At 69.5% G+C, this 109,101-nt stretch carries 100 protein-coding genes, 1 tRNA gene and 1 pseudogene (1 of these 102 only partly in view); 22 read left to right on the top strand and 80 right to left on the bottom strand.

Translation table 11 applies throughout. From position 1 onward, the window contains the following. The 3 genes and pseudogenes from CVH10_RS11210 to efp all read right to left on the bottom strand — a co-directional run. Positions 1–86 (bottom strand): annotated as a pseudogene (locus tag CVH10_RS11210) (type VI secretion system tube protein Hcp); the annotation flags it as partial. A gap of 196 nt (positions 87–282) precedes the next feature. Next, a complete protein-coding gene (gene epmA / locus CVH10_RS11205) occupies positions 283–1,257 on the bottom strand; it encodes an EF-P lysine aminoacylase EpmA (RefSeq protein WP_106488728.1) in 975 nt (324 codons plus the stop codon). Between the two features lie 200 nt (positions 1,258–1,457). Beyond that, positions 1,458–2,024: an elongation factor P gene (efp, locus tag CVH10_RS11200; protein WP_046079178.1), complete on the bottom strand. Its 567-nt coding sequence runs from the start codon at positions 2,022–2,024 to the stop codon at positions 1,458–1,460. A gap of 108 nt (positions 2,025–2,132) precedes the next feature. Between efp and epmB the strand changes: the two genes are divergently transcribed. Beyond that, positions 2,133–3,158: an EF-P beta-lysylation protein EpmB gene (gene epmB / locus CVH10_RS11195; RefSeq protein WP_106488727.1), complete on the top strand. Its 1,026-nt coding sequence runs from the start codon at positions 2,133–2,135 to the stop codon at positions 3,156–3,158. Between the two features lie 21 nt (positions 3,159–3,179). On the opposite strand, the gene CVH10_RS11190 is transcribed toward epmB, so the two are convergent. Beyond that, on the bottom strand, positions 3,180–4,124 hold the full coding sequence (locus tag CVH10_RS11190; RefSeq protein ID WP_181244392.1) for an alpha/beta hydrolase-fold protein: 945 nt from the start codon (positions 4,122–4,124) through the stop codon (positions 3,180–3,182). A gap of 13 nt (positions 4,125–4,137) precedes the next feature. After that, positions 4,138–6,297, bottom strand: a complete 2,160-nt coding sequence (locus CVH10_RS11185; RefSeq protein ID WP_106488726.1) for a TonB-dependent siderophore receptor — start codon at positions 6,295–6,297, stop codon at positions 4,138–4,140. 196 nt (positions 6,298–6,493) lie between these two features. Between CVH10_RS11185 and CVH10_RS11180 the strand changes: the two genes are divergently transcribed. Beyond that, positions 6,494–7,489, top strand: a complete 996-nt coding sequence (locus tag CVH10_RS11180; RefSeq protein WP_106488725.1) for an AraC family transcriptional regulator — start codon at positions 6,494–6,496, stop codon at positions 7,487–7,489. A gap of 93 nt (positions 7,490–7,582) precedes the next feature. Here the strand turns inward: CVH10_RS11180 and leuA are convergent, their stop codons facing one another. From leuA to pgi, 7 genes are all read right to left on the bottom strand, one after another. Then, positions 7,583–9,289 carry a 2-isopropylmalate synthase gene (leuA, locus tag CVH10_RS11175; RefSeq protein ID WP_106488724.1) on the bottom strand — a complete coding sequence of 569 codons (1,707 nt, stop codon included), beginning with the start codon at positions 9,287–9,289 and terminating at the stop codon, positions 7,583–7,585. A 361-nt stretch (positions 9,290–9,650) separates the two neighbouring features. Then, positions 9,651–9,908, bottom strand: a complete 258-nt coding sequence (locus CVH10_RS11170) for a TIGR02647 family protein (protein ID WP_035594254.1) — start codon at positions 9,906–9,908, stop codon at positions 9,651–9,653. A 76-nt stretch (positions 9,909–9,984) separates the two neighbouring features. Beyond that, entirely contained in the window at positions 9,985–11,208 is a 1,224-nt protein-coding gene (serB, locus tag CVH10_RS11165) for a phosphoserine phosphatase SerB (RefSeq protein WP_106488723.1), read from the bottom strand. Positions 11,209–11,278: 70 nt separating this feature from the next. Continuing rightward, positions 11,279–13,537: a DNA topoisomerase IV subunit A gene (gene parC, locus CVH10_RS11160; RefSeq protein ID WP_106488722.1), complete on the bottom strand. Its 2,259-nt coding sequence runs from the start codon at positions 13,535–13,537 to the stop codon at positions 11,279–11,281. A gap of 151 nt (positions 13,538–13,688) precedes the next feature. Further along, entirely contained in the window at positions 13,689–15,569 is a 1,881-nt protein-coding gene (gene parE, locus CVH10_RS11155) for a DNA topoisomerase IV subunit B (RefSeq protein ID WP_106488721.1), read from the bottom strand. Positions 15,570–15,608: 39 nt separating this feature from the next. After that, positions 15,609–16,235, bottom strand: coding sequence for a YqiA/YcfP family alpha/beta fold hydrolase (locus tag CVH10_RS11150; protein WP_106488720.1), 627 nt, complete (start codon positions 16,233–16,235; stop codon positions 15,609–15,611). Positions 16,236–16,290: 55 nt separating this feature from the next. After that, positions 16,291–17,982, bottom strand: a complete 1,692-nt coding sequence (pgi, locus tag CVH10_RS11145) for a glucose-6-phosphate isomerase (protein ID WP_106488719.1) — start codon at positions 17,980–17,982, stop codon at positions 16,291–16,293. An 82-nt stretch (positions 17,983–18,064) separates the two neighbouring features. Here pgi and cmoA point away from each other — a divergent pair, with 82 nt between their 5' ends. Both cmoA and cmoB read left to right on the top strand, forming a co-directional pair. Continuing rightward, positions 18,065–18,808 (top strand): carboxy-S-adenosyl-L-methionine synthase CmoA, encoded by a 744-nt coding sequence (gene cmoA, locus CVH10_RS11140; RefSeq protein ID WP_035594280.1) that lies wholly within the window; start codon positions 18,065–18,067, stop codon positions 18,806–18,808. Between the two features lies 1 nt (position 18,809). After that, positions 18,810–19,802, top strand: a complete 993-nt coding sequence (gene cmoB / locus CVH10_RS11135) for a tRNA 5-methoxyuridine(34)/uridine 5-oxyacetic acid(34) synthase CmoB (protein WP_106488718.1) — start codon at positions 18,810–18,812, stop codon at positions 19,800–19,802. Between the two features lie 193 nt (positions 19,803–19,995). Here the strand turns inward: cmoB and cysN are convergent, their stop codons facing one another. The 6 genes from cysN to CVH10_RS11105 form a co-directional block, all read right to left on the bottom strand. After that, positions 19,996–21,423 (bottom strand): sulfate adenylyltransferase subunit CysN, encoded by a 1,428-nt coding sequence (cysN, locus tag CVH10_RS11130; RefSeq protein WP_035594241.1) that lies wholly within the window; start codon positions 21,421–21,423, stop codon positions 19,996–19,998. Between the two features lie 2 nt (positions 21,424–21,425). After that, on the bottom strand, positions 21,426–22,403 hold the full coding sequence (cysD, locus tag CVH10_RS11125) for a sulfate adenylyltransferase subunit CysD (RefSeq protein WP_081945790.1): 978 nt from the start codon (positions 22,401–22,403) through the stop codon (positions 21,426–21,428). 128 nt (positions 22,404–22,531) lie between these two features. Beyond that, positions 22,532–23,266, bottom strand: a complete 735-nt coding sequence (locus tag CVH10_RS11120) for a phosphodiesterase (protein ID WP_106488717.1) — start codon at positions 23,264–23,266, stop codon at positions 22,532–22,534. A 58-nt stretch (positions 23,267–23,324) separates the two neighbouring features. Then, positions 23,325–23,771, bottom strand: coding sequence for a DUF1249 domain-containing protein (locus CVH10_RS11115; RefSeq protein WP_035594237.1), 447 nt, complete (start codon positions 23,769–23,771; stop codon positions 23,325–23,327). Between the two features lies 1 nt (position 23,772). Next, the gene (locus tag CVH10_RS11110) at positions 23,773–24,420 is read right to left on the bottom strand and encodes an NUDIX domain-containing protein (RefSeq protein WP_369335785.1); all 648 of its coding nucleotides are present in this window, start codon (positions 24,418–24,420) and stop codon (positions 23,773–23,775) included. Positions 24,421–24,498: 78 nt separating this feature from the next. Then, positions 24,499–25,140, bottom strand: a complete 642-nt coding sequence (locus CVH10_RS11105) for a hypothetical protein (protein WP_106488715.1) — start codon at positions 25,138–25,140, stop codon at positions 24,499–24,501. Between the two features lie 150 nt (positions 25,141–25,290). Here CVH10_RS11105 and greB point away from each other — a divergent pair, with 150 nt between their 5' ends. Continuing rightward, the gene (greB, locus tag CVH10_RS11100; protein ID WP_081945789.1) at positions 25,291–25,824 is read left to right on the top strand and encodes a transcription elongation factor GreB; all 534 of its coding nucleotides are present in this window, start codon (positions 25,291–25,293) and stop codon (positions 25,822–25,824) included. 278 nt (positions 25,825–26,102) lie between these two features. Then, positions 26,103–26,561, top strand: coding sequence for an EF-hand domain-containing protein (locus tag CVH10_RS11095; RefSeq protein ID WP_052052396.1), 459 nt, complete (start codon positions 26,103–26,105; stop codon positions 26,559–26,561). An 86-nt stretch (positions 26,562–26,647) separates the two neighbouring features. Here the strand turns inward: CVH10_RS11095 and CVH10_RS11090 are convergent, their stop codons facing one another. Both CVH10_RS11090 and CVH10_RS11085 read right to left on the bottom strand, forming a co-directional pair. Beyond that, positions 26,648–27,646, bottom strand: a complete 999-nt coding sequence (locus tag CVH10_RS11090; RefSeq protein ID WP_106488714.1) for a class I SAM-dependent methyltransferase — start codon at positions 27,644–27,646, stop codon at positions 26,648–26,650. Then, the gene (locus CVH10_RS11085; RefSeq protein WP_106488713.1) at positions 27,643–28,434 is read right to left on the bottom strand and encodes a methyltransferase domain-containing protein; all 792 of its coding nucleotides are present in this window, start codon (positions 28,432–28,434) and stop codon (positions 27,643–27,645) included. Before CVH10_RS11085 ends, CVH10_RS11090 begins: the two co-directional genes overlap by 4 nt. A gap of 112 nt (positions 28,435–28,546) precedes the next feature. Here CVH10_RS11085 and CVH10_RS11080 point away from each other — a divergent pair. Next, positions 28,547–28,623: transfer RNA gene (locus tag CVH10_RS11080), tRNA-Arg, on the top strand. Between the two features lie 147 nt (positions 28,624–28,770). Here CVH10_RS11080 and CVH10_RS11075 read toward each other — a convergent pair. From CVH10_RS11075 to CVH10_RS11035, 9 genes are all read right to left on the bottom strand, one after another. Beyond that, positions 28,771–29,898: an alkene reductase gene (locus CVH10_RS11075; protein WP_106488712.1), complete on the bottom strand. Its 1,128-nt coding sequence runs from the start codon at positions 29,896–29,898 to the stop codon at positions 28,771–28,773. Between the two features lie 147 nt (positions 29,899–30,045). Next, positions 30,046–32,055: a diguanylate cyclase gene (locus CVH10_RS11070; RefSeq protein WP_106488711.1), complete on the bottom strand. Its 2,010-nt coding sequence runs from the start codon at positions 32,053–32,055 to the stop codon at positions 30,046–30,048. A gap of 429 nt (positions 32,056–32,484) precedes the next feature. Next, positions 32,485–33,501: a hypothetical protein gene (locus tag CVH10_RS11065; protein ID WP_106488710.1), complete on the bottom strand. Its 1,017-nt coding sequence runs from the start codon at positions 33,499–33,501 to the stop codon at positions 32,485–32,487. Between the two features lie 102 nt (positions 33,502–33,603). Continuing rightward, positions 33,604–34,761 carry a porin gene (locus tag CVH10_RS11060; RefSeq protein ID WP_106488709.1) on the bottom strand — a complete coding sequence of 386 codons (1,158 nt, stop codon included), beginning with the start codon at positions 34,759–34,761 and terminating at the stop codon, positions 33,604–33,606. 475 nt (positions 34,762–35,236) lie between these two features. Then, positions 35,237–36,268 (bottom strand): ProQ/FINO family protein, encoded by a 1,032-nt coding sequence (locus CVH10_RS27240; RefSeq protein WP_369335784.1) that lies wholly within the window; start codon positions 36,266–36,268, stop codon positions 35,237–35,239. 89 nt (positions 36,269–36,357) lie between these two features. Continuing rightward, positions 36,358–36,897 carry a dihydrofolate reductase gene (locus CVH10_RS11050; protein ID WP_106488708.1) on the bottom strand — a complete coding sequence of 180 codons (540 nt, stop codon included), beginning with the start codon at positions 36,895–36,897 and terminating at the stop codon, positions 36,358–36,360. Beyond that, positions 36,894–37,721: a thymidylate synthase gene (locus CVH10_RS11045; RefSeq protein WP_106488707.1), complete on the bottom strand. Its 828-nt coding sequence runs from the start codon at positions 37,719–37,721 to the stop codon at positions 36,894–36,896. Before CVH10_RS11045 ends, CVH10_RS11050 begins: the two co-directional genes overlap by 4 nt. Positions 37,722–37,799: 78 nt before the next feature. Next, on the bottom strand, positions 37,800–38,600 hold the full coding sequence (gene lgt / locus CVH10_RS11040; RefSeq protein WP_106488706.1) for a prolipoprotein diacylglyceryl transferase: 801 nt from the start codon (positions 38,598–38,600) through the stop codon (positions 37,800–37,802). A 145-nt stretch (positions 38,601–38,745) separates the two neighbouring features. Further along, entirely contained in the window at positions 38,746–39,897 is a 1,152-nt protein-coding gene (locus CVH10_RS11035) for a response regulator (protein ID WP_052052395.1), read from the bottom strand. Between the two features lie 102 nt (positions 39,898–39,999). On the opposite strand from CVH10_RS11035, the gene CVH10_RS11030 reads away from it, so the two are divergent. Next, positions 40,000–40,794: an NRDE family protein gene (locus CVH10_RS11030; protein ID WP_106488705.1), complete on the top strand. Its 795-nt coding sequence runs from the start codon at positions 40,000–40,002 to the stop codon at positions 40,792–40,794. Positions 40,795–40,801: 7 nt separating this feature from the next. Here the strand turns inward: CVH10_RS11030 and ptsP are convergent, their stop codons facing one another. Together ptsP and CVH10_RS11020 are read right to left on the bottom strand one after the other, a co-directional pair. Continuing rightward, a complete protein-coding gene (ptsP, locus tag CVH10_RS11025; protein ID WP_106488704.1) occupies positions 40,802–43,066 on the bottom strand; it encodes a phosphoenolpyruvate--protein phosphotransferase in 2,265 nt (754 codons plus the stop codon). Positions 43,067–43,141: 75 nt separating this feature from the next. Continuing rightward, positions 43,142–43,636, bottom strand: coding sequence for an RNA pyrophosphohydrolase (locus tag CVH10_RS11020; RefSeq protein WP_035594262.1), 495 nt, complete (start codon positions 43,634–43,636; stop codon positions 43,142–43,144). 183 nt (positions 43,637–43,819) lie between these two features. Here CVH10_RS11020 and CVH10_RS11015 point away from each other — a divergent pair, with 183 nt between their 5' ends. Beyond that, complete coding sequence (locus tag CVH10_RS11015; protein WP_035594203.1) at positions 43,820–44,476, top strand: HAD family phosphatase; 657 nt, start codon at positions 43,820–43,822, stop codon at positions 44,474–44,476. A gap of 140 nt (positions 44,477–44,616) precedes the next feature. On the opposite strand, the gene CVH10_RS11010 is transcribed toward CVH10_RS11015, so the two are convergent. From CVH10_RS11010 to yrfG, 10 genes are all read right to left on the bottom strand, one after another. Next, positions 44,617–45,591 carry a malate dehydrogenase gene (locus CVH10_RS11010; RefSeq protein WP_046079203.1) on the bottom strand — a complete coding sequence of 325 codons (975 nt, stop codon included), beginning with the start codon at positions 45,589–45,591 and terminating at the stop codon, positions 44,617–44,619. Between the two features lie 138 nt (positions 45,592–45,729). Beyond that, the gene (rsd, locus tag CVH10_RS11005; protein ID WP_106488703.1) at positions 45,730–46,221 is read right to left on the bottom strand and encodes a sigma D regulator; all 492 of its coding nucleotides are present in this window, start codon (positions 46,219–46,221) and stop codon (positions 45,730–45,732) included. A gap of 83 nt (positions 46,222–46,304) precedes the next feature. Then, on the bottom strand, positions 46,305–46,856 hold the full coding sequence (locus CVH10_RS11000; RefSeq protein WP_106488702.1) for a disulfide bond formation protein B: 552 nt from the start codon (positions 46,854–46,856) through the stop codon (positions 46,305–46,307). Continuing rightward, a complete protein-coding gene (gene gshA, locus CVH10_RS10995; protein WP_035594194.1) occupies positions 46,853–48,484 on the bottom strand; it encodes a glutamate--cysteine ligase in 1,632 nt (543 codons plus the stop codon). Before gshA ends, CVH10_RS11000 begins: the two co-directional genes overlap by 4 nt. Positions 48,485–48,611: 127 nt before the next feature. Next, the gene (locus CVH10_RS10990) at positions 48,612–50,996 is read right to left on the bottom strand and encodes a Tex family protein (RefSeq protein WP_035594191.1); all 2,385 of its coding nucleotides are present in this window, start codon (positions 50,994–50,996) and stop codon (positions 48,612–48,614) included. 86 nt (positions 50,997–51,082) lie between these two features. Continuing rightward, entirely contained in the window at positions 51,083–51,589 is a 507-nt protein-coding gene (gene msrB, locus CVH10_RS10985; RefSeq protein ID WP_106488701.1) for a peptide-methionine (R)-S-oxide reductase MsrB, read from the bottom strand. A gap of 212 nt (positions 51,590–51,801) precedes the next feature. Continuing rightward, complete coding sequence (locus CVH10_RS10980; RefSeq protein ID WP_035594185.1) at positions 51,802–53,355, bottom strand: phosphoenolpyruvate carboxykinase; 1,554 nt, start codon at positions 53,353–53,355, stop codon at positions 51,802–51,804. A 217-nt stretch (positions 53,356–53,572) separates the two neighbouring features. Then, positions 53,573–54,448, bottom strand: a complete 876-nt coding sequence (gene hslO, locus CVH10_RS10975; RefSeq protein ID WP_035594182.1) for an Hsp33 family molecular chaperone HslO — start codon at positions 54,446–54,448, stop codon at positions 53,573–53,575. A gap of 111 nt (positions 54,449–54,559) precedes the next feature. Further along, the gene (gene hslR / locus CVH10_RS10970) at positions 54,560–54,940 is read right to left on the bottom strand and encodes a ribosome-associated heat shock protein Hsp15 (RefSeq protein ID WP_106488700.1); all 381 of its coding nucleotides are present in this window, start codon (positions 54,938–54,940) and stop codon (positions 54,560–54,562) included. Beyond that, complete coding sequence (yrfG, locus tag CVH10_RS10965; protein WP_035594176.1) at positions 54,937–55,614, bottom strand: GMP/IMP nucleotidase; 678 nt, start codon at positions 55,612–55,614, stop codon at positions 54,937–54,939. The genes hslR and yrfG overlap by 4 nt, the downstream gene beginning before the upstream one ends. A gap of 211 nt (positions 55,615–55,825) precedes the next feature. Here yrfG and nudE point away from each other — a divergent pair, with 211 nt between their 5' ends. Continuing rightward, positions 55,826–56,413, top strand: a complete 588-nt coding sequence (gene nudE / locus CVH10_RS10960; RefSeq protein WP_035594173.1) for an ADP compounds hydrolase NudE — start codon at positions 55,826–55,828, stop codon at positions 56,411–56,413. A gap of 81 nt (positions 56,414–56,494) precedes the next feature. On the opposite strand, the gene CVH10_RS10955 is transcribed toward nudE, so the two are convergent. Continuing rightward, positions 56,495–57,586, bottom strand: coding sequence for an oxidoreductase (locus tag CVH10_RS10955; RefSeq protein WP_052052394.1), 1,092 nt, complete (start codon positions 57,584–57,586; stop codon positions 56,495–56,497). Positions 57,587–57,677: 91 nt separating this feature from the next. Further along, positions 57,678–59,522, bottom strand: a complete 1,845-nt coding sequence (gene ilvD / locus CVH10_RS10950) for a dihydroxy-acid dehydratase (protein ID WP_035594170.1) — start codon at positions 59,520–59,522, stop codon at positions 57,678–57,680. A 210-nt stretch (positions 59,523–59,732) separates the two neighbouring features. Here ilvD and CVH10_RS10945 point away from each other — a divergent pair, with 210 nt between their 5' ends. Further along, entirely contained in the window at positions 59,733–60,137 is a 405-nt protein-coding gene (locus CVH10_RS10945; protein ID WP_106488699.1) for a nucleotidyltransferase domain-containing protein, read from the top strand. Then, positions 60,130–60,558, top strand: a complete 429-nt coding sequence (locus tag CVH10_RS10940) for a DUF86 domain-containing protein (RefSeq protein ID WP_106488698.1) — start codon at positions 60,130–60,132, stop codon at positions 60,556–60,558. Before CVH10_RS10945 ends, CVH10_RS10940 begins: the two co-directional genes overlap by 8 nt. Here the strand turns inward: CVH10_RS10940 and CVH10_RS10935 are convergent. The 12 genes from CVH10_RS10935 to nrdR all read right to left on the bottom strand — a co-directional run bounded on the left by CVH10_RS10935 (position 60,536) and on the right by nrdR (position 73,507). Next, complete coding sequence (locus CVH10_RS10935; RefSeq protein WP_106488697.1) at positions 60,536–61,204, bottom strand: ATP-binding cassette domain-containing protein; 669 nt, start codon at positions 61,202–61,204, stop codon at positions 60,536–60,538. The genes CVH10_RS10940 and CVH10_RS10935 overlap by 23 nt on opposite strands. Next, positions 61,188–62,909 carry a thiamine/thiamine pyrophosphate ABC transporter permease gene (gene thiP / locus CVH10_RS10930; protein WP_219924699.1) on the bottom strand — a complete coding sequence of 574 codons (1,722 nt, stop codon included), beginning with the start codon at positions 62,907–62,909 and terminating at the stop codon, positions 61,188–61,190. The genes CVH10_RS10935 and thiP overlap by 17 nt, the downstream gene beginning before the upstream one ends. Further along, positions 62,885–63,889, bottom strand: coding sequence for a thiamine ABC transporter substrate binding subunit (gene thiB, locus CVH10_RS10925; RefSeq protein WP_219924698.1), 1,005 nt, complete (start codon positions 63,887–63,889; stop codon positions 62,885–62,887). The genes thiP and thiB overlap by 25 nt, the downstream gene beginning before the upstream one ends. Positions 63,890–64,223: 334 nt before the next feature. Beyond that, positions 64,224–66,653, bottom strand: a complete 2,430-nt coding sequence (gene lon, locus CVH10_RS10920; protein ID WP_106488696.1) for an endopeptidase La — start codon at positions 66,651–66,653, stop codon at positions 64,224–64,226. Between the two features lie 78 nt (positions 66,654–66,731). After that, entirely contained in the window at positions 66,732–67,973 is a 1,242-nt protein-coding gene (locus tag CVH10_RS10915) for a DUF945 family protein (RefSeq protein WP_035597761.1), read from the bottom strand. A 50-nt stretch (positions 67,974–68,023) separates the two neighbouring features. Further along, positions 68,024–68,497, bottom strand: a complete 474-nt coding sequence (locus CVH10_RS10910) for a phosphatidylglycerophosphatase A (RefSeq protein WP_035597758.1) — start codon at positions 68,495–68,497, stop codon at positions 68,024–68,026. Then, positions 68,494–69,447, bottom strand: coding sequence for a thiamine-phosphate kinase (gene thiL, locus CVH10_RS10905; protein ID WP_106488695.1), 954 nt, complete (start codon positions 69,445–69,447; stop codon positions 68,494–68,496). The genes CVH10_RS10910 and thiL overlap by 4 nt, the downstream gene beginning before the upstream one ends. Before the next feature lie 13 nt (positions 69,448–69,460). Then, complete coding sequence (gene nusB / locus CVH10_RS10900; RefSeq protein WP_035597752.1) at positions 69,461–69,961, bottom strand: transcription antitermination factor NusB; 501 nt, start codon at positions 69,959–69,961, stop codon at positions 69,461–69,463. Continuing rightward, the gene (gene ribE / locus CVH10_RS10895; RefSeq protein ID WP_106488694.1) at positions 69,958–70,449 is read right to left on the bottom strand and encodes a 6,7-dimethyl-8-ribityllumazine synthase; all 492 of its coding nucleotides are present in this window, start codon (positions 70,447–70,449) and stop codon (positions 69,958–69,960) included. Before ribE ends, nusB begins: the two co-directional genes overlap by 4 nt. 85 nt (positions 70,450–70,534) lie before the next feature. Next, positions 70,535–71,701 (bottom strand): bifunctional 3,4-dihydroxy-2-butanone-4-phosphate synthase/GTP cyclohydrolase II, encoded by a 1,167-nt coding sequence (gene ribBA / locus CVH10_RS10890; RefSeq protein ID WP_106488693.1) that lies wholly within the window; start codon positions 71,699–71,701, stop codon positions 70,535–70,537. A gap of 193 nt (positions 71,702–71,894) precedes the next feature. After that, positions 71,895–73,025, bottom strand: coding sequence for a bifunctional diaminohydroxyphosphoribosylaminopyrimidine deaminase/5-amino-6-(5-phosphoribosylamino)uracil reductase RibD (ribD, locus tag CVH10_RS10885; protein ID WP_035597742.1), 1,131 nt, complete (start codon positions 73,023–73,025; stop codon positions 71,895–71,897). Further along, the gene (gene nrdR, locus CVH10_RS10880) at positions 73,022–73,507 is read right to left on the bottom strand and encodes a transcriptional regulator NrdR (RefSeq protein ID WP_016856619.1); all 486 of its coding nucleotides are present in this window, start codon (positions 73,505–73,507) and stop codon (positions 73,022–73,024) included. Before nrdR ends, ribD begins: the two co-directional genes overlap by 4 nt. A gap of 122 nt (positions 73,508–73,629) precedes the next feature. Here nrdR and dsbG point away from each other — a divergent pair, with 122 nt between their 5' ends. Then, on the top strand, positions 73,630–74,394 hold the full coding sequence (gene dsbG / locus CVH10_RS10875) for a thiol:disulfide interchange protein DsbG (RefSeq protein ID WP_106488692.1): 765 nt from the start codon (positions 73,630–73,632) through the stop codon (positions 74,392–74,394). A 24-nt stretch (positions 74,395–74,418) separates the two neighbouring features. Here dsbG and CVH10_RS10870 read toward each other — a convergent pair whose 3' ends face one another. From CVH10_RS10870 to CVH10_RS10850, 5 genes are all read right to left on the bottom strand, one after another. Next, positions 74,419–74,820, bottom strand: coding sequence for a DUF6691 family protein (locus CVH10_RS10870; protein WP_181244391.1), 402 nt, complete (start codon positions 74,818–74,820; stop codon positions 74,419–74,421). Then, a complete protein-coding gene (locus CVH10_RS10865) occupies positions 74,817–75,278 on the bottom strand; it encodes a YeeE/YedE family protein (protein WP_106488690.1) in 462 nt (153 codons plus the stop codon). The genes CVH10_RS10870 and CVH10_RS10865 overlap by 4 nt, the downstream gene beginning before the upstream one ends. A 2-nt stretch (positions 75,279–75,280) precedes the next feature. Further along, positions 75,281–77,041 carry a SulP family inorganic anion transporter gene (locus tag CVH10_RS10860; protein ID WP_106488689.1) on the bottom strand — a complete coding sequence of 587 codons (1,761 nt, stop codon included), beginning with the start codon at positions 77,039–77,041 and terminating at the stop codon, positions 75,281–75,283. Between the two features lie 34 nt (positions 77,042–77,075). Beyond that, the gene (locus CVH10_RS10855) at positions 77,076–77,945 is read right to left on the bottom strand and encodes an MBL fold metallo-hydrolase (RefSeq protein WP_106488688.1); all 870 of its coding nucleotides are present in this window, start codon (positions 77,943–77,945) and stop codon (positions 77,076–77,078) included. Between the two features lie 218 nt (positions 77,946–78,163). Beyond that, positions 78,164–79,573, bottom strand: coding sequence for an MBL fold metallo-hydrolase RNA specificity domain-containing protein (locus CVH10_RS10850; RefSeq protein ID WP_106488687.1), 1,410 nt, complete (start codon positions 79,571–79,573; stop codon positions 78,164–78,166). Positions 79,574–79,720: 147 nt separating this feature from the next. On the opposite strand from CVH10_RS10850, the gene CVH10_RS10845 reads away from it, so the two are divergent. Both CVH10_RS10845 and CVH10_RS10840 read left to right on the top strand, forming a co-directional pair. Then, positions 79,721–80,428, top strand: a complete 708-nt coding sequence (locus CVH10_RS10845) for a hypothetical protein (protein WP_369335783.1) — start codon at positions 79,721–79,723, stop codon at positions 80,426–80,428. Between the two features lie 8 nt (positions 80,429–80,436). After that, positions 80,437–80,988: a FlgO family outer membrane protein gene (locus tag CVH10_RS10840; RefSeq protein ID WP_369335782.1), complete on the top strand. Its 552-nt coding sequence runs from the start codon at positions 80,437–80,439 to the stop codon at positions 80,986–80,988. 36 nt (positions 80,989–81,024) lie between these two features. On the opposite strand, the gene CVH10_RS10835 is transcribed toward CVH10_RS10840, so the two are convergent. The 6 genes from CVH10_RS10835 to CVH10_RS10810 form a co-directional block, all read right to left on the bottom strand. Further along, the gene (locus tag CVH10_RS10835; protein WP_106488686.1) at positions 81,025–82,023 is read right to left on the bottom strand and encodes a flagellar motor protein MotB; all 999 of its coding nucleotides are present in this window, start codon (positions 82,021–82,023) and stop codon (positions 81,025–81,027) included. Between the two features lie 192 nt (positions 82,024–82,215). Then, complete coding sequence (glyA, locus tag CVH10_RS10830; RefSeq protein WP_106488685.1) at positions 82,216–83,481, bottom strand: serine hydroxymethyltransferase; 1,266 nt, start codon at positions 83,479–83,481, stop codon at positions 82,216–82,218. Between the two features lie 147 nt (positions 83,482–83,628). After that, entirely contained in the window at positions 83,629–85,089 is a 1,461-nt protein-coding gene (locus CVH10_RS10825; RefSeq protein WP_052052541.1) for a hypothetical protein, read from the bottom strand. A gap of 36 nt (positions 85,090–85,125) precedes the next feature. After that, positions 85,126–86,550, bottom strand: coding sequence for a polyphosphate:AMP phosphotransferase (locus tag CVH10_RS10820; protein WP_106488684.1), 1,425 nt, complete (start codon positions 86,548–86,550; stop codon positions 85,126–85,128). A gap of 10 nt (positions 86,551–86,560) precedes the next feature. Next, a complete protein-coding gene (locus CVH10_RS10815; protein ID WP_106488683.1) occupies positions 86,561–89,101 on the bottom strand; it encodes an ABC transporter permease in 2,541 nt (846 codons plus the stop codon). Further along, positions 89,098–89,814 (bottom strand): ATP-binding cassette domain-containing protein, encoded by a 717-nt coding sequence (locus tag CVH10_RS10810; protein WP_181244393.1) that lies wholly within the window; start codon positions 89,812–89,814, stop codon positions 89,098–89,100. The genes CVH10_RS10815 and CVH10_RS10810 overlap by 4 nt, the downstream gene beginning before the upstream one ends. A gap of 10 nt (positions 89,815–89,824) precedes the next feature. Here CVH10_RS10810 and CVH10_RS10805 point away from each other — a divergent pair, with 10 nt between their 5' ends. Beyond that, positions 89,825–90,499: an arylesterase gene (locus tag CVH10_RS10805; RefSeq protein WP_181244390.1), complete on the top strand. Its 675-nt coding sequence runs from the start codon at positions 89,825–89,827 to the stop codon at positions 90,497–90,499. Here the strand turns inward: CVH10_RS10805 and CVH10_RS10800 are convergent. Together CVH10_RS10800 and CVH10_RS10795 are read right to left on the bottom strand one after the other, a co-directional pair. Continuing rightward, entirely contained in the window at positions 90,496–91,386 is an 891-nt protein-coding gene (locus CVH10_RS10800; RefSeq protein ID WP_106488680.1) for a DMT family transporter, read from the bottom strand. The two genes, CVH10_RS10805 and CVH10_RS10800, sit on opposite strands and share 4 nt — an antisense overlap. A gap of 40 nt (positions 91,387–91,426) precedes the next feature. Further along, positions 91,427–91,696, bottom strand: a complete 270-nt coding sequence (locus CVH10_RS10795; protein ID WP_035598998.1) for a SelT/SelW/SelH family protein — start codon at positions 91,694–91,696, stop codon at positions 91,427–91,429. Between the two features lie 54 nt (positions 91,697–91,750). Between CVH10_RS10795 and CVH10_RS10790 the strand changes: the two genes are divergently transcribed. The 5 genes from CVH10_RS10790 (at position 91,751) to CVH10_RS10770 (ending at position 97,286) form a co-directional block, all read left to right on the top strand. Then, the gene (locus tag CVH10_RS10790) at positions 91,751–93,064 is read left to right on the top strand and encodes an MFS transporter (RefSeq protein WP_106488679.1); all 1,314 of its coding nucleotides are present in this window, start codon (positions 91,751–91,753) and stop codon (positions 93,062–93,064) included. Positions 93,065–93,167: 103 nt separating this feature from the next. Continuing rightward, positions 93,168–93,602 (top strand): PAS domain-containing protein, encoded by a 435-nt coding sequence (locus CVH10_RS10785; protein ID WP_106488678.1) that lies wholly within the window; start codon positions 93,168–93,170, stop codon positions 93,600–93,602. A gap of 188 nt (positions 93,603–93,790) precedes the next feature. Beyond that, complete coding sequence (locus tag CVH10_RS10780; RefSeq protein WP_035598990.1) at positions 93,791–94,003, top strand: PA3496 family putative envelope integrity protein; 213 nt, start codon at positions 93,791–93,793, stop codon at positions 94,001–94,003. Positions 94,004–94,119: 116 nt separating this feature from the next. Continuing rightward, entirely contained in the window at positions 94,120–95,781 is a 1,662-nt protein-coding gene (ettA, locus tag CVH10_RS10775) for an energy-dependent translational throttle protein EttA (RefSeq protein ID WP_106488677.1), read from the top strand. A gap of 167 nt (positions 95,782–95,948) precedes the next feature. Continuing rightward, the gene (locus CVH10_RS10770; protein ID WP_035598986.1) at positions 95,949–97,286 is read left to right on the top strand and encodes a DUF2254 domain-containing protein; all 1,338 of its coding nucleotides are present in this window, start codon (positions 95,949–95,951) and stop codon (positions 97,284–97,286) included. Here the strand turns inward: CVH10_RS10770 and lpxL are convergent. The 12 genes from lpxL to CVH10_RS10710 all read right to left on the bottom strand — a co-directional run bounded on the left by lpxL (position 97,280) and on the right by CVH10_RS10710 (position 108,100). Continuing rightward, on the bottom strand, positions 97,280–98,200 hold the full coding sequence (gene lpxL, locus CVH10_RS10765) for an LpxL/LpxP family Kdo(2)-lipid IV(A) lauroyl/palmitoleoyl acyltransferase (protein WP_035598984.1): 921 nt from the start codon (positions 98,198–98,200) through the stop codon (positions 97,280–97,282). The genes CVH10_RS10770 and lpxL overlap by 7 nt on opposite strands. Positions 98,201–98,219: 19 nt before the next feature. Beyond that, positions 98,220–99,320: an alanine racemase gene (gene alr, locus CVH10_RS10760; protein WP_106488676.1), complete on the bottom strand. Its 1,101-nt coding sequence runs from the start codon at positions 99,318–99,320 to the stop codon at positions 98,220–98,222. Between the two features lie 197 nt (positions 99,321–99,517). Next, complete coding sequence (gene rpoS / locus CVH10_RS10755; RefSeq protein WP_035598977.1) at positions 99,518–100,501, bottom strand: RNA polymerase sigma factor RpoS; 984 nt, start codon at positions 100,499–100,501, stop codon at positions 99,518–99,520. 117 nt (positions 100,502–100,618) lie between these two features. After that, a complete protein-coding gene (locus CVH10_RS10750; protein ID WP_106488675.1) occupies positions 100,619–101,719 on the bottom strand; it encodes a peptidoglycan DD-metalloendopeptidase family protein in 1,101 nt (366 codons plus the stop codon). Then, positions 101,712–102,650, bottom strand: coding sequence for a DUF368 domain-containing protein (locus tag CVH10_RS10745; protein ID WP_181244389.1), 939 nt, complete (start codon positions 102,648–102,650; stop codon positions 101,712–101,714). Before CVH10_RS10745 ends, CVH10_RS10750 begins: the two co-directional genes overlap by 8 nt. A gap of 159 nt (positions 102,651–102,809) precedes the next feature. Then, a complete protein-coding gene (locus CVH10_RS10740) occupies positions 102,810–103,502 on the bottom strand; it encodes a protein-L-isoaspartate(D-aspartate) O-methyltransferase (protein ID WP_035598969.1) in 693 nt (230 codons plus the stop codon). Further along, complete coding sequence (gene surE, locus CVH10_RS10735; RefSeq protein ID WP_035598966.1) at positions 103,489–104,235, bottom strand: 5'/3'-nucleotidase SurE; 747 nt, start codon at positions 104,233–104,235, stop codon at positions 103,489–103,491. The genes CVH10_RS10740 and surE overlap by 14 nt, the downstream gene beginning before the upstream one ends. After that, positions 104,210–105,364, bottom strand: coding sequence for a tRNA pseudouridine(13) synthase TruD (gene truD, locus CVH10_RS10730; RefSeq protein WP_106488673.1), 1,155 nt, complete (start codon positions 105,362–105,364; stop codon positions 104,210–104,212). Before truD ends, surE begins: the two co-directional genes overlap by 26 nt. Continuing rightward, positions 105,357–105,842 (bottom strand): 2-C-methyl-D-erythritol 2,4-cyclodiphosphate synthase, encoded by a 486-nt coding sequence (gene ispF / locus CVH10_RS10725; protein WP_106488732.1) that lies wholly within the window; start codon positions 105,840–105,842, stop codon positions 105,357–105,359. Before ispF ends, truD begins: the two co-directional genes overlap by 8 nt. Further along, positions 105,842–106,570, bottom strand: a complete 729-nt coding sequence (gene ispD, locus CVH10_RS10720) for a 2-C-methyl-D-erythritol 4-phosphate cytidylyltransferase (RefSeq protein WP_106488672.1) — start codon at positions 106,568–106,570, stop codon at positions 105,842–105,844. Before ispD ends, ispF begins: the two co-directional genes overlap by 1 nt. Further along, a complete protein-coding gene (gene ftsB, locus CVH10_RS10715) occupies positions 106,567–106,863 on the bottom strand; it encodes a cell division protein FtsB (RefSeq protein WP_035598959.1) in 297 nt (98 codons plus the stop codon). The genes ispD and ftsB overlap by 4 nt, the downstream gene beginning before the upstream one ends. 91 nt (positions 106,864–106,954) lie before the next feature. Beyond that, the gene (locus tag CVH10_RS10710; protein WP_106488671.1) at positions 106,955–108,100 is read right to left on the bottom strand and encodes a GNAT family N-acetyltransferase; all 1,146 of its coding nucleotides are present in this window, start codon (positions 108,098–108,100) and stop codon (positions 106,955–106,957) included. A 232-nt stretch (positions 108,101–108,332) separates the two neighbouring features. Here CVH10_RS10710 and edd point away from each other — a divergent pair, with 232 nt between their 5' ends. Then, a protein-coding gene (edd, locus tag CVH10_RS10705) for a phosphogluconate dehydratase (protein WP_035598952.1) crosses the window boundary here: on the top strand, positions 108,333–109,101 show its 5' portion. Its footprint extends 1,118 nt past the window's final position; 769 of the gene's 1,887 nt are visible here — the first part of the coding sequence; its start codon is at positions 108,333–108,335; its stop codon lies beyond the right edge, outside the window.

Genomic DNA, 109,101 nt, shown 5'->3' with positions numbered 1-109,101 from the left:
TTGCCGACGGACTCGGGGGTGAAGGCACCGGCGGTGATGTTGCCCTGGGTCTGGCCTTCGATGCTGATATAACACGGCGTGGGCATGTGTCTGCTCCTTGACGATGAATGACGGTGTCCGATGGACGTCTTAAAGGAGCATTTCCTGGGCCATGATGGACATATCTCATGCAAATCATCGTGTTATAAAAATCACGCCGCGCCAGGCTAAATACGTTTAGGCAAGATCTCGCCCAGATCGAGCAAGAAGTTGCCCAGCGGGCAAGATCTTGCCCGCTCTCCTTCAAGCTCGAGGCGTGGCGAAGGCCATCACCTCGGCCACGCCGTTCCGGCCCAACGCCAACTGGAACAGGCGATCGAGCCCCAGGGCCACGCCGCTGCCCGCCGGCATGCCGGCTTCGAGCGCGGCCAGCAGTCGCTCGTCCACGTCGACCTCGGCCAGGCCGGCGGCGCGACGGGCGGCGTTGTCCTCATCGAAGCGGGCGCGCTGCTCCGAGGCATCGGTGAGCTCGTCGTAGCCGTTGGCGAGCTCGAGGCCGTGCCGGTAGACCTCGAAGCGCGAGGCGACCCACTCGCCGTCCTCCGGGTCGCGATGTCGACGCGCCAGCGCCGCCTGGCTGGCCGGATAGTCCACCACCACGTCGATGCCATCGCGGCCCAGCTGCGGCTCGATGGCCAGGCTGATCAACAGATCGAGGCAGTCGTCCCGCGAGGCCGCGGCCATGTCGAGCCCGCCGGTCTCGGCGGCCCGGCGGCGCAGGGCATCGAGCGGTTCGCGGAAGGGATCGAGCCCGAGGTGTTCACGAAACAGCTCGCGGTAGCGGCGGCGGCGCAGCGGGCCGGGATCGGACGGCAGCACCCGGCGGATCAGCGCCTCGGTCTCGGCGATCAGGCCGTCCAGGTCGAGGCCCGGGCGGTACCACTCCAGCATGCTGAACTCGAGGTTGTGGCGCCCGCCCACCTCACCGTCGCGGAAGCTGCGGGCGATCTGGAAGATCGCCCCGCTGCCGGCGGCCAGCAGCCGCTTCATGTGGAATTCCGGCGAGGTCTGCAGCCACAGCCGCTCGCGGCCGGCCGGCGTCACGGCCTCGCAGGACAGCGACGCCAGATGCACGTCGGTGCTGCCGCCGTGGCCGAGCACCGGCGTCTCCACCTCCCACACGCCCCGCTCGGCGAAGAAGGCCCGCACCTCGGCCATCAGCCGCGCCCGCTCGCGCAGCGTCGCGATCTCGGCCGTGGGCCGCCAATCGATCGTCATCGATATGTCTCCTGAAACAACAGAAGGCCACACCCGAGAGAGTGTGGCCTTCTAAGGGCGAGGTTCGTCGCGCTAGCGCCCTCTCCGAGCGACGCTTAGGGAAGGCGGATCCCGGTGAGGCGGCGGAGTTTAGCAGCGCTAAATGAGCAAGCCGATCCGGGATTCAACGCCGCCTGAGCGAGCGCAGGAAGGGCCCGACATCAAGCGCGGGAGACGTACTCGCCGGTACGCGTATCGACTTTCAAGACTTCGCCCTGGTTGATGAACAGCGGCACGCGCACCACGGCGCCGGAGGACAGGGTCGCCGGCTTGGAGCCGCCCTGGGCGGTGTCGCCCTTGAGGCCGGGGTCGGTCTCGGTGACCTCGAGCTCGATGAAGTTCGGCGGGGTCACGGCGATGGCGTTGTCGTTCCACAGGGTCACGGTGTAGACCACCTGCTCCTTGAGCCACTTGTCGGTCTCGCCCAGCGCCTTCTTCTCGACGGCGTACTGTTCGAAGGAACCGTCGGTCTTCATGAAGTGCCACATGTCGCCGTCGGTGTAGACGTACTCCATGTCCAGCTCGAGCACGTCGGCGCCTTCCAGTGACTCGCCGGACTTGAAGGTGCGCTCCCAGACGCGACCGGTCATCAGGTTGCGCAGCTTGACGCGGTTGAAGGCCTGGCCCTTGCCCGGCTTGACGTAGTCGTTCTCGAGGATGGCGCAGGGGTCGCCATCCAGCATGACCTTCAGACCGCCCTTGAATTCGTTGGTAGAATAGTTCGCCATGATGATCGTTCCATATTCCAGCGCGCCGGCGGCCGAAGCCGCGGGCGCGAGCAAGCAAATGACAGTGGCCGAGGGACAAGCCCTCGCTCGCCTCGAAGTGTGCCCCGCATGATAACCCGAAGCCCGATTCCTTTGCAGTGCCGGCCCGCCACGCCTGCGCCCGGCGCCTGGCAGGCGCAGCTGGCCGGCGCGATCCGCGACCCGCACGAACTGTGCCGCCGCCTGGGCCTCGCCCCGGAGTGGGCGCCCGGCGCCGAGGCCGGCCATGCGCTGTTCGAGGTGCGGGTGCCGGAGGCCTATCTCGCCCGCATCCGCCCCGGCGACCCGAGCGACCCGCTGCTGCGCCAGGTGCTGCCGCTCGGCGAGGAGGCCGAGGCCGCCCCCGGTTTCGTCGCCGACCCGCTCGAGGAGGCCGACCATAGCCCTCGGCGCGGGCTGATCCACAAGTACGCCGGCCGGGTGCTCTTGATCGCGAGTCCCGCCTGCGCGGTGAACTGCCGCTACTGCTTCCGCCGCCACTTCCCCTACGAAGAGAACGCGCCCTCGCGGGCCCAGTGGGAGGAGACGCTCTCCTACCTGCGCGATGACGCCTCCATTCACGAGGCGATTCTCTCCGGCGGCGACCCGCTGGCGGCCAGCGACCGCCAGCTTTCCTGGCTGGTCGAACGGCTGGAGACCATCCCGCACCTTCGGCGGCTGCGGATCCACACCCGGCTGCCGGTGGTGATCCCCGACCGCATCGACGACGCCCTGCTCGACTGGCTCGGCGGCACACGGCTGCAGAAGGTCATGGTGCTGCACATCAACCACGCCCGGGAGATCGACGAGGCGGTGGTCGAGGCCTGTCGGCGGCTGCAGGTCGCGGGCGTGACCCTGCTCAACCAGAGCGTGCTGCTGCAAGGCGTCAACGACGACGTCGCCTCGCTGGCCGCGCTCTCCGAGCGGCTGTTCGAGGCCGGGATCCTGCCCTACTACCTGCACGTGCTGGACCCGGTGGCCGGCGCCGCCCACTTCGACGTGACCGACGAGGCGGCCCGCGCGCTGGTCGCCGAGCTGCGCCGGCACCTGCCCGGCTTCCTGATGCCGACGCTGGTCCGCGAGGTACCCGGCGAGGCCAGCAAGACGCCGCTGTAAGCCTGGCAGCGGCCACGGCGATCAGGGCGAGTGCAGGAAGGCCAGCGCCGCCCGGGTCGCCGGCCACATCACGCTGCCATGATCCTCGCCCGGAAACACCGAGAAGCCGACGCGCCAGCCCGGCCGATGCGCGGCCAGCCAGTCGGCGAAACGCCGGGCGTTGTCGACCATGGCCCGCTCGCGCAGCCGCTCGGCCCGCGGTGTGCCGAGTTCGCCCTCGCGCGGCGTCTGCTCGTCCCCGCCGACGCCGATCATCACCCGCGGCGCCTCGCCGTCCTCGCGCTCCGACACGCCGAGCGCCGCCAGATGCGCCAGCGGCGCCTCGCCATACCACCACAGCGACGGGCTGATGGCGATATAGCGCGCGAAGCTCGTCGGTCGCGTCATCAGCGCATGCACCGTCAGCAGTCCGCCGTAGGAGTGTCCAAACAGCGCCTCGCACTCGGTATCGACCGGGAAGCGCGCAGCGATGGCCGGCTTGAGCCGGGTCTCGATGAAGTCCAGAAAGGCCTCCGCGCCACCGTGCCTTTCATCGCTCTCGTCACGCTCTGCCACCGTCGGCGTGTAGTCGACGGCGCGCCGCTCGCGGGCGAAGCGCTCGACTCCGGGGTAGCCGATGGCGACGATCAGCCACGGGCTGCCATCCGCCTCGGGGCCGCGCCGGGTCAGGGTGTCCCGCGCGGCCTGCACCAGCGGCAGACGCGCGTTGCCGTCGAGCAGATAGAGCACCGGGTAGCCTCCTGCCGGCGGCGGCGCGTCGGGCAGCGCCACCTGGATCAGGTAGTCGCCACCGGTGTCGGCGGAGGCCAGGGTGAACTCACGCGACTCCGACAGCGTCACGCCCGGCGGCATCGCTCCCTGGGCCATGCTGGCCACCGCCCAGCACAGCGCCAGCAGCCCCGTCCTCAGAGCCGCTCGCAGGGGGACCGGGCACCACGGCATGCCGTGGTGCCCGGCGGCGAACACCGACCGGCTCGACTCAGAAGTCATAGCGCAGCGAGGCGACGACGCTGGCGGGCGCCCCGGGCATGTTGAAGGTGTTCACCCCGCCCACGCGCTGGTAGTAATCACGGTCCAGCAGATTGTGGACGTTGAGCTGGCCACTCAGGTTGGCGCCGAAGTCGTAGCCGACCATGGCGTCGACCACCGCATGGCCCGGCGCCTCGACGCCGTTGCTGGAGGCGAAGTCGCTCATCGCGGTGACGCCCCCGCCGAGGCTCAGGCCGTCCAGCGCGCCACCCTCGAAGCCGTACTGGGTCCACAGGTTGACGACGCTGTGCGGCATCAGCAGGAAGACCCCGTCGTCACGGTTGGTGGACGCCTGCTTCACCTCGGTATCCAGATAGGTATAGCCGGCGATCACATCCCACTGCTCGGTCAGACTGCCCGTCACCTCGAACTCGGCGCCCTGGATGCGCATCTTGCCCACCCCGACGACATAGTCGGCGCCCGGATCGTCCGGCGTGGCCGCCCGATTCTCGTCCTCTAGCCGGAAGGCGCTGACCCGGGCGTTAAGCGCACCGCCGAGGTAGCTGCCCTTGATGCCGACTTCGAACTGTTCGCCCTCACGCGGCTCGAGCAGGTCGCCATCGGCATCATGGGAGGTCTGCGGCTTGAACACCCGGGAGTAGCTGGCATACAGCGAGTGGTCGGCATCGAGGTCGTAGACCAGGCCGGCATAGGGCGTGAACTCACCCTCGCTGCGGCTCTGGCTGTCGTCCGCCACGCGATCCGTCAGGTCGACGTCGTAGTGGCTCAGCCGGCCGCCGGCGATCAGCGCCAGCGATGCCACGGGGCGCAGGGTCAGCTTGCCGTAGACGCCGCTCTCCTCGAGCGTGGTCTCGCTGTCGCTGTACCCCCGCCCGCGGGTCCACGCGCTATCGAGCACGTCGACGAAGGCCAGCTCATTGAGCTCGTCGAGGGTCACGCGCCCACCGGCCAGGCTACGCGATCGACCAGACCGGGTATCGGTCTCGTAGCGCTTGTGGTCGGCGCCGACCACGAACTCGCTGACGTTGCCGAATGCCGAGAACGGTTGGCTATAGCTGGCATCCAGCGACAGCGCCTGCTGGTCGACCTCGCTGCCGATGCCCGCCACGGCCAGCGTCTCGTTCGCATCGAGGGCGCTGCCGCCGAAGGCGTAGTTGTAGTCGGCCCGGCGGTCGGAATAGCGTGCGGCGAGGCGCCCGACGCCGCCACCCTCGAAGCGGTGGCTCAGCTCGGCGATCCAGTCGTCGGAGCGACTCTCGAAGTCGTTCCAGTCGGCACCGTAGAAGGCCGAGCGATCGCCGTAGAGCAGCTCGCCGTCGCTGCCCACCGGCTGGCCGTTATCGACCACGATGTCCTTGCGGTTGTGCAGGAAGCCGAGCCCCAGGGTGGTCGCCTCGTCGAGATCGATGTCCAGCGCCGCATAGAGATCATCCTGATCGTTGTCGTTGCGGTCGACGAAACGGGCGTGTTCGGTGTGATCGACGACCAGCCGGCCGCGGATACGCCCGGCGGCATCGATCGGTCCCGCGACATCGACCTGGGCACCCAGGCGATCATCGGTGCCGGCGCTGCCGGTGACGTGCCCCTGGAACTCGCGGGTCGGACGCTTGCGCACCAGGTTGACGATGCCGCCCATCTCGCTGGTGCTGTTGAACAGCCCCGACGGCCCGCGCATGACCTCGACCCGGTCGAAGGCCGCCAGCGACGGCACCGAGCCGGTGATGCTCGACATCGGGGCCGGCAGGCCGTCGATGCTGTAGGCGTCGTACTCGTAGCCACGGGCATAGATCGACGAGCGGCCGTTGTCGTTGGAGAGCACCCGCATGCCCGGCGTGCGCCGCCCCAGCTCGTCCAGGGTGGCGAAGCCCTGGTCCTCGATGGCGTCGCGCGTCACCACGCTCACCGACTGCGGAATGTCGCGCAGTGCGGCCGGCGTCTTGGTGCCCACGGTGGCGGCATCGATGCCGTAGCCGCCGGTCGTCTCGGAGGGCAGCATCTCGTAGAGCCGGTTCCCCTCGACCGTGATGGTGTCGAGGCGCGCGGCATCCTCGATCGACTGAGCCAGCGCGGTCTGGGCAATCCCCATCAGGGCCAGCGTGCCGCCCAGCAGCGCCGTGGAGCGGAAGGTGTAGCCTTCTCGTATGATCATGTCGCGTTCCCTTGTCGTACCTTCGAGCCGCTCGCACGCCACCCATAAATGAGAATGCGTTACACTAGCGACGGAAGCGCATTATGTCAGCGGTTCCTGGCCACCGCCTTTGCGCCTCGGGCGAATGGCTTTGCAAACGCGGCGAACCGACACCTCGGCGATACGCCCGCGACACCTGTCGACGAGAGAAAACCCCATGGGAGAACCCGCCTTCAATCACGGCATCGACGCCAGGCAGCTGCGCGACCTGTCCGCGCCGCTGGTGCGCCATCAGCGCCTCGACGCCCCGGACTGGGATCGGCGAACCGCCCTGCTCGACGGCCATATGCGCGTCGCCGAGCTACAGCCGGGCATGCGGCTGCGGCTGGCCGAGGTCCGCGACCGCTTCGGCCTTACCAGTCGGGCGGAACTACCGGCCGGTCTCAAGATCGCCCTGGTGATCGATGGCGCGGCCCGGGTGCGCTACGGCACCCATGAGGTCTTCCTGGGGCCCGGGGGGAACGCGACCGGCCTGGTGGCCGCCCTGCCCCGGGCCACGACCTTCGCCCGCCTGGGACAGGCCGGCGGCTTCGAGCGCACCCTGACGCTCGGCCTGTCGCCGCACTGGCTGGCACGTCACGGCCACTCGGGACTGCTTCAAGGCGCCATGCCTCACCTGAGCCAATGGACACCGTCACCGGGCCTGCTCGCCCTGGCGGCACAGCTGTTCACGCCGGAACGGCTGACGCGAGACGATGCCGCCCATCATCTGCAGCTGAGCGGCTTTGCCATGGCGCTGGCCGGCGAGGCGCTGGCCGTGGCGCGCCCGCCGACGCCGCTTCCTCAGCGGCTCGAGGCATCGCACAGCGCCCCCGTCGACCGCCGCCTGGCACGGCTGATGGCACTGGTCGACGACGGCCAGGCCCGGGGCGCCACCCAGGACGACCTGGCCCGGCGACTGGGCATGAGCCTGAGCAACCTTCAGCGCCGCTTCCGCGCTCAGCAGGGCGAATCCCTCGGGCGCTTCCTGCGCCGCCATCACCTGACGCTGGCCCGCGATGCCCTGACCCGCGAGGGTGCCAGCGTCGAGGCGGCCGCCGCACTGGCCGGCTATACCCGCGCCCCCAACTTCGCGACCGCCTTCAAGCGCGAGTTCGGCCTCACGCCCAGCGAATGCCGGGCCGCACGGGCCGGTGCGAGCGCCTCGGCCTGATCGCGCCGATGGGTGAGGCCACGAAAAAACCCCGCCGAGCGAACTCGACGGGGTGGGCGATGACGCGATGCCGGCTCGGCGAGCCGGGGGGGATCAGGCCAGCGTTTCGGCGGTCACGTTGGCCGCCGGCTCCTCGGTGGAGTGCTTGCGGTTGATCGCGCTCAGCACGCCCTTGATCGAGGCGCTGGTGATGCTCTCGTCGGTGCCGACGCCGAACACCGCCTCGCCGTTGACGCGTACCTCCACGTAGGCAATCGCCTCGGCGTCGGCGCCCTGGCCGCGGGAGTGCTCGTGGTAGTCGATGATCTCGACGTCATGGCCCTCGCCGGCCAGCGCCTTGACGAAGGCCGCCAGCGGACCGTTGCCCTGGCCCTGGATAACGCGGCGCTCGCCGCCTTCCTCGACGGTCGCGTCGAGGGTCACGGTGGGGCTGTCCGGCTCGGAGGACATGCGATGGCTGATCAGGGCGAAGGGCTCGCGCTGCTCAAGGTACTCGTCGACGAAGGCCTGGTAGATCATCTCGGAGGTGATCTCCTTGCCCAGGCGATCGGCCACTTCCTGCACCACCTGGCTGAACTCGATCGACAGGCGGCGCGGCAGCTCGATGCCGTGCTCCTGCTCGAGCAGATAGGAGACGCCGCCCTTGCCGGACTGGCTGTTGACGCGGATCACCGCCTCGTAGCTGCGGCCCACGTCGAGCGGATCGATCGGCAGATAGGGCACCGCCCAGACGGCGTCGGGGTGCTCACGACGCTCGGCCATGCCCTTCTTGATCGCATCCTGGTGGGAGCCGGAAAAGGCGGTGAACACCAGATCGCCGACATAGGGATGGCGCGGGTGCACGGGCAGCTGGTTGCAGTACTCCACCTCGCGCATGATCGGCGTGATGTTGGAGAAGTCGAGGCCCGGGTGCACGCCCTGGGTGTAGAGGTTCATGGCCAGGGTGACGAGGTCGACGTTGCCGGTACGCTCGCCGTTGCCGAACAGGCAGCCCTCGACGCGGTCGGCGCCGGCCATCACCGCGAGCTCGGCGGCGGCCACGCCGGTGCCGCGGTCGTTGTGCGGATGCACGCTGACGATCAGATGATCGCGCTTGGCGACGTGGCGGCAGAACCACTCCACCTGGTCGGCGTAGTTGTTCGGCGTGGCGCACTCCACGGTGGCCGGCAGATTGACGATCATCGGCTTGTCGGCGCTGGCGCCGAAGGTGGCCTCCACGGCATCGACGATCTCCACCGCGAAGTCCATCTCGGTGGTGGAGAACAGCTCGGGCGAATATTGGAAGGTCCAGTGGGTCTCCGGGGCCGCCATCATGTGCTCGCGGATGCGGGTGGTGGCGTCCACCGCGATCTGGATGCACTCGGGCTTGCTGACGTTGAACACCACGCGGCGGAACACCGGATCGGTGGCGTTATAGACGTGGACGACAGCATTTCTCGCCCCCTTGAGCGCCTCGAAGGTACGATCGATCAGGTGCGGGCGCGCCTGGGTGAGCACCTGGATGGTGACGTCTTCCGGCACCTTGTCGTCCTCGATCAGCGAGCGCACGAAGTCGAAGTCGGTCTGGGAGGCCGAGGGGAAGCCCACCTCGATCTGCTTGAAGCCGATCTTCACCAGCAGGTCGAAGAAGCGCTGCTTGCGCTCCTGGTCCATGGGATCGATCAGCGCCTGGTTGCCGTCGCGCAGGTCGACGGCGCACCACTGGGGCGGCGTCTCGATGCGCTGGCTCGGCCACTGGCGGTCGGGCAGGTCGACGGCCACGAAGGGACGGTACTTGGCGGAGGGGTTATCGAGCATCATGGCGGCGTTCTCCCGGGGCGTTTATCGGATTCAGAAACGGCGACGCCCCGACTGCCGTAAGGCAGTCGGGGCGTCGTCGAAGTGTTCGGTCATGACCATCGCGACCCCACGGACCGGTCGGGCGGCGCGTACGACACAGACAGGGGCAATGTTCATGGGAATGACGGTAGCGGTGCGGGACATGTGACAACCTCGAATTCGACCTGGACAAATGGGCGATGCAGACGGCATCGCCCGGCGCGCTCAGCGGCGGGCTAGTAGTCGTAGGTCGAGGACGAGGCTGTACGATGTCATGTTCATGCTCTCTAGAAAATCAGCCCGCGGACGCCTTGTCAACTCTCGCCGGCCGACGGGTCGTCATTCAGGTCGTGGCATCTGCCGTGCCGAGCAGGGTCAGCAGGTCGCGGGCATGCTCGGCGGCCTCCTGGCCGGTGGCGGTGAGATAGCCGCCATCGTCCTGAGTCACCAGGCCCTTGCGATGCAGACGCTGTGCGGCCTCGATCATCGCCGGCTCGGCGCTGGAGTGCACCTTGATGCCCTCCTGATGATTGTTCGGATTGAACAGACCAAGCATCTTGAGTTCGTCTAGCAGTTCCGGCGTGTAGCTGGGCTGAGGCATGGCGCATTCCTTGTCATTGTCGTGAGCGTCCTTCGACGCTACCCCGAGTGAGCCGACGACGCCAGCGAAAACCGCCTCAACGCTCCTCCAGGTCGCCCTGTCGATAGCCGATCAGGTACAGCACCGCGTCCAGCCCCAGGGTCGAGAGCGAGTGACGAGCCTGCTGACGGACCAGCGGCTTGGCACGGAAGGCGATGCCGAGGCCGGCCGCGGCCAGCATCTTCAGATCGTTGGCACCGTCGCCCACGGCGATGGTCTGCTCCATGGAGAGCCCTTCGCGCTCGGCGAGCTGACACAGCAGCTCGGCCTTGCGGTCGGCGTCGACGATCGGCTCGCGCACCTCGCCGGTCACCTTGCCGTCCTCGATCACCAGCTCGTTGGCGTGAACTTCGTCGAAACCAAGGCGATCCTTGAGGTAATGGGCGAAGTAGGTGAAGCCGCCGGAGAGGATGGCGGTGCGATAGCCGAGCCGCTTGAGCTGGCTCATCAGCCGCTCCAGCCCGTCCATCAGCGGCAGTGCCTCGGCGATCTCGGCCAGCACCGACTCGTCGAGGCCGCGGAGCTTCGCCATGCGCTCGCGGAAGCTCTGCTGGAAGTCCAGCTCGCCGCGCATGGCCCGCTCGGTGACCTCGGCCACCTCCTCAAAGACGCCGTGGCGGCGCGCCAGCTCGTCGATCACCTCGGCCTGGATCAGGGTCGAATCCATGTCGAAGCACACCAGCCGGCGATGGCGGCGCCAGATGGAATCCTCCTGCAGGGCGATGTCGACGCCGTGGGCCGCGCCGAGCGCCAGCGCCTTCTCGCGCAGGGCCTCGAGATCGACGTTGTCGCCGCGCAGCCAGCACTCCACGCAGGCGCCCTGGATGGCGTCATGCTCGCCGGGCACGCCGCCGTCCAGCGGCTCACGGCCGGAGAGCCGGTGGATCAGCTCCACGGTCAGGCCCTGCTCGGCGGTCAGGGCGCCGACCTCGGCCAGGATGCCGGCCGGCAGGTGCGGCGCCAGCAGGGTCAGGATCAGCCGCGGCTGGCTGGCCTGCACGCTCCAGCGGTGATAGTCCTCGGCGCCGACCTGGATCGCCTGGACGTCGAGCCCCAGCCGATCGCCGGCGGCGGACAGCGCGCCTTCCAGGTCGCTGTCGTGGTCGAGCCCCACCAGGGCCTCCAGCGACACGATGCCGAAGGTCACGCTCTGGTTGATGTCCAGCAGCCGCGCGCCGCTCTGGGCCAGGGCGCGGCCCAGCCCGGCCAGCTGGCCGGGCTGGGCGGCGCCGGTGGCGCGGATCAGGAGTCGTCTCGTCATGTCATCCTCGATGCTTGTGCAGCCGGTCGGCCGGGCGAGCCCCGAAGGCATCGTGGCTCGCCCCTCCGCCCTATTTCTTTTCTTCTGTCTCGAGCCGGTCGACCTTCTGCAGGCCCCGGGGCAGCTTGCTGCCGCGCCGGCCGCGCTCGCCTCGATAGTAGTCGAGATCGTCGGCCTTGAGCGTCAGCTTGCGCTTGCCGGCGTGCACCACCAGGGTATCGCCGGGTGCCAGCAGCGTCAGGTCGCGCAGGAACTCCTCGCGCCGCGCGGCCCGGGCGCCGGGGATGTCGAGCATCTTGTTGCCCTTGCCCTTGGCCATCTCCGGCAGCTGGTCGAGCGGGAACACCAGCAGCCGCCCCTCGTTGGAGACCGCCGCCACGCTGACGCCTTCCCCTTCCGGCACCGCCCGCGGCGCGACCACGTTGCAGCCCTGGGGCACGCTGAGCACCGCCTTGCCGGCCTTGTTCTTGGCGGTCAGCGCCTCGAGGTGGGCGACGAAGCCGTAACCACCGTCGGTGGCCAGCAGGTAGCGGGTGGTCGGCGGCGCCAGCAACACCCCGGCCATGTGGGCGCCGGCGGCCACGTTGACCCGGCCGGTGACCGGCTCGCCCTGGCTGCGCGCGCTGGGCAGGTTGTGGGCGCTCAACGTATAGGCGCGGCCGGTGTCGTCGAGCAGCACCAGCGGCTGGTTGGTCTTGCCGCGGGCGGCCAGGTGGAAGCGGTCGCCGGCCTTGTAGGAGAGGCCCTCGGGGTCGATCTCGTGGCCCTTGGCGGCGCGGATCCAGCCCTTCTCGGAGAGCACCACCGTGATCGGGTCGGCGCCGAGCAGCTCGACCTCGGACAGCGCCTTGGCCTCCTCGCGCTCGACCAGCGGCGAGCGACGCGCGTCGCCGTAGTCCGCGGCGGCCTGGCGCAGCTCTTCCTCGATCAGGTCGGTCAGCGCGGCCTCGGAGCCGAGCAGCTCCTCCAGGCGGGCGCGCTCGGCCTCGAGGTCGTCCTGCTCGCCGCGGATCTTCATCTCCTCGAGCTTGGCCAGGTGGCGCAGGCGCAGCTCGAGGATCGCCTCGGCCTGGCGCTCGCTGAGCCCGAAGGCCTCGATCAGCGCCGCCTTGGGCTCGTCCTCCTCGCGGATGATGCGGATCACCTCGTCGATGTTGAGGTAGGCCGTGAGCAGGCCCTCGAGGATGTGCAGGCGATCCTGGACCTTGCCCAGCCGATGCTCGAGACGACGACGCACGGTACTGCGGCGGAAGCGCAGCCACTCGCCGAGCAGGTCGGGCAGCGGCATGACCCGCGGCCGACCGTCGAGGCCGATCACGTTCATGTTGACGCGCACGTTCTTCTCGAGATCGGTGGTGGCGAACAGGTGCGCCATCAGCGCCTCGATGTCGACCCGGTTGGAGCGCGGCTCGATGACCAGCCGGGTGGGCTCCTCGTGGGTCGACTCGTCGCGCAGGTCGGCCACCATGGGCAGCTTCTTGGCCTGCATCTGGGCGGCGATCTGCTCCAGCACCTTGGCACCGCTGACCTGGTAGGGCAACGCGGAGATCACCACGCTGCCCTCCTCCAGGCCGTAGCGGGCGCGCATCTTCACCGAGCCGCGGCCGCTCTCGTAGATCTTGCGCAGCTCGCGGTGCGGGGTGATGACCTCGGCGGCGGTGGGGAAGTCCGGCCCCGGCAGGCGCTCCATCAGATCGACGGTGGTGGCCTCGGGATGGCGCAGCAGGTGGCAGGTGGCCTCGACCACCTCGCCCACGTTGTGCGGCGGGATATCGGTGGCCATGCCCACGGCGATGCCGGTGCCGCCGTTGAGCAGCACGTGGGGCAGCCGCGAGGGCAGCACCACCGGCTCCTGCATGGTGCCGTCGAAGTTGGCGGTCCAGTCCACGGTGCCCTGCCCCAGCTCGCTGAGCAGGGTCTCGCTGAACTTGGACAGCCGCGCCTCGGTGTAGCGCATGGCGGCGAAGGACTTGGGATCGTCGGGGCTGCCCCAGTTGCCCTGGCCGTCCACCAGCGGATAGCGATAGCTGAACGACTGCGCCATCAGCACCATGGCCTCGTAGCAGGCGCTGTCCCCGTGGGGATGGAACTTGCCGAGCACGTCGCCGACGGTGCGCGCCGACTTCTTGTACTTGGCGTTGGCGTTCAGCGCCAGCTCGCGCATGGCGTAGACGATACGCCGCTGGACCGGCTTCATGCCGTCGCCGATGTGCGGCAACGCCCGGTCGAGGATGACGTACATCGAATAGTCGAGGTACGCCTTCTCGGTGTACTCGCGGAGGGACAGGCGCTCGACGTCGCCCTCCGCCACCTGGATATCCATGGTCATGGGTTCGGGGCCCTATCTGCCATCATGGAAACTTCGCGGGCCGTGCCCGCACGATACGTTCTGGAAAAGCTCGAAGCTGAAAGCTTGAAGCTGGAAGTTGCCCCCGGAACATTGCGGGCTTTCTTCCAGCTTCCGGCTTCAAGCTTCCAGCTCACACCTCGATCTCGGCGAGGTTGCCGTAATCCTCGAGCCAGCTCTTGCGGTCGGAGGCGCGCTTGCGGGCCAGCAGCATGTCCATCATCTCGAGGGTGCCGTCGCCCTCCTCCCGGGTCAGCTGCACCAGCCGGCGGGTGTCGGCGGCCATGGTGGTCTCGCGCAGCTGTAGCGGGCTCATCTCGCCGAGGCCCTTGAAGCGCTGCACGTTGGGCGTGCCGCGCTTGCCTTCCAGGCGCTTGAGGATCGCCGCCTTCTCGCTCTCGTCCAGGGCGTAGAAGACCTCCTTGCCCAGGTCGATGCGGTACAGCGGCGGCATGGCGACGAAGACGTGGCCGGCGTCGACCAGCGCCGGGAAGTGGCGCACGAACAGCGCGCACAGCAGCGTGGCGATGTGCAGGCCGTCGGAGTCGGCGTCGGCGAGGATGCAGATCTTGTGGTAGCGCAGTTTGCCCAGATCGTCGCTGCCCGGGTCCATGCCGATCGCCACGGCGATGTCGTGGACTTCCTGGGAGCCGTAGATGTCGTGGGACTCCACCTCCCAGGTGTTCAGGATCTTGCCGCGCAGCGGCAGGATGGCCTGGGTATCGCGGTCGCGGGCCTGCTTGGCGCTGCCGCCGGCCGAGTCGCCCTCGACCAGGAACAGCTCGCTGGCCGCCGGGTCCTGCCCCGAGCAGTCGGCCAGCTTGCCGGGCAGCGCGGGGCCGGAGGTGACCTTCTTGCGCGCCACTTTCTTGGCGCTCTTCTGACGACGCTGGGCGGCACTGATGACGAGCTCGGCCAGCGCCTCGGCCTGGTCGACGTGGTGGTTGAGCCACAGCGAGAAGGCGTCCTTGACCACCCCGGAGACGAAGCCCGCCACGGTGCGCGACGACAGTCGCTCCTTGGTCTGGCCGGCGAACTGCGGGTCGAGCATCTTCACCGAGAGCACGAAGGAGACTCGCTCCCAGAGGTCTTCGGCGGTCAGCTTGACGCCGCGCGGCAGCAGGCTTCGGTAGTCGCAGAACTCGCGCAGCGCCTCGAGCAGCCCGGCACGCAGGCCGTTGACGTGGGTGCCGCCCTGGGGCGTGGGGATCAGGTTGACGTAGCTCTCGAGCAGCGGCTCGCCGCCCTCCGGCAGCCACTGCACGGCCCAATCGACGCCGTGCTCCTCGTCGGCGAAGTGGCCGACGAAGGGCGAGGCCGGCAGCACCTCATAGCCGTCGGTGGCCTGGGCCAGGTAGTCGCGCAGGCCGTCCTCGAACTGCCACACGCTCTGGGTGCCGTCGGCCTCGGTCAGCGAGACCTCGAGCCCCGGGCACAGCACCGCCTTGGCGCGCAGCAGGTGCTTGAGCCGCGACAGCGACAGCTTCGGCGAGTCGAAATAGCTCGCCTCCGGCCAGAAGCGCAGGATGGTACCGGTGGCACGCTTGGCGGCGCTGCCGATCACCTCCAGCGGCGAGGCCAGCTCGCCGTGCTCGAAGGCCATGCCGTGGCGCTCCCCGCCCTTGAGCACCTCGACCTCGAGGCGCTTGGAGAGCGCGTTGACCACCGAGACGCCGACCCCGTGCAGGCCGCCCGAAAAGCGGTAGCTCGAATTGGAGAACTTTCCGCCGGCGTGGAGCTTGGTCATGATCAGCTCGATGCCGGAGACGCCGTGCTCCGGGTGGATGTCGATGGGCATGCCACGCCCGTCGTCGCTGACCTCGACGCCGCCGTCCTCGAACAGCCGCACGCCGATCTTCCTGGCGTGGCCGGCCAGCGCCTCGTCGACGCTGTTGTCGATGACCTCCTGCACCAGATGGTTGGGGCGCGCGGTGTCGGTGTACATCCCGGGGCGCTTGCGCACCGGTTCGAGCCCGGCGAGCACCTCGATCGAGCTGGCACTGTATTGGGTCATGGCGTCGTCTGTGTCCTATGCATGTTCGAATCCGCACGCTCAGCCGCGGGGCGCCACCCGCCCGGCTTCCAGGGCATGGCCGCCCTGGGCGAAGATCGCCGGCAGGTAGTCGGCCAGCGTCGAGAAACCGTGATCGCCGCCGGGCTCGAGGATCGTCCGGGCGCCGCGATAGAGCGCGAAGGCGTCGGCGGCGTCCAGGGTCTCGTCGGCGGTGCCCAGCAGCAGCAGGTAGCGTGCCGGCGTGACCCGCTCGGGCGCCAGCGTCTCCAGCGCCCGCCGATGGGCGATGTCCACCGTGAAGCGCTGGCCGTGGTAGGGATTGACGAGTATCTCGCCGATCCAGGCCTCGACCAGCCGCGCCGGCGCCACCGCCGGATTGATCAGCGCCGCCGGCAGATCATGGCGCTCGGCAAGCACCGTGGCCAGAAAGCCACCCAGTGAACTGCCGACCACCAGCGGCCGGTCGCCCAGTTCAGCGAGCCGGGCCTCGGCCGCTTCCAGGGCCCGATCGGGGCGATGCGGCAGGTCCGGCGCGGCGCAGGGCAGGCCGAGCGTCTCGCAGGCCTCGCGCATCAGCGCCGCCTTGGGCGAGGCGGCGCCGCTGTTGAAGCCGTGCAGGTAGAGCACGCCGCTGGCCGGCTCGCGCGGCAGAGCGGCGCTCAGCATACCCGAACCCCTGTATAAATGGCCAGCCCAGCACGAGGAACGGGCACCATGACGCTCACGCGTCCGCCTGGGGCTCGGCCGCCCATACCGCCTCGATCAGGCCGCGGGTGGAGTCGTCCATGCCCTCGAGCCCGGCCTCGTGCTGGAGGATGCGCTGGGTCTCGCCGGCCATGGTCTTGCCCAGCTCCACGCCCCACTGGTCGAAGGGATTGATGTCCCAGATCGTCGCCTGCACGAACACCTTGTGCTCGTAGAGCGCCACCAGCGCGCCCAGTGTCCGGGGCGTGAGGCGATCCAGCAGCAGGGTGCTGGAGGGCTGGTTGCCGCGATAGCGACGGTGACCCGGGCGCGGGCCGTCCTCGTCATCGGCCACGGCGGCGTCGCCGAGCATCAGCGCCCGGGACTGGGCGAAGCAGTTGGCCAGCGTCAGCCGGTGCTGGCCCATCAGGTGGTCGCGGGTGGCCGGGTCCGGCACGTCATCGTAGCGCACCTTGGGCGCGATGAAGTCGCACTCCACGGCCTGGGTGCCCTGGTGCAGCAGCTGATAGAAGGCATGCTGGGCGTTGGGCCCGAGCTGGCCCCACAGCACCGGGCAGGTGGAGTAGCTCACGCTCTCACCGTCGTGGGTCACCGACTTGCCGTTGGACTCCATCTCCAGCTGCTCGAGGTAGGCGGCGAAATACTCGAGCCGGCCGTCGTAGGGCAGGATGGAGTGGGCGCGGATGTCGAGGAAGTTGACGTTCCAGATGCCGGCCAGCGCCAGCAGCACCGGCAGGTTGTCGGCAAGCTCCGCCTCGCGGAAGTGGCGGTCCATCTCGTGGGCGCCGGCCAGCAGGCCGCGGAAGTGCTCCATGCCGACCACCAGGGCGATGGGCAGGCCGATGGCGCCCCACAGCGAGTAGCGCCCGCCGACCCATTCCCAGAACTCCAGCTGGTGATCGTCGGCAATGCCCCATTCGCTCATCTTCTCGGGGCTGGCCGAGACGCCGATGAAGTGCTGGCGCATCAGCAGCGCCTCGTCGACGCCCTCCTGGCGAGCGCCGCCCAGCAGCCGCGACTTGAGCCAGTCCCGCGCGGTGCGCGCATTGGACAGGGTGTCGATGGTGGTGAAGGACTTCGACGACAGCACGAACAGCGTGGTCTCGGGATTCAGCCGCGCCAGGTAGTCGGCCAGCTGGGAGCCGTCCATGGTCGAGGCGAAGTGCACGTCGATGTGCTGCTCGACATCGGGGCGATAGTCGGCCAGGGCATGGGTGACCATCAGCGGCCCCAGATCGGAGCCGCCGACCCCGAGGTTGACCACGTCGCGGATCGGCTTGCCGGTGGCGCCGCGCCACTGGCCGTTGTGGAAGCGCTCGACCATGGCCTCCATGCGATCCAGGGTGGCGTGGACCGAGGCGACCAGATCCTGGCCCTCGACCTCGAGGCGGGCGTCGGCAGGCAGGCGCAGGGCGGTGTGCAGCGCCGGGCGGTCCTCGCTGCGATTGACGCGCTCGCCGGCCAGCAGGCCGCGGATCGCCTCGGGCACGTCGGCCTCGCGGGCCAGGTCGAGCAGCAGCTCGAGGGTCTGGTCGGTCCAACGCTGCTTGGAAAGGTCGAGGGTCAGACCCGCGGCGCTACGGCCGAAGGTCTCGTAGCGGCTCGGCTGCTCGTCGAAGAGATCGCGCAGGTGCCGGCGCCCCATGCCCGCGGCATGCTCGGCGAGGGCACACCAGGCCCTCTGCTGATCGATGGGGGTATGGCTCATGGAATTTCTCCTGGACATCCTGTCGTGTAGCCGACAACAGGGGAGTAGAATGTCGGGCTTCCAGCCCATGAATCCCTGCGATATGAGTGACGCATCTTACCGTGACGCCATCTTTTCCACACCCCTGGACCGGGTGGCGCGCTTTTCGTTCGACGAGCGGGTGGTCTCCTGCTTCCCCGACATGATCCGGCGCTCGGTGCCGGGCTATGGCCAGATACTGGCCATGCTCGGCCCGCTGGCCCGGCGACACCTGCGTCACGGCGGCCACGTCTATGACCTGGGCTGCTCGCTGGGCGCCTCCGGACTCGCCCTGGCCGGCCAGCTGCCGCCGGCGGCTTTCCGCTATACCGGGGTGGACCTGTCCCCGGCCATGGTCGAGCGCGCCCGCGAGACGCTGGCCACCGAGAGCCCGGATCACGACCTGACGGTGATCGAGGGCGATATCCGCGCCCTCGACTACGCGCCGTCGGGCATGATCCTGCTCAACTTCACCCTGCAGTTCCTGGCGCCGGAAGATCGCGACGCTGTGATCGCCCGGCTCTATGAGGCCCTGGAGCCCGGCGGCGTGCTGGTGCTCTCGGAGAAGATCAAGGCCGCCGACGAGCAGGAGAACGCCTGGCTGGTGGAGCGCTACCACGACTTCAAGCGCGCCAACGGCTACAGCGACCTGGAAATCAGCCAGAAGCGCACCGCGCTGGAGAACGTGCTGGTGCCGGACACCCTGGACGCGCACAGGGAGCGGCTGGCCCGCGCCGGCTTCTCGCGCTCGCTGGTGTGGTTCCAGTACCTGAACTTCGCCTCGCTGATCGCCTTCAAGGAAGACTGACGTGCCGATTCCCGATGCCCATCGCCCGCTCTATCGGGCCTTCCTCGATCAGGGGCTCGACACCTGGCTGGCCCGGCTGCCCGAGCAGCTGGCCCGCGGCCTCGACCGCTCGCGCTTCGGCGACCTGCCGGCCTGGGAGAAGGCGGTGGCCAAGCTGCCGCCGCTGCCGGCGGGCCGCGAGGTACGCCTCGACGCCGACCACGTCACGGTGGACGCCGAGCTGGACGCCTCGCGCCGCCGCCAGAGCGAGAGCCTGCTGCGCGTGCTGGCACCGTGGCGCAAGGGGCCGTACAAGCTCGGCGGTGTGACCATCGACACCGAATGGCGCTCCGACTGGAAATGGCAGCGGGTGGCCCCGCACCTGGCCCCGCTGGCCGGCCGGCGGGTGCTCGACGTGGGCGGCGGCAACGGCTATCACGCCTGGCGCATGGCCGGCGAGGGCGCCGGCTTCGTGCTGGTGATCGACCCCTCGCCGCGCTTCTACTGGCAGTTCCAGGCGGTGCGCCACTTCGTCGGCGACGCCGATGACGGTGCGGTTCACTTCCTGCCGGTGGGCATCGAGGACGTGCCGGAGGCGCTGGCCTTCTTCGACACCGTGTTCTCGATGGGCGTGCTCTACCACCGCCCCTCGCCGCTGGAGCATCTGGCCCAGCTCAAGGCCGCGCTGCGTCCCGGCGGCGAGCTGGTGCTGGAGACCCTGGTGGTCGAGGGTGATGCCACCACGGTGCTGCTGCCGGGCGACCGCTACGCCGCCATGCCCAACGTTTACTTCCTGCCCTCCTCCGCCGCGCTGTGCCAGTGGCTCGAGCGCGCCGGCTTCGACAACGTGCGGGTGGTCGACGAGGCCGACACCTCGCTGGACGAGCAGCGCGCCACCGAGTGGATGACCTTCCAGTCGCTGGCCGACTTCCTCGACCCCGACGATCCGACCAGGACCCGCGAGGGCCATCCGGCGCCGCGCCGCGCGGTGCTGGTCGCCAACCGGCCACGCTGATACCGCTTTCAGCTGCCGCCACGGGGTCAGACCCCCGCGGCGGCGATACGGCGGGCGAAGTGCACCATGACGGGCCTGGCGGCTTGGCCGGGGTCTGACCCCATACAAGCCCGTGCCTTCATGCCCTGAAAACAACGAGGCCCCGTCGCTTGCGCGACGGGGCCTCGTGTTACCCGCAGGGCGGATCAGGGCATCAGCGGCCGAGCAGCTGACTGATGTCCTTGGCCTCCCAGTGCGGGAAGTACTTGCGTACCAGGGCGTTGAGCTCGACCTCGAAGCCGGCCCAGTCGACCTCGCCCGCGGCCACGCTGCCGGCCTCGGCCGCGCCGCGGATCATGCCCGCGCCCACGGTGATGTTGGACAGCCGGTCGATGACGATGAAGCTGCCGGTGCCCGGGCTGCGGTCGTAGCTGTCGATCGGCACTTCGCCGGTCAGCGCCACGCGGCAGCGGGCGATGGCGTTGAGCTCCAGGCGCTCGGCCTGATGCTGCTCCAGGGTGTTGACGTCCACCTGGTAATGGATGGTGTCGACGTTGCCCGCCACCGAGCGGCCGGCGAGGCGGATGTCGACCTGGCGGCCCGGCTCGAGGGCCTGCTCGCTCATCCACACGATGTCGGCGTCGAAGGCCGCGGCCTCGGTCACCTCGGCATCGGCGGCCACGATCCAGTCGCCGCGAGAGATGTCGATCTCGTCGGCGAGGGTCACGGTGATCGCCTGCCCCGGGTAGGCGTCGTCCAGGTCGCCGTCGAAGGTGACGATGCGCTCGACCGTGGAGGTCTTGCCGGACGGCAGCACCTTGACCGCCTGGCCGGGACGCAGCACGCCCGCTTCCAGGGTGCCGGCGTAGCCGCGGAAGTCCAGGTTCGGGCGGTTCACGTACTGCACCGGCAGGCGCAGGTCGGTGAGGTTGTGATCGGCGCGGACCTCGACGCTCTCGAGCAGCTCGAGCAGCGCCGGGCCGTCGTACCAGCCCATGGTCTCGCTCTGGTTGACGACATTGTCGCCCTTGAGCGCGGAGAGCGGCACGAAGCGGATGTCGTCGGCGCCCAACTGCTCGGCGAAGGCGCGATACTCGGCGACGATCTCGTCGAAGCGCGCCTGGCTGTACTCGACCAGGTCCATCTTGTTGACCGCGATCACCAGGTGGCGGATGCCCACCAGGTCGGCGATGAAGCTGTGGCGCTTGGTCTGGGTCTGCACGCCGTAGCGGGCGTCGATCAGGATCACCGCCAGGCCGGCGGTGGACGCGCCGGTGGCCATGTTGCGGGTGTACTGCTCGTGGCCCGGGGTGTCGGCGATGATGAACTTGCGCTTGTCGGTGGAGAAGAAGCGATAGGCCACGTCGATGGTGATGCCCTGCTCCCGCTCGGACTGCAGGCCGTCGACCAGCAGCGCCAGATCCACCTCTTCACCGGTGGTGCCGCTCTTCTTGGACGCCTGGGTGATGGCCGCCAGCTGATCGTCGAAGATCATCTTGGAGTCGTGCAGCAGCCGGCCGATCAGGGTCGACTTGCCGTCGTCGACGCTGCCGCAGGTGATGAAGCGCAGCAGGTCCTTGTTCTCGTGCTCGTGCAGGTACTGCTCGATGTTGTCGGCGATGAGTTCGGACTGATGTGACATGTTTAGAAATACCCCTCGCGCTTCTTCTTCTCCATCGAGCCGGCCTGGTCGTGGTCGATGGCGCGGCCGCTGCGCTCGCTGGTGCGGGTCAGCAGCATTTCCTGGATGATCTCGGGCAGCGTGGTGGCGGTGGACTCCACCGCGCCGGTCAGCGGGTAGCAGCCGAGCGTGCGGAAACGCACCCACTTCTCTTCCGGCACCTCGCCCTCCTCGAGCGGCAGGCGGTCGTCGTCGACCATGATCTGCATGCCGTCGCGCTCGACCACCGGACGCGGCGCGGAGAAGTACAGCGGCACGATCGGGATCGACTCGAGGTAGATGTACTGCCAGATGTCCAGCTCGGTCCAGTTGGAGAGCGGGAAGGCGCGGATCGACTCGCCCTTGTTGACGCGGGCGTTGTAGAGGTTCCACAGCTCGGGACGCTGGTTCTTCGGGTCCCAGCGGTGGTGCTTGTCGCGGAAGGAGAACACGCGCTCCTTGGCGCGGCTGGCCTCTTCGTCGCGGCGCGCGCCGCCGAAGGCGGCATCGAAGCCGTACTTGTCCAGCGCCTGCTTGAGCGACTGGGTCTTCATCACGTCGGTGTAGCCGCTGGAGCCGTGATCGAAGGGGTTGATGCCCGCCTCGACGCCTTCCTGGTTGATGTGCTCGATCAGCTCCATGCCGGATTCCGCGGCCATGCGGTCGCGGAACTCGATCATCTCGCGGAACTTCCAGGTGGTGTTGACGTGCATCAGCGGGAACGGCGGCGGCCCGGGATAGAAGGCCTTGCGCGCCAGGTGCAGCATCACCGAGGAGTCCTTGCCGATGGAGTAGAGCATCACCGGGTTGGCGAACTCGGCCGCCACCTCGCGGATGATGTGGATGGACTCGGCTTCCAGCTGCTGCAGATGCGTCAGCCGCCGCGGCGTCAGACCGGCAGCGGCACTGCTGCCTTCGGCCGTGACGGCACTCTCGCGTGTCGGTGCATGAAGACTGTTCATGGCCCGGCTACCTCGCATGACATGGGCGGAAAAGGGATCATGCGCCGCAGGTTACCGCCTAAGCAATAATAACGTAAAAGAATTAATATCTATCTTTTTAGACGCAAAAGCGCTATTGGCCTTTCCCCTCAGAGGTCGACGCGCTCGACCCAGGTGGAGAGGCCTTCCCGCGTCAGATCGATGACCCGGAAGCCGGGGCGCGAAGCCTCGTCCACGGCGAAGTCCTCGGCGCCGGGCAGGAACTGGTCGCTGGACGAGGGGCAACCGTAGACGGGCACGCCGCCGGCGCTCTCGGGGCCACGGCCGACGAAGGCCTGATGGATATGCCCGCAGATCACCGCCTCGACGTGCGCATGACCGGCCACGACGTCCCAGAAGGCGTCGGCGTCGGTCAGGCCGAGCGCGTCCATCCAGGCGGAGCCCACCGCCACCGGCGGATGATGCATGGCCACGAGCGTCGGCCGATCGTCCTCGGCGAGGCGCTCCGCCAGGGCCGTCAGCCGGGCCTCGCCGAGCTCGCCGGCCTCCTGGCCGATGCGCTGGGTGTCGAGCAGCAGCAGGCGGCGCTGGCCCAGGTCCAGGGTCTCGTGGAAGGGCCGGCAGTCGGCCATCAGGCCCGGCTCGTCGTGATTGCCGGGCAGCCAGAACCAGGGGCACGCCAGCGGCGCCAGCAGCCGCTCTGCCTCGGCGTAGGAGGCGGCGGTGCGATCCTCGCTGATGTCGCCGGTCATCAGCACCATGTCGGGCCGCAGGCCGGCGGCGGCGGCCACCACGCGCTCGAGCTGGCGATGGGGCAGGCCGGTGCGCGAGCGCGCCTGGGGATCGGCGTGGAGATGACAGTCGGTGATCTGGATCAGTCGCATCGAGCCGGGGCGTCCTTGATGACGGCCCTCTGGCGGGGCCTTGGGAGTGGCAGAAGGTTCACGGAAGTTCGGGCAGGTCCATGGAGTGACCGTGGGCCAGGCCGTGGTCGAGCCATTCGCCCAGGAAACGATTGAGCTGCAGCTTCTCGTCGGGCTGGTGCATGCGCGCGTTGGGATAGCGATAGCGGCCATCGAAGTGGCGCTGGCGCTGGAAGTCGTTGACCTCGGCCATGCGCACGTCGTGATAGAGGTGCACGCGCATGCGCGGCGATTCGAGCACGCCGTCGAGCACGCCCCGCTGGGAGACCCGCACGATGCTGGTGTAGGGCGCTCGCTCGAGGAGCTCCAGGCACAGCGCGCCGACGCGGCGCCCATGGCTGACCAGCTCCACCTCGCGCGTCTCGCCGACCTCCATGTCGCCCAGCAGACGGGTCAGCCGCACGTAGTTGGCGGTGCACTCGCCCTGCAGGGTCTTCAGGTCAGTCACATAGGCGTTTCTCGACACGCTACCTCCTCGCTCGCAATGAGGCCCGCTCCGCCGCCAGCCAGTGGAAGGCGATCAGGCACATGGCATTGTCGAGTCTTCCGGCCAGCATGAGTTCCCAGGCCCTGGCGAAGGGCATCACCTGCACGCGGATGTCCTCGTGCTCCTCGTCGAGGCCGTGAATGCCGCCCAGGCCCTGGCTGTCGATGAGCCCGCAGAACAGGGTGACCCGCTCGTCGCAGGCGCCCGGGCTCGGGTAGTAGGTATGCAGCTCGATCAGCTCGCCCACCGGGCAGCCGGCCTCTTCCTCGGCCTCGCGGCGGGCAACGTCGGCGCGGCACTCGCCGCGCTCGACCAGCCCTGCCACGATTTCCAGCTTCCAGGGCGAGGCAGGGTCGTCCAGGGCACCGGCGCGGAACTGCTCCACCAGCGCCACGGCGTCCCGCTCCACATCGTAGAGCAGCACGCCCACGGCGTCATGCCGGCGATGCACCTCGCGCACCACCGGCGCGCTCCAACCGCCCTCGAAGAGGCGGTGCCGCAGGTGCAGCTCCTCGAGCCGGAAGAAGCCCTGATGCAGGCAGCGCCGCTTGATCAGCTCCACGTCGCCGGCGTCGAAGGGGGCGGCGTCGAGGGCATCGGCGGCCTGGTGTGGATCGTGTTGCGACATGAGCCCTCCGATGATCGCGAAAGCGCCCATTATCCCGGCGTGGCGACGGCGTGCCAACCTCGCCGCCGGCCTCGCGCCCTACTCTTCGAGTCGAGCGACCATGGCCCTGGCCTCGTCACGCAGCGCCGCATCGGAGGCCTCACGCCCCTCGCGCAGGGGGCCATCGACGGCCCGCCGGGCATGCGCCAGCGCCTCGGCTTCCCGTCCCTCACCCTCGAGGAAGGCGGCGTAGTAGAGGTGGACGTCGATGCCCTCGGGGCGGATCGCCTCGGCGCGCCGGAACATCCGCTCGGCGGTTTCCTCGTCGCCGAAGGCCATCGGCCAGCCCGGCGCACGATCGTAGAGCGCCCCGAGCGTCACATAGGCCGACCCCTGGAGCCCGCCGGGGGCCCGCTCGAGGGCCGACTCCAGCACCCGACGCGCCTCCTTGGCCGCCCCCAGGGCGTCGAGGCCGCTGCTTTCCCGGGCCAGGGATGCCAGGATGATGCCGCGCCACACGCTCGCCTCCGCCCTCTCGGGATGAGACTCGGCCAGGGTCTTCGCCTCCGCGGCGAGGGCCTCGAGAGCGTCGACGCGACGCGTCTCCGACATGGCGGTGGTGGTGTGCTCCCAGCGGCTGCGCAGCGAGAACAGGTCGTCCTGCGGCGTCTGGGCCTGGAGCAGCGGGGCGAACGCGAGCCCCATCCCGAGAACGACGGTCGGCAGGCGGCGTGCAGACATGGCGCTTTCCTCATGCATTGTGGTTGTGATGGTCGAGGCGACACCACGAAAATGTAACGAACGTTTGAATCAGCCGCCAGTCTGGCCTCGACCGTGCCCTCGCCTCACAATGAAGGCCTTTGCTTCGCATCCCACAGGAGGGCGCTGCCGATGAAAGGCCGCAACATGACTCGCTGGCGCGATCCCGCCAAGGACCCGCGCCAGGAGCCCAAGAGCAACCTGATCACCGCCGAGGGCGCCGAGCGCCTGCGCGGCATCCTGGATCACCTGTCGCGGGTCAAGCGTCCCGCCCTCTCGACCAAGGTCGGCGAAGCCGCTGCCCTGGGCGATCGCAGCGAGAACGCCGACTACACCTACAACAAGAAGGAGCTCAACCGGGTGATCGCCCGAATCCGCTACCTGACCAAGCGGCTCGACGAACTCACGGTGGTGGACCGGCTGCCCGAGGACACCGAGCGGGTGTTCTTCGGCGCCTTCGTGACCCTGGAGGACGAGGACGGCGAGGAGATGCGCCTGCGCATCGTCGGACACGACGAGACCGATACCGGCAAGCACTGGATCAGCGTCGACGCGCCGCTGGCCAAGGCCCTGCTCGGCCGCCCGCTGGACGACGAGGTGACGGTGGCCGCACCGGGCGGCGAGACCACCTACATCATCACCGAGATCGCCTACCGCCAGCCTTAGCGGTAAGGCCGTCAAGCGCCCCGCGACGCGCCATGGCGACAGAAATAACATCTTGAAATTCAGTGACCTGCATTTATGGCACTTGCGGCATCGTCGCCACACGCCAACGCCTTGCGTCGCCCGAAGCGCGGCAGACACCCGACACGGCCCCATGCCATGAAACACAACCTCATGTTATGCAAGAAGAAATTTCATCAATGGCATGAGACTGGCTTGAGAGGAAGCAGACGAGCCCATCGGCTCGTGGTACGCCAAGCACGCATTCCAGGAGGATTCCCATGAAGACGCTGCTGAAGACGACCCTGCTCCCCCTCGCCCTGCTCGGTGCCGGCGCCGCCGTCGCCAACCCGCCTTCCTTCGATCGGCTGGATCTCAACGGCGACGGCATGCTGAGCGCCGAGGAAGCCCTCGCCGTGGACGGCATCGACCTCGAAACCGCGGATACCAACGGCGACGGCGCCCTCAGCCGCGAGGAATACGAGGCGGCGCGCCAGTCGCTGCCCGGCGGTGCCGACGGCAGCATGAACGGCTCGAGCGAGATGGGCGGTTCGGCCGGCATGGGCACCGGCGGTGACGCGAGCGGTACCGGCGGCATGAGCGGCTCCGGAAACATGTCCGGCTCCGGAAACATGTCCGGCTCGGGTGACATGAGCGGTTCCGGGAACATGAGCGGCACCGGCGAGATGGGCGGCTCCACGGAAATGAGCGGCTCCGCCGGTCAGTCCACCGCCCAGTAGGCCGCACGCCCGGCCCTCGGACCCGTTCGACCCACGCCCGCCGGGGACGCCCGGCGGGCGTGGGCGGTATCGGGCACGAGCCACGATCAGACCCGAGCCGAATAGACCTTGAAGCGGCGGTCATCGGCGAGCACCTCGAAGCCGCCGAAGGCCCGCTCGAGCAGGTCGGGATAGGGCAGGAAGGCGTTCGCCACCAGCACCAGACGCCCGCCCGGGCGCAGATGCCTGGGCGCCTCGGCGATCAGTCGCCCCGCCGGCCCGTAGTCGATAGCCCGCTCCTGATGGAAGGGCGGGTTACTGACGATGGCATCGAAACGGCGCTCGCCCAGGCCGTCGAAGACATCGCCGGCCAGCACCTCGCCGCCTAGCCCGTTGGCGGCCAGGGTGCGCCGCGTAGCCTCGACCGCGAAGCCGTTGACGTCGACGGCGGTCACCCCGTGGCCGCGATGCGCCAGCCAGGCGGCGAGAATGCCGTCGCCGCAGCCCAGGTCCAGCACCTCGCCCGTCGCCGGCAATGCCGCGGGCAGCTGCTCGAGCAACAGCCGGGTGCCGTCGTCCAGCTTGCCGTGGCCGAACACGCCGGGATGGCTGGCCAGCGTCAGGCGCTCGCTGCCGATTTCCGCCTCGAACGAGGTCCAGGCCGCATCGGGTTCGAGGGCGACGCGGTCGAGGCTGGAGGCGAACAGGGTGCAGCGTCGCGCGCTGTCGACCTTGCGGCATCCCAGGCCCAGCGCCGCCAGCACCTTGAGCACCCGCTTGATACCGCCCTGATTCTCCCCGACCACCTGCAGCGGCGTGCCCGCCGGCAGCCGCGCGCACAGCCACAGCAGCCACCACTCGCCCAGAGCGTGGGCCTTGGGCCAGAACAGCACCACGCCGGGCGGTGCCGGGGCGTCGTCGTCGAAGGGCGAGAGCGCCGGGCGACCGCGCTGGCGCCAGGCCGCCAGCACCGCCTGATCGGCGGCCAGCAGGACGCCCTCGCCGCCTTCCAGCCAGGCATCGCGGGGCGGCGCCACCCACAGCCAGCCGCGGTAGTCGGCGTCCTGGCGCTGCAGCAGCTGGCAGACGGGGGTCTCGGCATTCATCGCACGGGCTCCTCGGGGCGAATCAGGGTATAGAGCAGATAGCGGCCCAGCCGCCAGTGGGGATCGACGCGGCAGTACTGCCATTCCAGCGCCAGCAGGTCGCGACGCTCGGCCTCGGTCTGCGGCGGCTGGCGCAGGTAGTCGTGGAAGACGCGCACGCCGGCCGTGGCGTGCACCTCGAGACCCAGCTCCGCGGCCCAGGTCACGATCTGGTCGTGGGTCAGCGGCGAGATGGGCGTCAGGCGCTTGCGCTGCCCCTTGCCTTCCAGGCGGTCGGCCAGGGCCTTCTCGAGGTTGCCCTTGACCACGTTGGAGAGCCTGAGCGCATCACGATTGAAGACCATCAGCGACAGCTGGCCACCGGGGGCCAGCAGGCCGGCCAGGGTGGCCAGCGCCGCCCGCGGGTCGCCCAGCCACTCCAGCACCGCGTGACAGGTGATCAGCGGCCAGGGGCCCGGGGCCGCCTCCGGCAGCGACTGCAGCGGCGCCTCGACGAAACGCACCGGACGACCGGCCAGCGCCTCCCGGGCACGCTCGCGCATCTCGGCGGCGGGCTCGCACAGGGTCACGTCATGGCCGCGCTCGGCGAGCCAGCCGGCCAGCTGACCGAGCCCGCCGCCGACCTCCAGCGCCGGCTGGCCGTGCAGATCGAGCATCTCGGGCAGCAGGCGGTCGAGCAGCGCCAGGCGCAGCTCGCCGCGCAGGCCACCGTAGAGGCTGGCAGCGAACTTGTCGGCCAGGCCATCGAAGTGGCGGTCTCCCGCCGGGGAAAGAAAAGGCTCGGGCATGCCACGTCATCCGCATGAGTGATGCCGGCATTCTACCCGGGAAGGCGCCGCCACGGCACCGCTGCGACGGGTTTATCTCGCCCGCTCAGGCGCTTATACTAGCGCTCGTTTCGCCCCTATAGCTCAGCTGGATAGAGCGTCCCCCTCCTAAGGGGAAGGTCTCAGGTTCGAATCCTGATGGGGGCGCCACGCCTTCCTCCCCTCTGCATTTCTCTCGACACGTCCTGCTATCGACAAGATGCGCGTGCTGCTCGTCGGTAAAACCGTGCGCTTCTCGACAGTCACGCCGATGATCTCGACCGCCGACGCCACAGCGCCGACGGCCGGCAAGACGATTCAGCCCTCGCGGCCCAGACGGTCGTGGCCGTTGTCGAGGAACGGATAGTCCGTATAGCCCTCCAGGCCCCCGCCGTAGAAGGTGTCGGGATTGGGCGCGTTCCAGGCCGCTCCGGTACGGATGCGCTCGACCAGGTCGGGGTTGGCGATATAAGGCCGGCCGATGGCCACGGCGTCGGCGATGCCCGCCTCGATCAGGCGCTCGGCGCGCTCGGCGTCGTAGTGGCCGCAGAAGATCAGGCTGCCGGAGAAGCGCTCGCGCATGCTGCGGCGGAAGTCGTCGGTGAACTGGATCTCGCCGCCGGCCCAGTCGGGCTCGTTGAGGTGCAGGTAGGCGATGCCGCGCGCGGACAGCTGCTCGGCCAGATAGTGCGCCATGGCCTCGGACTCGTCATCGGTGAGGCCGAACAGTTCGATGAAGGGCGTCAGGCGCACGCCGACGCGCTGCGGACCGACTTCCTCGGCCACGGCGTCGATGACTTCCAGCGGGAAGCGTGCCCGGTTCTCGAGCGGGCCACCGTAGCGGTCAGTGCGGTGGTTGGTGCCGGTGGCCAGGAACTGGTTGAGCAGGTAGGCGTTGGCCGCATGCACCTCGACCATGTCGAAGCCGGCGCGATCGGCGCGTCGCGCCGCCTGGCGATAGTCCTCGACGATGCCCGGCAGCTCGTCGGTCTCGAGCGCCCGGGGCGTGCTGGTGGGATGGCGGCCGGCGCTGCCGTCCGGGAACTCGACGAAACACTGCGCGCCTTCAGCGTCGAGCGCGCTGGGTGCCACCGGGGACTGGCCGTTCGGCTGCACCCATTCGTGGGAGACCCGGCCGACGTGCCACAGCTGCAGCGCGATGCGCCCACCCTTGGCATGCACCGCCTGGACGACGCCCTTCCAGCCGGCTTCCTGCTCATCGGTCCAGATGCCCGGCGTGTAGACGTAGCCGCGCGCCGTGGGTGAGATATTGGTCGCCTCGCTGATGATCATCCCGGCCCCGGCACGCTGGCCATAGTAGGCCTGCTGCGCCTCGCCGGGCACGCTGTCCGGCGTGCGGGCGCGGGTCAGCGGCGCCATGAGGATACGATTGGGCATCGTCAGCCCGCCGAGGCGGTGCGGGGTCAACAGGGTATCGACGGACATGTCGCGTCTCCTTGCACAGAATCTGGTGATCTGAGCGATCTCTCATCGGCATGCAGATCGAGAGCCGCATCAGCCTGACGAGAGATATGGAGACGATGCACCTGCTGGACAACCCCTTCGCTTTCTATCATTTAGCGCGAGAATATCCTAGCCGTCGTCGCTCTCGGCGGACACCTCGCAGGTGACGGCACGATTGCGCCCTTGCCGCTTGGCCCGGTAAGCGGCAGCATCGGCGCGCTCGATGACCGTGGCGATACGCTCGTCCCCTTCCTGAAAGCTGGTCAGGCCGAGGCTCAGCGTGACACGGAAATCACGCCCGCCCTGGGAGACCTCGACCTCGCCGACCGCCTCGACCAGCGACTGGGCCAGCTGCTCGGCATGGGCCACCGTGCAGCTGGGCAGCAGGACCGCGAACTCGTCGCCGCCCTGGCGCGCCACGTGATCGCTGCGACGCACTTTCCACGCCACCACCTGGGCGATACGCCTGAGCATCTCGTCACCCAGGGCATGCCCGCCTTCGTCGTTGATCGGCTTGAAGTGATCCAGGTCGAAGAGAATCAGGGAAGCCGGATTGCCGGTCTTGCGCCAGTCCGCCAGGGCTTCCTCGAGGCGTCGCTCGAAGCCGCGGCGGTTGAGCAGTCCGGTCAGGGGATCATGCTCGGCCTCCCACTGACGAAGCGCCTCCACCTCGCGCCGCTCGGTGATGTCCTTCACCGTGCCGACGAATCCCAGCACACGATCCTCCGCCATCGCGGGGCGAGTATGCACCTCGAGCCAAAGCGGCTCGCCGCTTCGACGGTAATAGCGAAACTGCTGCAGGAAGTCCTCGCCGCTCGCCATGCTGTGATGCCAGAGTTCCAGCACCGTGGCGCTATCGTCAGGATGGATATGGCGCATCCACTCGTGACGCGCCTCCTGGTACACCTTGAAGCCGGTCAGCTCGACGAGGGCCTGGTTCATGTAGGTCAGGGCGCCTTCGGTGTCGGTCACGAACATGCCGACCGGCGAGCTGGCGAGCACCGCATCCAGAAAGGCCTGGCGACCTTCCAGGCTGGCCAGCGCCTGACTGCGCTCCACCTCGACGTGATTGAAGGTATCGGCCACCTGCTGGAGCTCGTGCATGCGCGTATCGAGCGACACCCGTTGCCGATGCCCTCTCCCGACCTCCTGCATCTGGCGCTTCAGCCGTAACAGAGGGCTCAACAGCCGCCACAGCAGCCAGCCAATGAGCGGCAACAGCAGGCCGGCGACCAACACGAACCACCCCCCCAAGCGCTTCAGCCATCCTTCCAGCGGCGCCATCACCTGGTCGCGCGGCAGCGTCACGCTGACGATCCAGCCCGCCGGCCAGATCTGACGATAGGCCTTGTAACCCGCCCTTTCGCCCGACAGCAGCTCGCTCGCCTCGCCTTCCCAGCCGATCAGGGCCAGCTCCTGCCAGTCCGTCCGCTCCTCCTCGGGCAGCGTGTGCAACACCTTGTCGTCCCGGGGGTGGTAGAGGTAGGTTCCGTTGTCGCTCATCACGCTAGCATAGCCCTGTTCGCCCAGCCGAAGGCGATCCAGTCGCTGGAAGAGCCCGCCCCCCTGCCTGCCCCCGTTCAGCTGCAACGCACCGCCGACCATGCCCTGGAAACGTCCAAGCTCGTCCCGTCTCGGCACGGCGAACACGACCATCGGGATGTCACTCAGCAACGAGTGAAAAGGCTCGCTGACGTAGGGGCGACGAAAGGCACGAACGTGCTGGAAGTAGTCGCGAAACGACAGATCGACCCCCTGCATATCCGGATTTTCCGGCCAAAGCGCCGAGACCCTTCCCTCGGCATCGGTGACCACGAGCCAGTCGAACCACTCGAGCAGTGCCTCGCTATGACGAAGTCCGTGCTGTGGCGACGGAACGCGATCCACGTCGAGCCGATTCGCCAGACGCTCCAGCGAACGGAGACGCGACGCCACCTGGCTCGTCAGGTCATCGGCGATCAGCCGAGCCTCATAGCGCAGATGCGTGTTGCTGGAGGATTCGAGCAGCCTGTCGCCGGTTCGCCATCCAAAGGTGAGCAACAGGGCCATGACGACGATCCAGGTCGCCAGCAGGCCCAGCATCAGACGGCCCTTCAGCGACTGGGCATGGCGCCAGTAGGTCGAGAGTCGGAACGGCACGGATCACCTCCATATGACGGGGCCGTCACTACTGTATCAGACTAAGCTAAATTGGCTGACCTCCCCTTTTGTCGGCACCTGACACAAGCCACCGACTGATCCCCGCCCCAGGCGGAAACGGCAAAGCAAGGGCAAGGGAAGCCGGCATGGCAAGGATGCCCGACAGGGAAAGATTCGCCGCCTGCGCACGTTACGCAAACGCGGGGCCCCGTGAACATCACCATACGCACCGATAATCGGCACTGCACGCCATGTCCGGGTGCTCGGAAGACCGCAGAGGAAAGCCGGACGAGAAGCCCAACAGCAGAAGCCTATAACGCCGAGCAACGCATCGAAGCGCCGCAGCACGGATGAGGTGACTCCACCGGCAGGCCGGCAGGATGATGGAAAACACAAGAAGGCGGGACGACCGGTCGCCCCGCCTGCCACTCAGCGTTTTTCGACGCGAAGCTCGTAGTTGTTGACGCCACTGTGAGCGGAACCGAACTTCTGGCCCTGCACCCGAATGCGATACTGTCCCGGCGCCAGGTCGGTGGTCAGGTCGACATCGCCGTCGAAACCCTGCCCGGCGCCTTCGGCCACCACCCGGCCCGCATCATCGAGCACCTCGAGTTCGATCCGATAGGTGTCCTCATAGCCGCTGGGGTAGGTCGACGTCGTGATGGCAACGCTGCCCTGCTCGGCCACGTTGAAGGTCAGCACCTCGCCACGGGCGCGGATCTTGACGTCGGTGACGATGGTCTCGAAGCCGGAGCGTTGAACGGGTTCGTCTTCTTGCGCACTTCGCGCGGCCGGCTCCTCCTCCGCGGCAACACCACCTGTCGCGTCGGACGAGGCCTCGGTATCAGTTTGAGCCGCAGCGGCACCACCGCCGAGCGTCGCCACGGCACTGTCGCCACGCACGAACACCGAGTCGCCGCCCTGCCGGTTCGTGCCGGTGAAGAAGATGTCCTCGCCGTCACTGATCCCGTCCTCGATGACACGCCCCTGATCGTCCAGGCCGGCCACATTGACCGAGTAGCCGTCCCCGGCGCGGCCACGGGTGCCGAAGCGATGCGCCTCGACGCGCAGCACGTAGTCGCCCGGGGCCAGCTGCTGGCGTAACTCCAGGCCACCGTTCTGGCCCAGCGCCTCGCTGCGGGCGATCACGTCACCGCTCTGGTCTTCCAGCACCGCGGCGATGCGATAGTCCTCGGAGTGCCCCGCCGTCACCTGGCTGGTGAAGCGATAGCGGCCCGCCTCTTTCACCGAGAAGGCATGCTCGTTGACGCCACCGAACAGGAAGCTGCGGCTATGGGCATCGGTATTGGCGTTGAAAACCCCCGTGAGGTCCATTCCTTTGCCTTGCTCACGGAAGCGCTCCTCCATCTCGCTGGCCAGCGCCGGCGCGGCGGAGAGCGCCACGCCCAGCGCCAGCAGGCCTGCGGACACGATCGGTCGTTTCATAACACCTCGCTTACTCGCTTGTCGCCCTCAACAAAAAAGCCGATCCCAGAGGATCGGCTTTCGGTATTCCACCCTGTGGCAGGTTAGGCCTGCCCGGAGGGATTAGAACAGGTAGACGGCACCCACGGCCACACCGTCACCGACGTCTTCGTCGCGATCATACCAAGCGGCCTCAACGAAGGTATACATGGCATCTGAGACGTTATACGTCGCGCCAAGCATGATCTCGTTGTAGCTCTCGTCTTCGCGCTCGTTCGGCCAGTCGCCGCTGGTCAGCGCATCGTCGGCGGTATCGATCAGGTCACCACCGCCCACGTCGACGTACTGGTAGGCGCCGTAGATGTCACCATTGCCGTAGCCGTAGCGGGCACCAAGGCCGTAGAAGTTGGTATCGGCGACGAAGTCGTTGTCGGACTTGAAGCGCTCGACCTTGGCGGCGACACGCAGGGTGTCCCAGGTGTACTGGGCGGTGATGCCGTACTGCTCGCCGGCATCGAAGTCGCCGCTGATGACGTTGCCATCACCATCGACACCATCGTAACGGCCATCATTGTTGTCCAGGTTATCGTAGACCGCGGCGATGGAGAAGGCGCCGGCGGTATACTTCACGCCACCGAAGAAGGAGGCGTTGCTGTCACGCTTCTCGCTGACCGTCAGGTTGGCACCGTTAGTCCCGGAAATAGAAGCAGTATTTGATGCATCGTACTCGGCATCGCCTTCGTACTGGGTACCCACGGCGAACTGGAAGCCGCTGAAGGACGGCGACATGTACTGCAGCTTGTTGCCTTCGCGAGAATCCTCGACACCCACAATACGGCTGCTGGAATCGGAAACGTCGAAGTACTCGTTATTGGTGATCGGATCCTGAATCCAGTCATCGATCAGCGGGTCCCAGGAACCCAGGCGAGCGTCACCGAAGTTGCCCTTCAGACCGAAGTAGGCCTGGTCGCCAGAGTTCAGACCACCCTGATCCTTGGCTTCGTCGGCATTGCCTTCAAACTCGTACTTGAAGTAGCCGGTAAGGCCATCGTAGATAACGTGCTCACCGGCCACACCCAGGGTAGAACCGTTATCAAAGATATCGTCGCGACTCTCTACATCACCAGTGCTTTCATCTGCAGTCTCGATGGAGCGATAGGCAATCTGCAGGTTGCCGTAGATGTCGAGCTTGGTGCCGTCCTGGTTGTAGACGGTGGCGGCCTGGGCGCCGGAGGCAGCCATGGCACCGGCGATGGCAGTCGCTAACAGTGTCTTTTTCATTGCGATAATCCTTTTGACTAGCTTGCTGTTTCGATCGATGGCCGCGCGCTCTTTTCGAGTCTTTGCGGCGGGTTTGCCGGTCTTGGTGCCGGTTCTCGTTGTTGCTCGCCTCCTCTCGGGAAGCGGCAGCAGCGAGCCAGACCACGGCGAAACCTTGTTATAGTCCAATGCTCGCAGAAGGAACTCTATACCGGGATTTGCAGGAGCGCAACAAGAAAAAAACACTGTTTTCCTTCGTCACATCCCCCGATCACCGTCAGTTCCCACCACGATCGAGGCCGAGTCGCCTCACGGCGCCTCTCCGCCGCTACCGTTCGTCAAGCGCGGCAGGGCAACGGCACCTTGCCACGCTTCACCGTGTCCTAAAACAGCGTTCGGCAGCGATGAGCGGACTCATCATGCCCCGGGGATATGACGGTTTCAAGTCAGACGAACGATGGAACAAGGCCCACCGTCAACGCTGGCGGCCCCCTCTTCAACGCCCGTTATGGCGTGCCATCAGCTCACCGAGCTTGCGGTGAAGCCGGTCATCGGCGGGCTCGTCCTGGGGGGAAGGCTCGGCCGTCGCCCGAGCGGCGGCAGGCGAGGCAGCATCGGGCGCCCCGCTGGCTTCCTTCGGCTGTGAGGAAGGCTCGTCGGTACGCGACTGGCGAGGCTTGCGGGCCTTCGCCGGCTTGCCCTTGCGCTGACGCTCGGCCTGCAGGCGTTCCAGCTTCCGGTGAGCATGCTCGGCGGCACCGCGATCCACCACCCCCGCCGGCGCCCCCTCGAGGTCGATGCGCTCGGCACCCTCACGCACCGATTTCAGGTAGCGCGGCAGGTTGACGTAGCAGGCCAGGGCGCGGCGTACCAGCTTCTCGGGCCAGGGCTCCAGGGCGCTCAGATCTTCGTGGATGCCGACCTTGAGCGGCCGGGTATGGCCCTTGAAGAAGGCGTCGCCGTAACGCTGATACCATTGGGCGAGCAGGGCCTGGGGAGAAGGCGCCTCCTCGACGGGCAGCGCGGCCTGCTGTGGGGCATCGGACGAGGCGGAAACGGCGGCAGTCTCTTCGGCATCCGCCTCATCGGCCGCCGGCGCCGCGGCACGATGATGCCCCATCAGGGCGGAGAGCCCGAGGCCCTGGCGGTGCGTCGAAACGGGCGGCTCCGCCACGGTCTCGTCGAGCCGGGCCTGGAGCCGCTGGGCATGCGCCTCGAGTTCACGGCCCTGCTCATCGAGCTCGCGGTTCTCCTCGACGAGTTCCAGCCGCGCCGCCTCGGACTCGGCCAGCGTCGCCTCCAGCGCCTTGATGCGCCGCGCCAGCTCATCGCGCTGCCCCTGGGCCGCCTCGGCTCGCGCCTGCAGCTCGGCGTTGCGCGCTTCCAGGGCCTGACGGTTCTGCTCCAGCTCGCTCAGCCGGTTCTGCAGGGCCTGATGCTGCACCCGACCCTCGACGCGCGCCTCGAGCAATGCCTCGACGCGAGATTCCAGGGTCGCCATGAGATGACGGGGGCGTTCATCGATCAACTCCGGATCCTCCATGCATGCCCGGGGTAAGACGACTGGGTTCCATATGACGTCGCCTCAGGGCCGGCGGCGCCAGTCGTCAGTCTGTGTCACTCCGCGGCGTCTGGCAAACCCCGGCGCCGGTATTGCACGAAGTCATAGGCCGGCTGCCCCTCGGCGGGCTGGCCCGGCACGCGCTGCCGCTCTTCCCACTCGGCCTCGTCCAGTTCGGGGAAGCGGGTATCGCCCTCCACCTCGACGCCCACCTCGGTGAGATAGAGCCGGCTCGCCTTCGGCAGCGCCTGGGCGTAGATCTGGCCGCCGCCCATCACCATGATCTCGTCGACGCCGTCGATGGTGGCCTGCCGGTCGGCCAGCGTCAGCGCTTCATCGAGGTCGCGGCAGACCCGCACGCCCTCGGGCTGGAAACCGGGATCACGCGTGACGACGATGTTGAGCCGCCCGGGCAGCGGCCGGCCGATGGACTCGAACGTCTTGCGCCCCATGACCAGCGGCTTGGCCTGGGTCATGCGTTTGAAGAACTTCAGGTCCTCGGGCAGGTACCAGGGCAGCTGGTTGTCCACGCCGATGACCCGGTTCGCGGACAGCGCGGCGATCATCGCCACCGGGACGAGCGTCTCGTCGTTCATACGGCCACCTCTGCCTTGATGTGGGGGTGCGGATCGTAGCCCTCGATGGCGATGTGCTCGAAGCGGAAGTCGAACAGATCGGTCACACTCGGGTCGAGCACCAGTCGCGGCGCCGGGCGCGGGTCACGCGACAGCTGCTCCCGGGCCTGGTCCAGGTGATTCAGATAGAGATGGGCGTCGCCCAGGGTGTGCACGAAGTCGCCGGGCTCGAGGCCTGCCACCTGGGCGATCATCTGCGTCAGCAGCGCGTAGCTGGCGATATTGAAGGGCACGCCGAGGAAGATGTCGGCGCTGCGCTGGTAGAGCTGGCAGGAGAGCTTGCCGTCGGCCACGTAGAACTGGAACAGGCAGTGGCACGGCGGCAGCGCCATCTCGTCGACCAGCGCCGGATTCCAGGCCGAGACGATCAACCGCCGCGAGCGCGGATTGGTCCGCAGCTGCTCCAGCAGATTGGCGATCTGGTCGACGTGCCCGCCGCGCGGGTCCGGCCAGCTGCGCCACTGATAGCCATAGACCGGGCCCAGCTCGCCGTTCTCGTCGGCCCACTCGTCCCAGATGCGCACCCCGTTGTCCTTGAGGTAGGCGATGTTGGTATCGCCGGCCAGGAACCACAGCAGCTCGTGGATGATCGAGCGCAGGTGCAGCTTCTTGGTGGTGACGAGCGGGAAACCGCGGGACAGGTCGAAGCGCATCTGGTGGCCGAACAGCGAGCGGGTGCCGACGCCGGTGCGGTCGTCGCGCTCCACGCCGTGATCGAGCACGGCGCGCATCAGGTCCAGATAGGGCTGTTCGAGGGCGGGAGGGGCGTTGGCGGTCACGGGCATGGTCGACGGCTGAAAATGGGCCACACATTCTACATGCCCGGGCGGTGGCCGCCCATAGCGGCCACCGCCCTGCTGCGCTCAGGCCGCAGCGTCGACCTTCGCATCCACCGGCCGGCCGCGGGACCAGGCCATCAGCGCCGCGCCGGCGATGATCATCGGCAGCGACAGCAGCATGCCCATGGTCAGCCAGTCGAAGGCGATGAAGCCGAGCTGCGGGTCCGGGCGACGCACGAACTCCACGCCGAAACGGAAGACGCCGTAGAGGGTCAGGAACAGCCCCGACACCAGACCACGACGGCGCGGCGTGGCCGAGACCCACCACAGCACCGCGAACAGCACCGCCCCTTCCAGCACCGCCTCGTACAGCGATGAAGGATGGCGCGGCTGGTTCCCCAGGCCGGGGAACACCAGCCCCCAGGGCAGATCGGTGACCCGGCCCGGCAGCTCGTGGTTGATGAAGTTGCCGATGCGCCCGGCCCCCAGGCCGATCGGCACCAGCGGCGCGACGAAGTCGGTGAGGGTGAAGAACGCCAGCCGCTTCTTGCGGGCAAAGTAGAGCGAGGCCAGCAGCACGCCGATCAGCCCGCCGTGGAAGCTCATGCCGCCGTCCCAGACGCGCAGGATCCACAGCGGGTCGGCCAGCCACTGGTCGAGGCCGTAGAACAGCGCATAGCCCAGCCGTCCGCCGAGCACCACGCCCAGGGCGGCATAGAAGATCAGGTCACCCACATCGTCGCCATTGAGGCCGATGCGAGCGGCGCGGCGGCGGCCCAGCCACCAGGCGGCGATGAAGCCGATGACGTACATCAGGCCATACCAGTGAACCTGGAGCGGACCAAGCGAGATGGCCACGGGGTCGATATCGGGATAGCGCAGCATGGGGGCCTCGAACGATGCGGGGAAGAAAGGTAAGGACAGGGGCAGACCGCGGTGGCGCCGCGGTCGGGATCATAGCAGCAAGCCGGGGGCGACCGTCACCGGCTGGCCGGCGAAGGAAAGGCAGCGCTGGCGAACCGCAGGCGGCTCATGCGTCTTCCTCCCCCATCAGGCGCCCGGGCAACCAGTGTTGCACGCGATCCAGCAGGTCCTGGGGACGATAAGGCTTGGCCAGGTAGTCATCCATGCCGGCCTCGCGGAAGCGGCGGCGATCGCTTTCGCCGGCATTGGCGGTCAAGGCCACCAGCACGCTGCGCCCCCGATCGCCACGCTCGGCTTCCCGGGTCCGCCAGGCACGGCAGGTCTCCACGCCGTCCAGGCCGGCCATGTAGATATCCAGGAAGACCATGTCGAAAGGCGACGCCTCCAGGCTGTCGAGGGCTTCCCGGCCGCTGGTGGCCGTGACCACCTCGAGCCCCCGCCCCTCCAGCACCTTGCGCGCCAGCATCAGGTTGACCGGGCCATCGTCGACGACCAGCACCCGGGCGGCGGACGCCGGCGGCAGCGCTGCCTCCGTCGGTTCCGGGTCGCCGAGGTTCTCCAGCAGCACCGCGGTCTCCGCCAGCCGCTCCCGCAGCCCCGCCAGAGCGTTGCGCTCGGCGTCCCCGTCCGGGCGCTGAAAACGCTCGCCCTGCAATACCTCGGACACGGAAGCCATCAGCGGCTGCAGCATCTGTTGCAGGTGGCTGAGATAGCCGGACTTGAGCCGCGACTCCTCTTGGGCGCGCACGCGCCCGGTCTCGAGCCGAGCCAGGCGGCCCTGCTGGGCCTGAAGATCATCATTGAGGCGACGCTCCACGCCGCGCACGGCCTCCAGCTCGGCCCGCCAGCGTGCGCCGAGGGCATCGCAGCTCTCCGCCACGGCCTCGAGGCGTCGCTCGAGCGGCAGGCCGGCATCCTGGAGCCGTCCCGCCCCGGGGGCATCGTCGCCACCGATGGCGACCAGCCGCTCGTTGAGCCGGCCGAAGGCCGCCTCGACCCGAGCTTCCTCGGCGCGGAGGCGCTGGCGCAGCAGCATCAGGAAGGCCGTCACGTTGAGGCCGCTGCCGACCGCCAGCACCAGCAGCCACCAGAACGTATCGCCCCAGGAGACCGGGGACAGCACCAGCCAGCGGCCGCTCAGTCCCACCGCCAGCCACAGCCCCACCAGCACCACCTGGAGGGCCAGCAATGGCCAGAGAATCGGCGTGACCAGGCGTGGCCAGGCTCGCTCCTTGCTTGTCTCGACACTCATCGTCATCCCTGTCTCGCGTCGATTGTCGTCGGCCGAGTGTACGATGCCGGGCCGACCCTGTCATGACGGGGCTTTGCGCGTGCCGACGAGCGGGGTAGTCTGGCAGCCATGTGCCTGATTGCCCTCGCCCACCGGCCCGACGCCTCCGTCGTGCTGCGCCTGGTGGCCAACCGTGACGAGTTCCACGCCCGCCCCACCGCGCCGCTGGCGGCGTGGGACGACGCTCCCGGCATCGTCGGCGGCCGCGACCTGCAGGCCGGCGGCGGCTGGCTCGCCGTGCACCGGCGCGGACGCTTCTCCGCCGTGACCAACGTCCGCGACCCGGCGCTTTCGGCCGCCGAAGACGCCCCCAGCCGCGGCGAGCTGGTGCGCTCGGCCCTGGAGGCCGACGATCTCGAAGGCTGGCTGGGCGCGCTCGCCGACGGCGACGCCCGACGCTACGCGGGTTTCAACCTGCTGGTCGGCGACGGCCGGCGACTGTGGTATCTCCATCGCGGCCGCGATCGTGTTCGGCTCGAGCGTCTCGCCCCCGGCCTGCACGGCCTCTCCAATGCCGAACGGGACACGCCCTGGCCGAAACTGATGGCCGCGCGCCGCGGGCTTGCCGACAGCCTGGGCAACGGACGCTGGCCGGATGACGCCCTGGCGCCGCTCGCCGACGCTCGCGAGGCAGAGGATGCACGGCTGCCGGATACCGGCGTGGGCCAGGCACTCGAACGCCGCCTCTCGGCGGCGTTCATCGTCGGTGAAGACTACGGTACCCGGGCCACCAGCTGGCTGGAATGGCGCGCCGACGGCCGACTGACCCTCGGCGAACGGCGCTTCGGTCCGAACGGCACCTCGCTCGGCGAGCACCGGCTGACGCTCGACACGCCACCGCCTGCCGGCGGCACTGGCGCCTGACCGAGCGTCAGGCGTCCTTGGGCGGCAGCAGGTGGGCGAGCTGCCAATCGCTCATGCTCGCCTCCAGGCAGCGCCTGACGCCCAGCGGCGAGGATTCGGCCAGGGCGTCTTCCACCAGCGTCTGCGCCGACGTCAGGCTGACGCGACGGATGGCGGCCCGCACCTTGGGCAGGCTCGGCGCGTTCATCGACAGCGCATCGAAGCCCATGCCCATCAGCAACAGCGCCCCGGCTGGGTCGGCCGCCAGCTCGCCGCACACCGAGATCGGCACCTTCAGCGCCGTCGCCTCCCGCGCCAGACGCGCCATGGCCGACAGCACCGCCGGATGACAGGCGTCGTAGAGATCCGCCACCCGGGGGTTGTTGCGATCCACCGCCAGCAGGTACTGGGTCAGGTCGTTGCTGCCCACCGAGAAGAAGTCCACCCGCTCGGCCAGCGTATCGAGCTGATAGAGGGTCGCCGGCACCTCGATCATCGCCCCGACCTGAGGCCTGGCCACCTCGACGCCGTCCTCGCCGAGCTCGCGAATGGCCCGTTCCAGCAGCCGCAGGGCGTCGTCGACCTCGTCGACGTTGGTGATCATCGGCAACAGGATCTGCAGGTTATCGAGCCCCTGTGACGCCCGCAGCATGGCCCGCAGCTGGACCATCAGCACCTCGGGATGATCCAGGGTGACGCGGATGCCGCGCCAGCCGAGGAAGGGGTTGGCCTCCTCGATGGGGAAGTACGGCAGGTCCTTGTCGCCGCCGATGTCCAGGGTGCGCATCACCACCGGCAGCGGGGCGAAGCCCTCCAGCTGCTCGCGGTAGAGTCGGGTCTGCTCCTGCTCCCCGGGGAAACGCTCGGTGATCATGAACGGCACTTCGGTGCGATACAGCCCCACCCCGCCGATCCGCGACTTGAGCGATGCCATGGCGTCCACCGCGAGGCCGGTGTTGACCAGCAGCCGCACGTCGTGACCGTCCGGCGTGCGACTCGGCAGATCCTGCTCGTGCTCGAGCAGCTCCGAGAGCGCCCGCTCCTCCTCGATCAGGCCTTCGTAGTGGCTCTCGATATCGGGGCTGGGACGCACGAACAGCCGCCCGCGGTGGCCGTCGAGCACCAGTCTGGCGCCGTTGAGCCTGGGCAGCGGCAGATCGACCATGCCCAGCACGGTGGGAATGCCCATGGCGCGGGCCACGATCGCCACGTGGGACGTGCTGGAGCCGCGCACCGAGACGATGCCCGCCAGCTTGTCCCGCGGCACCTCGCCGAGCATGGCCACGCTGATCTCGTCGCTGACCAGCACGGTACGCTCCGGATACACGTCGGGCGTGGCGGAGGTGTTTTCCTGCAGATGGGCCAGCACGCGCCGCCCCAGGTCGCGCACGTCCGCCGCCCGTTCGCGCAGATAGTCGTCGCTCACTCGCTCCAGGTACTGCACGTGGCGACGCACCACGTCGGCCAGCGCCCCGGGGGCCCACTGTCCCTCGCGGATGCGCTTGACCACCTCCTGGAACAGCGCCTCCTCGCCGAGCATCTGCTGATAGACGTCGAACAGCGCCAGTTCCTGGGCGGAAATGCGGTTGGCCAGGCGCTCGCCGGCGGCGCGTATCTCGTCGCGAACCCGACCGATCGCCTCGCTGAGCCGCTCGATCTCGTACTCTTCGTCGGTGGGGATGAGGTCGGGCACGCTGTCGAGGTCGGCGGGCGGCGCGATCACCACCGCCTCGCCGATGGCCATGCCCGGCGAGGCCGCGACCCCGGTGAAGGTGGCCTGACCGCCGGGCAGCGACGGCCGAGTCAGGCTGCCGGTGGCCAGCGCATGAGCCAGCACGCCGGCGAGCTGCGCGGCCATGGTGACCAGGAAGGCCTCGTCGGCCTCGTCGAAGCGACGCTTGTCGGCCTGCTGAACCACCAGCACGCCGAGCATGCGACGCTGATGGATGATCGGCACGCCGAGGAAGCTGGAATAGCGTTCCTCGCCGGTGGTCTCGAAGTAGCGGAAATAGGGATGGGCCCGGGCGTCCTCGAGATTGAGGGGTTCCTCGCGCTGGGCCACCAGCCCGACCAGGCCCTCGCCCACCGGCAGGCTCACATGGCCCACGGCCTGGGTGCGCAGGCCGATGGTCTCCATCAGCACCAGGCGGTCGAGCTGGGTATCGAAGAGGTAGAAGGAGCATACGTCGGTACGCATGGCCTTGCGGATGCGCCGCACCATGGTCGACAGGGCGGCCTCCAGATTGCGAGCCCCGTTGACCTCCAGGATGATGCGGCGCAGTACCTCGAGCATCGGCGTTTTACTGTCCATTGTCGTTATGCCTCGCTGAGGGTATAGCCGGGGCCGAGCCCGGCGCGTGTCGTGGCGTCAGCCATGCCCCAGCGCCAGGCGCTGGGCGCGCGGTGACAGCTCGCGCAGCGCGCGCCGGTAGACCTCGCGCTTGAAGGGCACCACCTGGCCCAGCGGGTACCAGTAGCTGACCCAGCGCCAGCCGTCGAACTCCGGTTTGGCCGCACCGCCATCCATGCTGATGCGGGTCTCGCCACAGCGGATCCTGAGCAGGAACCACTTCTGCTTCTGGCCGATGCACACCGGCCGGGAACGGGTTCTTACCATGCGGCGCGGTAGGCGGTAGCGCAACCAGCCTCGGGTACAGGCAAGCACCTCGACGTCATCGGCCGTCAGGCCGACCTCCTCGTAGAGTTCGCGAAACAGTGCCTGTTGCGGTGTCTCGTTCGCCTTGATGCCTCCCTGGGGAAACTGCCACGCATTCTGCCCTACCCGACGCGCCCATAGCAGTTGCCCTTCGTCGTTGGCGAGAATGATGCCAACGTTGGGGCGAAAGCCATCTGCGTCGATCACGGACTTCACCTTATGAATCCAGTCTTCACTGCATTCTTCCACAAGGCCGTGAAACGTATCAATACACCAATGGGGCCATGCTCGTAGGGGCCGGGCGGTTCTGCCATAATCCCGGGCTCGACGCGACAACGATACCGACGCGCCCCGACCCGCGACGCGCGCCCGACAACCAAGAGGAAAGCCGTGAGCCTCGCCATCTTCGACCTGGACAACACCCTGCTCTCCATCGACAGCGACCACGCCTGGGGGGAGTTCCTGCTCGAGCAGGGCGCCGTGGACCCGGTGGCCTACAAGGAAGCCAACGACCGCTTCATGGCCGACTACGAGGCCGGCACCCTGGACATGAACGAATTCCTGGCGGTGGCGCTCAAGCCACTGGCCGACAACTCGCCTGCACAGCTGGCGGCCTGGCACCAGCAGTTCATGGCCAGCAAGATCGAGCCGCACATCCTGCCCCGCGGCGAAGAGCTGATCGCCCGCCACCGGGCCAGCGGCGACACCCTGCTGATCGTTACCGCCACCAACCGCTTCATCACCGGCCCCATCGCCGAGCGCCTGGGCATCGACGAGCTGATCGCCGTGGAACCGGAGATGGTCGACGGGCGCTATACCGGCCGGGTCAGCGGCGTACCGAGCTTTCGTGAAGGCAAGGTGACGCGCCTGGAGCAGTGGCTCGAGCAGCGCGAGCTCTCCCTGCACGGCGCCTGGTTCTACAGCGATTCCCACAACGACCTGCCGCTGCTGGAGCTCGTCGACCACCCGGTGGCCGTGGACCCGGACGACTCGCTGCGCCAGGCCGCCGAGCAGCGCGACTGGCGGATCATCAGCCTGCGGGACTGAACCGGCTACGCCGGCTCAGAGCTGTAAGCTCGAAGCTGGAAGAGCGGCGCTTCGCGCCTGGAAGAAAGACAAAAAACCCCGCACAGGCCATACCGTGCGGGGTTTTCTTACAGCTTCAAGCTTCAAGCTTACGGCTGGCGTCAGCCCAGCAGATGCTCCACCGCGGCACGCTCTTCGCGCAGCTCGTTCTCGGTGGCGGTCATGCGCTCGCGGCTGAAGTCGTCGACCGCCAGGTCCTGCACGATCTCGTACTTGCCGTCCTTGCACACCACCGGGTAGGAATACATGATGCCCGGCTCGATGCCGTAGCTGCCGTCGGCCGGGATGCCCATGCTGACGATGCCGTCGCTGCCCAGCGCCCAGTCACGCATGTGGTCGATGGCCGCGGACGCCGCGGAGGCGGCGGAAGAGGCACCGCGGGCCTTGATGATGGCCGCGCCGCGCTGCTGCACGGTGGGGATGAAGTCGTTCTCGTACCAGTCGCGCTCGACCAGCTCCAGGGCCGGCTTGCCGTCGACCTTGCAGTGGGCCAGATCCGGATACTGGGTGGCGCTGTGGTTGCCCCACACGATCATCGACTCGACGTCGGTGCTGTGCTTGCCGGTCTTCTGGGCCAGCTGGGTCAGGGCGCGGTTGTGGTCCAGACGCATCATGGCGGTGAACTGGCCGGCATCGAGGTCCGGCGCGTTGCAGGACGCGATCAGGGCATTGGTATTGGCCGGGTTGCCCACCACCAGCACACGCACGTCGCGGCTGGCGACGTCGTTCAGGGCCTTGCCCTGGGCGGAGAAGATGGCGGCGTTGGCTTCCAGCAGGTCCTTGCGCTCCATGCCCGGACCGCGCGGACGGGCGCCGACCAGCAGGGCGAAATCGGCATCCTTGAAGGCGACGTTGGGGTCGTCGGAGGCGACGATGTCCTGCACCAGCGGGAAGGCGCAGTCGTTGAGTTCCATCACCACACCGTTGAGCGCGTCCATGGCCGGCGTGATCTCGAGCAGCTGCAGGATGACCGGCTGGTCCTTGCCGAGCATGTCGCCGGAGGCGATGCGGAACGCCAGGGAGTAGCTGATCTGGCCGGCAGCGCCGGTAATGGCAATACGGACGGGGTCTTTCATCGTGGCTCCTTCGGTTGTCGCCGTGAGGATCGGCCGGGGCGCCTGAGCGGCCCGGCCAGGATCAAAACCGAGGGAAATGGTATGCCTGCGCTGCACAAAACTCAATTCGACGTGCGACGCACTCGCAGGAGGCCAGGATCAGGCGCCGCTGGAGGCGCGAACCTCGGGGGCGTGTGCCGCGTGCAGTCGGGCGATCAGGCGGTCCTCCAGTGAGAAGCGCTCGCCGAGCCCCTTGGACAGGCGATCCAGCCAGGCCGGCAGCCGCGTCAGGTAGTGCTGGCAGCGTACCGGCGTGGCGTAGTCCTCGTCGAAGGCCAGCACCAGCTCGGTGGACATCTCGAGACGCTCGAGCAGGCGATCGGCGAGTTCGAGGGCGCCGCCGTCCTCGAAGGCCTCGGCCTCGGCCTTGAGCTGGGGATAGATCTCGAAGTGCCCGGCGCTGATGTAGTCCATCAGCAGCTCGCTGAAGGCATCGATGCGTGGCTTGGTGATCTCGTCCAGGTCGGCGTCACAGGCCGCCTTGAGCTCGTCGAAGTGCGCCAGCAGCGTGCGCCGCTCGCCGAGCCAGCGATCGATCAGCCTGTGAACGCCTCCCCAGCGCTCCTGCGCGCTCTTGCAGTCTTCCAGCATGGTGCTTCCCTCGCTCGATGAATCCGACCTCGGACACCCAACCGCCCGGTGGAGACTCAGAGTCCTCCCTGGGGCGGGCGCTGTCAATCCTGCGGCGCATCCTCCGACCAACGATAGCCGGTGCGCGGCCGGCAGGCACGCCACAGCAGCCCCAGCGGCACCACCGCCAGCATCGCGAAGCCGATCAGCGTCCAGCCCGGCAGCGACAGCCCCAGGAAGCGCGCGCTGATCTCGGCACACTCGCCGGAGGCGTTGAGCACCATGGACACCACCTGCTGCAGGGGCAGCACCTCCATCATGTAGTCGAGGCCGGGGCCGCAGCTCGGCACCTCGTCGGCGGGCAGCGACTGCAGCCACAGGTGACGCCAGGCCAGGCCGATGCCGGTGCCCACCGCCCCCAGCGACAGCAGCCCGTAGAGCGCCCCACCAAGGCGCCCTTTCGGGTCGTGCAGTGCCGCCACGGCGAACACCACACCGGCGGCGATCACCGCCACCCGCTGGAAGATGCACAGCGGGCAGGGCTCGAGCCCGCCGAGGTGCTCGAGGCCCAGGGCCACCGCCATCATCATCACGCAGAAGGCCAGGCCCACCAGGCTCCAGCCGCGCACGCGCGCCTCGCGCATCGCATCGATCATGCTGCACCTCCCGAACGCAGCGGGCTGAAGGCGCGAGACTCACGCGCCCGGGCGAAGTAGTCGGCCAGGAAGTCGGCGAAGGGTTCGACGTCGGCGGCCTCGATGTCGCCCTGCTGCTGATGGGAGGTCTCCACCAGCTGGTCGAACAGCGCCTCGCGGGCGCGCTCGATGGGCTCCTCCCGCAGGCGCTCGCCCTGCTCGACGGCCAGCGCCAGGATCGCCTCCACGAACTCCTCGCCGCCGGTTTCCAGGCGCTCGAGCAGCCGCCCGGACGGCGTCAGCGACGGATCCTCGAGGCGTGGCGCCAGCGCCGCCAGGGCGTCGGCGTGGGGCGCACCCTCCTCGAGACGATCCAGCAGCGCGGCGATCTCGCCGAGCCCCTTGAAGATATCGCCGCCCCAGTCGGCGATGGAGCGCTTGGCGCCGTGGTGATCGAGGCGCAGCTCGGGGTCGCGGCCGCGGGACACCACCAGGCGGCGGTTGAAGTCCAGGTGCTCGCACTCCTCGTCGGAGATCCAGGGGCTCTCGGTGAGCAGGCACCACAGCAGGAAGACGTCGACGAAACGGCTCTGGTGGGCATCGATGCCGAGCGGATCGAAGGGGTTGAGGTCGAGGCAGCGCACCTCGATGTACTCCACGCCGCGGGCCTCCAGCGCCTGGCTGGGCGTCTCGTCGTGGCGCGCCACCCGCTTGGGCCGGATGTCGCTGTAGTACTCGTTCTCGATCTGCAGGATGTTGGCATTGAGCTGGCGCCACTCGTCGTCCACGCGCACGCCGCGGGCCTCGTAGTCCGGCCAGGGCGTGAAGATGGCGTGGCGCAGGGTGTTGACGTAGTTGGACAGCGAGTTGAAGCAGATCTTGAGCTGTTCCTGCACCTTGTTCTGGTAGCCCAGGTCGGACATGCGCAGGCTGGTGGCGTAGCGCGAGACCAGTGTCTGGTCAGCGTGGGGCTCGAGCCCCTCCGGCACCCGACCGTCGGGCAGGAAGCTGCGGTCCACCGCCGGCGAGGCGCCGAACAGGTACAGCAGCAGCCAGCTGTGGCGGCGGAAGTTGCGGATCAGCGCGAAATAGCGCGCCGAGCGATAGTCCTGCATCGCCGTCTCGCCCTCGCCGTCGAGTTCGCGCAGCAGCGCGAACAGGTCGTCGGGCAGCGAGACGTTGTAGTGCACCCCGGCGATCGCCTGCATGATGCGCCCGTAGCGCACGTCCAGGCCGCGGCGATAGACGTGTTTCATGCGACCCACGTTGGAGTCGCCGTAGTCGGCGATCGGCACGCTGTCGTTGCCGTCGAGCCGGGCCGGCATGCTGGCCGGCCAGATCCGCTCCTCGCCCAGCTGGCGATAGCTGAAGCGATGCAGGTCGGCGAGGAAATCCAGGGCGTCTTCCGGGCGGCTGTAGACCGGGGTGATGTACTCCAGCAGCGCCTCGGAATAGTCGGTGGTGATGTGCGGATGGGTGAGCTTGGAGCCCAGCGCCCGGGGATGCGGACTCTGAGCAATGCGCCCCGCGCCGTCGACGCGCAGCCCTTCCTTCTCGATACCGCGGCGCAGACGACCGAAACGCCCCTGGTCGGCCAGCCGGCCGAGGCGCTCGATGTGGGGGGAAAGCGATTCGGACAAGGTGATCACCCCGTGTCGGGGACGCCGATGCCGGCGTCCCGGTGGACGTTTCGGGCGCCGCGGCACCCGCAAAGACCTCAGATTATGGTGCCGAAACTCGGCGATTCAAGGTAAGCCGGCTAATCGATCGCCCGACCTACTTATCCTTCCTGGCCTTGAGCAGCGCCGCGCCCAGGGCACCGAGCTGGCCGTCGTTCTGGCCGCCGCCCTGCTGGCCCTTGCCGCCCTGGGCCTTGCTACCCTGACCTTGGCCTCGACCGCCGCCCTTGCGTGGGGCCTTCTGGCCCTGGCGCTCGCCGCCGCGCCGGGTCGGCTGGCCGTCTTCACCGGGCTGGTCGTCGAGGCGCATGGAGAGCCCGACGCGGGCGCGCTCGAGATCCACGCTCATCACCTTGACCTTGACGATGTCGCCGGCCTTGACCACCGAGCGAGGATCCTCGACGAAGGTGTCGGACAGCGCCGAGATGTGCACCAGGCCGTCCTGGTGCACGCCGATGTCGACGAAGGCGCCGAAGTGGGTGACGTTGGTGACGCTGCCCTCGAGCACCATCCCGGGCTCCAGGTCCTTGAGCGTCTCGACGCCCTCGCGGAACTCGGCCGCCTTGAACTCGGGGCGCGGGTCGCGGCCCGGCTTGTCGAGCTCCTTGAGGATATCGCTGACGGTGGGCACGCCGAAGCGCTCGTCGGCGAAGTCGGCGGGCTTCAGGGCCTTGAGGGTCGCGCTGTCGCCGATCAGCCCGCCCAGCTCGCGCTGGCTCTGCTGGGCGATGCGCTCGACCAGCGGGTAGGCCTCGGGGTGCACGGCACTGGCATCCAGCGGATTGTCACCGCCCATGATGCGCAGGAAGCCGGCGCACTGCTCGAAGGTCTTCGGCCCCAGGCGGCTGACGTCGAGCAGCTGCTTGCGGCTGGCGAAGGCGCCCTCGGCGTCGCGACGGGCGACGATGTTCTCGGCCAGCCCCGCGTTGAGGCCGGCCACCCGCGACAGGAGCGCGCTGGAGGCGGTGTTCAGATCGACGCCCACGGCGTTGACGCAGTCCTCGATCACCGCCTCCAGGCTGCGCGACAGCTGCACCTGGGAGACGTCGTGCTGGTACTGGCCGACGCCGATCGACTTGGGCTCGATCTTGACCAGCTCGGCCAGCGGGTCCTGCAGCCGGCGGGCGATGGAGACCGCGCCGCGGATGGTCACGTCGAGCTCGGGCAGCTCCCGGGCGGCGTATTCCGAGGCCGAATAGACCGAGGCGCCGGCCTCGCTGACCATCACCTTGGACAGCCGCTGCTTGTCGGCCAGCGCCTTGACCAGATCGCCCGCCAGTTTGTCGGTCTCGCGGCTGGCGGTGCCGTTGCCCACCGCCACCAGGGCCACGTCGTGCTTGTTCACCAGCCGCGCCAGCACGGCCAGCGACTCGTCCCACTGATTGCGCGGCGCATGGGGGAAGATGGTGGCGTGCTCGAGGAAACGCCCGGTGGCGTCGACCACCGCGACCTTGCAGCCGGTACGCAGGCCCGGGTCGATGGCCAGCGTCGCCTTCTGCCCCGCCGGGGCGGCCAGCAGCAGATCCTTGAGGTTGGCGGCGAACACCTCGATGGCCGCGAGCTCGGCGCGCTCGCGCAGCCGGCCCATCAGCTCGGTCTCGAGATGGGTGTAGAGCTTGACGCGCCAGGTCCAGCGCACCACCTCGGCCAGCCAGCGATCGGCGGGACGGCCGCGGTCGGCTATCTCGAAGTGCTTGGCGATCGCCACCTGGGCCGGATGCAGCGGGGCCTCGTCCTCGCCGGGCAGGCGCAGGGTCAGCGCCAGCACGCCCTCGTTGCGGCCGCGGAACATCGCCAACGCCCGATGCGAGGGCACCTTGGCCAGCGGCTCGTCGTGCTCGAAGTAGTCGGAAAACTTGGCGCCCTCCTGCTCCTTGCCGGCGATCAGCCGCGAGGAGAGCTCGCCGTCGCTCCACAGCCGTTCGCGGAGACGGCCGACCAGCTCGGCCTCCTCGGCGAAGCGCTCCATCAGGATCTGCTTGGCGCCGTCCAGGGCGGCCTTGGCGTCCTCGATGGCCGGGATATCGCCGTCGGCGGCGCGAAGATAGTTCGCCGCCTCGGCCTCGGGGTCGCGCGTGGGATCGGCCAGCAGCGCATCCGCCAGCGGCTCGAGGCCGGCCTCGCGGGCGATCTGCGCCTTGGTGCGACGCTTCTTGCGATACGGCAGGTAGAGGTCTTCCAGACGCTGCTTGGTATCGGCGGCGCGAATGCTGGCGGTCAGCTCGGGCGTCAGCTTGCCCTGCTCGTCGATGCTGGCCAGCACCGCCTCGCGGCGCTCCTCAAGCTCGCGCAGGTAGCCCAGCCGCTCGTGCAGCTGGCGCAGCTGGCTGTCGTCGAGCCCGCCGGTGACTTCCTTGCGATAGCGGGCGATGAAGGGCACGGTGGCGCCGCCGTCGAGCAGTTCCACGGTGGCCGAAACCTGGGGCCCGCGAACGCCGAGTTCCTCGGCGAGACGATCGATGATCTTGGCTTGTGCGTCCATGTAATCCTTGGCAATCCGGGACAGACGATCGCGACAAGGTATCACACCCCCGGCGGCGCCGGGAGGCGCAGGCGCCTGTGGGCTGCCTAGCCGCTGGTGGCGGGCACGAAGCGCAGCGCCAGGCCGTTGTTGCACCAGCGCAGCCCGGTGGGCTCGGGACCGTCCTCGAACACGTGGCCCTGGTGGCCGCCGCAGCGGGCGCAGTGGTACTCGGTGCGCGGAATCAGCATCACCAGGTCGAGCTCGGTGAGCAGATGCCCTTCCACATGGGTGAAGAAGCTCGGCCAGCCGGTGCCGGAGTCGTACTTCATGTCGCTGGTGAACAGCAGCAGATCGCACCCGGCGCAGCGGTACTCGCCGTCACGGGTCTCCTTGTCCAGCGGGCTGGAGAAAGACGGCTCGGTGCCGCCTTCGCGCAGGATCTCGAAGCGCGCCTCGGACAGCCGCTCGCGCCACTCGGCCTCGCTGAGCGCGAGCGGCTCGAGGTCCGGAGCACGCGCGAGATCGAGCTTGGGCCGCGCCGAGACCAGCCCCGGCATCGCGCCGGCCAGGCCGCCGATCCCCAGCAGCCCGAGAAAGATGCGTCGTTTCATGATGCGCCTCCGTTGATGCGAGATGGACCTTGGTCGGCCCCATCACGACATCCTTACCCTCACGGCGGACTCTGTGCCGAAAAAACGCGAGGGAGCCGCCGGATGGCGCCTCCCTCTGGGACCCGACGCCGAGGCGCCGGTTCATCGAACGATCGGCCCGGGCCGCGCTCGGCCGGGCCGCGCTCGGCCGGGCCGCGTTCGGCCGGGCCGCGTCAGGCGGACCGCGGCCCGGCCTCGACGATCGCCGGGCTCACGCCCTCGAACTTGCGGAAGTTGTCCACGAACTTGGCGGCCAGCTCATCACGCTTGCGATCGTAGGCGGCCTTGTCGGCCCAGGTCTCGCGCGGGTCGAGCAGCGTGGCGTCCACGCCGGGCACGGCGGTGGGCACGTCGAGATTGAGACCCTCGAGTCGGCGGGTCTCCACGCCGCGCAGCGCCCCGCTCTGGATCGCCTCGACGATGGCCCGGGTGGTGGGAATCGAGAAGCGCTCGCCGCCCTCGCCGTAGGCGCCGCCGGTCCAGCCGGTGTTGACCAGATAGACCTGGGCCTCCTGTTCGGCCACGCGCTTGACCAGCAGGTCGGCGTAGACCCGGGCCGGCCGCGGGAAGAACGGCGCGCCGAAGCAGGTCGAGAAGGTCGCCTCCAGGCCCTCGGAGGCCCCCATCTCGGTGGAGCCCACCTTGGCGGTGTAGCCGGACAGGAAGTGGTAGGCCGCGGCCTCCTTGGAGAGCACCGAGACCGGCGGCAGCACGCCGCTCATGTCGCAGGTCAGAAAGACGATGGCGTTGGGCTCGCCGGCGCGGTTCTCGGCGACCCGCTTGTCGATGTGCTCGAGCGGATAGGCGGCGCGGGAGTTCTGGGTCAGGCGATCGTCGGTGTAGTCCGGCACGCGGTGCTCGTCGAGCACCACGTTCTCCAGCACGGTGCCGAAGCGGATGGCGTTCCAGATCACCGGCTCGTTCTTCGCCGAGAGGTCGATGCACTTGGCGTAGCAGCCGCCCTCGATGTTGAACACGGTGCCCGGTCCCCAGCCGTGCTCGTCGTCGCCGATCAGGTAGCGCGACGGGTCGGCGGAGAGGGTCGTCTTGCCGGTGCCGGAGAGGCCGAAGAACAGCGTGGTCTCGCCGTTCTCGCCGACGTTGGCACTGCAGTGCATGGGCAGCACGTCGGCCTCGGGCAGCAGGAAGTTCTGCACCGAGAACATGGCCTTCTTCATCTCGCCGGCGTAGCGCATGCCGGCGATCAGCACCCGCCGGCCGGCGAAGTCGAGAATCACGCAGCCTTCGGAGTTCGTGCCGTCCCGTGCCGGATCGCATTCAAAGCCAGGCGCATTGAGGATGCGCCACTCGGGCTTCGACGAGGGATTGAAGGCCTCTGGGCGCACGAACAGGGTACGGCCGAAGAGGTTGTGCCAGGCGGTCTCGGTGGTCACCCGGACCGGCTGGTAGTGGGCCGGATCACTGCCCACATGGAGCTCGGAGACGTAGCGCTCGCCGTCGGCCAGGAAGGCCTCGACGCGCGTCCACAGCGTCTCGAACCGCTCGGCGTCGAAGGGCCGGTTGACGCTGCCCCAGTCGATCTCGCCCCGGGTCGAGGGTTCGTCGACGATGAAGCGGTCACTGGGTGAACGTCCGGTGCGCGCGCCGGTATTGACCACCAGCGCCCCCTGGGCGGACAGGCGGCCCTCGCCGGCCGCCAGCGCCCGCTCGATCAGCTCGGCGCGGGACAGGTTGAGGTGGGTGGTCGCGTGTCGTGTCGTTGTCATGTGGCAGTTCCTGGGCCTCGAGGCCGTTCTCTCTCGTTTGCCGGGCGTCCGCGATGCGGTCTCGACCCATCCCCGGTGGCCGCATGCGGTTGACCGTCTTGTGAGGCGACGACCGGAACGCGGATGAGTCCGGGGAGTATGGCAAACAAGTCGAGCGGCAGGAAATGCCGTCAGATCAACGACTTTCTCGTAACTTTACTAGCGCACCGGCGCCGACTCAGTGGACGGTCGGAGGCGGACCCTCGGGGTCCTCGAGCATCGCCTCCACCTCGGCGAGGGTGAACTCGTAGCGGGTGTGGCAGAAGTGGCACTGGGTGGCGATGCCGCCCTGCTCGGCGAGGATGTCGCGCAGCTCGGCGCTGCCCAGCGACAGCAGGGCGCCGGCGATGCGTTCGCGGGAGCAGGTGCAGGCGAAACGCAGTGCCTTGGGGTCGAAGACCCGAACGGTCTCCTCGTGATAGAGGCGATGCAGCAGTTCGCGCTGCTCCACCTCGAGCAGCTCGGCGTCGGTGAGGGTCGAGGCCAGGTGAACGGTGCGCTCCCAGGCATCATCGTCCTGATTCTGCGCCTCGTCGGGCAGGCGCTGGAGCAGCAGTCCGGCGGCGCGCTGGCCGTCGTCGGCCAGCCACAGGCGAGTCGGCAGCTGCTCGGACTGGGCGAAGTAGTCCTCCAGGCAGCCGGCCAGGCTGTCGCGGGTCAGCGCCACGATGCCCTGGTAGCGATGGCCCTCGCGCGGGTCCAGGGTGATGGTCACCTTGCCCTCGCCGACCAGCTCGGTGAAGCTCGCGTCCTCGGCGGGGATCGCCGCGTCCTCGTCGAGCCGAGCGATGGCGCGCAGTTCGCCGCCCGGGTTGGACTCGGCCATCAGCAGCGACAGCGGGCCCTCGCCGCGCACCTCGATGCTCATGGTGCCGTCGAGCTTGACGGTCTCGGTGAGCAGGGCCACCGCGGCCAGCAGTTCGCCCAGCTGGCGGGTCACCGCCGGCGGATACTCGTGGCGCTCCATGACCTCGGCGTGCGCCTCCTGGAGGGTGACGATCTCGCCGCGGACATTGGTCTCCTCGAAGAGGAAACGCTGAATCTGATCACTCATGATGCTTGCCTGGTTGGAGATGAAGAGTGAGGAGTAAAGGGTAAAGAGTGAGGAGCAAGGGGATGCCACAGGCGCCTCACGCCTCAGGCCTTACCCCTCACTCCTCACGCTTCACTCACCCCGCATGAAGCGCTTGATCTCGCGTCGCTGCTTCTTGTCGGGGCGCTTGAGCGGATGCTGCATGGCCTGGTTGGCCTGGCGACGGCTCTCGGCTTCCTTGCTCCGGCGCGCCTGGCTCTCCGCGGTCTCCTGGTAGAGCTCGCGGGCCTCCGGGGCGCCGCGGCGCTGCTCGGACAGCGCCACCACCTCTACCTCCCAGGTGTCCCAGCCCTGGGGCACGCGGATCAGGGCGCCGACTTCCACGGTCTTGCTGGTCTTGGCGCGGCCGCCATTGTAGTGGACCTTGCCGCCCTCGATGGCCTTCTTGGCCAGCGCCCGGGTCTTGAAGAAGCGCGCCGCCCACAGCCACTTGTCGAGACGCACGCCGCTCATGCGTTCTCCTCGTCGCCGGGCCGCTCCTCGGGCAGGATGGCGGCAAAGCGGTCGAGGGCGATGAATTCCTCGAGCGCCTTCTCGGGTCGCCGGCTGTCGGGCTGCTTGATGCCCAGCAGGTGGCGGATGCCGTACTCGCGGGCGCTCTCCAGCACCGCCGCGTTGTCGTCGATGAACAGCGTGCGGGCCGGGTCGAAGGGCTCGACCTCCTGCAGCGAGAACCAGAACTCCTGGGCCTCCTTGGGCACGCCGAGATCGGCGGAGGAAACGATGGCGTCCAGGTAGTCCTCGAGCCCGGTCAGCGGCAGCTTCAGCGCCAGGCTCTCGCGGTCGGCGTTGGTGGCCAGCACCACGCGCGGATGGGCGCGCTTCAGCCAGCGCAGGAAGTCCAGGGCGTCGCTGCGCAGGCCGATCAGGTGCTGAACCTCGCGCTTGAGCGCCAGGATGTCGACGTCCAGCTCGCGGCTCCAGTAGGCCAGGCTGTACCAGTTGAGCGTGCCCTGTTCGCGCAGGATCCGCGCGCGGATCGCCTCCTGGCTCGCCTCGTCGAGCCGATGCAGCTCCACGTAGCGGCGCGGCAGGTGCTCCAGCCAGAAGTGGCTGTCGAAGTGCAGGTCCAGCAGGGTGCCGTCCATGTCGAGAAGGACGGTATCGATGGCACGCCAGTCGATCATGGGACTCCTTAGGGATGGACGCCTTTCGGGCGGGGCGGCGGCGGTGCGGTGACGTCCGCCAGGGGAAAGACGTGGTAGTGTACCCAAACGATGCCGAGGACGCATTCCAGCGCCCGGCCGCTCCGGGCTATCGCCCCGATTGGCGGGATTGATCGGACGCCCGCGACCGGCATCCCAAGGGCACGACAGACGCCGAACGACCGGAGATCCCATGACCGACGACCATGCCCCCCACAAGCCGCACGTCCTGGCCCGGCGCAGCGTCGCCCGCAGCCGGCTGTTCAACATCGAGGAGATGGAGCTGCGCTTTTCCAACGGCGCCGAGCGCACCTTCGAGCGGCTGGGCGGCACCGGACGCGGCGTCGGCGCGGTGATGATCGTGGCCATGCCCGATCCCGAGCACGTGCTGCTGATCCGCGAGTACGCCGCCGGCGTCGAGGACTACGCCCTGACCCTGCCCAAGGGGCTGGTGGATCCCGGCGAGGACATCGTCACTGCCGCCAATCGCGAGCTGATGGAGGAATGCGGCTTCGGCGCCCATCGCCTGGAGCCGCTGGTGGAACTGACCCTGGCGCCGAACTACATGCGTCACCGCATGCAGGTGATGCTGGCCACGGACCTCTACCCCAGGCGCCTGCCCGGCGACGAGCCGGAGCCGCTGATCGTCGAGACCCACGCCATCGACGAGATCGGCGCGCTGCTGACCCGGGAGGACTTCCACGAGGCCCGCGCCATCGCGGCCCTCTACATCGCCCGGGACAAGGTGCGCGCCGAGAACGCCAGCCCCTCGATCTGGTAGGCCCGACCGAAAAACGCCGCTTCCCCGACCCACGGGGAAGCGGCGAGCATGTGAGCCCTGGTCGTGTCAGCCCCTGGCGTCTCAGCCCTTGGCGTGCAGCCGGCGCGGCAGGCTGCCACCCTCCTTGAGCTTGACCCAGCGCCCCTGGCGATAGCTGTCCAGCCCCGCCTCGAGCAGACTCATCACGTCCAGCGCCTCGTCGACGCTCACCGGCGGCGGCGTGCCGCGCAGCAGGGTACGGGCGATGGCGTCGTAGTAGGCACGGTAATCGCCCGGCACGGCCTCGACCTCGTGATGGACGAGCTCGACCGCGTCGCCCTCCCCTGCGTTCAGCGTCAGCCGTCCCGGCGACGGATCGACGCCCCAGGCCGGCTGCGGAATCTCGCCGGCCTTGAGCCAGTCCTCCTGCGGGTCCAGGCCGTACTTCACGAAACTGCCACGGGTGCCGTTGACCCGCCAGCGCGGCGTGGGCTCGGCCACCAGGGCACTGGCCTTGAGGGTCACCCGCAGCCGGTCGTATTCGAGCACCGCCTGGAAGTCATCGTCGATCTCGGCGCCGTCGCGCAGGCTGGCGAGCTCCAGCAGGATGGCCCGAGGCATGCCGAACAGCGACCGGGCCTGGTCGAGCAGGTGCGGGCCCAGGTCGAACCAGATGCCGCTGCCGGGGCGATGCTGCTCGCGCCAGCGGTCGGGCACCGTCGGTCGGAAGCGGTCGAAGCGCGATTCCACCTCGACCACCCGGCCCAGGCGCTCTTCGTCGAGCAAGCCCTTGAGGGTCAGGAGGTCGCTGTCCCAGCGACGGTTGTGGAAGACGCTGAGCAGGCGCTCGGCGCCGTCGGCCAGGCTCTTGAGCTGACGCGCCTCGGCCAGCGACACGGCGAAGGGCTTGTCGAGCACCACGTGCTTGCCCTTGGCCAGCGCCGCCTTGGCCAGTGGAAAGTGGGTCTCGTTGGGCGTGGCGATGACCACCAGGTCGATGTCGGGATCGGCGAACAGCGAGGCCGACTTGGCATGCACCGCCACTTCGGGATAGACCGCCTGGACCCGTTCCGCGTCGCTGGAGACCACGGCGGTGAGCTCGAGGCCCGGTGCGGTCTGGATCAAGGGCGCATGGAAGGTGCGTCCGGCCATGCCGAAACCGATCAGGCCGACGTTGAGGGTCTGGGTCTTCATTGCAAGGCTTCCCTGCTGGATCGAATCGTTATCTGGGTGATGGTCGCGCGTGGAAGGGAAATCGGCCCCGGCCGATGCCGGGGCCTTCGGCTCAGTCGAGCTTGGTCAGGTCGCGCACCGCCCCCTTGTCGGCGGAGGTGGCCAGCAGCGCATAGGCCTTGAGCGCCGCCGAGACCTTGCGCACGCGCTGGATGCTCGGCTTCCAGGCATCGCGGCCGCGGGCTTCCTCGGCGCGGCGACGCTCGGCGAGCTCCTCATCGGAGAGCTTGACGTCGATGGTCCGGTTGGGAATGTCGATGCGGATGATATCGCCGCTCCGGACCAGACCGATGGCACCGCCGGCGGCGGCTTCCGGCGAGGCGTGGCCGATCGACAGGCCCGAGGTGCCGCCGGAAAAGCGGCCATCGGTGAGCAGCGCGCAGGCCTTGCCCAGGCCCTTGGACTTCAGGTAGGAGGTCGGGTAGAGCATCTCCTGCATGCCCGGGCCGCCCTTCGGCCCCTCGTAGCGGATCACCACCACGTCGCCTTCCTTCACCTTGTCGCCGAGGATGTGCTCCACCGCCTGGTCCTGGGATTCGACCACGTGGGCCGGCCCCTCGAAGACCAGGATCGACTCGTCGACGCCGGCGGACTTCACCACGCAGCCGTCGAGGGCGATATTGCCCTTGAGCACGGCCAGGCCGCCTTCACGGGAGAAGGCGTGTTCCAGGTCGCGGATGCAGCCGGTGGCGCGGTCGCCGTCGAGGCTCGGCCAGCGGGCGCTCTGGGAGAACGCGGTCTGGGTCGGGACGCCGCCGGGGCCGGCCTTGTAGAACTCCACGACCTCGGCACTCGGCGAACGCATGATGTCCCACTCCTCGAGGGCCTCGGCCAGGCTGTCGCCGTAGACGGTGGGCACCCGGGTATCCAGCACCCCGGCGCGGTCCAGCTCGCCGAGGATCGCCATGATGCCGCCGGCGCGATGCACGTCCTCGATGTGGTACTTCTGGGTGTTCGGCGCCACCTTGCACAGCTGCGGCACCTCGCGGGACAGGCGATCGATGTCGTCCATGTCGAAATCGATCTCCGCCTCCTGAGCCGCGGCCAGCAGGTGCAGGATGGTGTTGGTGGAACCGCCCATGGCGATGTCCAGCGTCATGGCGTTCTTGAACGCCGGCTTGGCGCCGATGGCGCGCGGCAGCAGATGCGCCTCGTCACCCTCGTAGTAGCGCTTGGCCAGCTCGACGATGCGATGGCCGGCGGTCTCGAACAGCCGGCGGCGGTCGCCGTGGGTGGCCAGCAGGGTGCCGTTGCCCGGCAGCGCCAGGCCCAGCGCCTCGGTCAGGCAGTTCATGGAGTTGGCGGTGAACATGCCGGAGCAGCTGCCGCAGGTCGGGCAGGCGCTGCGCTCGACCTCGCTCAGGGTCTCGTCGTCCACCGAGTCGTCGGCGGCCATGACCATGGCGTCGACCAGGTCCAGGCCGTGGTCGAGCAGCTTGGTCTTGCCGGCCTCCATGGGGCCGCCGGAGACGAAGATCACCGGGATGTTGAGGCGCATGGCGGCCATCAGCATCCCGGGGGTGATCTTGTCGCAGTTGGAGATGCACACCAGGGCGTCGGCGCAGTGGCCGTTGACCATGTACTCGACGCTGTCGGCGATGATGTCGCGGCTCGGCAGCGAATAGAGCATGCCGTCGTGGCCCATGGCGATGCCGTCGTCGACGGCGATGGTGTTGAACTCCTTGGCCACCCCGCCGGCCTTCTCGATCTCGCGAGCCACCAGCTGGCCCATGTCCTTGAGGTGGACGTGGCCGGGCACGAACTGGGTGAAGGAGTTGGCCACCGCGATGATCGGCTTGTGGAAGTCGTCGTCCTTCATGCCGGTGGCGCGCCACAGGGCGCGGGCACCGGCCATGTTGCGGCCGGCGGTGGTGGTGCGGGAGCGATACTCGGGCATGGTGTCCTCTTGATATGCTGCTGCCGTCCGTGGCCTCGCGCACGAGCACGATGGGCTCGCGCGACGCGTCGGCGAGGTCCCGGGCGGTCTTGGTGTCCAGTGTTCCGATTCTGTCATGCCCCCGGGCGACAGGCCAGCGGCTTGCGCGACACCCCCTCGCCCCGGATGATGACAGCCATGCCCTCCCTGCCGATCGGACGAGGATCGATCATGTCATCAGCCGAAACGGCCACCCTGGACGCCCTCCGGGCACTCGCCGGGGCACAGCAGGAGATCGCCGCCCTATGGCTGTACGGCTCCCGCGCCCGTGGCGACCACCATGCCGGCAGCGACTACGACCTGGCCATCGCCTTCGTCGACTGGCTGGAAGACCCGCTGGAACGGCGACTGCGCCCGGAAATGCTCGCTCTGGACTGGCAGCAGGCCCTGGGGCTGCCAGAGGGACAACTCAGCCTCGTCGATCTGGCGATCGCCCCGATCCCCCTCGGCTGGAGCATCATCAGCGAAGGGCGCCTGCTGCTCGACCGCCGACCCCAGGTCCGCATGGCCCAGGAGGCGCGCGTGATGTCGCGCTGGGAAATCGACTATATGCACCGGGAGGGCATCAATGCCTGACACACGACCGAGCCCGGCCTACCTGCATGCCCAGCGGCAGCACCTGGCCGACAGCGAGCAGGACATACAGGCACTCGAGACCATCCTCGCCGAACGATCCTGGTCGCGACTGGAACGACACGCCGCCGAGCGCACCCTCCAGCTGCTGATAGAGAGCTGCATCGGGCTCGCCAAGCAATGGAATCGCCGCGAGACCGGCCAGACTTCCGCGGAAGCGCTGACCGCCTTCCAGCGCCTGGCGGATGCCGGCCTGATCGAAGCCGCCACGCCCTGGCGACGCATCATCGGCCTGCGCAACGTATTGGTTCACGACTACCTCGAGGTCGACGAGCGGATCGTGCGCGACGTCATCGAGGCGCGCCACTATCGCGCCCTGCTGGACTTCGCCGACACCGCCCTCACGGCGCTGTCGACGGACTGACCGCCACCAGCCGCCCGCCTTCGAGCCGGCAGCGGCGGTCGGCCAGGGCCTCGATGTCGTCGCGGTCGTGGCTGACCAGCAGCACCGCCACGCCGGCCGCCTTCTGGCGACGCACCAGCGCCCACAGCCCGCGCCGGGTGGCGTCGTCGAGCCCGGTGAAGGGCTCGTCGAGCAGCAGCAGCGGCGCGCCCCGCAGCAGCGCGCGCAGCAGCGCCACCCGCTGGCGCTGGCCGCCGGAGAGCTCGTCGGGCAGCCGGTCGTGGAGCCCCGCGAGCCCGACCTCGGCCAGCCCCTCGCGGATGCGCCGTTGCTGCTCGCGGCTGAGCTTCATGTCCGGCGCCAGGCCGAGTCCCACGTTGAGCCACACCGGCAGGTGATCGAACAGGTTGTGCTCCTGGAAGACGGTGGTGATGCCACGCTCCCAGGGCGGCCGCGCCAGCAGGTCCTCCCCCGCCCAGTCGAGCCGCCCACCGCCGGGCTCGAGGAAGCCGGCCAGCAGCGCCAGCAGCGTGCTCTTGCCGGACCCCGACGGCCCCTCCACCGACAGGCACTCCCCGGGCGCGAGCCGGAAGGCGAAGCGGAAGTCCGGCGTCTCACCGGGATCGCAGCGCGTGTAGTGGAAGGTCAGGTCATGGCAGTCGAGCATCGGAACGTCCTTGCGGCGAGGCCTGTTGTGGGGGACGGCATCGGGCATCGCGCCAGGGGTAGCGCGGCGAGTGTCGGGTCAGGCGGTCGAGCGCGGCGAACACCAGCGCCACCAGGGCCAGCAGCAGCAGCGCGGTAGCCGCCGCGCCCTGCCAGCGGTAGCCGCCCAGCTGCTGGAACAGCAGCATCGGCAGGGTCGGCGCCGCGGGGCTGCCGAACAGCGCGATGACGCTGAAATCACCCAGCGACAGCGTCATCGCGTAGGCCAGCGCCAGGGCCAGCGGGCGGCGCAGCCGCGGCCACTGCAGCCAGCGCAGCCGGGCCATGCCCCGCACCCCGAGCTGGTCGGCCAGCCGCCGCTCCGGCGCCGAGAGCCCCGGCAGCGCGCCGCGGATCACCTGCATGGCGAAGGGCAACGCCATGAAGGCGTTGACCAGCACCACCAGGGCGTAGCCCTCCCAGCCGCTGCCGAGCCGCGGGCGCAGCAGCAGGAACAGGCCGGTGCCGAACACCAGCGCCGGGATCACCAGGATCAGCTGGCCGCCGCCCTCCATCAGCGCGGCGAGAAGCGGCCGCCGCCGGTCCCGCAGCCACTGGCGCCCGGCGAGCAGCGCCACGGCCAGCGCCAGCGAACCGAGCCCGGCGGCGAATGCCATCGAGAAACTGCGCAGCGCCGCGGGCCAGAGGCTCGCGCCACGCGGCATCTCCGGCAGGCCGAGCACGCCGGCCACCAGCACCGCCGCCAGCGGCGGCAGCAGCAGCGCGGCCAGCCCGATGAGCCAGAAGGCATCGCTGAGGCGCGAGAGCCCCTGAGCGTCGCGGCGCCACCAGCGCCCCGCGGGCCGGCCCGGACGCGCCCCCACCGCCAGCGACGGCGTGCCGCCGCGGGACAGCGCGACGAGCCACAGCGTCAGGCAGATCGCCAGCTGGGTCAGCGCCAGCAGCGCCGCCAGGGCCAGGTCGTGGTCGAACTTCATGGCCTGGTAGAGCGCCACTTCCAGGGTCGAGGACGCCGGCCCGCCGCCCAGGGTCATGACGATGGCGAAGCTGGTGAAGCAGAGCGTGAACACCAGCGCGGCGAGGCGCGGCAGCAGCGGCGCCAGCCGCGGCCACTCCAGCGCCCGCCACAGCGCGCCGCGAGACAGCCCCAGCTGGCCGGCCAGACGCCACTGGGCCGCCGGCGCCTCTTCCAGCGCCTGCAGCATCAGCCGCGCGGCCAGCGGCAGATTGTAGAAGACGTGGGCCAGCACGATGCCGGAAAGGCCGTAGAGATAGCCGTCGGGCAGCCCGCCGAGCCAATCGCGCAGCGGCGCCAGCCAGCCGCGCCGGCCGTGCACGGCGACCAGCCCGAACAGCGCGATCAGGCTCGGGATCACCAGCGACAGCTCCATGGCCCGCAGCAGCAGGCGCCGGCCGAGGAAGCGCGGCCGCCGGGCCAGCGCCAGGGCCACGGGAATCGCCAGGCCGATCGACAGCAGCGTGGAGAGGCTCGCCTGCCACAGGGTGAAGCGCAGCACGGCGGCGAGCCAGGGCTCCTGCCACAGCATCGCCGGATGCAACTCCCGGGCCTGCCACAAGAGCGCCCCGAGGCTGCCGAGGCCTAGCCCCGCCACCGCGATGAGCGCCACGATGCCGGCCCCCAGGGGCCAGCGCGAATGCGTGGCCCAGCGCGTGGTCGGGCTCATCGGGCGGCGGCGTTGCGCCACTCGCGGATCCACTCGCGACGATGGGCCTGCACCTCCTCGGGCGTGAAGGTCAGACTCTCGGGGGCTATCAGCCGCTCATAGACCTCGGGCAGTTCATCGCCGAGGTCGATGGCCGGATGCATGACGTTGCCGAGCGGAATATGGCGCTGGAAGTCCGGCGTCAGCATGAAGGCCAGGAACTCGCGGGCGAGCGCAGGATGCTCGCTGCCCGCCACCCGGGCCGCGGTCTCCACCTGCAGGTAGTGGCCGTCCTCGAACTCGGCGGCCTGGTAGCGGTCGGTGCCCTCGACGGCCATGTGGTAGGCCGGCGAGGTGGCGTAGGAGAGCACCATCGGAGCCTCGCCGTTCATGAACAGCGAGAAGTAGGCCTGGCTCCAGCCGTTGGTGACGGTCAGCACCCGCTCGTTGAGGCGCGCCCAGATCTCGGGCGCCCGATCGCCGTAGACCTTCCTGATCCACAGCAGCAGCCCCTGGCCGGTGACGCTGGTGCGCGGGTCCTGGAGGATCACCTTGACGTCGTCCGGGGCGTCGAGCAGTTCCTCGAAGCTCTCCGGCGGCGTCTCGAGCTGCTCGGTGTCGTAGACGAAGGCGAAGTGACCCCAGTCGTAGGGCAGGAAGGTGTCGTCGCTCCAGTCGATGGGCAGGTCAAGGGCGCCGGCGTCGACGCCGTGGGGCGCCAGCAGGTCCAGCGCGCGGGCCTCGGCCATCAGGTTCATGTCGAGCCCCAGCACCACGTCGGCGGCGGTGTCCCGCCCCTCGAGACGCAACCGCTGGAGGATGTCGACGCCGCCGGGCAGCGCGACGAACTCGAGATCGCAGCCGCAGCGGGCCTCGAAGGCCTCCTCGATGCCGGGCCCCGGCCCCCACTCGGAGACGAAGGAGTCGTAGGTATAGACGGTGAGGGTCTCGTCGGCCTGAGCGACGCCGACGGCCAGCAGCGCGGCAAGCGCCACACCGACGGCCTGAACCTTGGGAGCCATGGACATTCCTGTTTGTTCGAGAAGTAGGAAATGAGAAGTGGGGAATCGGACACGAAAACGCGCCCGCCATTATGCCATCGGCGGGCGCGTTACGAAGTAAGGACAGTCGGGGCGATCTGGACAAGCTTCGGGGCTTGTCCGGCGACAGGTCTCCGCGAGGCGCTATGAACCCTTCCCTGGGCGCTACCTACGCCCTGCTTCGCTATCGCGTCCTGCTCCGCTTGCAGGGCCGGTGCTGGCCATCCATGGCCAGCCCGTTCGAAGCAGTGCTTCTCACCCATGGCGTAGGACCCTCCCTACGACCTGCCTCCGGCGCCCTCTCGCCTATGACCTGCTAGCCGAAAACGACCTTGGCCACATCCCGATAATGCCCCGCAAAGTGCACCGTGACGTCCTCCTTGAGGTAGTCCGGCAGCTCCTCGTAGTCGCGGCGGTTGGCCTCGGGCAGGATCACCTCGAAGATCTCGCTGCGGCGGGCGGCGATCACCTTCTCGCGGATGCCGCCCACCGGCAGCACGTGGCCGGTCAGGGTCAGCTCGCCGGTCATCGCCAGCGGCCGGTCGATGGGCCGGTGCTTGGCCAGCGACAGCAGCGCGGTGGTCATGGTCACGCCGGCCGAGGGGCCGTCCTTGGGCGTGGCGCCCTCCGGCACGTGCAGGTGCACGAAGGCGGAGTCGAAGAAGTCCGGGTCGGCGCCGTACTCGCCGAGATGGCCCAGCGCGTAGCTGTAGGCGATGTTGGCGGACTCCTTCATCACGTCGCCGAGCTGGCCGGTGAGCTTGAAGCCGCGATCCAGGGCGTGCACCTTGCCGGCCTCCACCGACAGCGTCGCGCCGCCCATGGCGGTCCAGGCCAAGCCGGTCACCACGCCCTCGCCCTTCATCACCTTCTCCTTGCGGAAGGTGGGTGCGCCGAGGAACTCCTCGAGGTTCTTCACCGAGACCTTGACCGTCTGCTGGTCGTTCTCGAGCAGCTTGACCGCGGACTTGCGCACGATGCGGTGCAGCTGCTTCTCGAGCTGGCGTACCCCGGCCTCGCGGGCATAGCCCTCGATCACCTGGCGCAGCGCGGCGTCGGTGAGGTTGAGGCGCTTCTTGGGGATGCGATCGCGCTCGAGCAGCTTGGGCCACAGGTGATGCTTGGCGATGGCCATCTTCTCCTGGGCGATGTAGCCGGAGAGGCGAATCTGCTCCATGCGGTCGAGCAGCGCCGCCGGGATCGAGTCCAGGGTGTTGGCGGTGCACACGAACAGCACCTTGGACAGGTCCAGGCGCACGTCCAGATAGTGGTCCAGGAAGTCGACGTTCTGCTCCGGGTCGAGCACCTCGAGCAGCGCCGAGGCCGGGTCGCCCTGGAACGACTGGCCGAGCTTGTCGATCTCGTCGAGCATGATCACCGGGTTCTCGACGCCGACCTCCTTGACCGCTTGCACCAGCTTGCCGGGCATGGCGCCGACGTAGGTACGACGGTGGCCCTTGATCTCGGCCTCGTCGCGCATGCCGCCCACCGAGAAGCGGTAGAACTCGCGGCCCAGCGCCTCGGCGATGGAGCGCCCCACCGAGGTCTTGCCGACGCCCGGCGGGCCCACCAGCAGCAGGATCGAGCCGCCGACGTCGCCCTTGAAGGTGCCCTCGGCGAGGAACTCGACGATGCGCTCCTTCACGTCCGCGAGGCCGTCGTGGTCGCGGTCGAGCACCTCCCGGGCGTGGCCCAGGTCGAGCTGGTCGTCGCTGGTCAGCCCCCACGGCAGCGAGGTCAGCCAGTCCAGGTAGTGGCGGGTGGTGCCGTACTCCGGCGAGCCGGTCTCCAGCACCGAGAGCTTGTCGAGCTCGTCGTCGATGCGTTCCTGCACGCGCTCCGGTACCGTCTTGTCCTCGAGGCGGGCGCGGAAGGTATCGACGTCGTTCTCGCGATCGTCCTTGGAGATACCCAGCTCACGCTGGATGATCTTGAGCTGCTCGCGCAGGAAGAACTCCCGCTGGCGCTCCTGCATCTGGGCGTTGACCTGCTCGCTGATCTCGCTCTGCAGCCGGGCGACGTCGATCTCCTTGCGCAGCAGCGGCAGCACCTTCTGCATGCGCTCCATCACCGGCAGCGACTCCAGCACGTCCTGCAGCTCGGGCCCCTTGGCCGAGGTGATGGCGGCGGCGAAGTCGGTCAGCGGGCCCGGTTCGTGGGGGCTGAAGCGGTTGAGATAGTGCTTGAGCTCCTCGCCGTAGAGCGGGTTGATCGGCAGCAGCTCCTTGATGCCGTTGATCAGCGCCATGGCGTAGGCGCGGGTCTCCTCGTCCTCGGCGTCCACCGGCTCGCGGGGATAGCTGACCTCGACCAGGTACGGCGGCTCCTTGGACAGCCAGCGCTGGATGCGGAAGCGGCGCATGCCCTGGGCGATGAACTGCAGCTGCGAGTCCTCGCCCTGCAGCTTGTGCACCTTGACCGCGGTGCCCATCTCGGGGAAGTCGCCGGGGCTCAGATCCTCGACGCCGGCCTCGCCGACGAAGGCCAGGCCGACCATGTGGTGCGGCGTGTTGCCGACCCGACCGATGGTGTCCTCCCAGCGCTCGCGGTTGATCACCAGCGGCTGGACCTGGGCGGGGAAGAAGGGACGATTGTGGATCGGCAGCAGGTAGAGCCGCTCGGGCAGGGTATCGCTGGCCGGCACCACCGCGTGGCCGGCGCCCTCGTCGAGGTCCAGCTCGTCGTCCGTGTCGGCCTGGACCCATTCCAGGCCGTCCTGTTCGTAGCGCTGATCGTCTTCGCTCATGCGTACCTCATCCTGAAGGGACGGGACATCTCGACCCGTGATGTTTCCGCAATGCGGGCGACGACGCCGAACTTCAAGTCATCGCCAGCGTTCGAGCACCGGCGGCAGCGGGCGACCGTTGATCCTCACCGTGCCGCGCACCACGTCAACCTGCAGTTCCCGGGTGTCCAGCGGCAGCCCCAGCCCCAGAGCGATCACCGGCGGCAGGTGCTGCCACAGGAAGTCGCCGTCGACCCGCTCACGCCAGGCCGCGCGCTCCGCCTCGGACTTCAGCGCCATCGGGTCGAGGGCATCGAGGTCGCGGGCGTCGAAGACCAGCACGCCCTCGCCGTCGAGGGACAGCCCCAGCATGGGGCTCTCGAGGTCGGCCTCGAGGATATCCAGCCGCGGGGAATCGGACAGCAGCTCGCGCAGGGCCGGCGTCAGCATCTCGCCCAGGGAATGATCATCCGCCTCGGCATGGCCGAGTAACGCCTCGCGATGCAGCAGGGCCGACAGCTCGCGTAGCGCATCGGCATCCAGGCGCGACAGCTCGCCCGCCAGCTCGCCGGTCAGCAGCACCTCGTCGCCGGACAACACCTCGCCGACGTCGAGCCGGGCCTTCAGACGCAGCTCCTCGGCATCCAGCACGGTCCGGGTCTTCAGACTGAGTTCGGCGGCGTCGAAGGCCAGCTCCGGGGAGCGCCAGGCCAGGTTCTGGAGACGCCAGTGGTCGTCCTGATTGAAATGGAAGCCGTCCTGGGTATAGGCGAAGCGGCTCTCCAGCACCAGCGGGCCGGCACTCAGGCGGGTCTCGCCGTCGTCGAGGCGCAGCTCGGCGAGCCGCGCGCGCAGCCGCCAGTCGCCGACGTCGCCGTGGATCGCGACCCGGCCGCCCTGCAGGGTCAGGGTGCGCGCCTGCTGCTGAAAGACCAGGGGGGCGAGTTCCAGGGTGGCATCGAGGGTCGAGGCATAGGGGCGGAAATGGGCGTCCCAGCGGGGCGGCGCGGCGCCCACCGCCCGCTGGGCGGGCTCGATCTCCGGCGCGTGGGGGCGCAGGGTGCCGTCCAGCCGGGTCTCCAGCACGCCATGACGGGCGCGGTAGACCACGTCGAGATGCCAGGCATTGCCGAACAGCGGCGCCAGGTGGATCACGCCGTGGGAGGTCAGCCAGCCGCGTTCCACGTCGCTGCGCCGCACGCTCAGCTCGCCGCCCTGGCGAAGCTCGGCCACGAGCCGGGTGAGCTCGCGCTCGAACAGCAGGCCGGCGAGGGTCTGGGCCACCGCCCAGGCCAGGGCCAGCACCGCCAGCACCGGCACGATCAGGCGCTCCTTGCGCATCGCTCACTCCTTGTCGACGTGACGCCCTGCCCCGGGCCGAGGCGTCGACCTCAGTGGAGCCAGAACCACAGGTGCATGGTACACCAGGCGTAGGCGCTGGCCAGGACGTCATCGATCATGATGCCGAAGCCGCCGGCCACGCGGCGGTCGGCCCAGCGGATCGGCCAGGGCTTGAAGACGTCGAACACCCGGAAGACCACGAAGCCCCACAGGGCGGCCTCCCAGGAGAAGGGCACCGCCATCATGGTCAGCCAGTAGCCGACGAACTCGTCCCAGACGATGCCCGAGTGGTCGTGGACGCCGAGGTCGCGAGAGGTCTTCTCGCACAGCCAGACGCCCCACACGAAGGTGATGGCCACCACGAACAGGTACCAGCCCAGCGGCAGTTCCGACATCAGCCAGTAGAAGGGGATGGCCGCCAGGGTACCGACGGTGCCCGGGGCAAAGGGGACGGCGCCGCTGCCGAAGCCGAAAGCAAGGAAGTGGACCGGCCGGTGCCAGACGCTCTGGGGGGCGCGGTTCATGGCGTGTCTCCTGAGAAGTGCTGCCAGCCCGTGGCGCCGTCATCGGCGACGCCGGCGACCCCCGGGATGTCGGTGACGCGACCGATCGCGGTCAGCGCCAGCCCCTCGGCGGCCAGCCGCGCCCGGGCCGGTTCGAGGTGCGCCTCGGGCAGCGTCACCAGCAGTTCGTAGTCGTCGCCGCCGCGCAGGGCCGCGTCCATGACATCGTCGTCGCCGAGTGCCGCCACGAGCCCCTCGGCCAGCGGCAGTGCCTCGGGCGTCAGGGCGGCGCCCACGCCGGACGCCACGCAGAGATGACCGAGGTCGGCCAGCAGGCCGTCCGAGACATCGATCGCCGCGGAGGCCAGCTCGCGCAGTGCCAGGCCGGCGGCGAGACGCGGCTCGGGGCGCAGGTAGCGGCGCAGCAGGGCATCGTCGGGATCGCGCTCGCCGGCCTGCCAACGGGCCAGACCGCCGGCGCCGCCGCCCAGCGCCCCGGTCACCGCGATCACCTCGCCGGGGCGCGCACCGGAGCGGGTCAGGGCCTCGCCCTCGGGCACCTCGCCCATCACTGTCACGCCCACCGCCAGCTCACCGCGAGTGACGTCGCCGCCGGCCAGCGTCACGCCGCTGGCGTCGCACAGGGCGTGGAAGCCGGCCGCGAAGTCAGCGACCCAGGCGTCATCGGCCTCGGGCAGGGTCAGCGACATCAGGCACCAGCGCGCCTCGGCGCCCATGGCGGCCAGGTCGCTGAGGCTGACCGCCAGCGCCCGGTGGCCGATGGTGGAAGCCGGGGCATCGGCGGGAAAGTGCACGTCGGCCACCGAAGTGTCGACGCTCACCGCCAGCCGCGTGCCGGGCGTGGGCGCGAGCAGCGCGCAGTCGTCGCCGACACCGAGGCTCATCCCCGCGGCATCGGCCGCGGGGCCAGGAGCGAGATGACGGGCGATCAGCTCGAATTCGCTGGACATCGGTTCGAAGCCTTCAGCGACGACGCGCGGAGACCTCGGCGCCGCGCAGCCTGGCGGCGAGCTTGTCGAGGATGCCGTTGACGTACTTGTGTCCCTCGGTGGCGCCGAAGGACTTGGCCAGCTCGACGCCCTCGTTGATCACCGCGCGGTACGGCACCTCGGGGCGCTTGGCGAGCTCGTAGGCCCCCAGGCGCAGGATCGCCAGCTCGATCAGGTCGAGGTCCTCGAGACGACGGTCGAGCAGCGGCGCGATGGTGGCATCCAGTTCGCGGCGGTGGCGGGCCACCTCGTGCAGCAGCTGGTGGAACAGCGCCAGGTCGGCGATGCCCATCACCTTGTGCCAGTTCTCGTGGTCCTCGAGATCCTCGTCGGCGATCTGGCTGCGGAACTCGGCCTCGACGGCGGCGATCGGCTTCTCGGTCAGCTGCCACTGGTAGAGGCCCTGGACGGCCAGTTCACGGGCCGCATGACGGGCCAGCTGTGCCTTGGACGGTTCGCGACGCTGTTCGCTCATCGGGCGTTCTCCCCGTCGCCGAAGCGGCGCAGCAGCGAGACCATTTCCATGGCCGCCATGGCCGCCTCGGTGCCCTTGTTGCCGGCCTTGGTGCCGGCACGCTCGATCGCCTGCTCGATGGAGTTGACGGTCAGCACGCCGTTGGCCACCGGGGTGTCGAACTCCAGCTGCAGGCGGCTCATGGCCGAGTTGCATTCGCCGGCCACGTGCTCGAAGTGCGGCGTGCCGCCGCGGATCACCGCGCCCAGGGCGATGACCGCATCGGGGCGGACCACCTGCAGCGCCCGCTTGATGGCCAGCGGCAGTTCCCAGGCCCCCGGGGTGTGCACGATGTCGATGTTCTCCTCGTCGACGCCGTGACGCGTCAGGCTGTCCACGGCGCCCTCGACCAGGCTGTCCACCACATGATGATTGAAGCGGCCCACCACGATCACGTAGCGGCCATCGACGTTGACGAAGCTGCCTTCGACTTGGGGAATCGGTTGCATGGTCTCTTTCCTGCTGAACCCGATGAAAACGGAATCGCCGGGGCGCGCGACGGTCGGCGCCCCGGCGAGATGTCGGATGAAGGCGTCAGGCGCCGTCGTCACCCTCGGCGGCCGGCGTCTGGCCGGGCTCGACGCGTTCGATCACTTCCAGGTCGAAGCCCGACAGCGCCGAGAACTTCCACGGCGAGCTGAGCAGGCGCATGCGGCCCACGCCCAGCTCGCGCAGGATCTGCGACCCGGTACCGATGGTGAGGTAGTTGCCGGCGCCATCGGAATCGGTGGTGCGCGGCGCCCGGCGACGCTCCAGGAAGACCTCGAGCAGGTCGTGAAGATCCTGCTGCGGGCGACCGTCGTCGAGCAGCACGAAGACCCCGTGCTCGGCGCCAGCAACCTCGGCGATCGCCTCGTGGGCGGTCCAGCTGTCGTGCTCGCCCTTCTGCAGCAGCAGCAGGTCGCGCATCACGTTGGACAGATGCACGCGCACCGTGGTCAGGTCCTCGGGATGCGGGCGCCCCTTGACCAGCGCCAGGTGATGGGCGCCCTGGATGCGATCGCGGAACACGTGCAGGGTCAGCTCGCCGTGGGGCGTCTGCACCGGCATCGACTCCAGCGACTCGACGGTCTGCTCGTTGTGGATGCGATAGTGAATCAGGTCGGCGATGGTGCCCATCTTCAGGCCGTGCTCGCGGGCGAAGGCCTCGAGCTCGGGGCGGCGCGCCATGCTGCCGTCCTCGTTCATCACCTCGCAGATCACGCCGCTGGGGTCCAGGCCGGCCAGGGCCGACAGGTCGCAGGCGGCCTCGGTGTGGCCGGCGCGGCGCAGCACGCCGCCGGGCTCGGCCATCAGCGGGAAGATGTGGCCGGGCTGGACGATATCGGTCGGCTCGGCGTCACGGGCCACCGCCGCCTGGACGGTGCGCGCGCGATCGGCGGCGGAGATTCCGGTGCTGACGCCCTCGGCGGCCTCGATGGAGAGCGTGAACTTGGTGCCGAAGCCGGAGCCGTTGTCGCGCACCATCAGCGGCAGCTGCAGGCGCTCGCAGCGCTCGCGGGTCATCGGCAGGCAGATCAGGCCGCGGGCGTGACGCGCCATGAAGTTGATGTGCTCGGCCTCCACCTTCTCGGCGGCCATGATGATATCGCCCTCGTTCTCGCGATCCTCATCGTCCATCAGGATCACCATCCGCCCCTGGCGGATGTCCTCGATCAGTTCGGCGATGGGGGCCAGGCCCCCGGAGGAGGAGTGCTCCATGGAATCTCCATTGACTCTGCTGCGGTCGTCGCGACGCGACGACACCGAAGTCGCCGTCGGGCGTCGTCCGCTCGAAACCGCGTCAGGGTACCGTGGCGTGACCGCCGGCGCTAGTAGCGGCTCGCCCGACGGCGCCCATCGGGCGGCCGGGCGACGTCCTCGGAACGGCGCGGCGAGGAGGCGCGTCCTGCCCTCAGGCGGGGCGCGCGGTGATGCGCCAGTCGCGACCCACGGCGCGGATGTCGAGGATCTCCAGCGGCTTCCGCTCGGCCATGGTCTCGAGGCCCGGCAGCGCGAACAGCGGCCGTGCCTCGCCGCCGAGCAGGGTCGGGGCGACGAACAGCTGCATCTCGTCGACCAGGCCGGCGTCCAGCATGGCGCCGGCCAGGGTCGCGCCGGTCTCGAGCAGCGCTTCGTTGATGGCCTCGCGTTCGGCGAGGTGGGCCAGCAGGGCCGCCAGGTCGACGCGGCCGTCCTCGCCCGCGGGCAGCGCCAGCACCTCGGCGCCGGCGGCCTCGAGCCGAGCACGGCGCTCGGCGTCGTGGCCGTCGACGGTGGCCACCAGGGTGCGGCCCGGCTCGCGCAGGCAGGCCGCCGCCTCGGGCAGACGCAGGCGCGAGTCGACCACCACCCGCAGCGGCTGGCGGGCGGCGATCGCCTCCGCATCGGGCAGCTCGAGCTGATCGGCGCGCAGGGTCAGCCGGGAGTTGTCGAAGATCACCGACTCGACGCCGGTGATCACCGCGCTGGAGCGGGCCCGCAGGCGCTGCACCTGGCAGCGCGCCCGGGGCCCGGTGATCCACTGGGACTCGCCGGAACGCATGGCGGTGCGTCCGTCGAGACTCATCGCCATCTTCAGCCGCACGAAGGGCCGGCCCTCGGCCATGCGCGAGATGAAGCCGGGATTCAGCGCGCGGGCCTGGGCCTCGAGCAGGCCGACCTCGACCTCGATGCCGGCCGCGCGCAGCCGGGCGACGCCGTTGCCGGCCACCAGCGGGTTGGGGTCGCGCATGGCCACCACCACCTTCGCCACGCCGGCCTCGACCAGCGCCTCGGCGCAGGGGCCGGTGCGGCCGTGGTGGGAACAGGGTTCCAGGGTGACGTAGGCGGTGGCGCCTCGGGCGGCCTCGCCGGCGTCACGCAGGGCGTGAACCTCGGCGTGGGGTTCGCCGGCACGCTGGTGCCAGCCCTCGCCGACCCGGCGGCCGTCCTTGACCAGCACGCAACCCACCCGCGGGTTGGGGTCGGTGGTATAGAGGCCGCGCCGGGCCAGCACCAGGGCACGGGCCATCCAGCGCTCGGGGGAACGGACCACCGCGCTCATGATTCACCGGACCCGTCGGGCTGGAAGCTCGGCTCCTGGGCCAGGCGGTCGATCTCGGCGCGGAACTCGTCGATGTCCTGGAAGCGGCGATAGACCGAGGCGAAGCGGATGTAGGCCACCTGATCGAGGCGCTTCAGGGCATGCATGACCTCCTCGCCGACGTCCCGGGCGTGGATCTCGCGCTCGCCGCGGGCGCGCAGGGTCTGGCGGATGCGCTCCACCGCGGCCTCGATCGACTCGGCGCTAACCGGGCGCTTCTCCAGGGCGCGCAGCATGCCGGCGCGCAGCTTGGCCTCGTCGAACAGCTCCCGGGACCCGTCGCCCTTGATCACCCGCGGCATCACCAGCTCGGCGGTCTCGTAGGTGGTGAAGCGCTCGCCGCAGGCCGCGCACTGGCGCCGCCGCCGCACCTGATCGCCGTCGACGACCAGTCGGGAATCGGTCACGCGGGTGTCGGAGGCGCCGCAGAAGGGACAGTGCATAAGCAGGGTTCCGGGTCGAGGACGATGGTCGCCACATTGTAACGGTTTTGGCCCCGAAGCCCCAGCGAACCCCGGGAGCGCATCGCTGTCTGGAGAGGGTCACCCGTTCAAGGAGGATCGCCATGCGCGCCCTGCCCCGCCGCCTGCTGCCGGCCGCCCTGCTGCTGCCCCTCGTCGCGTCCGCCGACGAACTCCCCGCCCCGCTCCAGGCCCTCGAGGCCGAGGGTCTGACGATACACGGCCGCTTCGAGGCGCCCGACGGGCTGACCGGCTACGCCGCCAGCGCCGGCGGCCAGCCGATGACGATCTTCGTCACCGAGGGCGGCCAGCATGCGGTGATCGGCAATCTGGTGGACGCCGAGGGCGAGAACCTCTCCCGGGCGCCGCTGGACCGCCTGGTGCGCGCGCCAAAGGACGCCGAGACCTGGGGCGAGCTCGAGCAGAGCGCCTGGATCGCCGACGGCCGCGACGACGCCGAGCGCATCGTCTATGTGTTCACCGACCCCAACTGCCCCTACTGCCGCCAGTTCTGGCAGGCCGCCCGCCCCTGGGTGGAGGCCGGCGAGGTCCAGCTGCGCCACGTGATGGTCGGCATCCTCGCCGCCGACAGCCCGCGCAAGGCGGTCTCGCTGCTGGCCGCCGACGATCCCGCCGCGGCGCTGGCCGACCACGAGCGCGGCGACACGGTGGAGATCCTCGACGCCCTGCCCCGCCCGCTGGAGCTGGCGCTGCAGGAGAACCACAACCTGATGGACGGCCTCGGCCTGGTCGCCACCCCGGGCATCGTCTATCGACAGGACCGCCCGCAGGGCGGCGGCCTGCTGAAGACCACCCAGGGCATGCCGAGCGACGAGGCACTGACCGAGATCCTCGGCCCGCGCCCCTGATCACCGCGCCATCAACATTCGCGCCTACACCCGCCGGGCGATAAACCAGCCGACGACCATGGCGACCAGCATGGCGGCCAGCGGCAGGGTGATGCCCGAGACCGAGGCGAAGGCCGGCCCCGGGCAGTAGCCGGAGAGCCCCCAGCCGACGCCGAACAGCGCCGCGCCACCGAGCAGCCGCCCGTCCAGATCGCGCCGGGTCGGCAGCTGAAAGACGCTGGCAAACAGCGGATTCGGCCGCCGCATGGCCAGCCGATAGCCGACGAAGTTGGTGACCACGGCGCCGCCGAGCACGAACATCAGGGTCGGGTCCCAGTCGCCGGCGACGTCGAGAAAGCCGAGCACCCGCGCCGGGTCGGTCATGCCGGAGATCGCGAGTCCAAGGCCGAACAGCAGCCCGGCGATATAGGCCATCACGGATCTCATGCGCCACCTCCAATCACGTGCCGGACCACGAACACGGTGACGATCGCCACCGCCAGGAACACCAGGGTCGCCGCCATCGAGCGCGGCGACAGCCGGGCCAGGCCGCACACCCCGTGGCCGCTGGTGCAGCCGCTGCCGATGCCGGTGCCCACGCCCACCAGCAGGCCGGCGACCAGCATGGTCATCACCCCGCCGGCGGGGGCGCCGATCACCGCCCCGGCCTGCCCCGCCACGTTGCCGAGCCCGCCGCCGGCCAGGATCACCAGCGCCGGCCCCGATACCAGCCCCAGCAGGAAGGCCAGCCGCCAGCCGCTGTCGCCCCTGGGGCGCGCGGTGAAGAGGGTGCCGAGGATGCCGCTGATGCCGGCTATGCGCCCCAGCGATATCATCAGCCAGGTCGCCGAGAGGCCGATCAGCACTCCGCCGATCAGGCCGTGAAGGCTTGCCGTCATGTCCACCGTCATGTCTCCTTTTCCGTCATCCTGCCGGGCGTCGCGTTCGCCACGGCCTCACCTTCATGCAGCGCCTGCCAGGCATCGAAGGTGCTCAGGAACACCCGGCCGCCGAGCTCGTGGCAGAAGTCGGTGGCCGCCAGGCGATCCATCACCGGCCCCTTGACCTCCGCCAGGTGCAGCGCCACCCCGGCGTCCTTCAGCCGCCGGTTGATCGCCTCCAGGCTCTCCAGCGCCGAGGCGTCGATCACGTTGACCGCCTGGCAGGCCAGCACGAGGTGCTCGAGGCCCGGCTGGCGGGCCGCCAGCGCCATCACCGTGTCCTCCAGATAGCGGGCGTTGGCGAAGTAGAGGCTCTCGTCGACCCGCAGGATAGCCAGGCGCTCGTCGGTCTCCACCTCGTCGTAGCGCTGCACGTTACGGAAGTGCTCGCTGCCGGGTACCCGCCCCACCACGGCGCTGTGCGGGCGGCTGGTGCGGTACAGATGCAGCCCCAGCGACAGCGCCACGCCGGCCAGGATGCCGCTCTCCACGCCGTGCACCAGGGTCAGCGTCAGGGTCGCCAGCATGGCCACGCCGTCGGCCCGGGAATAGGCCCAGGTGCGGCGGATGGCGGGCAGATCGATCAGGGTGCCCACGGCGACGATGATGGTGGCGGCCAGCGTGGCCTTGGGCAGGAAGGCCAGCGGCGCGGTCAGCGTCAGGGTCGCCACGGCGATGCCCAACGCCGTGAAGGCGCCGGCCAGCGGCGTGGCGGCCCCGGCCTCGAAGTTGACCACCGAGCGCGAGAAGCCGCCGGACACCGGCGAGCCGCCGCTGGTGCCGGCGCCGAGGTTGGCCAGCCCCAGGGCGATCAGCTCGCGGTTGGGGTCGATGCGCTGGCGGCGCTTGGCGGCCAGGGTCTGGGCCACCGACACCGACTCCACGAAGCCCACCAGGCTGATCAGCAGCGCCGCCGGCGCCAGGCTCGACCACAGCCCCGGCTCGAGGCTCGGCAGCGCCAGCGACGGCAGCCCGCCCGGCACCTCGCCGACCAGCGCCACGCCGCGCTCGCCGAGCCCCAGTGCCCAGGCCAGCAGGGTGGTGACGATCACCGCCGAGACCGGCGCGGCCTTGGCCACGAGATCGGCGACCGAGGCCGACAGCCCCAGGCGTCGCAGCCCGCCCTTGAGATAGCGCCGGCACAGCACCAGGAAGCCCCAGACACCGACGCCGATCGCCAGGGTGGCCGGATTGACCGCGCCCAGCGCGGCGACCAGCGCCATGACCATCTCGACCAGGGTGTGGCCCGAGGCCTCGACGCCGAGCAGGTGGCGCAGCTGGCTGGCGGCGATCAGGATCCCCGAAGCGGTGACGAAGCCCGAGATCACCGGATGGCTCAGGAAGTTGGCCAGAAAGCCCAGCCGCAGCAGCCCCATGGCCACCAGCATCGCCCCGGAGAGCGCCGCCAGCACCAGGGCACCGCCCACGTACTCGGCGCTGCCCGGCGTGGCGATGGCGGACAGCGCCGAGGCGGTCATCAGCGAGGCCACCGCCACCGGCCCCACCGCCAGGGTGGCGCTGGTGCCGAAGATCGCGTAGAGGACCAGCGGCAGCATGCTGGCATAGAGCCCCACCTCCGGCGGCAGGCCGGCCAGCAGCGCATAGGCCAGGGCCTGGGGCACCAGCATCAAGGTGACGATCACCGCCGCCAGCAGGTCCCGGGCCAGGGTGCCGCGGCGGTAGCCGTGCAGCCAGCCGATCAGCGGAATCCAGCGTGAGGGCGTCATCGTGGTCTAGCGCTCATGACAGGGTCTCCCGACATCAGAAACGGTTGAGCGGCACCTTGAGGTAGACCTGGCCGTTGTCCTCGGCCGGCGGCATCTCGCCGGCGCGCATGTTGACCTGCACCGAGGGGATGATCAGCCGCGGCATGCCCAGGGTGGCGTCGCGCTCGGTGCGCAGGGTCACGAAGTCGTCCTCGCCGACGCCCTCGTGGACGTGGATGTTATGCGCGCGCTGCTCGGCCACGCTGGTCTCGTGCCGGAACGCCTCGCGATCCGGCGCCTTGTAGTCATGGCACAGGAACAGCCGCGTCTCGGCAGGCAGCGCCAGCACCTTCTGGATGGAGCGATAGAGGGTGCGGGCATCGCCGCCGGGGAAGTCGCAGCGCGCGGTGCCGTAGTCGGGCATGAACAGGGTGTCGCCGACGAAGGCCGCGTCGCCGATCACGTAGGTCAGGCAGGCCGGCGTGTGGCCCGGGGTGTGCAGCACCCGGCCCTCGAGGCCGCCGATGGCGAAGGTGTCGCCCTCCTCGAACAGGCGGTCGAACTGGCTGCCGTCGCGGGCGAACTCGGTGCCGGCGTTGAAGGCCTTGCCGAAGATCTCCTGCACCTCGACGATGCGCGCGCCGATGCCGGTGCGGCCGCCGAGCTTCTGGTGCAGGTAGGGCGCCGCCGAGAGGTGGTCGGCGTGGACGTGGGTCTCGAGCACCCACTCGACGCTGAGCCCCTGGCGCGCGATGAAGGCGATGATGGCGTCGGCCGAACGCACGTCGGTGTGGCCGGCGGCATAGTCGAAGTCGAGCACCGAATCGAGGATGGCGCAGGCCGTGGAGTCCGCGTCGCGGACCACGTAGCTGAAGGTGTTGGTGGGCTCGTCGAAGAAGGCCGTGACGATGGGCTGCTGGGACATGGGGTGCCTCCGTGTGCAGCAGAGGGTGAAGAGCGACGGACGCGGCGCGTCCCGATGGCGGTTGGCGATAGCCGCAGCATAACAAGATATTTTGTTCTAACGTTAGATTTATTTTTTATATATAGCGCGCCGGCAGATAGCACTGCGCCATAGGCCAGACGCAGCACCTGTGCGCCATGAAGCAAGATGGGAGCCTGGCTGGAAAAGTCGGCGAGCAATCAGAGTTCGATGCGCTGACGGTAGGTCGCTATCTCCGCCTCGATGCCGGCTTCGGCCAACGCCGCCTGCAGCGCCCGCTGGGCCCCGGGCTCGCCGTGCACCAGGAAGAACCGGGGCCGATCGTGGAAGGCGCCCGCCCAGCCGATCAGCTCCTGCTGGCCGGCATGGGCCGAGAAGCCGCCCAGGGTGTGTATCCGGGCCTTGACCGCCAGGTCCTCGCCCAGCACCCGCACCCGCTCGGCCCCCTCGACCAGCTGGCGCCCCAGGGTGCCCTCGGCCTGGAAGCCGACGATCACCAGGTGAGTGCTTTCACGTTCCAGGTTGTAGCGCAGGTGATGGACGATGCGCCCACCGGTACACATGCCCGAGCCGGCGATGATGATGGCCCCGCCGTGGATGCGGTTGATGGCCATCGACTCCTCCACGTCGCGGGTCAGGCGCAGGTTCGGCAGGTACTGATCGGGGTCGCCGTGGGCGGCGACGTTGAGCACCTTCAGGTCCTCGGGGTCGAGCGCCTTGCGCTTGCGCCCATAGAGCTCGGTGACGCGGATCGCCATGGGGCTGTCGAGGAACACCAGCTGCTGGGGCAGGCGCCCGGCGTGGTAGAGCACGCTCAGGTGGTAGAGGATCTCCTGGGTGCGCCCCACCGCGAAGGCCGGGATCAGCACGTTGCCGCCGTCGGCGTGGGCCTCCTCGAGCACCCGGCGGAATTCCTCGAGGGTGTCGTCGAGGGGGCGATGATCGCGATCGCCGTAGGTGCTCTCCATCAGCACCACATCGGCGTCATGGACCTTCTCCGGGTCCTTCATCAGCACCGAGTCGGGGTTGCCCAGGTCGCCGGAGAATACCAGCCGCCGCCGCTGGCCACCGGAGGGAATCGCCAGCTCGACCATCGCCGAGCCGAGGATGTGGCCGGCATCGCGGAACACCAGGGTGACGCCGCCGGGCAACGCCACCGGCTGGCCGTAGCGGTGGGGTTCGCACTGGGCCAGGGTGCGGGCCACGTCGTCCTCGTCGTAGAGCGGCTCGATGGCGGGCTTGCCGGCCCGCGACCGCCAGCGGTTCTCCCACTCCACGTCCTTGGCCATCACGAAGGCGGCGTCGACCAGCATGATCTCGAGCAGCTCGGCGGTATCCGCGGTGCAATGGATCGGCCCCCGATAGCCCTCGCGGACCAGCCTGGGCAAGCGCCCGGCGTGGTCGAGATGGCCGTGGGAGAGCACCACCGACTCGAGCTCCTCGGCCAGGCGTCCGAAGGGCACGGCATTGGCGCCTTCGGCCTCGCGTCCCCCCTGGTGCAGGCCGCATTCCAGCAGCAGCCGGTGAGGACGGGGCTCGCCGTCCACCTCGAGCAGATAGCGAGAGCCGGTGACCTCGCCCACCGCCCCCAGAAAGGTCAAGCTCGACATGACCACCTCCCCTGCGCGCCCTGGGACTCCTCTTCGAGCATAACCAAACCACGCCCGACGCGCCTTGGCTCAAGTCATCGTCGGCGCGGCCGATACCCTCGACAAGCATCGCATCCGCCACCATCGCATCGAGAAAAGGAACCGCCGGTGTTCGCATCACGTCGACTCGCCCGAAGCTGTCTGGTCCTGGCGCTGGCCGCCCTGCAGACGGGCTGCCTCTATCGCCAAATGAGCCAGGCTCCCGTGGCCACGACCTATCCCTACAGCGAGCAGCAGCGCATGCAGGCCGCCCACCACTGGGAGGTGCTGGCCCGCCACGAGGCCGACCGCATGCTCGACAGCGAACGCCTGCGCTTCCGGCCGCTCTACCTGACCCCAGCCTCGGCGCCGGAGAACGGCGAATTCGCCCGGGGATACCGCGCCCTGCTGACCAGCGAACTGGTCAGCGGCGGCGCCCCGGTGACGCTCGACCCGCTGAACGCCCTCGAGGTGCGTTTCGACGTCGAACTGGTGGAGCACCGAGACCGCGGCTTCGTCAGGCCGCCGGAAGGCGCCTTCACCGCCCTGGCGGCCGGCGTCGCCGTGGCCACGATTCCCATCAACCATTGGGCCGAACCCGCACTGGGGCTCATTCCCGCCGCGATGGGGGCCGATGTGGTCAGCGGCAGCTGGACCCATACCGGCAACGAGGAGGTGATCATCACCACCCAGGTGCTGGACGGCACCGAGATCCTGTACTCCTCCTCCAACCTCTACTACGTCAACCGCGGCGATCGCGATCAGTACGCCCCCGACCGGGCGGTCAGACAAGCGCCGCCGCCCCCGCCCAGCGTCTCGGTCTCCTCACAATGGTAAGCCTCGCCATGCTTCCTACTCTGCGCTCCTGCCGGCGACTGCTGCCGGCCATCGCCCTGGGACTGACCCTCAGTGCCTGCGCCAACCTGCCCGGCATGGGCAATGACGATCCTCCCCCACCGCCGACGCTGAACGAGGTCATCGAGGAGGCCGCGGCCGAGATGGTCGAGGCCAATCCCGGCCTTGAACGCTACGACCCGATCATCGCCGCCTCCTTCGCCGATATCGACGATCTCAGCCGTTCCTCCACCCTAGGACGCATGGCCACCGAGATCGCCGCGTCCTCGCTGACTCAGGCCGGGCTGGACGTTCGCGAGGTCAGAATGCGCGGCAGCCTGTTCATCCAGGAACAGACCGGCGAGCTGATGCTGTCGCGCCAGGCGCAACGGCTGACCGCCAACCACGGCGCCCGCGCCATCCTGGTGGGCACCTACGCCCAGAGCGAGCAGAACCTGTACATGAGCATGCGGCTGATCCGCAGCAGCGACGCCATGGTGCTGAGCGCGGCCAGCATGCGGCTGCCGATGAACAACGACCTGCGCGGCATGCTGGGCTGGTAAGCAGGAAAGAAAGCGCCGGACGCCGTAAAGGCGGCGTCAGCGTGCCTGGATGACCACCTCGACCCGGCGGTTGCGGGCGCGCCCCTCGGCGGTGTCATCGGAGGCCAGCGGACGGGTGTCGGCCAGGCCCACGGCCTTGAGCCGCGCGGGATCGACGCCGTCCTCGATCAGCGCCTCGACGATGGCGATGGCTCGGGCGCTGGACAGCGACCAGTTGGAAGGGAAGCGCGGCGTCTGGATCGGCCGACTGTCGGTGTGGCCCTGGACCTCGACCTCGCCGGGCTGGCGGGCCACCACCTCGCGCAGCCGCTCGGCGACCAGTGCCCGGCCCTCGTCGGTGAGCTCGGCCTGAGCGGAGGGGAACAGCAGCCGGTCCTCGACCCGCAGGCGCACGCCCTCCGGCACCCGAGACACCTCGACGCCGTCGAGATCCGGCAGGTAAGGCGCGGCGGCCACCGCCTCGGCGACCTCGCGGGCGGCGAGGGTCAGCGTCTCGGCGGCCTCCGGAGCCGGCGCCACGCCGGCGGGCAGCCGGTCGGTGAGGATCACCATGTAGTCGGCCAGTGGCGCCTCGGCATCATGACCCTCGGGCAGCGCCAGCATCGGCAGCGTCGGCATCGGTTCGGCCTCGTCGACGACGGCCTGCTGGCGGGCCAGCAGCGCGGGCGGTGCCGGCACGACCGCCCGCGACGGCAACCCGGCCACGCCCAGGGCCGCGGTGATCGCGGATGGCGCCAGGCTCGCGAAGCGGGCCGGCGCCGTCGGGATCTCCATGGCCTGACTCAGCTCCGCCGGCAGCGGCACGCCGAGACGACGCGACGCGCTGCCGGGCTCGGCCACCTCGGCGATCACCGTCTCGTCCGCGTCCGGCGCGGCGTCGTCGGAGCGATGCGTCAGCGCGATCATCAGCACAAACAGCGCGACCAGCAGGGTCAGCACGTCGATATAGCTGACCATCCAGCCGTGACCGCTCTCGTCGTGGTGATGATCCGGCAGGAGGGACTCGTGGCGGGACAGGCCGCGGGGATGCTGCATGGCTCGACTCGGCAATGACGTGGCGGAGCGCCAAGCCTAACGCCTGCCCCGCCCCGCCGAAGCGTCGAACAGGCGGGATTCGCGGCCGCCTATTGGGCCTGAAACGCCAGACGGGAAGCCACAGACGCAAGCGCCCCGTCCCGGACGAACCGGGACGGGGCGCTGCTTGACGCTGGGGTGCGGGTCAGGCGCTTAGCGATAGACCGGCAGACGGCCGCAGACGGTCTCGACCTTGCCCTTGACCTCGGCCTCGATGGCGGAGGTGTCCTCGCCCTTGGCCAGCACGTCGAGGATGTCGCAGATCCAGCCGGCCAGCTCGCCGCACTCGGCCTCGGTGAAGCCGCGGGTGGTCACCGCCGGGGTGCCGATGCGCAGGCCGGAGGTCACGAACGGGCTCTGCGGGTCGTTCGGCACGGCGTTCTTGTTGACGGTGATGTGGGCGCGGCCCAGGGCGGCGTCCGCGTCCTTGCCGGTCACGCCCTGCTTGACCAGGGACAGCAGGAAGAGGTGGTCCTCGGTGCCGCCGGAGACGATGTCGAAGCCGCGCTCGATGAACACGCCGGCCATGGCCTTGGCGTTCTTCAGCACCTGCTCCTGGTAGGTCTTGAACTCGGGCGCCATGGCTTCCTTGAAGCAGATCGCCTTGGCGGCGATGACATGCTCCAGCGGGCCACCCTGGATGCCCGGGAAGACCGCGGCCTGCAGCTTCTTCTCGACCGCCTCGTCGCCCTCGCTGGAGAGGATCAGGCCGCCGCGCGGGCCGCGCAGGGTCTTGTGGGTGGTGGTGGTGACCACGTGGGCGTGGGGCAGCGGGCTCGGGTAGACCCCGGCGGCCACCAGGCCGGCGATGTGAGCCATGTCGACCAGCAGGTAGGCGCCCACTTCGTCGGCGATCTCGCGGAACTTGGCCCAGTCGATGATCTGGGAGTAGGCGGAGAAGCCGGCGATGATCATCTTCGGCTGGTGCTCGCGCGCCAGCTCGGCGACCTGGTCGTAGTCGATGCGGCCGTTCTCGTCGATGCCGTACTGCACGGCGTTGTAGTGCTTGCCGGAGAAGTTCGGCTTGGCGCCGTGGGTCAGGTGACCGCCGGCGTCCAGGCTCATGCCCAGCACGGTGTCGCCCGGGGTGACCAGCGCCTGGAAGACGGCGCCGTTGGCCTGGGAGCCGGAGTGCGGCTGGACGTTGGCGTAGGTGGCGCCGAACAGTTCCTTGGCGTAATCGATGGCCAGCTGCTCGACCACGTCGACGTACTCGCAGCCGCCGTAGTAGCGCTTGCCGGGATAGCCTTCCGCGTACTTGTTGGTCAGCTGGCTGCCCTGGGCCTCCATGACGCGGGGGCTGGCATAGTTCTCGGAAGCGATCAGCTCGATGTGCGCTTCCTGACGCGTGCTTTCCTTCTGCATCGCATCGAACAGGGCATCATCGAAACCGGCAATCTGCATGTCACGGCTGAACATCGGCGGGAAACCTCGCATCAACGGGGAAATCGAAGGCCGCCATCATACCCCAGCGTATGGCGGCTTTCACATGAAACCCCGTCATGCGGCGCCCCATGATTTCTCATGTGCGCTTCAGTAATTCTGAAGGCTCCCGCGCCGCGCGGCTCAGCGCGTCTCCACCGCCATCGAGAGCTTGCTCGGCAGGCCCAGCGGGTCGGCGGCGAGCACGTCGGCGTCGCTCTCCGGCGGCAGGGTCAGCGCCACCGTCACCTCGCTGGCCCGGCCCTCCATCATGTCCACCAGGCCGTCCAGCAGCTGGCCGAATTCGGGCCCGAGCATGGTCCCGAAGCCCCTGGCCTGGGTGCGCGCCTGATCGAGGAATTCGGCCTCGCTCACGCCGCGGCTGGCGGCCATCACCGCCGGCATGCGCCCGAACAGGCCCAGATCGCCGAGGGTGGTCTCGATGCGCCCGCCGAGCAGGGTGACCCCGCTCAGGTCGGTCATCTCGGCCAGATAGGTCGCCGGCTCGACGCCATCGGGCAGGCGCACCGGCAGCTCGCTGTCAAACGCCCAGCGGAAGGCGTCGGCGGCGGTGATCGTGCCGTCGCCGGAGAGCAGGCTCTTCTGGCCCAGCGCCTCCCAGCGGCCGTCGAACTCGGCGTCCAGCCGCAGCTGCCCGCTGCCGCCGGTGAGCACGTTGCTGGCCAGGCGCAGCCGGGTGCGCTCCTCGGCCGGGGCCAGCTCGATCATCCGCGCCAGGTCCAGCTCGAGGGCCTCGAGCCGGGCACGGCCCTCGCCGTCGTGCATGTCGCCGTCGACGCTCAAGCGTGCCAGATCGGCCACCAGATGATCGGCGACGATCGACATGTCGTTCAGCTCGAAGCGATCCAGGGTCGCCGCCTCGGGATCGCCCGGCGGGTGGCTCAGGCCCTCGAGGCTCAGCGAGGCCAGGGTGAGGTCTCCCGCCCCCAGATCCTCCAGCCCCTCGGCGTGGCCCTCGATGCCGCTCATCTCCAGGCGGCCGACACCGGTCGCCGTGAGCCCCTCGGCCTCGAGCCGCTGCGCCGTCAGCCAGCCGCTCGTCGGCACCTGCGGGCTCAGGGTCTTCTTGCCGTCGGCGGAGGTGATCAGCGCCGACTCGAGCGCCAGGCGCAGCCCTTCGGCGCTCAGAGCGTCGGCCTCGAAGGCCGCATCGCCCAGCCGGTCCTCGTGCCAGGGCAGCGGCCCGCCGGGGCCGTCGAGGCGCAGCCGGTCGGCGGTCAGCACGCCCGCATCGCGGCCGGTGCGCTCGAGCCGCAGGCCCTCCATGACGATCGCCTCGGGGTCCTCGTAGTCGCCCTCGACCACGTAGCGGGCCACGTCCAGCCGCGAGCCGTCGACGTCGACCAGGCTCAGGTCCTCGGCGCGGGTCTCGCCGCCGAGCAGGCTGTCGGAGACCTCGCCGATCGAGAACTCGCCGGCGGCGGCAAAGCGCTCGCGCAGGTCGGCCTCGAGGCGCTCGGCATCGGCCTGGGCCAGGCCGCAGGGCAGCGCGGCGAGAACGGCGGCGAGCGCGGCGGCCCGTGACGGAGCCTGACGTATCAGGGGCTTGCGCATCAGGACGTTACGCATCAAGGACTTGCGCATGGGGTTCACCTCCCTGGTGATCGCGCCTGGGGGGCGTCAGCGCGGTTCGGCGAGACGCGCCTCGAGCAGGCGGTTGACGTGGTCCAGCACCGCCAGCCGGGCGCGGCGCTTGTCATTGGCATCGATCAGGGCCCAGCCCCCGTCGACGTCATGAGTATGCACAAAGATGTCGTCGATCGCCCGCCGATAATCGTCCCAGCGCTCGCGATTGCGCCAGTCCTCCTCGGTCAGCTTGTGGCGCTTGTGGGGCGTCTCGGCGCGCGCACGGAAGCGGCGCAGCTGCTCGTCCTTGTCGACCGCCAGGAACAGCTTGCCGAGTACCGCGCCATGGGCCAGCAGCTGGCGCTCGAAGCGGCGGATCTCGTCATAGCCGCGGCGCCAGGCGGCCGGCTCGGCCAGGCCCTCGACGCGTTCCACCAGCACCCGGCCGTACCAGGAGCGATCGAAGATCGCCACCCGGCCATCCAGCGGCAACCGCTGCCAGAAGCGCCAGGCCCAGGGGTGGGCGCGCTCCGCCTCGCTGGGCGCGGCGATGCGATGGACGCGATACTGGCGAGCGTCGAGCGCCGAGGTCAGGCGATGGATGCAGCCGCCCTTGCCGGCGGCGTCCTGGCCCTCGAAGGCCAGTACCACGGGAATCCGCCGACGCTGGATCTCGCGGGCGTTGCCGGCCAATCGGGCCTGGGCCTCCTTGAGGCGTTCCCGATAGGTCGACTTGTCCATGGCCTCGGGCGACGCGGCGTCGAGGTCCGACAGCCGCGGCGGCGCCCCGATGCCCGCCGAGGGCGGGGTGACCGGCGACTCGACATCGGGCAGCGGGCCCGCCATGGCCGCCACCAGCCGGTGGGCCAGGGCCTTGATCGGCGTCTCGCCGGGGCCGCCGGCCAGGCGGTGCCAGGGGGCATGATCGGCCTCGGTGGCCTCGCGCATCTCGCGGCCCAGCCGGGCCAGGGCGTCGTACTGGAGATGGCGCTGCCAGTCGTGATCCTTGACCTGCCAGGCCCGCTCAGGGTCGTGCCACAGCGCCTTCAGGTGGCGTCCCTGGATGTCGCGGTCGATGTCCAGCCACAGCTTGACGATCGCCACGTTCTCGGCGGCCAGCTCGGCCTCGAAGGCACGGATCTCGGCCAGCCGGTCGTGGAAGGCGCCCGCCCCCAGGCGCTGCTCGGTACGGGCGAACAGCGCATCGCCGTACCAGCCGTGGACGAACACGCCGACCCGCCCCCGGGCCGGCAGGCGGCGCCAGTAGCGCCACCAGTAGGGGCGCTCGCGCTCCTCGCTGCTCGGCGCCAGGGCGTGTACCTCGGTCAGGCGATTCTCGAGGCGATGGTTGAGCTCGTTGATCAGCGCCGTCTTGCCGGCGGCGGCGTGGCCGGTGACCACCAGCACCACCGAGCGCGAGGCCTGGCGGGCCAGCTCCAGCTGGGCCTCGAGCAGCGCATAGCGCAGCGATTCCTTCATTCCGTCATCCTCATGTCTCGCCCAGCAGCCCCAGACTCTCGGCGGGCGCCCGGCGCCGGATGCCCCGCGACAGCCACTGGCCGATGGCGCCGACCAGCAGCGCCCCGCCCAGCGGCAGCGCCAGCCACAGCGCCGGATGCCAGCGCGGCGCCAGGTCGAGCCAGCCGCCGTAGAGCCCGGCCGCGGCCAGCTCGGTCAGCGCCGCGGCCAGCAGGCCGCTGGCCAGCCCCAGCAGCGCGAACTCGGCGCCCTGCACCCGGCGCAGCAGCCGGTCGCCGGCGCCGAACACCCGCAGCAGCCCGGCCTCGTGGGCGCGCACCGGCAGGCTGGCGGCCAGGGCGGCGTGCAGCACGCTGATCCCGGCCAGCAGCACCAGCACCAGCACCAGTTCCACGGCCCGGGTGACCTGCGACAGCACCTCGCGGACCCGCTCGAGGATCGCCTCCACGTCGAGCAGGGTGACGCCGGGGAAGTCGCGCACCAGCCGGCCCGGCAGCGCGCGCTCGTCGGGCGCCAGATGGAAGGCGGTGATGTAGCTGTGGCCGAAGCGCTCGAGCACGCCCGGCGGGAAGATCACGTAGAAATTGGGCCGGAAGCTGTCCCAGTCCAGATCGCGCAGGCTGGTGATCTCGCCGTCGATGGTGGCGCTGCCGACGGTGAAGGTCAGCACGTCACCGAGCTCGAGCCCCAGCCGGCCGGCCAGCCCGCTCTCCAGCGAGATCGGCACCGGCGTCGCGGCCTCGCCGCTCGTCGCCGCCTCGGCGTCGAACCACTCCCCGGCCACCAGCCGGTTGCCCTCCGGCGGGTCGGCGCGCCAGGTCAGGTTGAGCTCGCGGCGCAGCGCGTTGTCGCCGCGCGCCTCCGCTGGCACCGCCTCGCGGGGCTCGGCGCCGTCGATGGCCGTGAGCCGGCCGCGCACCATGGGATAGAGATCGCTGCGCGACTCGGCGCCCTCGTTCAGCGCCGCGGCGAAGGCGTCGCGCTCGCCGGGCTGGATGTTGATGGCGAACTGGTTGGGCGTGTTCTCGGGCAGCTGCTCGCGCCAGGCGTCGAGCAGATCACCGCGCACCAGGGCGATCATCGCCATGGCGAACAGCGCCACCGAGAACGCCAGCAGCTGGCCGAGGCTGGCGGCGCGGCGCCGCCCCAGCTGGCGCCCGCCCAGGCGCAGCGCCTGCAGGTATCCGGCCCCGCCCCGCGCCGGCAGCCGCGAGCACAGCGCCAGCACGCCGCCGAGCAGCAGCCCGCCCAGGCCCCACAGCACCGCCAGCGCCAGGCCGCCGCCGAGCAGCAAGGACAGCGACAGGGTCGGATCGCCGGAGTAGAGCCACAGCAGCGCGCCGAACACCAGCGCCGCCGCACCCACCACCCACCAGGCGGAGGCCGGCAGCGGGTCCAGCTCGCGGCGCAGCACCTTGAGCGCGCTGACCCGCCGCAGGCGCAGCAGGGTCGGCCCGGCGAAGCCGGCCAGCACCGCCAGCGCGGTCAGCACGCCGAGGGCCAGCGGCATCGGTCCCGGCGGCGGCAGCTCGACCGCCAGCAGCCGGCCGAGCAGGGAAAGCAGCAGCGCCTGGCCGGCCAGCCCCAGCAGCGCGCCCAGCGCCGAGGCCGCCAGCGCCAGCCACAGCAGCTGCAGGGCGAACAGCCGCACCAGCTCGGCCTGCCGGGCGCCGAAGCAGCGCAGCAGCGCCGCGGTATCCAGATGGCGCTCCACGTAGCGCCGGGTGGCCATGGCCACCGCCACGCCGGCCAGCAGCACCGCGGCGAGCCCGGCCAGGCTCAGGTAACGGTCGGCCCGGGACAGCGCGCTGCCGAGCCGCGGCCGGTCGCGGCGCACGTCCTGCACCTCCACGCCCTCGGCGCGCAGGCGCTCGAGCCGAGGCGTGATCGCCTCCACCGCCTCGGGCGGTCCGGCGGCCAGCAGCTCGTACTCGATGCGCGAGCCGGGCTGGATCAGCCCGGTGGCCTCGAGATCGTCGACGTGCACCATCAACCGCGGGTTGAAGCTGGAGAAGCCGGCCGAGGGGTCGGCCTCGCGCTCGATCACCCCGCTCACCTCGAGCTCGGCCTGGCCCAGGCGCAGGGTGTCGCCGAGCTCGAGGTCAAGCAGCTGCGCCAGGCGCGGGGCGACCCAGGCGCCGCCGCGCTCGGGCCCGCGCGGCAGCGCCTCGGCGCCGTCGCCACGGTCGACCACGGACTCGCCGTAGTGGGGATAGGCATCGTCGACCGCCTTCACGCCCACCGGCTGGAAGGCCTCGCCGGCGCTGACCATCGACACCATGTCGACCTGATCGGAGAGCGCGAGGCCGGCGTCCTCGAGGGCGCGGCGCAGCTCGGGATCGAAGGGCCGCGACTGCTCGAGCACCACGTCGCCGCCCAGCAGCTGGCCGGCCTGACGGGTCAGGCCGCGCTCCAGGCGGTCGAGGAAGAAGCCGATCATGGTGGCGGCGGCCACCGCCAGGGTCAGCGCCAGGAACAGCGCGCGCACGTCGCCGGCCCGCAGGTCGCGCCTGAGCCCCTTCCACGACAGTGCTAGGGCGTGGCGCATCATGCCTCGGTCTCCTCGCGTGCGATCGCCTCGAGCCGCCCGTCGGCCAGTCGCAGGCAGCGATCGCAGCGTCGCGCCAGGGCCAGATCGTGGGTGACCAGCACCAGGGTGGTGCCGGCCTCGCGATTGAGCGCGAACAGGCTGTCGATGATGCGCTCGCCGGTGGCGGGGTCGAGGTTGCCGGTGGGCTCGTCGGCGAACACCAGCTCGGCGCCGGTGACGAAGGCGCGGGCCAGGGCCACGCGCTGCTGCTCGCCGCCGGAGAGCTGCTTGGGCAGGTGATCGAGACGCTCGCCGAGCCCCACCCGGCCGAGCCAGTCGCGGGCGCGGGCCTCGGCGTCGCCGTCCGGGATTAGCTCCAGCGGCAGCAGCACGTTCTCCAGCGCGGTCAGCGTCGGCAGCAGCTGAAAGTTCTGGAACACGAAGCCGACCCGCCCGGCCCGAAGCCCGGCGCGGCCGTCCTCGTCCAGCTCGCCGAGGGATTCGCCGAACAGCTCGAGCTCGCCGCCGCTGGGTGCGTCGAGCCCGGCCAGCAGGCCGAGCAGGGTCGACTTTCCCGCCCCGCTCTGGCCGAGGATGGCCAGCGTCTCGCCGGGGAACACCTCGAGGGCAAGATCACTCAGAATGGTCAGCGAACGCTCGCCGCTCTCCACCCGCTTGGTCAGGTGGGCGGCGCGTAGCATAGGATGAAGATTTGCTGGCGAGGAGTCGGACATGAGGTCGGTCATGAGAAAGCGCATCCCTGTTGGTCGAGCCCAAGGCGTCCTGACGGCGTGCCTGCTGTGGACGCTGCTGGTGCTGGTGGCCGTCCCGGCGGCGGCCGCCGAGCGCCCGCGGGTGCTGGTGATGGGCGACAGCCTGAGCGCCGCCTACGGCATCGAGCGCGAGGCCGGTTGGGTCAGTTTGCTGGCCCGGCGGCTGGAGGGAAAGGCCCGGGTGATCAACGCCAGCATCAGCGGCGAGACCAGCGGCGGCGGCGCGACGCGGCTGCCGCCGCTGCTCGAGGAGCACGCCCCCGACCTGGTGGTGCTGGAACTGGGCGGCAACGACGGCCTGCGCGGCCTGCCGCCGCAGCAGATGCGCGCTAACCTGGCCGCCATGATCGAGCAGAGCCAGGCCGCCGACGCCGAGGTGCTGCTGCTCGGCATCGACATTCCGCCCAACTACGGGCCGGCCTACCGCGATGCCTTCACCGGGGTCTACGACGAGCTCGCCGAACGCTTCGAGGTGGCGCTGGTGCCCTTCCTGCTGGAGGGCGTGGCGCTCGACGACTCGCTGATGCAGGACGACGGCATCCACCCCACGGCGGCCGCCCAGCCCGCGCTGCTCGACAACGTCTGGCCGGCGCTGGCGCCGCTGCTGGAAGAGGAAGGGGTGGCGCTGGCCGTACGGAGAGACTAGGCGTCGCCCGGCGCAGCCGGCGCCTTCTGCCACTGCTGCAGGGCCAGTCCGCCGAGGATCAGCACCAGGCCGACCAGGGTCGAGGGCAGGATCGGCTCGCCGACGACCAGGTAGAGCAGCATCAGCGACACCGGCGGCGACAGGAAGATCAGGTTGGAGACCTTGGCGGTGCGCGACACCGTGCCCACCGCCAGCTGCCACAGCACGAAGGCGATGCCCATCTCGAACAGGCCCACGTAGACCCCGGCGGCGAGCCCGTCGAGTCCGTGCCACCGGAGCCCCGGTCCGAACAGCAGCAGCACGGTCAGCACCGGCACCCCGACGCTGAAGTTCTGCCACTGGGCCACCAGTGGCGGACGGCGGTCGCGCACGTTGAGCAGCCAGTAGAGCGCCCAGATCAGCGTCGAGACCAGCGCCAGCCCCACGCCCAGCGGGTCGGCGAAGGCCACGTCGAACACCGCGCCGCGGGTGGCGATCACCCACACGCCGGCGTAGGCCACCAGCCCGGCCAGGGCATCCACCAGGGTCAGGCGCTGGCCGAGGATCGGCACCGCCAGCAGCGCCATGGCCAGCGCCCAGGTGTAGTTCAGCGCCATCGCCTCCTGCCCCGGCAGGCGGTCATAGGCGGCGAACAGCACCAGGTAATAGGCCACCGGATTCATCAGCCCCGCCCAGGCCGCGGTGCGCCAGCCGCGCTTCAGCGCCTCGCCGAGCAGGCCCCGGCGAACCACCAGCGCGCCGATCAGCGCCCAGGACACCAGCGCCGCGAGCCACATCAGCTCCAGCGGCGTCATCCGCTCGAGCGCCACCTTGAAGGCGGTGGCCACCGTGGACCAGAGCGCCACGGCGCCCAGCCCGTAGAGCATGGCGCGACGATCCGTTGTCATAAGCTCTCCCTGCTAGGTGTCGAGCCGGCAGACGGCCGACTCAGCGATCGATGTGCCCCAGCTCCCGCGTCGGGTCGAGGCGGTCGCGCACGCGCTGCTTCAGCGTCTTGCTGTCGGGGAAGCCGCCGTCGCGCTTGCGCTCCCACAGGCTCTGCTCGTCGCAGAAGATCTCGAAGTAGCCGCCGTGGGACGGCACCAGGCTGACCTCCTCGAGGTCCTCACCGAAGGTCGACAGCAGCTCCTGGGCGTACCAGGCACTGCGCAGCAGCCATTGGCACTGGGTACAGTAGTGAATGCGAATACGTGACACGATGCCCTTCCTGTCGCAACAATGAGCGCTTCATCCTACCAGCGAGGAGCCACCATGGCCGCCCCCGAGATCAGCCAGACCCGCCTCTACGAGCGGCTGACCGGCGACGAGGACAGCCGGATGTGCAAGGACATCCCCGACGAGGCCTGCCAGGAGCAGCCGCGCAACTTCTTCCTGCATCTGGCGGCATCGCTGGGCAACAAGCTCGCCGACGAGCTGGCCAGTGCCCGGCTGGTACTGCCCTGGCTGCTCGGCGCCATCGGCGCGCCGATCTGGATGGTCGGTCTGCTGGTGCCGATCCGCGAGGCCGGCGCCCTGCTGCCCCAGGTGTTCGTGGCCGGCGTCATCCGCGGCCGCCCCGAGCGCAAGGGCGTATGGGTGGCCGGCGCCCTGCTCCAGGCGCTGGCCGCGGCCGCCCTGGCCCTGCTGGCGCTGTTCGGCCGGGGCGGGCTAGGCGGCGCCCTGGTGCTCGCCGTGCTGGTGGTGCTGTCACTGGCCCGGGGCCTGTCGTCGATCGCCACCAAGGACGTGCTGGGCAAGACCATCGCCAAGCAGCGCCGGGGCACCCTGATGGGCTGGAGCGGCAGCCTGGCCGGCGCCGCCACCCTGGCCGCCGGCGTGGTGCTGATGGCCTTCGGTGACCGCCCCGGGGAGCTCGCCCTGGCCGCGCTGCTGGGGGTGGCCGCCCTGGGCTGGGCCGTGAATGCGCTGTGCGCCGCGCGCATCCACGAGGTGCCCGGCGCCTCGGAAGGCGGCGACAGCATCGCCTCGACGCTGCGCGAGGGCCTGCGCCTGCTGCGCCAGGACCGTGCCTTCCGCCACTTCAACCTGTCCCGGGCGCTGCTGCTGTCGAGCGCCCTGGCACTGCCCTACGTCGCCCTGCTGGGCCAGCGCCAGAGCGGCGACGAACTCGGCGACCTGGGCGTGCTGGTGATCGTCTCCGGCCTCGCCGGCATGCTGGCCAGCCCGATCTGGGGCAAGCGCGCCGACGACTCCAGCCGCCGGGTGATGCGTCTCGCCGCCCTCGGCACCGCCGTGTGCTGCGCGGCCGGCGCGCTGCTGGCCTGGCTGCCCCAGGCCTGGACCACCAGCGTCTGGCCCTACGCCGGGCTCTACGCGCTGCTGGTGATCGTCCACGCCGGGGCCCGGCTGGGACGCAAGACCTACGTCGTCGACCTGGCCGGCGCCGAGGATCGCGCGCTCTACGTGGCACTCTCCAACACCCTGACCGGCGTACTGATGCTGATCGTCGGCGGACTGGTCGGCGCCCTGGCCCAGTGGCTCGGCAGCGGCGCCCTGCTGCTAGCGCTGGCCGCGACCGCGCTGGCCGCGGCGGCCAGCACTCAGCGCCTGCCGGAGGTGGAATGAGGGTAGCCGGCGTTGAAATCCGGCCGGCGGCTGGCCATGATACTTCGCAACGGGACCGCGCACGCGGCGCGGTCCATCACGATCTCGCGACAGGAATGCCTCGATGAAACGCCCCGCCATGATCAGCCCCGACCTGCTCGAACGCATGGTCGATGCCTCCGAGGACGGCATCGTCGTCGCCGAACAGGAAGGCGACGAGAACATCCTGATCTACGTCAACCAGGGCTTCGAGCGCCTGACCGGCTACAGCGCCGACGAGATCCTCTACCGCGACTGCCGCTTCCTGCAGAACGACGATCGCGACCAGCCGGGGCTGGTGGAGATCCGTCAGGCGCTCTCCGAGGGTCGCCCCTGCCGCGAGGTGCTGCGCAACTACAAGAAGGACGGCACCCTGTTCTACAACGAGCTGTCGATCACCCCGGTATTCGACGAGCAGGACAACCTCACCTACTTCATCGGCGTGCAGAAGGACGTCACCGCCCGCGTCGAGGCCCAGCAGGAGCTGGCCCGCCTCAAGGAAGAACACGGCCTGTCCTGAACCGCCGCACCTCCATATCACCCCTGACTGCCCCGCGCGACACGCCATGTCGCGCGGGGGACTTGCATCGCCTCCCGTCTCGCCTTATATAGCCGTCAGGTGCCCGCAACGGCGCCCTGGGGCCTCGCGCCACGCGGGGTTCGGATCCGTTTCGCCGCCCTTCGCGGCCGGCCATGGGAGGACCTCGCATGCGCCCGAACAGCTATCACGAAGCACCCCTTCACGACGACGCCTATGACGACGCCCCCGACGAGGCCGTCAACGATGACGACGATCGCCGTGCCCGACCGGCCAGCCGTGCCGAACAGCTACAGGCCAGACGCCGCCTGGAGGCGCTGCTGGAGGAGCGCCGCCTGAGGCGCACCATCGACGACCACTGGGACCTCGACGAGGAGGAGTGAGGGGCCGGCTGGCCTTTCCGGGGTGCGGGCTCTATCATCGTGGGCCAGCGGAGTCCGCACTCAAAACCTCCAACCCGCACTCCCAAACCCGCTTTTCCAACCATTAGTGAGATTCCATGGCGCAATACGTCTACACCATGAATCGGGTGGGCAAGGTCGTTCCGCCCAAGAAACAGATTCTCAAGGACATCTCGCTGTCCTTCTTCCCCGGCGCCAAGATCGGCGTGCTCGGCCTCAACGGCGCGGGCAAGTCGACCCTGCTGCGCATCATGGCCGGCGTCGACACCGAGTTCGAGGGCGAGGCCCGCCCGATGCCGGGCATCAACGTCGGCTACCTGCCCCAAGAGCCGGAGCTCGACGACGAAAAGAACGTTCGCGAGACCGTGGAAGAAGCGCTGGGCGCCATCAAGGAAGCCCAGGAGAAACTCGACGGCGTCTATGCCGCCTACGCCGAGCCGGACGCCGACTTCGATGCCCTGGCCGCCGAGCAGGCCCGCCTCGAGAACATCATCGAGGCCGCCGACGCCCATAACCTGGAGCGCAAGCTCGAGGTGGCCGCCGAGGCCCTGCGTCTGCCGCCCTGGGGGGCCCAGGTAGGTCACCTCTCCGGTGGCGAGCGCCGCCGCGTGGCGCTGTGCCGCCTGCTGCTCTCCAGCCCCGACATGCTGCTGCTCGACGAGCCGACCAACCACCTGGACGCCGAGTCCGTGGCCTGGCTCGAGCGCTTCCTGCACGACTACAACGGTACCGTGGTGGCGATCACCCACGACCGCTACTTCCTCGACAACGTGGCCGGCTGGATCCTCGAGCTCGACCGCGGCGAAGGCATTCCCTTCGAGGGCAACTACTCCCAGTGGCTCGAGGCCAAGGAGCAGCGCCTGGAGCAGGAAGCCAAGCAGGAAGCCTCGCGCCAGAAGGCCATCAAGCACGAGCTCGAGTGGGTACGCTCCAACGCCAAGGGCCGCCAGGCCAAGAGCAAGGCACGCCTCAACCGCTTCGAGGAGATGCAGTCCGGCGACTTCCAGCAGCGCAACGAGACCAACGAGATCTACATTCCGCCCGGTCCGCGCCTGGGCGACAAGGTCATCGAGTTCCACGGCGTGTCCAAGGCGTTCGATGACAAGCTGCTGTACGAGAACCTGGACTTCGCGATTCCGCCCGGCGCCATCGTCGGCATCGTCGGCGGCAACGGCGCCGGCAAGTCGACCCTGTTCAAGCTGATCAACGGCACCGAGCAGCCGGACACCGGCGAGGTGGTCAAGGGCGAGACCGTCGACATCGCCTACGTCGAGCAGCTGCGCGACGCGCTCGACAACAAGCAGACCGTCTGGGAAGCGGTGTCCGACGGCCAGGACATCCTCAACATCAACGGCTACGAGGTTTCCTCGCGGGCCTACGTCGGCCGCTTCAACTTCAAGGGCAACGACCAGCAGAAGCGCCTGTCGGACCTGTCCGGCGGCGAGCGCGGTCGCCTGCAGCTGGCCCAGACGCTGAAGCAGGGCGCCAACGTGCTGCTGCTCGATGAGCCGTCCAACGACCTGGACATCGAGACCCTGCGCGCCCTCGAGGAAGCCCTGCTGGCCTTCCCCGGCTGCGCCCTGGTGATCTCCCACGACCGCTGGTTCCTCGACCGCATCGCCACGCACATCCTCGCCTTCGAGGGCGAGTCGCACGTGGAGTTCTTCGAGGGCAACTACACCGAGTACGAGGCGGATCACAAGAAGCGCGTCGGCGACGAGACCCCGCATCGCATGAAGTACAAAAGGATTGATGCCTAAGCTGACAGCCTAGCGCTGGAAGCGGGACGACAACCCCACGGCCGGCTGGTCGTGGGGTTTTTGCGTTGGCCCCGACCGCTGGACAGCGGCGGCCTAAGCCGCCATAAGAAGATGTGGCGGAGCGCGGCGCCGCGAATGCCGTCATCCTGGCCGCGCGAGGACCGGCCATGTCACCGACGCTTCTGCTTCACCCCGTTCAGCTGTTCCGGCGCTTCGCCAGCAGCATCGCCTACCTGCCGACCCTGGCCGCCGCGAGCTACGGCCTGCTGGGCCTCATGATCCTGCTCAGCACCACCCTCGACGTCGGCTTTCCCGATGGCCTCGAGGCCTGGATTCCCCCGCTGCCCGACGGCGCCCGCGGGCTGATGACCGCGCTGCTCGGCGGCATGATCTCGCTGATGGTGTTCAGCTTCTCCATGGTCATGTCGATCCTCTCGCAGGCCGGCGGCAACTTCTCCCACAAGCTGGTGTTCGGACTGATCAGCGAGCGCCGCCACCAGTGGGTGCTGGGCCACTACCTCGGCACCATCCTGCTGCTGCTCCTGCTGCTGATGGCCCCGGACGACGCCCGGGGCTGGATGGCGCCCGCCGTCTATCTGGCCTGCGTCCTGGTCGTGCACTGCCTGGGGTTGTTCGTCTATTTCATCCACAACGCCTCGCAATCGGTCCAGATCGACGCCGTGATCCGTGATCTGCATGACACCACGCTCCGGGCCATGCATCGCCAGCAGGCGCGTCAGCAGGGAGAGCGCTGGCGATGCATGGACGCGCGACCGCTGCCGCGACCGCCCTGCCACGAGATCCGGATGCGCCAGGAAGGCTATGTCCAGGGCGCCGATCTCACCGCCATGGCGAGGCTGGCGGCAGGCGTGAACGGCCGGCTGCACCTGAGCTTTCGCTTCGGCGACTATCTGATCGAGGGCGCCCCCGTGGCCATGCTGGAGGCCGAGGAGGCGCCGGACGCGGCCTGGGAGGAGGCGCTGCAGGAGTGCCTGGTACGGCTGGACGGCGAGTCGGTGAGCGAACACTACGTGCACGGCATGACGCAGCTGATGGAGGTGGCGATCAAGGCCCTGTCGCCGGGCATCAACGACCCGGGCACGGCGCGGCTGTGCCTGCATCGCCTGACCGACCTGCTGCGCCATCATCTGGCCTGGCAGCCGGCCAACGCCCTGCTCGACGAGCAGCAACGCCTGCGGGTGACCTGGCCGCTGGAAGGCCTCGACAGCCTGCTGCATCGGCTGTTCGTGCCGCTGCTGCACTACGGCGGCGACGATCAGAGCGTGCTGCTGGGGCTGCTCAAGGCGCTGAAGGTGCTGTCACTCGAGGCAGACGGCACCCGGCTCAGCGCCCTGCAGGCCATGGCCGAGCGCGTCGTGGTGCGGCTCGAGCGCATCTCCGACCATCCCATGGACCGGGCCTTCGTCGGCGACCGGCTGACCCGGGGACGGCACCGGCTGGCGCTGCCCCGCGAGCTGCCGCCGAAGGGTGGCGCGGGTCAGTAGAGCTTCGGCTCGCCCCTGGGGCGGGTCTTGAAGCGGCGGTGCAGCCACAGATACTGCTCGGGATGACGGCGGATGGCGGCCTCGATGACGGCGTTGACCTGGGTGGCGTCGGCCACTTCGTCGCCGCTGGGGAAGCCTTCCAGCGCCGGCAGGTACTCCAGGGTATAGGTGCGGTCGTCGGGATTGCGGTGGAAGACCAGCGGCATGACCGGCGCCCCGGTCATGCGGGCGATCTTGGCGGTCAGCTTGACGGTCGCCGCCTCGACGCCGAAGAAGGGGGCGAAGACGCTGGCGTCGCGGCCGAAGTCCTGGTCCGGCGAATACCAGACGTTGTGGCCGGCCTTGAGCCGGCGCACCACGCCACGCAGGTCGTGGCGGTCGATGGCGCGGCCGAAGATGCGCGAGCGGGCGCGGGTCATGAAGCGCTCGAACAGCGGGTTGTCGTGGGGACGATAGACCGCGTCGGCGGAGAAGAACAGCGAATGCAGGGCCCCGCCCAGATCCAGGGTCGAGAAGTGGATGCCAATGATCAGCACGCCCTTGCCCTGGGCCTGGGCGCGCTCCATGTGCTCCTGGCCCTTGAAGGTCACGCGGTGGCGCAGGTGCTCGGGATCGCGACACCAGCCGGTGGCCGTCTCCAGGATGCCGATGCCGTTGGCGATGAAGGCCTCGCGCACCAGACGAGCACGCTGGTCCTCGTCCAGTTCGGGAAAGCACAGCCGGATGTTGGTCTCGGTGATGTGCCGCCGCCGACCGGCAAAGCGCCAGGCGGCCAGGCCGATGGCCCGGCCGATCCACAGCTTGAGCCGCCAGGGTAGCCAGGCGGCGACGCGCATGGCACCGATGGACAGCCAGGTCGGCCAGTAACGGGGATGGGCGAAGGAAGTCGGTGTGGCGGTCTCGTCCTTGGACATGGGGCGCTCTTACTCGGGTTCAGCCCCCATGATAGCGCCTCGGCACCCGGGGCAGCACCCCGGTGAGCAGCGTATAGCTGATGGTGTCGCAGTGGCGGGCCACTTCGTCCACCGACAGCACCTCGCCGTTCGACGCCCGCCCCCACAGCACCACCTCGCTGCCGATATCGGCCTCGGGCAGCTCGGTCAGGTCGACGATCAACATGTCCATGGACACCTTGCCGGCGATGGCGGCGCGGCGGCCGTCGACCAGCACCGGCGTGCCGTCCACGGCGTGGCGATCGTAGCCGTCGCCATAGCCGCAGGCCACGACGCCGACGCGCGAGGGCCGCGGCGCCGTCCAGCGGCCGCCGTAGCCTACCGGCTCGCCCGCCTCGAGGTCGCGCACGGCGATGATCTCCGAATGCAGGGTCATCACCGGGCGAAGCCGCCGGCTGGCGGCGTTGGGCGCCTCGAGGGGGTCGCTGCCGTAGAGCATCACGCCGGGGCGATTCCAGGCGCCGTGGGCCTCGGCGCGGGCCAGGGTCGCCGGGGAGTTGGCCAGGCAGGTGGGCGCGCCGAGCCGCTCGGCGAGCTCGGCCAGCAGCGCCGACTGGCGATGGAAATAGGCGCTGTCGACGGCGTCGGCGGTGGCGAAGTGGCTCATCAGGTGCAGGTCGGTGACGCACTCGGGGGCTTCGCTGAGGCGTCGCCAGGCCGCCTCGGCCCGCTCGGGAGGGAAGCCCAGCCGGTGCATGCCGGAATCCACCTTCAGCCACACCGGGGTGGGCCGCGCCGGGCGACGCGCCAGCAGGGCGTCCAGCTGCCAGTCGCTGTGCACCGCCACCCACAGGCCCAGGGCCTCGACGCGCTCGAGCTCGCTGGCCTCGAAGATGCCCTCCAGCAGCACCACGGGCGCCGTGATACCGCCCTCGCGCAGGGCCTCGGCCTCCTCGATGCAGGCCACGGCGAAGGCCGGCGCCAGCCCCTCCAGGGCCCGCGCACAGGCGATCAGGCCATGACCGTAGGCGTCGGCCTTGAGCACCGCCACGGCCTGGCTGTGAGGTGCCAGCTCGCGGGCCAGGCGGTAGTTGTGACGCAGGGCGTCCAGGTCGATATCGGCGCGTAGCGGTCTTGCCATGCGAGGCATCTCCGGAAAGGGCAAAACCTCCATTATTTTGCAAACCGGCGCCGTTTTCACGGCCACAAACACCGAATTAATGCAAAAAAACAGTGAAAATTAGTGCTAATCAACACACTTGCAGTTGATATGACTATCGACATGTCATAACGAAGAAAGCCAGGACGCGGGTCCTGGCTTTCGGCTCGAGGGGTGGGTCACTCGAAGATGGCGTCGAGGTCGAGCCCCTGCTTGTCGAGCATGCGGCGCAGCTTCTTCAACGCTTCGACCTGGATCTGGCGCACCCGCTCACGGGTCAGGCCGATCTCCTCGCCGACCTGCTCGAGGGTCGAGGCCTCGTGACCGCGCAATCCGAAGCGGCGCACCACCACCTCGCACTGCTTGTCGGTGAGCTCGGCCAGCCAGTCGTCGACGTGCTGCTTGACGTCGCCGTCCACCAGATTCGATTCCGGCCCCAGCTCGTTGTCGTCGGTCAGCGTCTCGATCAGCGGCTTGTCGCTCTCCGCCCCCACGGGATAGTCCACCGACGAGACGCGCTCGTTGAGACCCATCATCTTCTTGACGGTCTCCACCGGCTTGTCGAGGTGTTCGGCGATCTCCTCGGCGGTGGCCTCGTGGTCGAGCTTCTGGGTCAGCTCGCGGGCCGCCCGCAGGTAGATGTTGAGCTCCTTGACCACGTGGATCGGCAGGCGGATCGTGCGGGTCTGGTTCATCAGTGCCCGCTCGATGGTCTGGCGAATCCACCAGGTGGCGTAGGTGGAGAAGCGGAAGCCGCGTTCGGGGTCGAACTTCTCCACGGCGCGGATCAGCCCCAGGTTACCCTCCTCGATCAGGTCGAGCAGGGTCAGGCCGCGATTCAGGTAGCGCCGTGCGATCTTGACCACCAGGCGCAGGTTGGACTCGATCATCCGCGAGCGGCCGGCGGGGTCGCCCTTGCGGGCGAGGCGGCCGTAGAAGACCTCCTCCTCCGGCGTCAGCAGCGGCGAGAAGCCGATCTCGTTGAGGTAGATCTGGGTAGCATCGAGGCTGTGGTGATAGTGGCGGTCCTCGCGGCTCAGCGCCTTCTCGAAGGCCGCGTCCGCATCATCGGGCGCGGCGGTCTCGAGTTCGACCTCCTGCTCACCGGCCTCCTCTGCCGACTCCATGTCCACCTCGTTCAGGTCCCGTTCAAGCATGCTCATCGATTGTTACCCCATGGTTGTATCGAGCACCGTGTCATGCTCGAAACGATCGATGTCAGAGGTTGTCATTGTATTGTGTTGCTTTGCTGACACGAGCGGCTTGGCGACCCTTTTCATTCAACGCTTGGGCAGAAACTCCAGCGGATCCTGAGGCTGGCCGTCCTTGCGCACCTCGAAGTGCAGCCTGACATCCTCGGCGTCGCTGTCGCCCATGGTGGCGATCACCTCGCCAGTCTCGACAACGTCGTTTTCCTTGACCCTCAGGCTGTCGTTGTGGGCGTAGGCGCTCAGGAACTCATCGTTGTGCTTGAGCAGGATCAGGTTGCCGTACCCGCGTACGCCACTGCCCGCGTAGACCACGATGCCTGGCCCGGCCGCCTTGACAGGTTGCCCCTTTTGCCCATCGATATCAATGCCGGCGGTGATGCTGCCTCCCTCGCCGAAGGTCCCGACCACCTCGCCGTCGACGGGCCACTGCCAGGGCACCTCATCCACCGGCGTGTAGCTGCGCGACTCGCGGGATTCGGCCTCCGGCTCGCCGGCCACCCGGGTGCCGGCATCGGCCTGCGACTCGGCCTCGGACTCGCTCTCGGCGGCCTGGGTGGCCCCGGCATCGGAAGCGGCCTGGGCCTCGCCGTCCGCCACCGCCTGCTCACGCTCCTCGCGGCTGCGGCGCTCGGCCTGGTCGCTCTCGCTCAGGGTACCGTCGGCGCCCGGGCTCTCGGGATCGTAAACCGGCCCCGGACCGTCACTGCCCGCCTCGTCTCCAGCGGCGGCCTCCCCGGCCTGCGCCTGGTCGCCGCTGCGCTCGGTGCTGCCGTCGGGCAGCAGCCAGTCCAGCGACCCGTCGTCCTGGCTCTCGCCACCGAGGCCGGTCGCCACGGCGCCGCCGGCCGCCGCGGCGCTGACCGCCCCGCCGGATGCACTGGCGCTGCTGCTGCCGGCGCTGGCGCTGCCGCCCAGCGTCAGCTGCTGGCCCGGCTGGATGTTGTAGGGCGGCTCGATGCGGTTGAGACGCGCCAGATCGCGGTAGTCCATGTCGTGGCGCCAGGCGATACCGTAGAGGGTATCGCCGGCCTCGACGGTATAGCTGGCCGGGCGCTCGGCCGACCGGCTGGACGACAGGTCCTGGACCTGCACCGGCGGCGGGGCTTCCTGGGAGGCGGCGCAGCCCGCCAGGGTCAGGGCCAGCCCTGAAATGAGCAAAACCTTATGCATCGGAACCTTCCTCCTTGTTCTCGTGTCGCCCGCCCGGGGCAACGGTCTGATCGCCATTCTGGGTCCTGCCGATGCTCCACACCAGGGCGGCGCCGGCCAGCATCAGCGCCGCCACTCCCAGCAGGTGAGCGGGATCACCGGTCACCTCGGTGAACGCCGACGGCGTCAGGTAACGGTAGTCGAGGGGAATCATCTGGCCGTCCGGCCCGAGCTGGTAGCTCACCAGCTCGCGCCAGGGCCACAGCACCGGCAGCGAGCCGAGGATGAACCCCACCAGCAGCTGCAGGGTGGCGGTGTGAAAGCGCAGCAGCAACCAGCACAGCAGCCGCGAGAAGGCGAACAGCCCGATCAGGCAGCCGCCGCCGAACAGCAGGATCGCCCCCAGGTCGACATCGCGGATCGCATCCATCACCTTGCCATACAGCCCCATGGTCAGCAGCAGGAAACTGCCCGAGACCCCGGGCAGCAGCATGGCGCTGATGGCGATGGCACCGCCGACCACCAGCATGAGCTCGGGGCTGCCGAGCCGCCCGATCAGCGGCATCAGCGCCGGCAGCAGCTGGGCCAGCAGCAGCCCGATGGCCAGCGGCAGCAGGTGCCAGAATCGCCAGTCGGCGGGATGCCGGCCGACCACCAGCGCGGAGGCCGCCACCAGGCCGAAGAAGAAGCCGTTGAGCAGCAGCGGGTGATCCTCCATCAGCCACACCACCAGGTGGGCGACGCTGATCAGGCTGGCGGCGATGCCGGCCAGCAGCGGCACCAGGAAGCCGAGGTTGAGATGGGCGATCAGCCCGGCCATGCCGCCCTGGCGCCAGGCGCCGAAGGCACTGGGGCCGAAGCGACGCACGGTCAGCAGCAGCTCCTCGTAGATGCCGGTGATGAAGGCGATGGTGCCGCCGGAGACACCGGGCACCGCATCGGCGGCGCCCATGCCGGCGCCCCTGAACAAGAGACCTAGTTGACGCTTCAAGAACCTGTTACTCCCTGAGAAAACACTGATATATGGCGACTCGCCGTGAACGCTCACGACATAGATCAGCGCTTTCGCGGCCCCGACGCCTTCCCTGGCGCCTGCCGACCCGATCCGGGCCTAGCGGATCACTCCTTCCAGCAGCGGCACGAAGCGCACCGGCTCCAGGCGCTCCTTCTCGAAGCGCTCCCCCTGACGGCGTACCCGCACCAGCCACTGCCGGCCGTCACGCTCGGCCAGCGGCGCGATCATCACTCCACCGTCGGCCAGCTGGGCCAGCAGCGGCTCGGGCAGCGAGCCGGCGCAGGCGGTCAGCAGGATGACCTCGAAAGGCGCGGCCTCGGGCCAGCCGTGGCCGCCGTCGGCCAGCCGCAGGTGGGCGTTGTGCACGCCCAGCAGCCGCAGCCGCTCGCCGGCGCGACGATGCAGGGCATTGATTCGCTCCACCGACCAGAGTTCCGTCACCAGCCGCGCCAGTATCAGGGTCTGGTAGCCGGAGCCGGTACCGACCTCCAGCACCCTCGTCGGCGCCTCCTCGCGCACCAGCTCGGTCATCCGCGCCACGATCCACGGCTGCGACAGCGTCTGGCCGTGGCCGATGGGCAGCGAGGTGTCCTCGTAGGCGCGGTGAGACAGCGCCTCGTCGAGGAACAGGTGGCGCGGCTCCTCGGCCATCGTCTCCAGCACCCGCCGGTCGGCGATGCCCTGGCGGGCCAGGCGCTCGACCATGCGGTCGCGGGTGCGCTGGGAGGTCATGCCGACGCCCTTCAACAGCTCCGGACGCAGCCGGCGGCGAGAGTCAGGTGAGTGCATCCAGCCATTCCTGCACGTCGTCCCGCGCCGCATGCCGGGTCAGGTCGAGCTGCAGCGGGGTGATGGACACGTAGCCGGCCTCCACGGCGGCGAAATCGGTATCCGGGCCGTCGTCGGCGCTCTCGCCCGCGGCGGCGATCCAGTAGCGCTTGCGCCCGCGCGGGTCGAGCACCTCCAGCGGCTCGGCGGCCGGCCCCCGGTAGCCCTGGCGCGTCACCTTGAGGCCGCGGATTTCCTCCCAGGGCAGGTCCGGCACGTTGACGTTGAGCAGGCTGCGCGGCGGCAGCGAGAGCCGATCGGCGGCCCCGACCAGGCTCGCCGCCACGCGGCCGGCGGTCTCGAAGTAGCGGTGGCCGACCAGCGACATGGCAATCGCCGACATGCCCAGGTTACGGCCTTCCATGGCGGCGGCCACGGTGCCCGAATAGAGCACGTCGTCGCCCAGGTTGCCGCCATGGTTGATGCCCGAGATCACCAGGTCCGGACGCTCTTCCCAGACCCCGTTGACGCCCAGGTAGACGCAGTCCGCCGGGGTGCCGTCGACGCTGTAGAAGCCGTTGTCCAGGGTCGACAGCGCCAGCGGGCGGGTCAGGGTCAGGGAATTGCTGGCACCGCTCTTGTCGCGGTCGGGGGCCACCACGCGCAGCCGCGCGTGGGGGGCCAGGGCATCATGCAGGGCACGCAGCCCGGGAGCATGCACGCCGTCATCATTGGACAGCAGCAGTCGACGCATCCGCGGCTCCTTGTTCGGGCCCCTGGCGGGGCGGGTGGAAACTCAGGGTCGGGTGAGCGATCAGCTCGCGCAGCACGGCGGTGGCGAAGGCGCCGCGGGGCAGCGTGAAGGAGAACCAGGCCTCGCCCTCGCCGGGCGCCAGCCGCGGTGCGGCCAGGCGCAGGCGCAGCGGCCGCCGGGCGGTCTTCACCCCGGCGCGCACGAGGCCGTCGCACAGCGCGGGATGCGCCTCGGCCAGCGCCTCTTCGCGCGTCAGGGCATCGCCCTGGGCCACCGAACGGCCCTGCCCCCAGAGCACGCCGCTCGGGTGCAGGTCGAGCCGCTCGGCGCGCGCGACCAGCGAGTCGTCGACCGTCTCGGCCACGAACTGGCTCGACGAGCCGTCGAGGATCACCGCCTCGCCCGGCAGCGGCGTCGCCCAGCTGCCTTCGGCGATGCGCGCGGCCAGCAGCTCGTTGAACAGGTAGCTGCGCGCCGCGGAGAGCAGCATGCCCTCGCGGTCGTCGCGCTTGCGCCAGCCCCGGGCCAGCACGCCGGCCGCGCGATGGATATTGCGCCCGTCGGGGCCGAAGCGCTGCGGCCCGAAGTAATTGGCGGCGCCGTGGTGACACAGCCAGGCCCAGCGCTCGGCGAGATGCGGGTCTTCCAGCGCCTCGCCGGTGACCCGCAGCCGGAAGCGGTTGGCGGCGTGCACGCCGCGCTTGAGCTTGCGCGGATGGCGGGTCGCCTCGAGCAGCGTCAACGGCAGGTCGGCCAGCCGCGCCTCGAGATCGTCCGGCGCCTCGCGGCCGGGCAGGTGCACCGAGAACCACTGGCGCGTCACCGCATGGCGATCCTTCATGCCGGCGTAGCCGACGTCGCGCTGGGTGACCTCGCAGGCCTTGGCCAGGCGGCGAGCGACCATGGCGGTGGTCAGGTCGCGCTTCTCGATCCACAGCCACAGGTGCTCGCCCTGCCCTTCCGGCTCGAAGCCGAGCTGCTCCTCGACCTGGAAGTCCTCCGGCGTGGCGCGGTAGCCGCCGGGGCGCGGCGCGCCGAAGTGCGCGTCCAGCACCCGCGGCCAGCTCGGCGGCCAGGCGATCGGGGCCTGCGGCCGCTCGGACGTCGCCTCGGGAGTCGCCTCAGACATCGTCGCGCTCCTGCATCAGCAGCACCACGGCCTCGGCGGCGATGCCCTCGCCGCGGCCGGTGAAGCCCAGCCGCTCGGTGGTGGTCGCCTTGACGTTGACCGCTCCGCGCGCCACCGCCAGGTCGGCGGCGATGGCCTCGGCCATGGCCTCGACGTGGGGCGAGAGCTTGGGCGCCTGGGCCATCACCGTGGCGTCCAGATTGCCGACCCGGTAGCCCGCCGCGTGCACCTGCGCCACCACCCGGCGCAGCAGTTCGCGGCTGTTGGCGCCGGCCCAGGCCGGATCGGTGTCGGGGAAGTGGCGGCCGATGTCGCCCAGCGCGCAGGCGCCGAGCAGGGCATCGCAGATCGCATGCAGCAGCACGTCACCGTCGGAGTGGGCGACGAAGCCGCGGTCGAAGGGAATGGCGACGCCGCCGATCCGCAGGTGGTCGCCCTCGCCGAAGCGGTGGACGTCGAAGCCGTGGCCGATTCGCATCATGCGCTGTCGTTCCTGTCGGCGGAGGAGTCGGGCGTTTCCTGGGCGGCGAGAATGGCCTCGGCCAGCGCCAGATCCTCCGGATGGGTGATCTTGAGATTGTCGCGGCGCCCGCTCACCAGGCGCGGCGAGAGGCCCAGCGCCTCCACCGCGGAGGCCTCGTCGGTGACGGCGACGCCGCGTTCGGCGGCCTCGGCGAGCGCTCGGCGCAGCAGCCCGTAGCCGAAGCCCTGGGGCGTCAGGGCGTGCCACAGGCCGTCCCGAGGCTCGGTGCCGCCGACCCGGCCGGTGCCATCGTCGCGCTTCATGGTGTCGGCCACCGGCGCGGCCAGCAGCCCGCCCACCGCGTCGTCGGCCACCGCCGACGCCAGCCGACGCAGGTCCTCGGCCCGCACGCAGGGCCGGGCCACGTCATGGACCAGCACCGTATCGTCCGCGCCGGCCTCGCCGGCGATGGCGGCCAGGGCGTTGGTCACCGAGTCGACGCGCTCGGCGCCGCCGGGCACCCGCCGCCAGTCGGCAAAGGGCACTGCGGCCGGGTCGAAGCGTTCGTCATCGGGGTCCAGGCACAGGCACAGCCGCGCCTCGGGGAAGGCCTCGTGGAGCCGCGCCAGGGTGCGGGCCAGCACGCTGAGGCCGGCCAGGGGCAGATACTGCTTGGGCAGGGCGGCGCCCATGCGCCGGCCGCGGCCCGCGGCGGGTACCACCAGCCAGAGGCGCTCGCTCACGGCGCCTCCCCGGCCGGCTCGGCGTCGGGCACCCAGAAGAACTGCTCGTCGCGGCGCACCATGCCGATATCGCTGCGCGCGCGCTCCTCGATGGCATCGAGGCCGTTCTTGAGATCGACCACCTCGGCGGCGAGGCGCTCGTTGCGCGCCCGCAGCGGCGCATTCTCGGCCTCCAGGCGGTCCACTCGCTGGCGCACCTCGGCCAGCTCGCGCAGTCCGCCCTCGCCGAGCCACAGGCGATACTGCAACAGCGCCTGCAGGGCGATGAGCACGATGGCCAGCCACTTGAGCATGTAGAGGGTCCGTCACCAGGGAATTCGAGGGCGTAGTATGCCATCTTCCCCGAGCCGCCTCATCCATCAAAGCCCCGGCATCTGACGGGCGTCAGCCGCCGTCGTCGAGGCGGAACGGCAGCGCCCGCTCGGCGGCCGCGACGTAAGCCGCCACGTGCTCGGCCTCCTCGGCGCAGAAGCGCGCCACCCCGGCGCGCAGCCGCGGATCGGCGACATGATGCAGCGAGGTCAGCCGCCGCGGCGCGAAGCCACGGGCCAGCTTGTGTTCGCCCTGGGTGCCGGGGTCGAAACGGGTCAGGCCCCGAGCCAGGCAGTGCTCGATGCCCTGGTAGTAGCAAGCCTCGAAGTGCAGGCCGTCGGCCTCGATCTCGCTGCCCCAGTAGCGGCCATAGAGCGTGCGGTTTCCCTGCAGGCACAGGGCCGCGGCCACCGGCCGCCCCTCGAGACGCGCCTGGACCAGTACCAGCGCCTCGGGCAGGTCGCGGCGCAGCCGCATGAAGAAGTCGCGGTTGAGATAGCCCTGCTGGCCGCGTTCCAGGTAGGTGATCTGGTAGCAGCGGTAGAAGTGCGCCAGATCGGCCTCGCCGATTGCCTCGCCCTCCAGCCGATGCAGGGTCAGCCCCTGCTCGGCGACTCGGCGACGCTCGCGGCGAATGGCCTTGCGCCGCTTGGAGGTCAGGGCGGCGAGGAAACCCTCGAAGTCGCCATAGCCCCGGTCCTGCCACTGGAACTGCACCCCGGCCCGGGCGATCAGCTCGGGCCGCGCCTGGCGCCAGGCATCGACCTCGCCCTCCTCGGCGAACAGCAGGTGCCAGCTCGACAGCGTCGACGCTTCCCAGCGCTCGGCCAGGCGTCGACGCGCCTCGAGCGGGTCGACGTCGTCGGCCAGCGCCAGCCGCGGCCCCGGTGCCGGGGTGAACGGAATCGCGCTGAGCCCCTTGGGATAGTAGCGCCCGCCGGCCCGCTCCCAGGCGTCGGCCCAGGCCCAGTCGAAGACGTATTCGCCGTAGGAATGATGCTTGTGGTAGTACGGCAGCAGCCCGACCAGCGCCTCGTCGCGCCACAGCGTCAGATGCCGCGGCGACCAGCCGCTCGCCTCGCTCGCCGCCCCGCTGGCCTCCAGGGCGTGCAGGAACTCGTGGCGCAGGAACGGATGATCGTCGCCCACCAGGGCGTTCCAGTCACCGGCCGGCACTTCCGCCGCGGCGGCTTGTTCGACGACACGCAATCGACTCATGAACTCTCCCGGCCCGGCCGGCTGACGATGGCCGACGCAGCACCTACCCTAGATGACATCCTGACAGCGCGCCGGACGCCCTGTCTTTTCCCTCACGACGAGGGCGCCTTCACACGCTCGTCATGGTAAATTAATTACAACTATAGCCGTATACCCCGGTCCGCCCCCGGCTTTTGGGCGATACTTTTGTTAAACTTACGAAATCACACCCCTTTCGTTGCCGAGGTGCTCCATGGCTCAAGCTTCCACGCCACTCAACGCCACCGTCCAGCAGGTCACCCAGCGCATCCGTGAGCGCAGCGCCGAGCGCCGCGCCCTCTACGAGCAGCGCATGGCCGATCAGCACCGGCGCGGCGTCCACCGCGGCGAGCTCTCCTGCGGCAACCTGGCCCACGGCTTCGCCGCCTGCGGCAGTCAGGACAAGGATTCGCTGAAGCTGATGAACTCGGCGAACCTGGGCATCATCTCGGCCTACAATGACATGCTCTCGGCCCATCAGCCGTTCGAGACCTTCCCCGAGACCATCAAGGCCGCGGCCCGCGACATGGGCTCCACCGCCCAGTTCGCCGGCGGCGTGCCGGCCATGTGCGACGGCGTCACCCAGGGCCAGCCGGGCATGGAGCTGTCGCTGTTCTCCCGCGACGTGATCGCCATGGCCACCGCCGTGGGGCTGTCACACAACATGTTCGACGCCGCGCTCTATCTGGGCGTGTGCGACAAGATCGTGCCGGGGCTGTTCATCGCCGCGGCGCGCTTCGGCCACCTGCCGGCCATGTTCGTGCCCGCCGGCCCGATGCCGAGCGGCCTGCCGAACAAGGAGAAGGCCCGGGTGCGCCAGCTGTTCGCCGAGGGCAAGGCCAGCCGCGAGGACCTGCTCCAGGCGGAGTCCGACTCCTACCATAGCCCGGGGACCTGTACCTTCTACGGCACCGCCAACTCCAACCAGCTGATGATGGAGATGATGGGCCTGCACCTGCCGGGGACCTCCTTCGTCAACCCGG

The sequence above is a fragment of the Halomonas sp. ND22Bw genome, from assembly GCF_003011945.1.
Lineage (GTDB): Bacteria > Pseudomonadota > Gammaproteobacteria > Pseudomonadales > Halomonadaceae > Halomonas > Halomonas halophila.
This window is presented reverse-complemented; position numbering and strand designations above follow the sequence as displayed.

Coding starts and splice junctions, on each gene's coding strand:
- rsd (WP_106488703.1), bottom strand. CDS start 46,221: ATGCTGGAAGACTGCAAGAGCGCGCAGGAGCGCTGGGGAGGCGTTCAC.
- CVH10_RS11090 (WP_106488714.1), bottom strand. CDS start 27,646: ATGAATGCCGAGACCCCCGTCTGCCAGCTGCTGCAGCGCCAGGACGCC.
- msrB (WP_106488701.1), bottom strand. CDS start 51,589: ATGAAACGACGCATCTTTCTCGGGCTGCTGGGGATCGGCGGCCTGGCC.
- CVH10_RS10935 (WP_106488697.1), bottom strand. CDS start 61,204: ATGCTCGACTGCCATGACCTGACCTTCCACTACACGCGCTGCGATCCC.
- ptsP (WP_106488704.1), bottom strand. CDS start 43,066: ATGCTCGAGGTACTGCGCCGCATCATCCTGGAGGTCAACGGGGCTCGC.
- CVH10_RS10740 (WP_035598969.1), bottom strand. CDS start 103,502: ATGCACTCACCTGACTCTCGCCGCCGGCTGCGTCCGGAGCTGTTGAAG.
- truD (WP_106488673.1), bottom strand. CDS start 105,364: ATGTCTGAGGCGACTCCCGAGGCGACGTCCGAGCGGCCGCAGGCCCCG.
- CVH10_RS10915 (WP_035597761.1), bottom strand. CDS start 67,973: ATGCGCAAGGAGCGCCTGATCGTGCCGGTGCTGGCGGTGCTGGCCCTG.
- nudE (WP_035594173.1), top strand. CDS start 55,826: ATGACCGACGACCATGCCCCCCACAAGCCGCACGTCCTGGCCCGGCGC.
- CVH10_RS10955 (WP_052052394.1), bottom strand. CDS start 57,586: ATGAAGACCCAGACCCTCAACGTCGGCCTGATCGGTTTCGGCATGGCC.
- CVH10_RS10990 (WP_035594191.1), bottom strand. CDS start 50,996: ATGGACGCACAAGCCAAGATCATCGATCGTCTCGCCGAGGAACTCGGC.
- parE (WP_106488721.1), bottom strand. CDS start 15,569: ATGACCCAATACAGTGCCAGCTCGATCGAGGTGCTCGCCGGGCTCGAA.
- lpxL (WP_035598984.1), bottom strand. CDS start 98,200: ATGTCCAAGGACGAGACCGCCACACCGACTTCCTTCGCCCATCCCCGT.
- leuA (WP_106488724.1), bottom strand. CDS start 9,289: ATGATGCTCGATAACCCCTCCGCCAAGTACCGTCCCTTCGTGGCCGTC.
- cmoA (WP_035594280.1), top strand. CDS start 18,065: ATGAGTGACGCATCTTACCGTGACGCCATCTTTTCCACACCCCTGGAC.
- ftsB (WP_035598959.1), bottom strand. CDS start 106,863: ATGCTCAAGTGGCTGGCCATCGTGCTCATCGCCCTGCAGGCGCTGTTG.
- ettA (WP_106488677.1), top strand. CDS start 94,120: ATGGCGCAATACGTCTACACCATGAATCGGGTGGGCAAGGTCGTTCCG.
- CVH10_RS10835 (WP_106488686.1), bottom strand. CDS start 82,023: ATGCAGCATCCCCGCGGCCTGTCCCGCCACGAGTCCCTCCTGCCGGAT.
- CVH10_RS11010 (WP_046079203.1), bottom strand. CDS start 45,591: ATGAAAGACCCCGTCCGTATTGCCATTACCGGCGCTGCCGGCCAGATC.
- CVH10_RS10850 (WP_106488687.1), bottom strand. CDS start 79,573: ATGTCGAGCTTGACCTTTCTGGGGGCGGTGGGCGAGGTCACCGGCTCT.
- CVH10_RS11150 (WP_106488720.1), bottom strand. CDS start 16,235: ATGCTGAGCGCCGCTCTGCCGCGCGAGCCGGCCAGCGGCGTGCTCTAC.
- CVH10_RS10940 (WP_106488698.1), top strand. CDS start 60,130: ATGCCTGACACACGACCGAGCCCGGCCTACCTGCATGCCCAGCGGCAG.
- ispF (WP_106488732.1), bottom strand. CDS start 105,842: ATGCGAATCGGCCACGGCTTCGACGTCCACCGCTTCGGCGAGGGCGAC.
- CVH10_RS10750 (WP_106488675.1), bottom strand. CDS start 101,719: ATGCATAAGGTTTTGCTCATTTCAGGGCTGGCCCTGACCCTGGCGGGC.
- CVH10_RS11085 (WP_106488713.1), bottom strand. CDS start 28,434: ATGCCCGAGCCTTTTCTTTCCCCGGCGGGAGACCGCCACTTCGATGGC.
- epmB (WP_106488727.1), top strand. CDS start 2,133: ATGATAACCCGAAGCCCGATTCCTTTGCAGTGCCGGCCCGCCACGCCT.
- CVH10_RS11065 (WP_106488710.1), bottom strand. CDS start 33,501: ATGAAACGACCGATCGTGTCCGCAGGCCTGCTGGCGCTGGGCGTGGCG.
- ilvD (WP_035594170.1), bottom strand. CDS start 59,522: ATGCCCGAGTATCGCTCCCGCACCACCACCGCCGGCCGCAACATGGCC.
- CVH10_RS10785 (WP_106488678.1), top strand. CDS start 93,168: ATGAAACGCCCCGCCATGATCAGCCCCGACCTGCTCGAACGCATGGTC.
- CVH10_RS10780 (WP_035598990.1), top strand. CDS start 93,791: ATGCGCCCGAACAGCTATCACGAAGCACCCCTTCACGACGACGCCTAT.
- CVH10_RS10815 (WP_106488683.1), bottom strand. CDS start 89,101: ATGATGCGCCACGCCCTAGCACTGTCGTGGAAGGGGCTCAGGCGCGAC.
- ribD (WP_035597742.1), bottom strand. CDS start 73,025: ATGAGCGCGGTGGTCCGTTCCCCCGAGCGCTGGATGGCCCGTGCCCTG.
- greB (WP_081945789.1), top strand. CDS start 25,291: ATGAAAGGCCGCAACATGACTCGCTGGCGCGATCCCGCCAAGGACCCG.
- CVH10_RS11120 (WP_106488717.1), bottom strand. CDS start 23,266: ATGCGACTGATCCAGATCACCGACTGTCATCTCCACGCCGATCCCCAG.
- CVH10_RS10910 (WP_035597758.1), bottom strand. CDS start 68,497: ATGAACCGCGCCCCCCAGAGCGTCTGGCACCGGCCGGTCCACTTCCTT.
- CVH10_RS11045 (WP_106488707.1), bottom strand. CDS start 37,721: ATGCCCGTGACCGCCAACGCCCCTCCCGCCCTCGAACAGCCCTATCTG.
- CVH10_RS11095 (WP_052052396.1), top strand. CDS start 26,103: ATGAAGACGCTGCTGAAGACGACCCTGCTCCCCCTCGCCCTGCTCGGT.
- alr (WP_106488676.1), bottom strand. CDS start 99,320: ATGGCAAGACCGCTACGCGCCGATATCGACCTGGACGCCCTGCGTCAC.
- CVH10_RS10745 (WP_181244389.1), bottom strand. CDS start 102,650: ATGGGCGCCGCCGATGCGGTGCCCGGTGTCTCCGGCGGCACCATCGCC.
- cysN (WP_035594241.1), bottom strand. CDS start 21,423: ATGTCACATCAGTCCGAACTCATCGCCGACAACATCGAGCAGTACCTG.
- nusB (WP_035597752.1), bottom strand. CDS start 69,961: ATGAGCGAACAGCGTCGCGAACCGTCCAAGGCACAGCTGGCCCGTCAT.
- CVH10_RS11170 (WP_035594254.1), bottom strand. CDS start 9,908: ATGCCTCAGCCCAGCTACACGCCGGAACTGCTAGACGAACTCAAGATG.
- CVH10_RS10790 (WP_106488679.1), top strand. CDS start 91,751: ATGGCCGCCCCCGAGATCAGCCAGACCCGCCTCTACGAGCGGCTGACC.
- lgt (WP_106488706.1), bottom strand. CDS start 38,600: ATGCTGCGCTATCCCGATATCGACCCCGTGGCCATCTCGCTTGGTCCG.
- CVH10_RS10800 (WP_106488680.1), bottom strand. CDS start 91,386: ATGACAACGGATCGTCGCGCCATGCTCTACGGGCTGGGCGCCGTGGCG.
- CVH10_RS11050 (WP_106488708.1), bottom strand. CDS start 36,897: ATGAACGACGAGACGCTCGTCCCGGTGGCGATGATCGCCGCGCTGTCC.
- yrfG (WP_035594176.1), bottom strand. CDS start 55,614: ATGATCGACTGGCGTGCCATCGATACCGTCCTTCTCGACATGGACGGC.
- ribBA (WP_106488693.1), bottom strand. CDS start 71,701: ATGGAGCACTCCTCCTCCGGGGGCCTGGCCCCCATCGCCGAACTGATC.
- efp (WP_046079178.1), bottom strand. CDS start 2,024: ATGGCGAACTATTCTACCAACGAATTCAAGGGCGGTCTGAAGGTCATG.
- CVH10_RS10945 (WP_106488699.1), top strand. CDS start 59,733: ATGTCATCAGCCGAAACGGCCACCCTGGACGCCCTCCGGGCACTCGCC.
- dsbG (WP_106488692.1), top strand. CDS start 73,630: ATGCGCGCCCTGCCCCGCCGCCTGCTGCCGGCCGCCCTGCTGCTGCCC.
- nrdR (WP_016856619.1), bottom strand. CDS start 73,507: ATGCACTGTCCCTTCTGCGGCGCCTCCGACACCCGCGTGACCGATTCC.
- CVH10_RS10825 (WP_052052541.1), bottom strand. CDS start 85,089: ATGCGCAAGTCCTTGATGCGTAACGTCCTGATGCGCAAGCCCCTGATA.
- pgi (WP_106488719.1), bottom strand. CDS start 17,982: ATGAGCCATACCCCCATCGATCAGCAGAGGGCCTGGTGTGCCCTCGCC.
- hslO (WP_035594182.1), bottom strand. CDS start 54,448: ATGAGTGATCAGATTCAGCGTTTCCTCTTCGAGGAGACCAATGTCCGC.
- CVH10_RS10810 (WP_181244393.1), bottom strand. CDS start 89,814: ATGTCCGACTCCTCGCCAGCAAATCTTCATCCTATGCTACGCGCCGCC.
- serB (WP_106488723.1), bottom strand. CDS start 11,208: ATGACGAGACGACTCCTGATCCGCGCCACCGGCGCCGCCCAGCCCGGC.
- rpoS (WP_035598977.1), bottom strand. CDS start 100,501: ATGAGCATGCTTGAACGGGACCTGAACGAGGTGGACATGGAGTCGGCA.
- CVH10_RS11060 (WP_106488709.1), bottom strand. CDS start 34,761: ATGAAAAAGACACTGTTAGCGACTGCCATCGCCGGTGCCATGGCTGCC.
- CVH10_RS10840 (WP_369335782.1), top strand. CDS start 80,437: ATGCTTCCTACTCTGCGCTCCTGCCGGCGACTGCTGCCGGCCATCGCC.
- glyA (WP_106488685.1), bottom strand. CDS start 83,481: ATGTTCAGCCGTGACATGCAGATTGCCGGTTTCGATGATGCCCTGTTC.
- CVH10_RS11180 (WP_106488725.1), top strand. CDS start 6,494: ATGGGAGAACCCGCCTTCAATCACGGCATCGACGCCAGGCAGCTGCGC.
- CVH10_RS11110 (WP_369335785.1), bottom strand. CDS start 24,420: ATGTCGCAACACGATCCACACCAGGCCGCCGATGCCCTCGACGCCGCC.
- CVH10_RS11035 (WP_052052395.1), bottom strand. CDS start 39,897: ATGACGATGAGTGTCGAGACAAGCAAGGAGCGAGCCTGGCCACGCCTG.
- epmA (WP_106488728.1), bottom strand. CDS start 1,257: ATGACGATCGATTGGCGGCCCACGGCCGAGATCGCGACGCTGCGCGAG.
- CVH10_RS10710 (WP_106488671.1), bottom strand. CDS start 108,100: ATGAGTCGATTGCGTGTCGTCGAACAAGCCGCCGCGGCGGAAGTGCCG.
- surE (WP_035598966.1), bottom strand. CDS start 104,235: ATGCGTCGACTGCTGCTGTCCAATGATGACGGCGTGCATGCTCCCGGG.
- hslR (WP_106488700.1), bottom strand. CDS start 54,940: ATGAGCGGCGTGCGTCTCGACAAGTGGCTGTGGGCGGCGCGCTTCTTC.
- parC (WP_106488722.1), bottom strand. CDS start 13,537: ATGACCATGGATATCCAGGTGGCGGAGGGCGACGTCGAGCGCCTGTCC.
- CVH10_RS10870 (WP_181244391.1), bottom strand. CDS start 74,820: ATGAGATCCGTGATGGCCTATATCGCCGGGCTGCTGTTCGGCCTTGGA.
- CVH10_RS11000 (WP_106488702.1), bottom strand. CDS start 46,856: ATGATCGATGCGATGCGCGAGGCGCGCGTGCGCGGCTGGAGCCTGGTG.
- CVH10_RS10770 (WP_035598986.1), top strand. CDS start 95,949: ATGTCACCGACGCTTCTGCTTCACCCCGTTCAGCTGTTCCGGCGCTTC.
- CVH10_RS11185 (WP_106488726.1), bottom strand. CDS start 6,297: ATGATCATACGAGAAGGCTACACCTTCCGCTCCACGGCGCTGCTGGGC.
- CVH10_RS10980 (WP_035594185.1), bottom strand. CDS start 53,355: ATGACAACGACACGACACGCGACCACCCACCTCAACCTGTCCCGCGCC.
- thiL (WP_106488695.1), bottom strand. CDS start 69,447: ATGTCCAGCGAATTCGAGCTGATCGCCCGTCATCTCGCTCCTGGCCCC.
- CVH10_RS11075 (WP_106488712.1), bottom strand. CDS start 29,898: ATGTCCGTCGATACCCTGTTGACCCCGCACCGCCTCGGCGGGCTGACG.
- CVH10_RS10860 (WP_106488689.1), bottom strand. CDS start 77,041: ATGACGCCCTCACGCTGGATTCCGCTGATCGGCTGGCTGCACGGCTAC.
- CVH10_RS11105 (WP_106488715.1), bottom strand. CDS start 25,140: ATGTCTGCACGCCGCCTGCCGACCGTCGTTCTCGGGATGGGGCTCGCG.
- cysD (WP_081945790.1), bottom strand. CDS start 22,403: ATGAACAGTCTTCATGCACCGACACGCGAGAGTGCCGTCACGGCCGAA.
- thiB (WP_219924698.1), bottom strand. CDS start 63,889: ATGGCTCCCAAGGTTCAGGCCGTCGGTGTGGCGCTTGCCGCGCTGCTG.
- CVH10_RS11030 (WP_106488705.1), top strand. CDS start 40,000: ATGTGCCTGATTGCCCTCGCCCACCGGCCCGACGCCTCCGTCGTGCTG.
- ribE (WP_106488694.1), bottom strand. CDS start 70,449: ATGCAACCGATTCCCCAAGTCGAAGGCAGCTTCGTCAACGTCGATGGC.
- lon (WP_106488696.1), bottom strand. CDS start 66,653: ATGAGCGAAGACGATCAGCGCTACGAACAGGACGGCCTGGAATGGGTC.
- CVH10_RS10855 (WP_106488688.1), bottom strand. CDS start 77,945: ATGTCCCAGCAGCCCATCGTCACGGCCTTCTTCGACGAGCCCACCAAC.
- CVH10_RS10820 (WP_106488684.1), bottom strand. CDS start 86,550: ATGAAGGAATCGCTGCGCTATGCGCTGCTCGAGGCCCAGCTGGAGCTG.
- CVH10_RS10805 (WP_181244390.1), top strand. CDS start 89,825: ATGAGAAAGCGCATCCCTGTTGGTCGAGCCCAAGGCGTCCTGACGGCG.